This window comes from Parabacteroides sp. PFB2-10 (assembly GCF_029893085.1).
Lineage (GTDB): Bacteria > Bacteroidota > Bacteroidia > Bacteroidales > Tannerellaceae > QVMG01.
In genome coordinates, this window is record NZ_JARXWI010000009.1 from 115,344 (window position 1) to 211,807 (window position 96,464).

The window sequence follows — 96,464 nt, forward strand, 5'->3', positions numbered from 1 at the left end:
TGATAAAGATATTGCGCATAACAGTCATTACCCAACCCTTGAAATTGGTATTGTCAACAAACCTTTCCCGGTTGTCTAACACCTTCAGAGTCGTGTCCTGCACCAAATCTAATGCATCTTCTTTGTTGGCTGTTAATGAAAGAGCAAAGCTGAACAGGTTGTCCTGTAAACTAAGTAGTCTTGTTTGAAATTGTAAAGCAGTCATTGTAATTAGATTTTTAAAAATATCGCTGTTATTGTTCCCTTATTTTATCCCTTGATCGTCGACTGATATGCGAATGTAGGAAGGCTTGGAAAGAGGATAAATTATTTAAAGAAGAAAGTTTTTGGAAAATGAAGAATAGTTGGAATTTTTGAAAAATGATCAACATCTGATCAGAATATACAACTTCTTCAAGTGGTGAAAAATGACATTTTCAACAAAATGATCACAATTTTCAATAAACAATTTTATATTTGTAGAATATAGGATGCGCCTTAACATAGCTCAAGCAAGCTTGGCTCTGTGTTCGGCTTTCACTATATTTGTAAAAAATGAAAAACATATGCCATACTACAGACCCCTCAAGAACATCAAAGAGAAAGAAGAACAGTTGCGTACGATCGACAAACTCTTATTGTTGCGCAAGCAGTTAGACCACGAAATCCCTGCCAAGACAGCGTCGGAAACTCTATTGTTGGCTACGTGGAATATCCGTGAATTCGGCGACAACCGCCGGTTGGAAAGTTTCTTTTACATTGCCGAGATCCTGAGTCGCTTCGACCTGATCGCGATCCAGGAGGTGTCGTCGAACCTGAAAGGACTGGAAAAGGTGATGTCACTGATGGGACACAACTGGGACTATATCGTGACCGACAGCACCGACGGCACCGCGGGAGGGGGCGAGCGAACCGCTTTCCTGTATGATAAAAACAAGATCTTCTTCCGGAAACTGGCGGGAGAGATTGTGCTTCCGAAAACGAAACTGATACAGGGCGAAGAGCAATTTGCCCGTACCCCGTTTTGTGTGGCTTTCCAGGCGGGATGGTTCAAGTTTCATCTTGTCACGGTGCATATCTATTATGGCAAATCGAGTGGCGTCGATCCGCGCCGGGTAGCCGAGATCGCTTCGATTGCCGAATACCTGACCAAGCGCTCGCAGAAAGAAGACACCAGCTATATCCTGTTGGGCGACTTCAATATCCCCCATTGCAAAGACGCTACGATGGAGGCGTTGGAGAAGGGGGGCTTCAAGGTGCCCGAATGCATCAAGGAGCATCCTTCCGACCTGGGCGGTACGAAGCATTACGACCAGATCGCCTTCAACCTCAAATTAGATAAGACGATGACCGTCTTTTCGGAAAAAGAACAGAAGGCAGGCGCTTTCAACTTCACCAAATCGGTTTACACGCCCCAGGATCTGGCAACCTACCGCCCTTATTTCGACAAAAAGAACACCGAAGGAAAGAGTGAGAAACAAATCGAAAGCTACTACCTTTCCAAATGGCGTACCTTCCAGATATCCGACCACCTGCCCCTTTGGGTTGAATTGAAAGTAGACTTCAGCAACCAGTACCTCGAGCGGATGAAGAAAGATATACAAGCGTAAAAAGAAACTATTCAGCCATTCTGCAAGGATGTGAACAAACGTTAATTTGCCCGTTTCCACAAAAACCTCGAATTTACGATTTGTAATTTCGCCCCGACTTTGCGCGCAAAAAAGCGGGACTTCGGAGACAAACTCCCGGGAGAAACATTTTTTAACGTATGGATTTGTAAGCAAAACGGCCGTTTTGCTTACATTTTGTATTTTAACAAATCAATATTTTCTTCCGCAAAAACCGGAACCAGACGAAGGAGGTGATTCCTTTCAGGATGCTGCTGATGCTGACGGCCCACCAGACGCCTTCGATGCCGAATCCCAATGCCGCCAGTCCGATGGCCAGCGGAATGCGAATCGTGTTGAAGGTGATGCTGATGATAGCAGGAGGAACCGTTCGGCCTGTTCCGTAGAAGAGTCCTTGCATGGTGATCTCCAACATCATGAACATCATGGAATAGCCATCGATACGGAGGAAGATGCCGCCGGCTTCGTAGGCCTCGCGCTCAGGCACGATCAATGAAAAGATCTCACTGCCCCAGAAGACAAACAGGAGGGTGCAAAGAAAACCAAAGAAGATGGTCATCTTCAGGGTGGTATGATAGGCGCTGATGACCCGTTCGTTTCGGCGGGCGGCATAATTCTGGGCAACAAAAGCGCTGAGCGCCGTACTGAATCCCTGCGAGGTGTTCCAGGCAATGGCTTCGAGCTGTCCACCGGCTGTCAGGGTCATCAGTCCGATGTGTCCGCCGTAGGTCGATGCTGTTCGCCCCATCAGGAGGTTGATAACGGCAAAGAAGGAATTCAACAGGGCGACAGGCAATCCTAATTGGATAATGCGTTTGGTGTATAGGCCTTTCAGGCGCGTGAAAAAGGCAAAGCCGCCAAACAATCGGTTCTTTACCTTGAGCTGATACACAAAGCAAAGGCAGACTATTGCCTGCGCTGTCCAGGTGGCCCAGGCTGCTCCGGCCGTGCCCCAGTCGAATACGAAAATAAAAAGCGGATCGAGCACCATATTGAGAAGCAAGCCGGCACCGCTTATATAAAAAGGTATCTTACTCATGCCGGCGCCATTATGTATGCCGGTAAAGGCAGCCGACAGGAAGACAAACGGAAAGGCTGTAGCCACGATACGCAGATACTCCACTGCTTTACCGGCTATCGGGGCTTCCAGTTTGTAGAGGGCGATCACAGGATGTGCCAGGCTAAAGAGTAATACAGCCCAAACAACCGATAAGATCAGGGCAATCGTCAGGTTGTGCGATGCATACCGCTGCGCGCTCTCATTGTCCTGCGCACCGACCGATTGTCCTACACTTACCTCGGAACCCACTTTATTCAGTAGGGAAATGGAGTTGGTCATCCAGGTCAGGATGCCGACGGCTCCGATAGCGGCTACCGCTTCGCTACCCAGGCGTCCTACCCAGGCCATATCGGTCAGGCTGTATGCCATCTGGATAAAAGAGGTGCCCATAATGGGCAAGGCCAGATTGAAGAGTTGGCGAGTGATTGGTCCTTGTGTCAGATTCTTTGCGCCTTGCATTCCTTATAGATTTGGTGGGGCAAAAGTAGGAAATTAATTTCTACCTTTGTGGCCGTTAGAAAGAAATAAGATGAGAAGCATAGAATTAAGCTGGATGTACAGGATCTTGATGATCCTTTTGGTAGGTGGATTGATTGCCTGTTCGCCCGAAGAGAATGGGGGAGAGGTGACGCCACCAGATAAAATCGATGAGGGTTATTTTATCGAGGTAACCAAAACTAAAAATCTAAACAAAGCTCTGCTGGTCAGTGATTTTGGGATAGACGGTACAAATCCTCTCTTATTGCTGCTCCCGGAAAAACAGTTAAAAACAGAAGCTATCCGTTATATGAGCAAAGATCCTGCCGGCAAACCGCTGGAGGTCTCCGGCATTATCACCTACCCCGCGGAAGGAGAATGTAAAGGGTTGGTAATAGGGCAGCATTATACGATTGGCGCCGACCGCGAATCGCCTTCGGCTCTTATGGTAACGGCTGAGTCCCTTTTGGCTTTTTTCGGCTATGCCGTGGCCGTTCCCGATTATATCGGATTCGGGGCGACTGTCGATCTGCCGCAGACTTATATCCATGCCGAATCGGCGGGACAGGTGAGTTGTGATATGTTTTTTGCTGCGCGCGAATACCTCTCGCTTATCAAACGTCCCGTAGAGAGGGAGGCGTATGTGGTTGGTTATTCGCAGGGAGGCTATGCCGCCCTGGCTTTTCAGCAGATGGCGGAGCGGCAATACGCGGATAAGATAAAACTCCTTCGCGCTTTTGCCGGAGGAGGTCCCTATCTGCCGGAGTCGATCTTCGACCATTTTATGCAACAGGACGAGGTAGCCAATCCGGCAACTATCCTGCTTACGATTGTCGGAGCGGATTATGCCGATGGATTGAAGCTGGATTATACGAAGATATTCCTGGAGCCTGTGCTTTCAAGCTATCGGGAATGGTGTGTCAGTAAGAAGTATACGTTGGGAGAGATCAACCACCTGTTACCCTCCAACCGGTTAAGCGATTGGCTTCATCCCGACTTCTTTACGGAGAATCACAACGAGGAGATTCGCAAACTCAAAGGATCTCTGGTCAAAAACAACCTGATCGACTGGGTGCCCCGCGCCCCTATCCTTTTGGCACACAGCACGCTCGACGAAACCGTCCCTTTTAGCAATACAGAGGCGGCATACAAAGCTTTTCAAAAAGCGGGGACTTCTGTGGAATTACACACCAGCAAGCTCGATCATTCCAGTGCGGCTATTCCATTTTATCTATTGGTTCTGCAGGCGTTGAAGTAAGCGATCGCCTTACTCCTCTGCTTTTTCCCCTGCCTTTAGGCGCGACCGAAGGTATTCGATACGCTTGGCAGACTTGTTGCACTCGTCGGTCATGCGGATAATATCCTTCAATACAAGCCCGAAACGATAGGAAGCGGCAATGGCTTTTTTGTCGTTATCGAGTAGATACATCACGTATGGGCTGCCACCGGTGTACTCGGCACGGATACGTTCCTTTTCGTGATCGGCGATGAATTGCAACGCATCCAACCCCAATTCGTTGGTGTAGGTAACGACTTCCGTCGTAAAGCCCAGGTTCTCGAAACGATAATTCACGCCCCCGTCGTAAGCAATAGAGGCGGTTTTAATAAAGGTGCCGTCGTTGAGGCTTAGGGTGAGACCCGTATGATTGATCGGCTTGGCTCCATAATAGACGCTGGCGATGTAGATATCGCCCTTCTCGTTCACGCCGCTACGGATGTAACAACGCTCCAGGTTGCGCTCGACCGTTTGCTGGCGGTAGATATAATTCCCCACCTCGTCGTAAGCGGAATCCTTTTCAAATACAAATTCTTTCTCCAGGGTGGCAAGCAACTCCTGCCGCAAAGGAAGCACACTGTCGCAAAAGGCGATGTTTCTTTCCGCCTCTTTGATCTCCACTAAGCGCATCAGGGTGAGTCCCTCTCGCTGCACTTTCAGCTCTTTCGGGTAGAGTACACGCAGGCTGTCGATCTCAATTTTGGCAGCGGCAAATTCATTTTGTTCGTAATAAGTACGCGCCGCTTCAAGCCGTGCCTCGGCCTCTTTTGTTTTCTTGTTGCAACTGCTTAACGCAAGACAGAGGAGTAAGGCATAGAAAGTGAATTGTTTCATCGTTTTTCCTTTTTCAGATTATTCATAGGCAAAAGTAGTTAAACATTGTGAATCACCCCTATTGCACACAACAAAAAGCACTATTATTTGTTTTAGGTATACAAGGCATTTATAGGTTAGGTATTAGTGTTTAGGTATTAATTTTTAGTTAGTTATTAGTTTTTAAGGCAAAAAGATGAAAAGGTTATCTGTTTATATTGTTGTATTGTTTTTCATGACTGTGAACAGGGCATGGGGCGACGGATCGGAAGCTAAAAATGAGTTAGTGAAAGAGATGGCACCGGTCGTGATCGAGTCGGCTTCTGTGGCTGGCGATAGCACCCGTGTTACTCCCGCGGAGGCGTTTCTGAAAGCATATAGCATGAATAGCCTTTTGATGATTGAGACCAATCAGATAGAAACCATTTACATTTATGATTCTACCGGCGCGTTGCATCTGGAGCATACGCCGACCAGTACGTTCAGTGCCATTCCGATTTCCCGGGGTGAATATACCGTCAAAACGGAACATCTCAGCCAGGAGGTGGTCGTGAAATAAACAGATAAGCGTGTGGCTATTGCAGATTGCTTTATTATTTTTGCAGATAAATAGCGCGTCTGATCATGAAAATAGTAGCCGATAATACAATTCCTTTCCTTCAAACGATCATCGACCCGTTGGGCGATGTCACCTTTCTCCCCGCCGGACAGTTTACCCGTGAAGCCATCCGGGAGGCTGATGCGCTGATAGTGCGCAGCATTGACCGTTGCACCCGCGAGATACTCGAAGGCAGCCGGGTGAAGCTGATCACCACGGCGACCATTGGTTTCGATCATATCGATACGGCTTACTGCGAAGAAGCCGGCATTGTGTGGAAGAATGCGCCGGGTAGTAATGCGGAATCGGTAGCCGAATATGTGGTTGCCTCGTTGATGCTTCTCGCTCTTCAAACCGGCAAACAACTAAATAAGCAAACGATAGGTATCGTAGGTGTCGGGCATGTCGGCAGCCGTGTGCAGAAACATTGTGAGGCATTAGGTATGCGGGTAATCCTGTGTGACCCGCCCCGGGCGGAGAAAGAGGGCGATGCCCGATTTGTCTCGTTGGCGGAGATAGCCCGGGAGGCCGATATCATCACCTTTCATACGCCGCTGGAAAAGGGCGGTTCGCACCCTTCTTGGCACTTAGCCGATCGCACTTTCATCGAATCGTTACAACGCAAACCGATATTGATCAATAGCAGTCGCGGAGCCGTATTTGATACTTCTGCGATTCTATGGGGTAAGGAAGAGGGAAAAATAGGCGCTCTTATCCTGGATTGCTGGGAAAACGAACCGCATATTTCGCTTGAACTGTTGCAACAAACAGCCATTGCCACGCCCCATATTGCCGGATTTTCTGCCGACGGAAAGGCGAACGCCACCCGTATGTGTCTGGAAGAGATTGCCCGTTTCTTTCATCTGGAAATGCCTTTTCTCGACAAGGTAAAGCCGGAAGCGCCAGCCCAGCCGGTGATCGATCTGGATAACTTCGTCGAAAACCGGATTGAAAATGCTATTTTCACGGCTTTCAACCCTCAGATGGTGGATGCCCGTCTCCGGGAAATGCCCGAAAAGTTCGAATGGTTCCGGAACAACTATGACCATCCCCGGGAGTTTTGTGCCTATTCCTTTCAACAGGCAAATAAAGAAGAAGCAGCCTTACTGGAATCCTTAGGTTTCCGTAGGTTTGTTGTTTAACCATAAGAAACAGCTCGAATGAAGAATAACGGTTTTACCTTCCGCCGCCGCATCGCCGGTTTTAAGTATGCATTTCAAGGGCTTAAGCGTTTGTTTACCCATGAAGCCAACAGCTGGATACACGCTTTTGCGGCTGTTTGCGTGGTCGTCGCCGGTTTTCTTTTTCGTATAGCTGCCTGGGAGTGGGTGGCCGTTGTGGCCGCCATCGGGTTCGTCTTGGCTGCCGAAGCCTTCAACTCTGCCATCGAGCGCCTGGGAGATGCGATCACTGAGCAGCCAAACAACTATATTAAACATGCTAAAGACCTGGCAGCCGCGGCCGTTCTGATCGCTGCTATCACCGCCGCGGTGATTGGACTCCTTGTTTTTCTTCCGAAACTAATCGACTGCATTTCCTAAGTATTGATCGCCTCCGTCGACCCATTTTCCACATACCCCCAACTTACGATTTGTAATTTCCGCGGGACTTTGCGCGCAAAAAAGCGGGACTTTAGAGACAAACTCCCGGGAGAAACACTTTTTAACGTATGGATTTGTAAGTAAAATGGGCTTTTTGCTTACAATCGACATTTTGACAATCTTAAAAAAACGGCTTTCCCGCATAACAAAAACAAGTATCCTCCGGATAAAGTAAATGCCTTGAGATTCCTATTTGTAAACATCAGCATGTTTAAGCAAGCTTGATTGCGCTCAGCTTTCACTATCTTTGCATAAGATAGGATGCGCTTCGGCAATTCAAGCAAGCTTGATTGCACTCAGCTTTCACTATCTTTGTCATCGAATAGTTTTAGTCCGGAATGGGGAAAATAAGCGTAATAGAATTCGAACGGCAGTTTAAAGCCCTGTATCGTCCGTTATGTCTTTTTGCCATGCGCTATTTGGAGCGTATGGAAGACGCGGAAGATATGGTGCAACAGGCGTTTGCAGATGTCTGGGAGAAGAATGCCGAAGGAGCGGCTATCCTGAACCTGAAGGCTTATCTCTATCAGGCGGTGCGCAACCGCAGCCTGACGCTCCTCCAGCAATCGCCCGAACTCGAATCGGCCGATGCCCTGCCCGATCGGGAAGACCCGACTGCCGACGAAGATATCCTGCGCGCCGAACGCGATGCCCGCCTCTGGCAAGCCATCGATAACCTGCCCACCGAACGCCGCCGCATCTTCCTCCTCTCCAAACGCGACGGCCTGAAATACCAGGAGATAGCCGACGAACTGCACATCTCCATCAAAACCGTTGAAAACCAAATGTCAAAAGCCCTCAAATCCCTCCGCGAATATCACCCATAACAAAACAAGCATTCTCCGGATAGAGCAATCATTTTTTTGCATTCATCTTCTTAAAACCGTACATAGTGTTCGTTTTTGAACATTGACATTTTATCTTTTCGTATTATTAATCAGACGTTTATATTTTTGGCACGTGCTTTGCTAATAAGGGGGCAAATGCGATAACAATTCAAAAACATATATCTGTATGGACAGAGAAATACCAAAAGAAGTTCGCCGCAAAGAGCTGATAAAACAATTGACAAAAGCCGGGATATTCCTGGCGGTCGGTGTGGTAGCTATTTGGGCATTATTCGCTGTGATGCAAACGGGCGTAAAGAAAAAAGACTTGCAGATATCAAAGGTTGATATCGGCCTGATCGAGGTCACATCGAGCGCTTCGGGCAAAGTGGTTCCGGCATTTGAAGAGATCGTCACATCGCCCATCAACTCTCGTATCGTGGAGGTTTATAAACGCGGCGGTGATATTGTCGATGTGGGCGACCCTATCCTGAAACTCGATCTGCAGACAGTGGAAAACGATTACAACAAACTGTTGGATGAACAGGAGATGAAACGCCTGCAATTAGAGCAGCTTCGCCTCAACAACCACAGCAAACTATCGGAAATGGAGATGGCGTTGAAGGTTTCCCGCATGAAACTCGACCGGAAAGAGGTGGAACTACGCAACGAGCGCTACCTGGATGAGTTGGGCGCCGGAACAGCCGATAAAGTGCTTCAGGTGGAGCTCGACTACAACGTCAGCAAATTACAACTGCAGGAAGACGAGCAGAAATATGAAAACGAAAAAGCCTTGGTCGAATCGGACTTCAAGATAAAGCAATTGGAATACAGCATCTTCCAGAAAAACCTGGCAGAGATGAAGCGTACGTTTGAAGATGCCCAGGTGCGCTCTCCCCGGAAGGCGATCCTGACCTATATCAACAACGAGATAGGGGCGCAGGTAGCTCAGGGAAGCCGCCTGGCTATTGTGTCCGACCTCTCGCATTTCAAGATCGAAGGGGAGATTGCCGACTCCTATGGCGACCGCATCTCTACCGGCAGCCGGGTGGTGGTACGCATCGGAAACGATCGTATGAATGGCATCGTGAGTGATGTAACCCCCCTCTCGCGCAATGGGGTGATCTCGTTCTCTGTGCAACTGGAAGAGGGCAATCATCCGCGTCTCCGCTCTGGCCTTCGTACGGACATTTATGTGATGAACGCGATCAAAGAGGATGTGATGCGGATAACGAATTCCAGTTATTATTCGGGCAAAGGCGAGTATGAATTGTTTGTTATCAACGGCGAACAACTTATCAAACGCAAAGTGATACTGGGCGACAGCAACTACGACTATGTCGAAGTGATCAGCGGCCTCGAGCCGGGCGACGAAGTGGTCGTGTCCGATATGTCGAGTTATAAGGATAAGAACAAACTGAAAATCAAATAATGATTCATCATTCATAATTCATAATTATCATGCTAAAGATCTATATCAAACAAGCCTTTCAACTCTGCAAAGAGAATCCTTTGGTCAGCACCATATCCATCATCGGGAGCGCCATTTCCATCGCGATGATCATGGTCGTTGTATTGGTTTTTCAGATCCGCTATGCCAATTTCCCACCGGAAGATAAACGCGACCGGATGATGTATGTAAGCGGAACAGTGGCTGCTTCACAGGATGAAACCAATAGAGGATATATGTCGGTCGAGGTGGTCAAAGAGTGTTTCTACGCCTTGCAGACACCGGAAGCCGTTAGCGCATATAATAAAATGCTCCGCCCGGTCTCTCTTCCGGGCAAACGGCTCTACAAAGAATACAGCATTTCGTTGACCGACCCAGCCTTCTGGAAGATATTCTCTTTTCGCTTCGTCGAAGGAAAACCTTTTACAGAGGCTGATTTCCAGTCGGGCATACGCACCGCCGTCGTCAGCGAAGAGCTGGCACGGGATCTTTTCGGCACAACGGCTGTGGTCGGCGAAACGATCATATCAGACTTCCTGACATTCACCATCTGTGGAGTCGTGCGCGATGTCAGCCTGGCTGCCTCCGACGCTTACGCGCATATGTGGATCCCCTACACCACCGATGAGAGCGGGCTTCAGACATCGAAACACGAAGGCATAAGCGGGGTGTTCCGTGTGAATATACTGGCGCATAAACAAAAAGATTTCAACGCCATCCGGGAAGAGCTTACCAAAAAAACAGCACAATACAACGAAACAAAAAAGAATTACACGGTCAATTTCCTCCAGAATCCGATCACCCGCTTAGACGTAGCCATGGGTTCCCATGGTTTCAAGAAGGCAAACGCCATGGATTTTATGCTTAGTACGGGTGGTATCCTGCTTTTCCTAATCCTGATACCGGCATTTAACCTGACCGGAGTAGCGCAATCGTCGGTGCAGCAACGCCATGCCGAAGTAGGCGTCAGAAAGGCTTTTGGGGCAACAGGCGGCAAAATCATCCACCAGGTCATTTACGAGAACCTGATCACCACCCTGACCGGGGGCGTGATAGGTTTCTTCCTCTCTTTCCTACTGCTCTATCTCTGTCGCAGTTTTCTCTTAGATAGTAGTCCGGCATTAAATACCAGTATGTTGTTCAAGCCATTTACCTTTGTTGTTGCGCTGTTGTTTGTATTATTATTAAACCTGCTAAGCGCCATCATTCCGGCGGTTCGCATTTCGCGCCTGTCGACAGTAGATGCCTTACGAGATGATACGGTATAAGCAAAAAAAGAGTCAAATCACCCTAATCAGAAAGAAACGATGTTCAAACAAATAATAAAAATAATCTGGAAGCAACGCCGTTCAAACGGTTGGATCTTCATGGAACTATTGATGGTGGCCGCCGTGTTGTGGTATATAGCTGATATGTTGTGGATCGATATGCGTGTCTACAACCAACCGACGGGATATGATACAGAGAATTGCTGGCGATTGAAGCTCTATGACCTGAATAGTAGCGTGGCAGGGTTCGTCAGCGAAGAGGAGCGCACCACCACCGAAACAGAAGATCTGATCGCGCTGATGGAGAATATCCGTCGCGAAACGGAAGTGGAAAATGTATGCGCCTCTTTCTATTCCCATCCTTATTCCTGGGGTAATTCCTGGAGCTCGCTCGAACCGGTGGAGGGAGATACCGCCACGGCTCGTACCCGCTCGTATCAGACACGCCGGGTGACACCGGAATTTTTCGATGTCTTCCGCGTGAAAGACAAACATGGCAATGCCATCACGCCTCAACTCCCGCCCGGAGAGCCCTGCTATGTGATCTCGGAAGATATGGAGAAGCATTTCTTTGAAGGCAAAGAGGGCAAAGGACAACGAGTAAGGAATAACCTCCAAGGGAATTCGGTCCTGGTGGCTGCTGTCAGTACACCGATACGTGCCTCCGATTATGACATAAGCGATCCCTGCTTCTTCGATGTGATGGTCGGCTCGCGTCTGGAGTTGATGGTGAAGGGTTTTAACGCGAGCAGCGCGGAGGTTTGCCTCCGTATGAAACGCGCCATGACGCTGGAAGAGATGTATCTCTTCCTCGAATCGATGGGTGAACGGTTGACGGTCAATAATATCTATGTGTATGGAGCCTATTCCATTGCGCAACAACGAGAAGATATCATCCGCTCTTATCGAAATGAAAGCCGTACCAAAATAGCCCTGATGGGCTTTATGCTGGTCAATGTATTCTTTGGCATTATCGGTACCTTCTGGCTGCGCACCCAGCATCGCCGGGGAGAGATCGGATTGCGGATAGCGATGGGGTCTACACCAGGTGGTATTTCCCGCTTTATGAACTTAGAGAGTCTGTCTCTACTGCTCCTCACCCTCCCTTTCATCCTGTTATTTGTCGGGAATATGGCTTTCCTCGATATCATTGAAAGCGGACGCATTCCTATTAGTTGGGAGCGCATTCTGCCGGTAGTCTTCGCGACTTACCTATTATTGGGCATCATTATCTGGCTGGGCATCCGTATTCCTGCCCGAAAAGCAGCCTCTCTGCCTCCGGCAGAGGCGTTACGTCACGAATAATAAATAAACAATTAAAATACAAGATCATGATTAAATTGACAAACCTGGAAAAGATCTACCGTACAAAAGAGATTGAAACAGTTGCGTTGGAGAATGTAAACCTGGAAGTAAAGAAGGGCGAGTTTTTGAGCATTATGGGACCTTCAGGATGTGGCAAATCGACCTTACTGAATATCATCGGCCTGTTGGACACGCCTTCAGGGGGAATCGTAGAGATCAATGATATAAACACGATGCAGATGAACGACAAGCAACAGGCTGCCTTCCGTAACGAGCAGTTAGGCTTTGTGTTTCAGAGCTTCCACCTAATCAACTCCCTCAATGTACTCGACAATGTGGAACTACCCCTCCTCTACCGCAAAGTCTCCGCGTCGGAACGCCGGAAAGCAGCACAGGCGGTATTGGAACGCGTCGGCCTAAGCCATCGTATGCGTCACTTCCCCACACAACTATCCGGAGGACAGTGTCAGCGCGTAGCCATTGCCCGTGCCATTATCGGTAATCCTGAGATCATCCTCGCCGATGAACCGACCGGTAACCTCGACAGTAAGATGGGTATCGAAGTCATGGATATCCTCCACAAACTGAATAAAGAGGATGGCCGCACCATCGTGATGGTAACCCACAACGAGCAACAAGCCAAACAAACCAGCCGCACCATTCGCTTCTTCGACGGACGGCAGGTGCAGTAATTAATGGTTAATTATTAATGGTTAATGGTTAATTAAGATCAGAAACCGTATTGTAATAATTAATAATTAACAATTATGATAATCGTATATTTCAAACAAGCCTGGCAGCTATTGAAACAGAACCGCTTTTATACGGGGATTTATATCCTGGCTACCGGTTTCTCTATTGCCTTGGTGATGGTATTGGCTATTGTTTTTTATATAAAGATAGCCAATATTTATCCGGAGACCGGGCGTAACCGGTTGCTTATCGTGGAAACAGGGAAGGTATTACGGCCAGATAGTACACGGTCGCAATACGGGCTTTCGTTAGAAACGGTACGTCAATGCCTCTATCCTTTGCAGCAGGCGGAAGCCGTATCGGCAGTGTATCGGGGCAGAGGGAAAAACTATATCCAACCGGAGAATAAGGAGCCGCAGATACCCGTGACGGTGAAATATGTCGATACCGGGTTCTGGAAAGTGTTCGCATTCTCTTTTATCCATGGTAAAGCTTTCTCTGAAGCGGATATGGAGTCGGCCATGCAAACAGTGGTGATCACGGAATCACTGGCACGTCGGTTGTTTGGGAATACAGAGGTGACCGGGAAGTATATCCACTTGAACTTCACTCCTTATCGGATCTGCGGCGTGGTAAAAGATGTCTCTTATTTAGCGAATAAGACTTTTGCCCAACTTTGGATGCCCTATACGGCTTGTCCCGGTTTCAGAGCGGCGCTGAGCGGAAATAACGACGGGCAGACACTGGGTACTTTTGCCGGTTATGCGCTGGCTCCTTCGGTGAAAGCGGTCGATAAATTGAAAGAAGAGATACAATCAAATGTCAGCCGGTATGATGCTTCCCTGGGTGAACTAAAGTTCAGTATAGACGGTCCAGACAGACAATGGCGGTCAGTCTTTCGGCTTTCAAGAGGGCAGACAGAAGGGGAGTTTACACAATTATTACTGCAATATGCATTTATTTTTCTGGTTCTTTTATTGATTCCGGCAATTAGTCTTTCGGGCATGGCCGAGTCGCAGATGGAACGCAGGATCTCCGAAATAGGGGTTCGCCGGGCTTTTGGTGCACCTAAAGGATCTTTGTTGTGGCAATTGATCATGGAAAACCTGCTTTTCACAATCCTGGGTGGGTTACTGGGGTTAGGGACTTCCTATCTGTTGGTTTATTTCTTCCGCGACTGGATCCTTCATTGGGGGATCAATCAGATGTTTTATTCTGTGATACCCGAAGGGGTGGATGTTCTACTCTCTCCCGGCATGCTGATGAATTATACGGTGTTTCTTGTTGCGCTCGGTGTTTGCCTGGTTCTCAATCTGATGACCACGGTTATTCCGGCCTGGCATGCTTCCCGTCGTGAAATTGTTTACTCTCTAAATAGCAAGTAATATGTTGAAGAATATTTGGAAACAGCTGATGAACCGGAAACGGAAAAACCTTTGGATCGCATTGGAATTATTACTTGTCTTTTGCCTGCTCTGGTATATTGTGGATTATTTCTTTTTATTGAATTATAACCGCTCTATTCGTTCCTACCGGGATATGAAACATACCTATAAGCTGGAGCTGGCGGAGTATACTGCGAATCAAACGGAGTACAGCGAACAGGAAGATACACCCGATGCGGCGATTGCTAATTTACGGCGGATCGTTCAGCGCCTCAGGGAACATCCCGACGTGGAATCGGTGGCTTTGGCCATCGAAGCGTCTTCTTTTCCCGGAAGGGATATCAATACCGGAGTGAAATACAGAAACCGGGAAGATAATAGTCGGGTAGCCGATATCCAGTTTATCCGTTTTGTACCCGAAGAAGATTACTTTCAGGTGTTCCGTCATATTTCCGGGGATGGGAAAACGGCTGTATCGATGAATAACTATGACTGGAATGATCCGGAAAACATCCTGATCACTCGTATGATGGAAAAGCAATTATTCCCCGGCCAATCGGCTATCGGTAAGATGATCGAAGTGCATGAAAACCGGTTTTATCCGGATCTCCGAAAAGAATATAAGGTGATCGGCATACTGGATGATATAAAACGTTTCGACTATCTACGTCCCTATAGCGTGATGTTTATACCCGAGCGGATCAATGAAATAAACTATCACTCGGTCACGATCGGTTTCCGGACGAACGGAAAGACACCGGCCTCCCGTTTTATTCCTGCATTTAAGAAGGAGATGAATAGCCGGTTGCAACTGGGCAATTATTATCTGGAAGACATCCTGTATTTCCCCAAGATAGAGAAAGATACGGAGTATGAATACGGCATGACCAACGAGATACGCATGCGTACTGCCATGATGATCTTTTTCCTGGTGAACATGACCCTTTGCCTGTTGGGTACTTTTTGGTATCGTGTCAATGCCCGCAAGGAAGAAGTTGGCATACGCCGTGCTTTGGGTGCAGATACTGTCAGTATACGAAGACTCTTTATTCAGGAAGGGCTGCTGTTGCTTCTATTGGTGATGGTGCCGGCAATGATCATTGAAGTTCAATTTGTTTTTATGGGTATGACGAATACGTTGATGGCAGATATTCCGTCGTATGGCAATTACCTGCCGGATCATACGTTTTTGCGTTTCCTGTTGACAAATCTGATAACCTGGTTGATACTTGCCGTGATGGTCATTCTGGCCGTATGGTATCCCGCCCGTTCGGCAAGCAGGATAACACCCGTGGATGCGTTACGGGATGAGTAGCATCAAAAGTTTTAAAACCCTTTCAACTCCTGATACAACCGTTGTATAGGCAGTCCCATCACATTATAGAAGGAGCCCTGGATCGCTTCGACGGCAATATAGCCAATCCATTCTTGTATGCCGTAGGCACCGGCTTTATCGTAAGGGCGGTAGTTGTCGACGTAATAGGTGATCTCTTCTTCGGTCAGGGTACCGAAACGGACGGTGGAAGTGACAGAAAAAGTCAGTTGTTTTTCGCGAGTGTAGACGCAGACGCCTGTTATCACCTCGTGCTGACGACCGGAGAGTTCACCTAACATACGGATCGCATCCTCCCTGTCTGCCGGCTTGCCCAGGATACTGCCTCCGAGGGAAACAATGGTGTCTGCCGTGATCAACAGTTCATCACCCGCCAATGTGGGGAGATAGGCCTCCGCCTTCTTTTGGGCAACATACCCGGCAATGGCTTCGACAGGCATCTCTTCCGGGTACGACTCGTCGATATCGGGAATGATACGAACCTCAAAATCCAGGTTCAGTCCACCCAATAATTCTTTGCGGCGGGGAGAATTGGAGGCTAATATGATTTTGTATTTACGAAGGTTGGGAAGTACTGTCATCATTAATCTTTATTAAAACGTCTACCATCCGAAGGCTTCGTCACACATCCACACACCCTGTGCTTTCATCGTCTGCTCAATAATATCACGGGCGACCCCTTCCCCACCCTTACGCGGGGAGATATACTTTGCGACTGCCTTAATTTCCGGAGCCGCATCCGAAGGACAAACAGGCAAACCCACCCGGCTCATCACCTCGTAGTCCGGAATATCATCGCCCACATACACCAGTTCTTCGGGCGAAACACCGGTCTTTTGGAGCAGATCCTCAAAGTCGACACTTTTGACAGCGCTACGCATATAGATGTATTCAATGCCCAAACGCTCGAAACGAATGCGCACCGAATCGGTATATCCGCCGGTAATGATGCCAACAACATAGCCTTTTTTGACAGCCAGTTGCATGGCATAGCCATCTTTTATATTCACCGTACGCATAGGATCCCCATTGGGATGTAAAGGAACGATATCCGATGACAAGACTCCGTCGACATCGAAGACAAAGCCTTTTATCTTTTTCAAATCAAAGTTGATACTACTCATGTGTCGATTCTTTATGTATGTTCCGGCTGAGCAAGCGGTATATCTCTTTCATAGCATCCTCTTTCAGCTGGTTTATCTGTTTTTCCATGATGTTTTCATCGTAACGCACTGCCGGTCCGGTCTGTGCCAACAGCGGCGGCATATTTTCGATCTTAGCGGCCGTCTCTTCAATCAACGGAAGAAGCAGTTTGTAGGAGATTCCTTCTTCCTCGAGTATTTTGGCAGCAAGTGTGTACATGTGATTGGTGAAATTGCAGGCAAACACGGCAGCCAGATGCACCGTTTTCCGCTTTTCGGAAGAGAGAAATTCGACATGTCCGGAAAGGGCTCCGGCCAGGTTCTGCAGGAAACGTCCGTCTTCCTCCCGGGCGGCTTCCAACAGGATGGGAATCTGATCGAAAGAGACCGCTTTTCCTTTGCTGAATGTCTGCAATGGATAGAACACCCCGTAGCGTTTTGTGTAAGGGGTAAATATATCCATCGGCACACTGCCTGCCGTATGCAGCCAAAGCCCGCCGTTTGGTTTCATGGCTTTCAAGACCTCTTCCAATACAGCGTCGCGAACGGAAAAGAGATATACATCCGCATCCTCCTCCACCTCCGCGAGGGAAGATGTCCAGGCAGCGTTTAACCGCTCGGCCAAGGCGGCGGCATGCTCCGGCGTGGGGCTATACACCTGGCTGATGGTCATGCCTACCCGATGCATTTCCAACGAAAGACGGGTGGCCAGATTGCCTGAACCTATACATACAATCTTCATCTTATTCGGCGGGATAGGTTCCGATATGAATCTTTTCCCATTGCAGTTTTTCTTCGTCGAAAGGTTTCCGCTCCTGGGCTTTATGGCCAAAGGCAATGATCGACAACACATCGAGCTGATAAGGAATATTCAGTAAAGCACGTACATACTCATTGGCATCGGTCTCTTCCGCTGTCACCCGACTGCGGATCTGGCACCAGCAACTGCCCAATCCCAACTCTTCCGCCTGCAATTGCATATAAATGGAGGCAATCGCCGTATCTTCTATCCACACATCGCTTTCCATCACATTGCCCAACACAACAACCGCCAGCGCACACCCCTCCAGAAAAGCCGCGCCATGCTCTTTGCATCCGGCTAAGCGTTGCAACATCGCTTTATCTTCTACCACAATAAACTGCCAGGGATTCTTACGCTTGGAAGCCGGCGCCATCAGGGCGGCTTTCAATATGCTCTCCACCTCTTCGGGTTTCAATAATTCGTCGGTAAACTGTCGAATACTTCTTCTTTGCTTTATCAGGGAGGCGAAACTTTCCATCAGATTTATCTTTATTACGTTTATCAAGCAAAGGTAATGATTTAGCCGAAAAGGACTCTACTAACCCCCCAACAAAAAGAGAGGAAGACAAATTGCTTTGCGCCTTCGGCTAAGTGAACGCTATTTGTCATTTTGATAGCAAAAACGCCATTTTACTTTACAATATGATACGTTAAAAAATGTTTCTCCCGGGAGTTTGCGAAAAAAGTCCCGGGATTTCGGAAATTTTCTCCCGCAATTTTGACAAAATGATATTTGGATTTAAATCGTCAATTAGGGAAAAAAACGATGGTGTCCGTCGGAAAATCCCGCAGGAATTTAACTCCTAATAACCGCCAGCGAAGAGAGCCGAACTGTACTCCTTCTTCAGCTTTACCTTATTCGGCGTCCGTTAGCCGGGTTAGCGTCCGAAATTTGAAGAAATGGATTAAAAACAGTGAAAAAAGAAGTAGATTGTCTGAATATATCCTCAAAAAAGATAAATTTTTCGATTTCTTTGCGGAAGATACCGAAAAAGGTATACCAGAAGGCGATTTATTTAATATATTTGAGCGTTTTTCCAAAAAGACTGATCTGTTTCCATATATTTCATGGGATAATGTCAACAAAAAGGACGGGAAAAGAGAAAAAGACTATACATTTATAAATTAGGTAATATGAGTACAGCAACACAGGATGCGCCTACACAAGACAGAGTAATTCTTCTGATTGCGGAAGATGAAGAAAGCAATTATCTATTGCTGAAAACAATTTTGCAAAAACATTGTGATTTGATCCGTGCAAAAACCGGAAAAGAGGCGTTGGAGAAATTTCAGGAAAACACAGTTGACTTGATCATGCTGGATATCAAAATGCCGGAAATGACCGGAATCGAGGCATTGAAAGAGCTTCGTAAAATAAACCAGGATATTCCTATTATCATGCAGTCGGCCTACGTTTTCGACTCGGATATGGAAGAAGCGCGCCAGGCGGGAGCTACCGATTTCATTACAAAACCGATCAATTTAAAGGTATTGAAAGAAACGCTCACAAAATACTGTCCGGCCTTACAATTCTAAACAATTTCCTTTTATAATACGAGGGCTTAAAACACCATAGCCTCCTCTAACAACAAGATGGAGAGTTTTCTATGTGGTGTTTTAAGCCTTTTTTACTTTCCTTTTGTTGATTTTTTCCCTATATTTGTAAGAATTCGTTTACATAATCGAATCAAGAGGTAAATCACTCCTGGCATTTACAAGAGAGAAACACAATACCTAATGAGAATCGGGGACTGTGTTTGGTAAGGTTGAAAGAAACCATCTATCGCCCTGGCGATAGACACATACTCATTAGAATAAAGACGCAAGTCTTCATTAATCAACAAGAGCGTTTTATGATAAGAAAAAATCATCCGTCCCACTCTATCGAAAAGTTATACAAGCATTACTCGCTGCATCTTCCTGAGTTATGTTCTATCGCGCAAGGTTCGGAAAACGCAGAACAGTTCAAAAAGACATTACGGGAATATGTCACTGTCGGCGGAAGGCGACAAGAGGTTATTGAGCAGATCCTCCTCCTGATTGATTACGACAACCGATCGGTCAATGAACTGTCGACCGGTGAAGAGTTGCCGATAAAGACCATGACTTATCTATGGCAGTTCCTGAACCGGTCATACACTGAGAACGGATCGGCCGACTTGTTCAGTGATTTATACCACCTGTTCACAGCATTAAACCGGGAGAAAGAGCCCGAACCGGATCGCAACCGCGTCAAGCGACAGATGAATCGTTGGCCGACTGGCCTGGAAGAAGAGGTATTGGCCATCCGGCAAGAGAACAAAGAACGTATCATCCGCCTATTGATCCGGAGGATCGAACGCCATTATTCGCCTACGGCACGCTACCAGTTTGCGGAAGGCATCTCTTACGAAGAGAAACAACAGCAGGTGGAAACCTGGTGGGACAGTAGCCGTTTCCATCTGGCGATGGCCATAAAAAGCCCGACCGAACTCAATCTTTTCTTAGGCAATACACTCTCGCCCGAGACCATGCAACGACTGATGCAGGCCAAAAAGAAAGGCATGCCCTTCTTTGTCACCCCTTACTACCTCTCCTTATTAAACACAGGGGAGGCGGGCTACGACGACCAGACAATACGCTCCTACATCCTTTATTCCGAAGAACTGGTAGAGACCTACGGAAATATCCACGCCTGGGAGAAGGAGGATGTCGTGGTGGGCGGCGAACCTAACGCTGCCGGATGGCTTTTGCCCGACGGACATAATATTCATCGCCGCTACCCCGAGGTGGCCATTCTGATTCCCGATTCCATGGGACGCGCCTGCGGAGGGCTTTGCGCCTCCTGCCAGCGTATGTATGACTTCCAGAGCGAACGTTTGAATTTCGACTTCGACGCCCTGAAACCCAAAGAGAGCTGGGATAAGAAATTGCGCCGGTTGATGAACTATTTCGAAGAAGATTCCCAGTTGCGCGATATCCTGATCACCGGTGGAGATGCCCTGATGAGCCAGAACGCGACACTGCGTAAGATACTGGATGCCGTTTGTAAGATGGCTATCCGCAAACGGAAGGCAAACGAATCGCGCCCCGACACCGACAAATATGCGGAGATCCAACGCGTACGTCTCGGCAGCCGCCTCTTGGCCTACCTGCCCATGCGCGTGACCGACGAACTGGTGGAAATACTGCGTGAGTTCAAAGAGAAAGCGGCGCAGGCAGGCATCGTGCAATGTTACATACAGACCCATTTCCAATCGCCTTTAGAGGTCACTCCGGAGGCAAAACGAGCCATCGAAGCCATCCAAAGTGCCGGATGGACCATCACCAATCAATTAGTATTCACGGTAGCCGCCTCACGACGTGGCCACACCGCCAAGCTACGGCAGACGCTCAACGCCCTGGGAGTGGTTTGTTATTATACCTTCTCCGTCAAAGGCTTCCGCGAGAACTACGCCATGTTTGCCCCCAACAGCCGATCACTTCAGGAGGAGCACGAAGAGAAGGTATTCGGCCTTATCCCGAAAGAAAAGCGGCAAGAGCTGGATGAAATCATACGCGCCAAACGCCCGTTGGGCAAACACCTCACCCGTTTCCTCAAAGAAAATCACCTCCTTTTTGCGGGAACAGACAGAAATGTGCTTAATTTGCCGGGAATAGGAAAGAGTATGACATTCGAGACAGTGGGCATCACCGCGGAGGGCAAACGCATCCTTCGCTTTGATCACGACGGAAGCCGCATCCACAGTCCGATTATCCATACGATGGGCCGGGTATATATTGTGGAGAACAAATCGATTGCCGCCTACCTTCGTCAACTGAAAGAGATGGGCGAAGACACGGAAGAGTACCACACAATCTGGAACTACCGCAGGGGAAAGACCGAACCGCAGTTCAGCATCTACGATTATCCCGACTATCCATTCGAGATGACAACAACAATGACCAATTTACAAGTATAGACAAATGATACTAAACGAACGTAACCTACGGAAAGACCTTGTGATGGACGTAGCGCGCCGCATGATGACCGCCGCGCGCACCGCCCCGAAAGGGAAAGGAGTTGATATTATAGAGATGGCTTTGGTGACCGATGGCGACATCGAACGCCTGTCGACCAAGATGCGCCAACTCTCCGAAGAGACCGGCATGAAATTCCTTTTGCGGGATGCCGACAACCTGGAAAGCGCCGATGTAGTCATGATCATCGGAACGATGCAGCAGGTACAGGGATTGAATTGTGCCCATTGCGGATACAACACCTGTGAAGCCAAGCCGGAATATGTGCCTTGCGCCATCAACAGCGTCGACTTGGGCATCGCCATCGGTTCCGCCTGTGCTATGGCAGCCGATTTGCGTATCGACACACGGGTGATGTTCAGCGCGGGCTGGGCCGCTCAGAAATTGGGGATGCTGGGAGCATGTAAATGCGTGATGGCTATCCCAATGAGTGCCGGAAGCAAGAATCCTTTCTTCGACCGCAAACCCAAAGAGCCGGTGAATAATCCGGGATAACCAGTTGAAATACCCACCTAAAGGTCTCTTCGGACACAGACGTAAGCGGGGCGGACTCGTTGATAGAAAAGATCAGTAGATCAGTTGTGTACCAGCGTGCCGATCTTTTCTCCACGTATGACACGTACCAGATTGCCTATCGTGTCCATATCGAACACCACAATCGGCAGGTTGTTTTCTTTGCACATCGTGGTGGCTGTCAGGTCCATCACCTTCAGCCCTCTGTTGTAGATTTCGTCGTAGGTGATCTCATCGAACTTCGTAGCGGTCGGATCTTTCTCGGGGTCGGCGGTATAGATACCATCCACCCGGGTACCCTTCAGCATCACATCGGCTTCGATCTCGATGCCCCGGAGCGACGAACCGGTATCGGTCGTAAAGAAAGGATTGCCCGTTCCGCCCGACATAATCACCACATGCCCCTGCTCCAACAGGTCGATCGCTTTCCATTTATTATAGAACTCACCGATCGGCTCCATGCGGATGGCTGTCAATACGTCGGCCTTCACGCCTATCGCCGTCAGGGCGGAGCTCAAGGCCAGGCTATTGATCACCGTAGCCAACATGCCCATCTGGTCGCCTTTTACCCGGTCGAACCCTTTGGAGGCACCGCTCAATCCGCGAAAAATATTTCCCCCTCCGATCACGATGCCCACCTGAACACCCAGGTCGGTGATCTCTTTGATCTGCGCGGCATATTCGCCCAGCCGTGTTTCGTCTATTCCATATTGCTTTCCGCCCATCAGCGACTCACCGCTCAACTTCAGGAGAACTCGTTTGTATGCAGCCATATACTCTGTTTTATTGTTTTTTACAAAGGTAAAAAGATTTGCGTAACCACTCTCAAAGTCCATCATTTTATTCCCTCCTCCCACACACAATGTAAAGAGGTTGCCCGCAGAGCGACAATTGGCAATTTGATATGTTTAAAATCCAAAATGCCAGGTAGCGATAAAGAAATAGATCATAACACCTGTGAAGAGGCAACAGAGTAGTTAGAGTAGAATTTCTACTTAACTACTAAGAAACGAAGCAACTGCACATTCCCGTTAATTATGTGCAAAAAAACGCTTTGAGTCTTATTAAAATGGGGTATCTTTGCAGCTGATTAATAAAAGGGTTTAACGTTTAAATTGGAAACTATGCTTGAAATTAACAGCTACAAAGAGTTTGAGTCTTATTTAGGACAAGAGATTGGTGTCTCTGATTATCTGACCATTACACAGGAACAAATCAACCTTTTTGCCGATGCGACCCTGGATCATCAGTGGATCCACGTGGATGTGGAGAAGGCAAAAGCGGAGAGTCCTTTCCAGAATACAATCGCTCACGGTTACCTCACGCTATCGGTTTTGCCTTATCTCTGGGCACAGATCGCGAAGGTTAATAATGTGAAATCATTGATTAACTACGGCATTGAGAAATTAAAATTCAATCAACCGGTCATTGTTGGCAGTGAAATACGCCTGCGTGTGAAGTTGCAATCGATCGTCAACCTGCGTGGCGTTGCTAAGGTAGAAATGAAAGCGACTATGGAAATCAAAGACAGTAAGAAGAGTGCCTTTGATGCCATAGTCGTTTTCCTTTATAATTTTGAAGAGGGGTACGCGGAGTAATTACCGCGATGCCCTTTTGCGCTCGGTCTCATCGAGGATGATCTTACGCATACGCATATAGTTAGGCGTAATCTCCACGTATTCATCCACCTTGATATATTCCAGCGCATCCTCCAGACTGAAGACAATCGGTGGAGCCAACGCTACTTTATCGTCCGAGCCGGAAGCACGCATATTGGTCAGTTTCTTCGATTTGGTCACATTCACCACCAGGTCGCCCTCTTTGGTATGTTCACCTACCACCTCGCCGGCATACACATCTTCGCCGGGAGGAATAAAGAATCTTCCGCGCGATTGCAGGTTATTCAACGCGTAAGCAAAAGCCGTTCCCGTTTCCATTGCGATAATGGAGCCGTTCATGCGGCGCTCGATATCTCCTTTCCAGGGTTGATATTCGAGGAAGCGGTGGGCGATAATCGCTTCGCCTGCCGAGGCGGTGAGTAGTGAGTTATTCAAGCCGATGATACCGCGTGAGGGAATCGTAAATTCCAGGTACATCCGTCCGTTTTTGCTTTCCATCATGGTCATCTCCCCTTTGCGTTTGGTCACCAGGTCGATGATACGGCTCGACGACTCTTCGGGCAGGTTGATGGTGAGATGTTCCACCGGTTCGCATTTCACTCCGTCGATCTCTTTGATGATCACCTGAGGTTGTCCGACCTGCAGTTCATATCCTTCGCGACGCATCGTTTCTACCAGTACCGACAGATGCAGTACGCCACGTCCATACACCAACCAGGCGTCGGCCGAATCGGTCGGTTCCACGCGCAGGGCGAGGTTCTTATCCAGTTCCTTCTGCAAGCGTTCGTATATATGGCGGGAAGTAACATATTTCCCATCCTTCCCGAAGAAAGGCGAGTTGTTGATCGTGAAAAGCATCGACATCGTCGGTTCGTCGATGGCAATGGTAGGCAGCGGATCCGGATCGTTCACGTCACAAACGGTTTCACCAATCTCGAACCCTTCGATACCAATCAATGCGCATATATCGCCTGAAGAGACGGAATCCACCTTGGTGCGCCCCAGTCCTTCAAACACATTCACCTCTTTGATTTTCGATTTCACCTGTGTGCCGTCGCGCTTGCAGAGCATGATATCCTGCCCTTCATGGAGTTCCCCGCGGTGTACGCGCCCTACGGCGATACGCCCCACATATTTAGAATAGTCCAACGAGGTGATCAACAGTTGCGAGGTGCCCTCCAAAGTCTCCGGTCCCGGAATATGTTCGATAATGGCATCCAATAGCGGAAGAATATCTTCGCGCGGAGTCGTCCAGTCGTCCGACATCCATCCCTGTTTGGCTGATCCGTAAATGGTCGGGAAATCCAATTGTTCTTCGGTAGCGTCGAGGCTGAACATCAGGTCGAACACCATCTCCTGCACCTCCGAAGGGCGGCAGTTGGGTTTGTCGACCTTATTGATCACCACGATCGGTTTCAAACCGATCTGGAGCGCTTTCTGAAGCACGAAGCGGGTCTGCGGCATCGGCCCTTCGAAGGCATCTACCAATAAGAGGCAACCGTCGGCCATATTCAATACGCGTTCCACCTCACCGCCGAAATCGGCGTGTCCCGGTGTATCGATGATGTTTATCTTACATCCTTTATAATTGATGGAGACATTCTTGGCCAGGATGGTAATCCCACGCTCTCGCTCAAGATCATTACTGTCAAGGAATTGGTCGGGTTCTGCCTGTCCTTCACGGAAAAGCTTGCCTGCTAATAACATTTTGTCTACCAACGTCGTTTTGCCGTGGTCTACGTGTGCGATAATCGCAATGTTTCGAATGTTTTGCATTGAAGACTAAAATTTTGTGGGCGCAAAGGTACGACTAATTTGCGACTTTAGCCTCAATACTTTCCTATTTCCTCGTCCAGATAATCGATATAAGCTTGCCCCCTATTGCAAAACAAAGCGTTTTGCAATTTTCGCCAAATCTGCCGACAATTCTATCGTCCATGCGCCTCGACAGTACTGTCGATGGGCATGGACAGTACTGTCGAAGCGCATGGACAGTACTGTCGAAGCCCATCGACAATAGAATTATGGCAGGCTGTTTCTGTTAATTATTTACTGGATAGCCAATAACGTCTTAGTCTGAATATTTTTTCGTTACTTTGCAGTCGCATAACAATTTTGTATTCTAATTTTAAAAAACCTATGGCACAGGAAGATGTATTTAAGAAGCTGATTTCACACTGTAAAGAATATGGATTCGTTTTTCCCTCCTCGGAGATCTATGATGGACTGGGAGCTGTTTACGACTATGGGCAATACGGTGTAGAGTTGAAAAACAATATAAAGAAATATTGGTGGGACAGCATGACGCTGTTGCATGAAAATGTGGTGGGGATCGATTCGGCTATCTTTATGCATCCGACCATTTGGAAGGCTTCGGGTCACGTAGATGCGTTCAATGATCCGTTGATCGACAACAAAGATTCCAAAAAGCGCTATCGTGCCGATGTATTGATCGAGGAGCAATTAGCCAAGATCGAAGACAAAATGAATAAAGAGGTGGCGAAAGCTGCCAAGCGTTTTGGCGAAGCTTTCGACGAGGCTCAGTTCCGCGCCACAAACGGCCGGGTATTGGAATACCAACAAAAATGGGACGCATTACACGAGCGTTTTGCCAAAGCATTGAACGATTCCAACCTGGAAGAGCTGCGCCAGATCATTATCGATAACGAAATAGCTTGTCCGATCTCGGGCACCCGCAACTGGACGGAGGTGCGTCAGTTCAACCTGATGTTCTCCACCGAGATGGGAGCAACGGCCGACGGAGCCACCAAAATCTACCTGCGTCCGGAAACGGCTCAGGGTATTTTTGTGAATTTTCTGAACGTGCAGAAGACCGGTCGTATGAAGATCCCGTTTGGTATTGCGCAGATCGGTAAGGCGTTCCGCAATGAGATCGTGGCTCGTCAGTTTATTTTCCGTATGCGTGAGTTCGAACAGATGGAGATGCAGTTCTTTGTGCGTCCGGGCGAGGAGATGGATTGGTTTAATAGCTGGAGAGAGTTCCGCATGAAATGGCATAAGGCGATGGGATTCGGCGATGCGAAATACCGCTACCACGATCATGAAAAACTGGCTCACTACGCCAATGCCGCGACGGATATCGAGTTTAATATGCCTTTCGGCTTCAAGGAGGTGGAGGGAATCCACAGCCGTACCGATTTCGACCTGAGCCAGCACGAGAAATATTCCGGTAAGAAGATGCAGTATTTCGATCCGGAACTGAATAAGAGCTATACGCCCTATGTGGTGGAAACCTCGATTGGTGTCGACCGTTGTTTCCTCAGCGTATTGGCGGGATCTTACCAGGAGGAGGAATTGGCCAATGGCGAATCACGTGTGGTACTGAAGTTGCCACCCGCATTAGCGCCGATCAAACTGGCCGTATTGCCGCTGGTAAAGAAAGACGGGCTGCCCGAAAAGGCGGAAGAGATTGTCGATATGTTGCGCTTCGACTTCCGTTGCCAATACGACGAGAAAGACTCGATCGGCAAACGCTATCGCCGCCAGGATGCGATCGGTACGCCGTATTGCATCACAGTCGACCATGAAACGTTGAAAGACAACTGCGTAACGATCCGCTTCCGCGACACGATGGAACAGGAGCGCGTCGCAATCGATCAGCTAAATGCGATTATTGCCGAAAAGGTAAGTATGAAAAATATGTTGAAACAAATAATGGAATGAAGATGAAAAAGAATTGGTTTATTGCATGTATGATGCTTTGCACCTTGATGATCGCTACGTCGTGTAGCGACGATGATGAGGAAACAGTGAGCAAAGAGTGGAAAGAAGCGAATCGCCAGGCATTTTATGATATCTCGGCGGATAAGAATTACACGGAGTTAAAGTCGCTAAACAACAGAGGCTCTATCTATTACAAGGTATTGAAAACGGGAGAGGGCACGGAACCGATCTACTACAACTCCAAAGTGGCGATCTATTATACGGGGTATATGCTCAATCCCAGCGATTATTCGAAGTGGCTGATTTTCGACAAGAATGAATATCCGGAGCAAGATCCCTACACTTCATTGGCCTCCGGCTTTGTTGCTGGCTTTACTACCGCTTTGCAATACATGAAAGAGGGCGACCGTTGGGAGATCTGGATACCTTATCAGTTAGCTTACGACGCCTCTGGCTATAATGCTATTCCCGGGTATTCCACCCTGAAGTTTGAGTTGGAAGTTCAAAGCATTCTGACGCCTTAACAGGCGATACGCTTATAGACATAAAAAAACTCCCGGATTGAGTCACCTCAATCCGGGAGTTTTTTGTGTGAAAGGGTATCCCCTTTTTATTTAGCGAACTCCACTTTGTTCAGTTTATTCCAGCCACCCCGTGTGAAATCAGGGATCTCAACCGGCATAGATCCGTTATCCAAAGAGATTTCGGTCAGCGGTATCAAACAGCAGGATTCAGCCAGGTCATACACATCCATATCCAATGGCAGTCCGTTTTGCAGGCAGTAGATCAAGCGATAGTCCATGATGAAGTCCATACCTCCGTGGCCACCTACCTGGCGTGCCTTCTCTTCGATATCGACAGCAATCGGATGTTTGTATTTCTCCATGAGCACACGGCGAACCGAGTCAGACACAAAGCTGTGTGCATTCAGGTTTTCCAGGTCGGGTGTGCCGCTCTGAGCCGACAGCTCCTTGCCGTCTAAGGCAAATCCCTGCACCGGATATTTGTTGGCAAAGCCTTTGGTTCCCGATAATTGGAACTCGCGACTGTAAGGACGCGGAGAGGTTACGTCGTGTTGGATCAGGATAGATTTGCCTTTCTCCGTACGGATCATGGTCATCGTGTGATCGCCGGCGCGGAAATCGGTCACCTCTTCGCCTGTTGTTTCTTTGATATAGGCCGGGTTTCCCACAGCTTTCGTATCAACGGATGTCAGGAAGTTCATCTTATCGCCGCGGTGGATATTCATCGCCAGCATAACAGGAAGCAATCCGTGGGTCGGATATACATCGCCGCGATGGTGGCGGTTGAAGTCCATACGCCAGTTGTCCCAGTAAGAATCCCAGAACGCCTGTAATCCGTGGATGTAGGCTCCCTCGCCATGAAGCACCTCGCCGAAGATGCCCTGTTGCGCCATATTCAGACAAGTCAGTTCAAAGAAGTCATACACACAGTTCTCCAATTGCATACAATGTTTGCGTGTTTGCTCGGAGGTGTTGATGAGCTCCCAGATTTCTTCCATGCTCATAGCCGCCGGTACTTCGATAGCTACGTGCTTTCCGTCTTTCATCGCCTGAACACCCATGCGGGCATGATTATTCCAGTCGGTGGCGATGTAGATCAGATCGACATCGGGCAAGGCCGTTACCTCACGCCAGATCTCCGGATCTCCATAAAATTCTTTCGCGGCAGGCTTGCCGAAACGTTCCACTAAGGTTTTGTTTGCTTTTTCCACCTGTTCCTGGCGGAGGTCACACAAAGCAACGATCTCTACACCGTCGATCTGTGCCATGCGATTTACAGCGCCCGGTCCGCGCATACCCAGCCCGATAAAGGCTACGCGTACAACAGGGATAGGATCGGCTGTCAGTCTGAGAACATCTTCCTGTCCGGCCGGACGAGAAGGAATTTGAGTTTTAATCATTTGCGCCCCAGGGACTTGTTGGCATGCTACAAAGCCAAGCAAGATAAGAGCTAAGGCAATAAATTTAGTTTTCATACGTAAATAAAATTAGATGATAAAAAATAATATGTGTTTCAGATCTTGTCGTTTTGCCTTTCTGTATAATCAATCGATTTTCCCAATCAATCTACAAATATACCTTTTATCCTTCAATATTTAGGCAAAAAATGTCTCATTTAGAGAGATTATTGTCTCTTTTTCACTCGGACGTCCGAAATATCATTTTGTCAAAATGGCGGGAGTTTTTTTTCGAAAAGGCAGGGGTTTTTGAAAAAAGTCCCGGGAGTTAGTATTTGTTAACATTTGAAGTGTAAGTAAAAGCCCTTGATTTTGGCCAAAAATGGCCTCCTCAGCTTACACTTGCGTTTTTGGTTTTGGCGATAGCATAAGACGCGATAGGGGTTCCTTGTTTTAGCTAAAGAAAATGGTTAACTTTGCAGGTTTTTAAACCGGAAAGGGAGTATGTCTGAAAATCATTCCATCTATATAAAGGGTGCGCGGGTAAACAATCTGAAAAATATCGACGTGGCGATACCACGTGACAAACTGGTGGTTATAACCGGACTATCGGGCAGTGGGAAATCCTCGCTTGCCTTCGATACCCTGTATGCCGAAGGGCAGCGCCGCTATGTGGAAAGCCTCTCTTCGTATGCCCGCCAGTTTCTGGGACGCATGAGCAAACCGGAGGCCGATTACATCAAAGGCATTCCCCCCGCTATTGCCATCGAGCAGAAAACCAATACCCGCAATCCACGTTCTACCGTAGGCACTTCAACGGAAATCTATGAATACCTGCGCCTGTTGTTTGCCCGTATCGGGAAAACTATTTCGCCCATCTCGGGTGAGGTGGTCAAGAAGCATCAGGTGAACGATATCGTGCGCGAGATCCTTTCTTATCCGGAGGGTACGCGTTTTGCCATCTTTACCCCGGTCGTTCCGGTGGAGGGACGTACGATGAAGAAGCAGTTAGAGATCCTTCAAAAGGAGGGCTATTCGCGCCTTTCGATCGATGATAAGGTGTATCGCATTGCCGAGGTATTGGAAGACAAAAAACTACTGAAATCGACCGCCATAGAGATTGTGATCGACCGCCTGGTTGTTTCCGACGATAAAACACTGAAAAGCCGCCTGGCCGATTCGGCGGAAACTGCCTTTTTCGAAGGGCACGGCACCTGTCTGATTCGCGTCTACACGCCCGAAGAGACCATCACCCGCGAATACTCCAAAAAGTTTGAAGCCGACGGTATGGTGTTTGAAGAGCCGACCGAGATGATGTTCAGCTTCAACAACCCGGTGGGCGCCTGCCCCAAATGCGAAGGCTACGGAAAGGTGATCGGCATCGATGAAGACCTGGTGGTGCCCGACAAAAGCCTGTCGGTTTTCCAGGGAGCGGTGGTTTGCTGGAAAGGGGAGGTGATGAGCGAATGGCAAAAAGAATTTATTATCGCCAGCGAGCGTTATAACTTCCCGATACATCGCCCCTATTACGACCTGACGGAGGAGGAAAAAGCATTGCTCTGGCATGGCGCCCGCGGATTGCATGGGATCGATGACTTTTTCAAATTCGTAGAGGAGAATGTCTACAAGATACAATACCGGGTGATGATGGCTCGCTACCGGGGCAAGACGGTTTGTCCGGTATGCAAAGGGAGCCGCCTGAAACCGGAGGCGCTTTATGTACAAGTCGGAGGAAAAAATATGGCTCAACTGGTTTCGCTGCCGGTCGGCGAGGTAAAGGCCTTTTTCGACCAACTGGAACTCGACGAAACAGAGGCAGCCATTGCCAAACGCCTGTTGACAGAGATCACCAGCCGCCTGCAATTCCTGTTGGATGTAGGGCTGAGCTACCTGAGCCTCGACCGCCTCTCCTCTACCCTTTCGGGCGGCGAAAGCCAACGGATCAACTTAGTCACCTCGCTTGGAAGCAGCTTAGTGGGGTCGCTCTATATCCTGGACGAACCGAGCATCGGATTGCATTCACGCGACACGGATTTGTTGATCAATGTATTGCGCCAGTTGCAATCGTTGGGGAACACCGTGGTGGTGGTCGAACATGATGAGGAGATCATCCGCGCCGCCGACTATATTATCGACATTGGCCCGGACGCCGGACGTCTGGGGGGCGAAGTGGTCTATCAGGGAGAGGTCGATAAATTGGAGGCAAGCACGCAAAGCCATACCGTCCGCTACCTGACGGGAGAAGACAAGATCGAGGTGCCCGACCTGCGCCGTCCGTGGAACAACTACATTGAAATAAAAGGAGCGCGAAAGAACAACCTGAAAGGGATTGATGTACGCTTCCCGCTGCACGTGATGACTGTCGTAACCGGGGTGAGTGGCTCGGGGAAGAGTTCGCTTATCCGCGATATATTCTACGAAGCGGTGAAACAGAAATTAGATGGTGCTGCCCGGTTGAATGCTGAATGCAGTAGTGTTGAAGGCGATTTCCATCTGATCAAAGCCATTGAATTTGTCGATCAGCACTCCATCGGCAAGAGCTCCCGTTCTAATCCGGTGACCTATATCGGCGCCTACGACGAGATCCGTAAACTGTTTGCCGATCAGGCATTGGCCAAACAGATGGGCTACAGCGCGGCTCACTTCTCTTTCAACAAAGAGGGCGGGCGATGCGAAGAATGTAAAGGCGAGGGGCGCATCACGGTTGAGATGCAGTTTATGGCGGATATCACCCTGGAATGTGATGTGTGTCATGGGAAACGCTTTAAGTCGGATGTGTTGGAGGTGGAATACCAGGGCGTCAATATCTTCGATGTGTTGGAGATGACGGTTAATCAGGCCATCGAGTTTTTCGAAAAGACCAAAGGATCGCAGGAAAAGAAAATCGTTCGCCGATTGAAACCCTTGCAGGATGTCGGCTTAGGCTATATCAAACTGGGACAGACCTCGTCGACCCTCTCGGGCGGAGAGAACCAACGCGTGAAATTGGCCTATTACCTGGGGCAGGAGAAGCAGGAGTCTACGCTGTTTGTCTTCGACGAGCCGACCACCGGGCTTCACTTCCACGATATCAAAACCCTGCTGAAAGCATTCAATGCCTTGATCGACAAAGGGCATACGGTGATCATCATCGAACACAATATGGATGTGATCAAATGCGCCGACTACGTGATCGATCTGGGTTCCGAAGGAGGGAAAGCCGGAGGCCACTTAGTCTGCACCGGCACACCGGAAGACATTGCCGCCTGTCCGGAATCCTATACCGGACGGTTCCTGAAAGAGAAGTTATAAGAGGTATCCTTTAAAAAACAACGCCGGTACCTTTCCGACTGGAAGGATACCGGCTATCTTTTTACCTTAAATAGACTTCTATAAAACAATTAAAGGCTGTCTCACGACAACCCCTAACCAACTTTGTTAACCTTAAATCTAATACTATTATGAAAAAACCACAGTACAAAGATAGGGGCTTTTCCATTCCTGTCAAGACTTTTATCAATAATAGATGTTAAGGCACACACAGCTTATTGCCAAAAAGTGTTAGACAAACAAAAAAGAGATAGAATTCAGCAAATTTCTGCTAAAATTAACACTTTTCGAAGGTGAAATCTTATAAAGCGAGTCGCTCTTTTAGGAGTTTATAACCGGCGCTGCTTGCCCGCAAACTGGTGCCATCTTTCAGTTTGACCCGATAGTTTTCTTTCCCGAACAATTCGACCCGAAGGATAAATTCGGTGTTCACGATCGACGAACGATGGATACGAACGAAAGAAGTAGGCAGGTGCGTCTCAAAATACTTCATCGTCTGTTCTTTGATATACTGCCCTTGCGGTGTGAAAAGCGTCACATAATCGCCGCTTGCCTGCAGGCAGATCAGTTCTTCGATATGCACGATATGGATGCGTGTGCCATCTTTAACGGAGATCTTTTCAAGGAGCTCGACCGGTTCCGCCTTCGGCAGCGGATCAGGTGTAGGAACAATGGTTTCCATCTTTTCCTCCTCCTCGCGCATGCGGTCGTACCATTGTAACAGGATAACCCAGCCCATCAGCCCAAAAAGCCCCCGCAGAGGCAAGCCTTGCACAAAAGAAACGGAGTTCTCCCATCCGGCAATGGTCAACAAGGCAAAGCTAACCCCCACGCAAACAAACTGAACCACGAGCGCCAAGAGGAACTGCACCTGCCAGACCCGTATGTAAGTCAACGCATACCAGGCGTAATATCCGGCCGCGGTCAGTAGTCCTATCGATAGCAGCGTATCGATAGCCGCGGGCAATGGCTGCGCCTGGGCATAGGTCGTCAATAGCCACCAATGAATCAGTGCGGCGATAACGACGAAGAGTACACCTAACGTCCTGCGATTGGTCGAGGCTATGAAGGGGTGGTCTTGCATGCAGTTAGCTCTTTATTTCCAGTCCGCCAAAGCTAATCTCGCCGCGGATAATAAGTTTGTGGTCGTAGTCTATCGCATGCACAAAATGACGTTTGTCGTTTACCCCGCCGAAACTGTTGTCAACCTGTATCAATACATTCCAGGTCGAAGGGATAAACAATTCAATACCACCGAAGGAACAGTCGATATCGATATAGGTCTCTTCCTGCTCCAACTGCGTTTTGCGCAGGTCTAAGGCTATATTGCCAAAAGAGATATCCAGGTCGGCACCCCGGAAAACAGGATCCAGTGCAATATGCCGGGAGGATCCGAAACTCACATCCGCCTCCACAAACCCATCGTTTGTTTCTGCTGATTTCAGGGAACGGCGGTGATGCCATCGCGGATGACTGTGGGGATGGGTGAATTTCAGGAGTATGCCGATACCGATAATAATGAATATCACCGGCCAATAGTCGCCAATGCCATATTCGGACGGAATAAGGAAGAAGCCACCGACGCTGACCAAGACCAATCCGCCGACAAAGTTGCGCCGGGTCAATTGCACCACCCCTATCACGATCAGCAACATTTGCCAGGAAACAATGTAATGGAAAACATCGGGGTCGACCCAACCCAGATTCCTACCCAGGAACAGGACACCTACAATAATAAATATAGTCGCTGTGATCAGCCGGTTCCATTTGCGGTGTGAATTATAACTCACTTCATTCGATTCGTTCATATTCTTTTCGTTTTAATTGCTGAAACAAAGATAGGTGTCGGGTATGCCTTCCGCAAGGCAAAAACGCTTTCTCGGGTCAAATTCCCGACGAATCGCCGTTATCTTACGGTGAAATCCGTCATACAAAGAAACATAAAAACAGTGTAATCTGTGTAATCCGCGCCCAAAAAGAAAAAGGCCATCCCACATCGTGAGACAGCCTTCCCTGAAAATTGAGGATATATTTATATCAGTCTTTCAACTTCGCCTTGATGAACTCACGGTTCAGACGAGCAATGTTACTGATAGAAACAGCTTTGGGACATTCGGCTTCGCAGGCGCGGGTGTTGGTACAGTTACCAAATCCCAGTTCGTCCATCTTGGAAACCATGGCTTTCGCGCGGCGAGCCGCTTCAATCTTTCCTTGCGGAAGCAGCGCCAACTGGCTTACCTTGGCTGAAACGAATAACATAGCCGAGCCATTCTTACAAGCAGCTACGCAGGCGCCACAACCGATACAAGCCGCCGCATCCATCGCCAGGTCGGCATCCTTCTTAGGGATAGGAATGGCATTGGCATCGGGGATACCACCGGTATTCACCGACACAAAGCCCCCGGCTTGGATGATTTTGTCGAACGCATAGCGGTCGACCATCAGGTCGCGGATCACCGGGAAACCGGCCGAACGCCAAGGCTCGATGGTGATGGTTGCGCCTTCGTCGAACTTACGCATGTGAAGCTGGCAGGTGGTAATCTCTGTATCCGGTCCGTGCGGATGCCCGTCGATATACAACGAACACATTCCGCAGATACCTTCGCGGCAGTCGTGATCGAACACCACCGGCTCTTTCCCTTCGTTCACCAACTGCTCGTTCAATATATCAAGCATTTCAAGGAAAGAACTTCCCTGAGAAATCTCTTTCAACTGGTATGATTCAAAAGCGCCTTTGGCTTGCGGTCCCTTCTGACGCCATACCTTTACTGTGATATTTATATTTTTATCCATTGTTGTTGAATTTAAAGCCCCTCCCGACCTCCCCCAAGGGGAGGAGAAGTCCCCCTTTGGGGGATTTAGGGGGCCGTTATTAATTTTTGTAATTCCTCTGTTGACGCACTACGAATTCGTAATCCAAAGCCTCTTTATACATCACAGGGTCTTTGTCTTCACCCTGGTATTCCCAGCAGGATACATACGAGAACTGATCGTCGCGACGCATCGCTTCGCCCTCTTCTGTCTGATATTCTTCACGGAAGTGACCACCGCAGGATTCCTGACGGTCGTAGGCATCGTGCGCCATCAACTCGCCAATCTCCAGGAAGTCGGCCAAACGCAAAGCTTTTTCCAACTCCACATTCAGATCATTGGCTTCACCCGGGATACGCACATTGCTCCAGAACTCTTTCTTCAGTTCCTTCAGGCTTTCGATAGCGCCCTTCAGGCCTTCGGCATTACGCGCCATACCGACGAAGTCCCACATGATAAGTCCCAGTTTCCGATGGATAGTATCTACGGTAGATGTGCCCTTGATATTCATCAGTTTGTCGATACGTGCCTTCAGAGCAGATTCAGCCTCTTCGAACTCAGGCAGATCGGTGCTGAAACGCGGCACCTGGATCTGGTCGGCCAGGTAGTTCTGGATCGTATACGGCAACACGAAGTAACCGTCGGCCAATCCCTGCATCAACGCGGATGCACCCAAACGGTTTGCGCCGTGGTCGGAGAAGTTGGCTTCGCCAATGGCGAACAGTCCCGGCACATTGGTCATCAATTCGTAATCAACCCACAGACCTCCCATGGAATAGTGGAGAGCCGGATAGATCATCATCGGCGTTTCATATGGATTATCATCAACAATCTTTTCATACATCTGGAAGAGGTTACCATAACGTGCCTCAACTACATTGCGTCCCAGGCGGTTGATCGCCTCAGCAAAGTCAAGGTAAACAGCCTGTCCCGCTCCCACACCGAAACCGGCGTCGCAACGTTCCTTCGCAGCACGTGATGCTACGTCGCGCGGCACTAAGTTACCGAATGCCGGATAGCGGCGTTCCAGGTAGTAGTCGCGGTCTTCCTCAGCAATTTGTGTCGGTTTCAGTTTGCCGGCACGGATTGCTTCGGCATCCGCCTTTTTCTTCGGTACCCAGATGCGTCCGTCGTTACGCAACGACTCCGACATCAGGGTCAGCTTAGACTGGAATTCACCATGCACAGGGATACAGGTCGGGTGGATCTGTACCATACAGGGATTCGCAAAGTAAGCCCCTTTCTTATAACATTGCCATGCGGCAGAACCGTTGGATGCCATCGCGTTGGTAGACAGGAAGAAGGTATTTACATATCCTCCGGTGGCTACCACGACGGCATGAGCCGCGAAACGTTCCAGTTTACCGGTCACTAAGTTACGGGCAATGATACCGCGGGCACGCCCGTCAACCTTTACCACGTCAACCATTTCATGACGTGTATACATTTTTACTTTATTCAGACCGATCATACGGCTCAGTGCTGAGTAGGCGCCCAACAGCAACTGCTGTCCGGTCTGTCCGCGGGCATAGAAGGTACGCGATACCTGCGCGCCCCCGAATGAACGGTTGTCGAGCAGACCGCCGTATTCACGTGCAAAAGGAACACCCTGCGCTACGCACTGGTCGATAATAGCGTTGGAAACCTCTGCCAAACGATATACGTTAGCTTCGCGGGCACGATAGTCCCCCCCTTTGATCGTATCATAAAAGAGACGGTAGACCGAGTCACCGTCGTTCTGATAGTTCTTGGCAGCATTGATACCTCCCTGGGCAGCAATCGAGTGCGCGCGACGGGGAGAATCCTGGATACAGAAGTTAAGTACATTGAATCCCATCTCAGCCAATGAAGCAGCCGCAGAAGCACCGGCCAATCCGGTTCCTACCACGATCACATCCAAACGGCGTTTATTAGCCGGGTTCACCAGCTTCTGATGTGCTTTATAATTACTCCACTTTTCAGCCAACGGGCCTTGTGGAACTTTTGAATTTATCTGTGTCATATTTCTTTGATTTTCAAATGGATTACACCTTTAGTTAACAGCAAGAACCACCACAAAGGCTCTTCAGATAGAAGAAAATAGTTACAAAGGCAAAGGCTGCCATCAACAGCGTAGCATAGATATTGCCGATTACTTTCCAACGTTTGATCCAGATATTGTTACTCAAACCCATCGTTTGAACAGAACTCCAAATCCCGTGCGTCAGGTGGAACCACAAGGCCACATACCAGATCAGGTAACAGATCACTACCCAGAGTTGGCTGAAGTAGTAGTTGATAAAGGCTGCGCCGTTCTGAGTAGATACTAATTTGTCGCCCAAGGCTACCTCATGACTGCCAATCAATTCGGCAAACATCATCTTGTACCAAAACTGGGCAAAGTGTAACAGCATAAAGCCCACAACAATAATACCCAGAACAAACATGTTCTTAGATGCCCATGTCACGTTTTTCTGACGCGTGTTCACGGCGTAGCTGTCGCTTCCGCGTGCTTTCATGTTTTGAAACGTAAGCAATAGCGCATACAGAAAGTGAATAGCGACAATGCCTGCCAGCACCACGGTCGCCGCCACAGCATACCAGTTAGCCCCCAAAAGGGCACAGATCATGTTGTATGCCTTTTCAGAGAATACCGCTGCTACGTTCATGGCCGCATGGAACGTTAGAAACAGAACAAGAACGATACCTGAGATACTCATGATCAGTTTCTTGCCAATAGAAGAATTAAGTAACCACATAAGATAATAGTTTAAGTTATTTAATTGTTTATAAGTTTTTCACGCTGCACAAAATAAAAGCGCAAAGGTAGCCTAATTCCACATAGGAAGCAATAAATTAAAGAAATTTTTCGGCAATAGCATATATCCCTCCGAATAGCCTGTATACAAGCTGTTTCTTACATTATAATATAGGGTGATTTTTTCGCTTCCGACACCCCGAAAAGTCCGATTTCACAACCAAAAAACCAAAATGTTAAAATAGCGATTGTAAGCAAATCGGGCGTTTTACTTACAAATCCATACGTTAAAAAGTGTTTCTCCCGGGAGTTTGTCTCCAAAGTCCCGCTTTTTTGCGCGCAAACTCCCGCGAAAATTACAAATCGTAATTTCGGGGTTTCGCCGGAAATGGACGATTTAACATCTGTTCACATTTTCGCAAGGAATGCCAACTACTCGATCAGCTTTGATCTTCGATTGTGGTAATATTGGAAGGAGATGGGAGATAGGAAATAGGGAATTCAGATAATGTAATATGTGAAGGTTATAGAAATCACTATCCAAGGCTCCCCTTCTTAGAAAAGAAGGGGGTGGACCATCGCTTGCGATGGTGGGGTAGTTTGATGTATTAAAAATCACACATTTGTTCTGTTTTGTGTATTTGTGACTATCAAAGAAATAGGAAAAACATTTATAAAGAATTCAAATTACCCCACCGCTGCAAGCAGCGGTCCCCCCCCTTCTTTTCTAAGAAGGGGAGCTTTTAGATACTGATCTGATATACCTTGTATCTTCAATTTCTTCCCAATTTAAAGAATTCAGTAACCAAGTCTATCTACACCAAAAGAAATGAAATCTATAGCATGCCGCCATATTTGTGTTTTCCCTATATTTGTAGAATATAGGATGCGCCTTAACATAGCTCAAGCAAGCTTGGCTCTGTGTTCGGCTTTCCCTATATTTGTACATCTGTAAATCAAATCAAATTAAATAATCATATGAAACGATTTCACATTTTGTTTGTTTTCGCATGGAGTTTATTTTTGCCCCAATGGCTAACGGCACAGGTACGCACGGAGTTTCTGCTCGAGAAGGGATGGAAATTCACCCGGGAAGATCAGGCTGATTTTATCCGTTCGGACTATGACGACAGCAAGTGGCAGTCGGTCACCGTGCCTCACGATTGGGCGATCTATGGTCCTTTCGATGCGTATAATGATATGCAACAGGTGGCCATTACCCAGGATGGACAGAAAGAGGCGATGCCTCATGCCGGACGTACGGGCGGGCTTCCTTTTGTAGGGGTGGGCTGGTATCGCTACGACCTCTCCATTCCGTCGTATGCGCCGGGCAAACGGGTCACGCTGTTGTTCGACGGGGCGATGAGTCAGGCCAATGTCTATGTGAACGGACAAAAGGTGGGTAACTGGCCTTATGGCTATAACTCTTTCTATTTCGATATTACAGACTTCCTGCATGCCGAAGGCACGAACACACTGGCTGTTCGCTTAGAGAACTTGCCGGAATCGTCGCGCTGGTATCCGGGCGCCGGTATCTACCGCAATGTGCATGTGATCGTGACGGAAGAGGCGCATATTCCGCTTTGGGGAACGCAGATCACGACGCCGCAGGTTAGTAAAGAATTTGCCCGCGTGCACCTGAAAACAGAGATCGCCCGGCCCGAGGGAACGGAGGCTTCCCGTTATAGCCTGGTGACGGAAATATGGAACCAGTATGGCAATCGCCTGATCGAGACCAAATCGGCGTTGACTGCTTACGATAAGGACTGTTTCTCGCAAGAGATCATTTTGCAGAATCCCCGTTTGTGGTCGCCACAGGTGCCCGAACTCTACAAGGCGGTTTCCCGCCTATACGACGGACAGACCTTGAAAGATGAGTACACCACGACGTTTGGTATCCGTTCGATCGAGATTATTCCCGAGGAGGGCTTTTTCCTGAATGGCGAAAAGACCATGTTTAAAGGGGTGTGTAACCACCACGACCTGGGACCGTTGGGTGCTGCCGTCAATGACGCCGCGATCCGCCGTCAGTTGCGCATCTTGAAAGATATGGGATGTAACGCGATCCGCACCTCACACAATATGCCCGCGCCCGAATTGATCCGTGCCTGCGACGAGATGGGCTTTATGGTGATGCCCGAGACGTTCGACGAATGGAAAACGCCGAAGGTGAAAAACGGATACAACCTGTTCTTCGACGAATGGGCGGAGAAAGACCTGGTGAACCTGCTCCGGCAATACCGCAACAGCCCGAGTGTGGTGATGTGGTGTATCGGCAACGAGGTGCCCGACCAGAGCAGACCGGGAGGAAACAAATTAGCGCGCTTCCTGCAGGATATCTGCCACCGCGAAGACCCTACCCGTCCGGTCACCAATGGGTTGGATCATGGAACCACCGTTATCAACAATAATTTCGCCGCCACCATGGATGTGGTAGGCTTCAACTACCGCCTCTTTGTGTACCAGGATGCCTACAAAAAATTACCGCAGGCTATTGTGTTGGGTAGCGAAACGGCGTCGACCGTCAGCACCCGCGGGGTCTATAAATTCCCGGTAGAACGCCGTTCGGATGCCAAATACGACGACCACCAAAGCAGCGGCTACGATCTGGAGCATTGTAATTGGTCGAACCTGCCCGAAGACGATTTTATTCATCAGGAGGATCTGCCCTATACAATCGGGGAATTCGTATGGACCGGTTTTGATTACCTGGGTGAACCGACACCCTATTATACCGACTGGCCCAGCCACAGCTCCCTGTTCGGTATTATCGACCTGGCGGGTATACCCAAAGACCGCTACTGGCTCTATCGCAGCCATTGGAACAAAGGGGAGAACACCTTGCATATCCTGCCTCACTGGACATGGCCGGGACGCGAAGGCGAGGTGACGCCGGTGTTCGTTTATACCAACCATCCTTCGGCAGAGCTGTTTATCAACGGCAAAAGCCAGGGCGTTCGCACGAAAGATCTTTCTGTCGAACTGGATGCCAGCGGCACACCCGAAGCGTTGGCTTCGCTGGAGCGCCAGAAACGCTATCGCCTGATGTGGATGGACACACGTTATGAGCCGGGCACGGTGAAGGTGGTAGCTTACGATAAGGAGGGCAATGCGGTGGAAGAAAAGGAGATCCATACGGCAGGTAAGCCTCATCGCCTGGAATTGAAAGCCGATCGTTCGCGTCTATCGGCCGATGGTAAAGACCTCTCATTTATTAATGTACGGGTGGTCGACCGGAATGGCAACCTTTGTCCCGACGCTACCAATCAGGTGAAGTTCAAGGTGCGTGGTGAAGGATTCTATCGCGCCGGAGCCAGTGGTAACACCACCAGCCTGGAGCTTTTCCATCTGCCGCAGATGAAGCTCTTCAGCGGACAGATGACCGCCATTGTGCAGACAACCGAAAAGGCGGGTCCCATTGTGTTGGAGGCTTCCGCTTCAGGCGTTCGCGGAGCCAGTATCGAATTGATCAGTGAATAAACATATATAATTATAATAGCTATGAAACGATTTGTGTACACAACCCTTACGCTCACCCTTTGCCTCTTGTTCGGATGTACTCCCGAGGAGCAAACGGTGAGGTTTCTTTTGTTTTCCGACCTGCATGCCGATTCGATCGCTGACGGGAGCGAACGGTTGCAAACCATCCTTCGGGCAGGTGCCGATCGTCAGGTCGATTTTTTCGTCGACCTGGGAGATATCGCGCAGCCCTCACCCGCCAACGAACCGCTCAGAGAGATGCTTATTAATGCCTCCGCCCCGGTCTATCACGCGATAGGCAGTCAGGATCTGCAGAAGGCCTCCAAGCAGGAGTTCACGGCTTTCTATGGATTGAAGGCCTCTCACTACTATTTCGACAAAGGACCTTTCCGATTTGTGGTATTGGATTCTAATTTCTTCTTAGACGAAGAGGGAAATGAACAGGCGTATGATCACGGGAATTTTGATGTGCCTGAGTTACGTCACGGACATTTCAGCCAGGAACAACATGAATGGCTGACAGAAGTATTGAAAAACAAAAAACCTATCTATGTGATCCTGTCGCATGCCCCCATCAACGACCGCATATCGACCCCCAACAAAAACCGCGACCTGCACCGGATCATCAAAGAGGCTATGAATTCGGGGACACGCATCGCGGCGGTGATGGCAGGCTATAACCATAGCGACAACTACCAGGTGATCGACCGGATCAACTACTGGCAGGCCAATTCGGCCAGCTATTTCTGGACAGGTAATGATTTTGTTAATCGCCGAAGCGGCCGGGAGCCCCTGCCGGAATGGCCGGAACAGATCAGCTACGACACGACTCTGTATGCCATTATTGAAATAAACAGCCAGGGAACGATTACGATCAAAGGAATGCAAGGTGGATTTGTGGATCCGACTATCGACCGGGAACAACTTCAAAAACGATACCCCTTTCCAATCTCCTCTTCGATAAAAGACAGGGAACTGACCTACTGATTAGCGTTTTTGTTGGAAAAACTGCTTCATTTCGGCAGCACATTCCTCCTCCAGAACGCCTTTTGTGACGGTTGTTTTGGGGTGAAGCGCACGCGGGGCAAATTGCAGAAAGCCTCTTTTCTCGTCGGAAGCGCCAAAGACCACTTGGCTGATTTGTGACCATCCGATGGCTCCGGCACACATCACGCAGGGCTCAACCGTGACATAGAGCGTGCAATCGGTCAGGTATTTGGCACCCAATACGCCGGTGGCTGCCGTGATAGCCAGCATCTCGGCATGAGCTGTGGTGTCGTTGAGGCGCTCGGTCTGGTTGTGCGCCCGGGCAATGATCCGTCCCTGGCATACGATGACCGCGCCAACAGGCACCTCCCCTTCGGCGGCGGCAGCACGTGCTTCCGTCAGGGCTTGCTTCATAAAATAGGTATCGTCGAAAGGATTCATCGCCTCATTTCATTTTCATTGAAGAGGGTAGGGTAGTCTTCCTCCATGATCTTCAGGATATGTGTCATGATGGTCTCGCGGTACCAGCGCGATTTATTCGATATTTTGTAGCGTTCGAGATAGCGCGTGACAGCCTTCTGCTCTTCGTCGTTGAGCATAAAAGTCACTTTATGAGAGCGTGGAGAGGGTGACTTGGTAACATTTTTTGGCCGCACTTTCTTCATATAGCCGCAAAAGTACATTGATCCAGCGAATTAAAAAAGAAAATCTCACTATATTTGTCAAATGGCGAACCACAACGAAATCGGACGTAAAGGCGAGGAGATTGCCCGCGAGTTCCTTCAGAAGAAGGGATATACGATTCTTGACAGCAACTGGCATTGGCACCATTTTGAGTTGGATATCGTGGCAATCGATGGCGAATGGCTGGTGGTGGTGGAAGTAAAGACCCGTGCGATGGATCATCTGCTTTCGCCGGAAGATGCGGTCGACCGGAAGAAGATTCGCCGTACGGTATTGGCGGCGGATGCCTATGCCCGTTATTTCAGTATCGAACTGCCGGTTCGGTTCGATATTATCACGGTGGTTCCCGGTCCGCAAGGGTATGAGATAGAACAGTATGAGGATGCGTTTTTGCCTCCGGTACGATAAAAGATGTGTGTATGAATTGTGAAGAAGTACGCGATTATTGCCTGTCATTGAAGAACACGACAGAGTGTTTTCCCTTCGATGAGGTATCGCTTGTATTCAAAGTGGAGAATAAAATGTTTCTGCTCCTGGCGCTCGACGCGGAGGAACCGGTGATTGCCGTCAAATGTGATCCGGACGAAGCGGAGCAGTTGCGCGAACATTACCAAGCTGTCGCTCCGGCCTATCATTTCAATAAGAAACACTGGAACAATATTTATCTGGAGCGCGATATGCCGGCGAAGGAGATCCGCCACTGGATTCATCATGCCTACCAGGAGGTGATCGCTAAGTTGCCCAAACGAATACGCGAACAATATGCTGACGAATAACACAGAATCGCCGCAAATCATACATCTTCAGGAGGTGATCTCTACCAATACCAGCCTGCGCGAGCGGGTAGGGCGGCGCGAATTGCCCGAGGGCAGCGTTGTCTGGGCCGATGGGCAAACAGCCGGTCGTGGACAGATGGGCAACAGTTGGGAATCGGAATGGGGCAAAAACCTCACTTTCAGCACGGTGTTATATCCCGATGTATTGCCGGCCAACAAACAATTTCTGATCTCGCAGATCACTGCTCTCAGTGTGCAGGAGAGCCTATTGCAATACAGTGATGATATCACCGTGAAGTGGCCCAACGACATCTACTGGCAGGATAAAAAGATATGCGGCATGTTGATCGAAAATGATATTGCCGGAAGAGGCATCTACTGTTCGATCATTGGTGTCGGTATCAACCTGAATCAGGAGCTATTCACCGGAAACGCGCCCAATCCTGTCTCCTTAAAACAGATCACCGGGCAGGAGTACGACCGGGAAGCTATTCTCGATCAGTTCCTATCGCGCTTCTATCACTACTACCTACTCCTTTTACAGGAAGAGGAGGCGGAGATACGCCGCCTCTATGCCCGGGCACTTTACCGCAAAGAGGGCTTCCATCCCTACGAAGATGCCTCCGGCCGTTTTGAGGCAATGATTGCTTCCGTCGAACCAACCGGCCACCTATTGTTGCAATTACGCGACGGTTCCACCCGCAAATATGCTTTCAAAGAGGTCTCTTTTTTATTCTGACCTACCTCTATTCCCGTTTTTTCCAAAAATGTAAGTTTCGCGAAAGCCCGAAAAAGAGTACCTTTGCAAATCTGTTGCCGCTTAATCCATCCGGTGGCTACGTTTAAAGTGTAGATGATATGAAGCGAATTATCAACTATTTCTTCCTGGGGATACTGGCTGTTATAGGATTGCTGTTTCTCTGTCTGGCGGGACTCTATTTCTCGGCGGATATGAAACAGCCGGAGATCACGGCCTCCGATCTGCCGGATTATGAGTTGTATACATCCGACAGCCTGTCGTTGTATGGGCCACACCAACTGCGTTTAGACAAAAGCGGCTTGTGGGAGTTGTATGTGGAAGGCGATGCGCTGGAACGGGGAGCTGCTTCGGGCAAGCTGTTGGAGGATCTGCTCTATTATCAGGAGAAGGTGTTTGTCGACCAGATCCGGGAGATGATTCCTTCGGATAGTTACCTGAAATTCCTGCGTTTCCTTTTGATTGTGTTCAACCGCCACCTGGGCGAATATATCCCTGAAGAGTTTCGCCGGGAGATCTACGGGATCTCTCTTTCCTGTACCCATAAATATGATATGATCGGGACGCCCTACGAGCGGCAGCTCAATTACCACGCGGCGCACGATATCGGCCATGCCATGCAGGACTATATGCTGGTAGGGTGTAGCTCGTTTGGTTTGTGGGGTGCGGCCAGCGCGGACTCGACCCTGTTGATCGGACGGAATTTCGATTTCTATATGGGCGATGACTTTGCCCGCCATAAGATGGTCTCATTCTATCGTCCGACGGAAGGCTATGCCTTTGCGGCTGTCGGCTGGCCGGGCATGACCGGAGTATTGTCGGGCATGAACACGACGGGGCTGACGGTCACCATCAATGCCGCCAAATCGACCATGCCCACCTCCGCGGCGATGCCTATCTCGTTGTTGGCACGCGAGATCCTGCAATATGCCTCGACGATCGAAGAGGCTTACGCCATCGCGGAAAAACGAAAAACCTTTGTGTCCGAATCATTATTGATCGGTTCTGCCCGCGAGGGGAAGGCGGCTGTTATCGAGAAGTCGCCCGATCTTATCGGATTGTTCCATACGGAAGGAGACTATATCATCTGCACCAACCATTATCAGTCGGAGACCTTCCGCGACGACGAGCGCAACCGGGAGAATCTGGCCACCTCGGATAGTCCTTACCGTTACGCCCGTTTGCAGGAATTGTTACAGGAGAAAAGCCCTGTCGACCCAACGGATGCCGCTGATATGTTGCGCGACCGGTGGGGAGCGGGAGGAAAAGAGATTGGCTTAGCCAACGAAAAGGCGATCAATCAGTTTATCGCCCATCACTCGGTGGTGTTCCAGCCTGAGAAGCTATTGATGTGGGTGTCGACCACTCCCTGGCAATCAGGGGAATATGTGGCGTATGACCTGAATGAGATATTCGGCGCATCAGGCAAAGAGGCAGTCGCGCCCATTGACTCCCTGGCGATTGCTGCCGATCCCTTCCTATTCTCCCCGGATTACAATCGCCTGTTGACCTACCGGGAGACGGTGAAAATGATCCGAAAGCAGATAAAAACAGGTCAGGAACTCCATCAAGAGCTTGTTGATCAACTCTTGCAATCGAATCCGGAAATGTATTATGCCTGGGAACTGGCGGGCGATTATTATGCCACCTTCGGGGAAAAGGAAGAGGCCGTTCGCCACTGGCAACAAGCCTTGACGAAAGAGATCGCGAAGCAGGGCGAGCGCACATCCATCGAAAAACGAATTGAAAAAATAAAATAAACCGTATGCAAAAACAAGGTGATATCCAGTTTAAATCTCCGGAAGAAATCAAACGATATCAGGAGATGCGTCTGGCGGAGGAGTTGACGTACCTGAACGGGCATTCCTCTTTCTACCGGCAGATGTTCCGCGAGGAGAAGATCGACCTCGCCCGTATCCGCACGATAGAGGATCTGCAACACCTGCCGGTGACAACCAAAACCGATTTGCAACTGCGCAATGAAGAATTTATATGTGTCGACCAACGGGAGGTGATCGATTATGTCACGACTTCCGGTACCTTGGGCGACCCGGTCACCTTTGTCCTGACCTCGGGTGATCTCGATCGGTTGTCCTATAACGAATATCTCTCCTTCACGACGGCAGGATGCGGCGCGGAGGATATTATGCAACTGATGACCACGCTCGACCGACGTTTCATGGCGGGCCTGGCCTATTATATGGGAGCCCGTGAGATGGGCGCCGGTGTGGTGCGCGTAGGCAATGGTATTCCGGAATTGCAATGGGACACGATCCGCCGGATCCAGCCCACCTTCTGCATGGTGGTTCCCTCGTTTCTGATCAAACTGATCGAATATGCGGAGGAGCATGGGATCGATTACAACGCCTCTTCCATCCGGAAAGCGATCTGCATCGGGGAGGCACTGCGCAATCCCGACTTCACCCTTAATACCCTCGGGCAACGCATCCATGACAAATGGCATGTGCCTACGCTGCAATCGACCTACGCCTCGACAGAGATGCAGTCTTCCTTTACCGAATGTGAAGCCTGCCGGGGAGGTCATCTTCAACCGGAATTGATCATTGTGGAGTTTCTCGACGACGATAACCGTCCGGTAGCAAAGGGAGAACCCGGCGAGGTAACCATCACGACATTGGGCGTGCGGGGTATGCCGTTATTGCGTTTTAAGACGGGCGATATCTGTTACCATTACCATGAGCCCTGCTCCTGTGGGCGCAACACGACGCGCCTGAGCTCTGTATTGGGACGCAAAGGACAAATGATCAAATACAAAGGCACAACGCTCTATCCGCCCGCGCTCTATGATATCCTGGACAATATCTCGGGCGTAAAGAACTATGTGGTGGAGGTCTATACCAACGACCTGGGCACCGACGATATCCTGATCCGCGTCGGGAGCGAGATTCAGACGGAAGGCTTTGCCAAACAGATCAAAGACCTGTTCCGTTCGAAGGTGCGGGTGGCGCCTACCATTCAGTTTGCTTCGCCCGATTATATCGCTAAAATTCAAATGCCCCAGATGAGCCGGAAGGCAATTAAATTTGTAGATTTGCGTTAAGTGAAATACATAAAAAAAGAATTGATTATGAAAAAAGTATGTTTATGGGTTGTTGCCATGTTTGGCATATTAACTATGCAGGCGCAGCAGGTAGAGTTGAAAGAGATAAAGGAGTTGACATTCTTTGGTGTGGATTTTTCGATCGCCCAGGTGTTTGGCGCGACGGAAACAGCCGATCAGTTCGAGCAGGCGTTTGAAGGCATCAACGGATTATTCCTTTCGGAACCCAAGAAGTATTCTCCCTCTCAGGCTTTCCCGAAGGTGAATATCACGGAGAGCTACCGGATGGTGAATAGTTTGAACCTGGAACGGGTGTATGAAACCCTGAAACGCGACGATAATGAGTATGAACTGACGGACGAGATGATTGCCGAGCAGGTAGCCTCCTACGATACGGGTGATTATACCGAAGGATATGGAGCCATTCTGATTGCCGGATTGATGAATAAGCCACAGAATATGGCCACCTATCATAAGGTGATATTCGACCTTTCGACGAAAGAGGTGATCTCGAACAAACGGATTACCACCAAAGCCGGTGGTTTCGGCCTGCGCAACTATTGGGCAGGCTCGGTAGCTAAGGCTTTGAAAAGTAAATAAGAATAAAAGGGAAATAGCCGATATACGCCAAGGCCTGGTTCTTGAATCAGCCCTTGGCTATTTTTTTAGCCAGGTATTCTGTTCCCACTAATTCGCCGCAGGTGAGCATAGAGGTAAGGGTGACGCCCAAAGCGCCGTGTACATTCAGGTTTTGTCCGGTCAGGTAGAGGTTATTGATGCGTGTACGGTTCGGAATAACCGTTGTCATAGGTTGGTTATAGTTTTTCATAATGCCATAAGCCGATCCGTCGGGGATGCCGGTATAATCGCGGTAGCTTAATGGGGTGGTGATATAGATTCGCTCTATGTTGTCGCGTATCTCCGGATAATAGTTCCCTACGAAAGCCAGTACTTCTTCCGCTTTTTGCTCTTTATATCCGAGATATGCATCTCCCCGTTTCTCGGGTGTGGTGTCCAACCAGGGTGTAAGCTCTCCGATATACATGGGGGATAGGATACTGATCACATCGGTATGCTCCGGATCGGAGGCCGAGGGTTGCATCGTGATAAGCACACTATGTATGCGCCGGTCTTCGGGATGTTTGGTAGTGTACCAGACATCTTCTTTTTCGTGGAGGAAAAGGTTGCTGTTCTGATAGGGGGTCGTTCCTTTTTTCTGAATCAGGTAGACCGATAACAGGCCGTATGTATTGGGAAGATGTGACAAGCGCGAGAGGTAGGCTTTGCGGATAAGCGGTGTTTTGTCGACCATCTGCATCGTTACGGAAGGATGAAGAGAAGAGATCACGTAGTCTGCTTCGAGACGTTCACTGTGATTGATCTCTACCGCATTGATCTTGTCACCCTGCAGCAACAAGCGGGTTGCTTTGGCTCCCGTCAATACGGTGCCTCCCTGTCGGCGGATCTGATCGATCAAGGCATCGACCACCTGCATGCTGCCGTCGGTGAACCGGTAGGCTCCCCGCAGATAGGAATCGGTAATCATCGCATGATGGTAGAATGTCGAAGTGGCCTGATCACCACCATACAATAAGGCCGGACTGGAAAGTACCTGACGAAGTGCCGGGTTTTGTGTGACAGAAGCAATGGTTTCCCAAGCAGAAACGGAGAAGTGGTCGAGACTGCCCTGAGTAAAATGGCCTTTCTTCAATTGATCGACAGAGATGGTCTCTCCCACCCTTTTCAATAATTCCGTATAACGTCGGATCGCCTCCTTCTCCCCGGGAAAAAGGTCGGACAATCGTTTGATAAACAGTTCATGCCCCATGGCATACGGGTATTCCTTTCCCTGGTAGTTCACCAGATCGAAGGCCTCTTCATCCAAGCGGCGCACCTGAAGTCTGTCCCAAATACCAAAATAAGAAAAGTATTGACGCAGGATCTCTCCTTCATCTAAGCTGCCTACATAATGGATGCCTGTGTCGAGCAGGCGCCCGTTGCGCCGGAACGACTGGAAGCAACCGCCTGGAATCGTGTTCTTCTCCAACAGGCATACATGGTAGCCCTCTTTACTCAGCGTGGCAGCACAGGTGAGTCCGCCCAGCCCGCTTCCGATGATGACGATATCATACTTACTCATTCCCCGTCCTTTCTGAAAATATAGATGGTGTTGGAGGTGTACCGGTCGTTTGCCTTCTCCTCCACAGACATATTGTTTTGAGCAGCGGTTCGTATGATCCGCTCACGGTCTAAGAAGCATAATTCGTTTTCTGTCTTGTTGAAACCAAACAGGCGGGTCGACAACACTTCGGTGAACCGGGTAACGCCATGCTGTTTTTCTTTGGAGGCATCGCCGTCGCGCACAACGATCATACCGCCGGGAAGGAGTTTCTCTGCACACCGGGCAAGGATATGCTCCTGAGCCGCATAGTCCATATAATGAAGCACGTCGTTCAACACGAACACATCGCTTGGCGGCAGATCGTATTGCTGCGCGTTGGCACAGACAAAACGGATGCGTTCGTTGCGCGAGAACGAATGATTTGCCAGGGCGATCTTGTCTTCGTCGTAGTCGATTCCGGTGATATCCCTCTCTTCGGAAAGCATCATCAACATATAATCCAACGGACCATATCCGCAACCTATATCCGTAATCTTCGCTTTGCGCGGGATCAGTTCGTGGAAGTAAGCATAGTTATGTTCCATCTTCACCTTGATGCGGATATACCATTCCTCCACCGGCCCTTTAAACAGGTAGTTGGTGACCAACTTCTGATAGAAGTAAGGATTGGAAGGAACGGCGTATTCCTCTTCGATCTCCGCGTAGCGCCGACGGAAAAGCGAGCAGAACGCCTTCGCCTGTTCCTGATAGGTTGCTCCCATACCCTGGTCGCCATACGGTATGCGCGGCATTATCTCTGTGTATAATATTCCCCGCTTGACGTAGAAGGGTTGCCCTTTCGAGATCACCATACCGGTGCCGTATAAGAGAACCGGAAGCAGATCCAACTTTAGCTGTTCCGCCAGGTAGAACGCCCCTTTATGGAAACGGCGTATCCGCCCATCTGTCGAGCGGGTGCCTTCGGGGAAAACCACCACCGAATAGCCCTTGTCGACCTTCTTTTGCAGATGAGCCACCAACGCTTCATAGCCCTCCCGGGTAGAGACGAAGTCGGCAAATCGCACAATGCGCCCGAACACCGGCGAGTTCCATACCCAGCTATTTGTCACCATCACCAGCTTGGGTGTGAGCGCAAGCAATAACAGTATATCGATAAACGATTGGTGGTTGGCAATGATAACGGCCGGCTTTTGGAATGTTTCATCGACCTTATTCACCGTTATGCGTTTAGCCACCCAGGCCGTTTTCAAGAGTCCGCGCACCATACAGGTGATGCTTCGATTAAACCAGGCCTTCTTTTTGTCGTTCTTCACCGGCAGGATAATCAGGAGAGAGGCAAAACCAACCACCAACGAGCAACCGATCACAAAGGCATTGAAGAACCAGAAGGTAACCAACAGGCTCGACAGTGTATAGGGATAATGTCCTTTGGCTGCCGGGCGGGCAATGAAAAAGCGGAAAAGGATAGGCAATATGGTATAAGAGACCAATACGACCGACGTCATGCCCAGGATGGAAATCAACGAAATAGACTGCAACGCCGGGTGCTTGGCAAGGACAAGCACGCCCATCCCTACCACGGCGGTAAACGAAGAAAAGAAGATAGCGGTCTTGTGCGAGGTAAGCAACTTCTTGCCCGTGCGGTATTCCTGCTGCAATCCGTCCATAATGAAGATACTGAAGTCGTCGCCCAAGCCGAAGATAAAGGTGGCCAGGATGATATTCACAATATTGAATTGTATGCCTGCTACCGCCATAATGCCCAGAATAATCACCCAACTGATTGCCATCGGGGCAAAGGTCATCAGGGTCAGTTCGATCCGTCCGTAAGCGATCAACAGGGCAAAGAAAACAAGGAACGAACAGATGTACAGGATCAGGTTGAAGTCTAAGTGAATCGCCGAGACCCATTTGTTGGCGAAGTAGCCGCGGTCGAAGATCACCACATCCTCTTTTTCCATCAGACGGGCGTAGACCTCCTCTTTCTCTTCGTCGGTCAGGCGAACCTGCGTGATATACATCGAGAGGGAGTCGGCACGGGTAGACCATTCATCGAAGATATCGGGCGCATGAGGGTCGGTGGTAAAGTCGGAGACCCTGTATTCCTTTTCCAGTAAGGCAAAGAACGCCTCAAAAGCATCGGCTCTGAACCGATATTTCACGGCTGCTTCCCGGATCGATTCCTCCGTCTGCCGGCGCCGTTCCGGTGTCCAGAAGCGGTTCCACTTCTCTATCCGCTCTTGTTGCAAAGAGGGTGGAATCAACATATTCTCTATAGACGCATATTCCTGAATCTTCCCTTCTGTCAGGAAAGAGGCCAGCTCCCGGTTGGTCTCCGCGTATGTTTGTAATCCCTCTTCCGCCGTTTTCCCTACTGAAACAAAAAGAGTTGTTTTGTTATCTGCCTGAAAAAGTTCGTTCAATCGGTTCTCGGCAGCGACCAGTTGCGGCGGTTCGTAGCCCAGGTTGCGCATATTGTCGTCGAAGCCAACCCGCGTCGAAAGGAAAAGGCAAACGACAAAGACCACAACAATACCGATCACCAACGGTTTGTTCTTCTCAAACGGATAGCTATTGAGTTTTTCAATCAACCGCAATACACGCCCCGACTCCTTGCCGGCTTCCTGGATGCGCAATAGATGGGGCAGGAAGACAAGACAAAACAGGGTCGTTCCGATCAGGGAAAGGGCAGAGAAAAGTCCGAAATCGCGCAGTAATTCCGAAGTGGTAAACAGCAATCCCAGAAAAGCTCCCACCGTCGTGAAGCTCCCAACCGTAAGCGGATAGGCCAGTTCGCTGATGAGTTGCCGGATAGATGTGACATGGTTGAAATGAGAGAGCACATGGATCGAATAGCTGAGCGCCACCCCGAAAACCGCCGCCCCGGCTCCGATCGCGATAGCCGATACCGATCCTTTGATCAGCCAGATCAGTGCCAGCGAGAAAGCCGCGCCATAGATCACCGGAAGAATAATCAGGAATACAGCCGATCGGCTCTTGAAAACCAATAGGATAAACCCGATGATAATGATCAATGCGATACTTAGTGTCAGGGTGGTGTCGCGTTTTATTTGCCGGGCATTGTAGACACCGACCGATGGCCCGCCCACATAGTCGATCGAGATCTCCGGATAATCCAGCTTAACCGCGGCAATCTCCTCTTCGATCAATTCCACTAACAGGTCATTTTTTCCGGTATTCCCCGTCGAGTGACGTGGTGTGAGGAAGAAGATATGTGTCGACATATCCGGTGAGAAGATATGATTGTCGTAGATCGCGTAGTTGGCTGTCATCTGCATATCGCGCAACGCTTCAAACGCCGGCGTGCCTAATCCCAACGGATCGCGTGGCAGGATCTCTTTCAATCCACTACCGGCGGGCGACAGGAGGTTGCGCATATTCGCCTGCATACGATGGTCGATCGCCTCTTGTGTGCATAAGGAGTCCATCCGCGCAAAGAGTTCATCGTTCAGGAATAGAGGCAAGCGCTCGTAGATAAAATCGGTCATCTGCCCAATCATATCGCTCCCCACTTCGCCCATGATATACTGAATGTATTCGTCGCCCCCCTTTTGCATAAGCGATCTTCGCAAGGTGTCGCCGGCAGCCACCAATCGCCCGGGTGTTTCTTCGGTTGTCTCCCCTCCGGCGGAGAGCATAAAGACAATCTTATCCTTTATCTTCAGGTTGTTGAAGACCACTTCGCTGTTGTGCGCCTCCTCGGTATCCGGAAAGAAGCGCGTGACATCTTCTTCAAACCGCACCTGCGCGGCAAACCAAACCATCAGGAGAAAGCTGCCCACCATCAGGCTGTAACACAACGCCCGGTGTCTTTGCAGAAAATCATATATGCCAAGAAACAGTTTATTCATCGAACCAACTGTTGAGGTTTACGAAACAGGGAGAGCAGTAACAGGCAGGCCAATCCGGCAATCAGTCCACAGAGAACGGCAAACACCAGGCTGCCCGCCAGGTATTGGATGAAGGAATCTTTGATCGTTTCAAACGTCACTTCGTGCAACGAAAGCGATATCGGACGACCCAACACCAGTCCGCCTGTTGCATAACTGCCGAACAGGATAAACGGAATCATAGGCGGTATGCTGATATTCGATGCCACCAGCGTGATCACCTTGTTGAGCCCCATCAAATGAGCCAATAGGGCTGCCACCACCATCTGATAGCCCCAGATAGGCACGATGCCCATAAAGACGCCAAACATAACCGCCAGGGAGACGCGCAGATTAGACTCGCCCGACTGGGTGATATGTCTTTCTATAAACTTGCGGATATTCTCTTTGGTCAGGGCGCGCACGAAACGCCAGGGCCAGTACCAGAGCAGGGCAATGAGTACCAATACCGTATTCAGGATGCTGATCCGCGTGAAGTCGCGCAAAGGGCGGAAATGGCTCACCCGCTCCTCTTCGGGCGGATAATAGACCCGGATCGGAATATTCATCACCCGGACATTGTGCCATACGGCTTGCACCAACACCTCAACTTCAAACTCATACTTGGAGGTAAAAAGGCGTATGCCTTTCAGCTTTTGCAACGGGTAAAGACGGAAACCCGACTGGGTATCGTCCATCCGGATGCCGGTTTCGATGCGGAACCAGAAATTGGAAAAACGGTTGGCAAAGGTGTTTTTGCCCGGCATATTCTCCGAGGTAAGGTTGCGAGCACCAACAATCAAACTGTCGGGGTGTTCCCGAGCCGCTTCCAGAAACAGGGGAATATCGTCGGCATAATGCTGTCCGTCGGAATCTAAGGTGATGGCATAGCGATAGCCTTTTTCGGTGGCAGCTTTCAGTCCTGTCGATAAGGCATGCCCTTTCCCTTTGTTCCGGGCATAGCTGATCAGTTCTATCTCCGGAAAATCAGCCAACACATCGAGGGTATGATCCGTGGAACCATCATTGACCACCATCACCGGAAGTCCATGGCGCATCACATCCGTCAATACCTGCCCTATTGTTGTCGCGTTATTATATGTTGGAATTAGAACTACGATCTTCTCCATCTTTTATTTCTCTTCAGCTTCCCTGCGAGAGAGCTTAAAACCGTTTGAAGAAACAAAGATAACACCACCCCGTTGAATTTAGCCACAAGAAACGGAAAAAATAGCCCGAGATGCGGGAAAGCAAATCAAAATCGGGGAGTTTTCTATCGTCGATGCGCCTCGACAGTACTGTCCATGCCCTTCGACAGTTCTGTCCATGCGCTTCGACAGTACTGTCCATGCCCATCGACGATAGAATTCTCCATGGTTGAAATTATTTTACTGTGTCAGGGAGAAGCGGATGCTGATGCCGAAATTGGAGTTAGACGTAGGGAAAGAGGCGCTCGATATGAGCGGTTTATTGATCTGAAGATCGTAGAAGGCACGCAGGGAAAGCGCGCGACTGAGACCGTAATCAAGGGAGAACATCAGCGTCTGTGTTACGTTCCCGCTGGTGGCCTGTGTGAGGTTCTCTTCGATCTTCCGGATCAACGACTGTGTCTTCCGGTAGGAATAGTCGAAACGGATATCCAGGTCGTTGCTGAAATTCTGGGATGCTTTACGTTTCAATACTTTGTTAAACTCGGTGATCTTATAGCCAATCCCTACGACCAGTTCATCATTCAATGATTCCACAATCTGATAAGAGGAGACATTCAGGCTGAGGGTGCTGCTGGTGTTATAAGCCAGTCGACCGGTCATATTACTCACCAAGGTCGCATCGGCGCCCAATAACGGGTTGAAACTTTCCGAAATAGCCACCGACGACATCTCATACGGAGAAGAGGGGATTGGGTTGTCGGACTGTGTGCTGCTGATAAAACCAAGGTCGCCACCCGCACTGACCCAATTAAGGGAAGAGGTATAGGAGCCGATCGAATAGGTGCTTCTATAGCGATGGCTCAATACAAAGTTCTTGAAATATTTTTTAAAGAATGGGATCTGCACAAGTCCGTCATAGGTGATCGACCAGTTGGGTAACAGGCTGGAAAGGGAAGGGAAAGGAGAGAGATTCACCTTCTTCGCATCTTTTCCTGTGTAGGCAGCGATAAAGGAAGGGATCAACACATCGGCTGAATTGCGGTAAACGCCTCCTTCGAGATCAGACTGGAAGTCGGTGCCAGCATAGGATGTTCCTTCCAGGAAGCCACTATTCGGGTATTTCTTTCCTGTATACTGTTGTTGCACCCGATCACGTATAATATCCCGGTTGTCGAGGAAGTCTTTAAACGCTTCCGAGGCATAATTATCGGAGGCTGATCCGCCCCTTTTGAACGTAGAGCGCAGGGAGATGGTAGTCATCGTAAAGCTTCCTCCGCGTATCTCGGGCATACCGTCGTACATATATTGCACCTGGGTGTTTTCCGATGCCGTACGGTTGGCATTCAAATCGATTTTCAATCCCGTAATCGGCTCCAGGTTAGCCCGCAGATCAAGTACGGTCGAGAGATTTATAATGGCAGGATTCACATTGTTTTCCGTCACCAGCCATCCCCGGTTGTAGGCATCGTCGATGAAGCTACGGCGCACATCGCCAAAGGCAAAGCCAAGGCCGGGAGCCAGGGTACCTCCACGTTGCTGTCCGAACGTGTTGCCAATCTCCGGCCGGAAACCGGAGATAGTCATCCCATCGACCTGGGTATAGGAGATATTCATACGACGAAGCATCATCAGGAAACGGGCGGAGTATTGCGCCACATCGGTCATCACGCCGGAGAAGTCTTTGGCTGCCGGCTGGATCACGATCTTAAGTGTCACCGTATCCTTGGTATGGATTATCGCTTCGGCGTAGTTCAGCCCCTTGGCTTTTATCGGATAGGACTTGCCTTCCAGCGTACGGGCGGTGATCTTCACCCGGTTCTCCATCATATTATGTTTCACGATCGTTCCGCTATCCGGATTCAGGGTCACTTCCATCTCCAAACGCGGCTTTTTCTTGGGTGCCTGTTGTTGACGTCCACGGGAAGAGGAGGATGCTGTTCGGGGGGTAAACCGCTGATTGACCTTCTTCAGGAAGGCGCTCTTATTATAAAGATTCTGGAAGTTAAGGTTTGCCTGCCCATTGATCTGTCGCTGGTTGCGGATGGTATTCCCGATCTCCACCGAGTCGGTTTCGAGCGTGGCTCCCCGATCCCAGTTATAGGTAGCTGAATAGGAGGCAGTAGCGCCAATCCAATCCAAGGCAGGAATGCTTTGTAGAGGCAGGGTCCAGCTGGCCTGAAAGCTCTGGTCGTATTTCAGGGGTGTTCCCAGGTCACGGATGCTTTGGGAAACCGAGTCTTTCCACATCTGGTAATCGTCGTAATTCAATTTCTTATTTACCTGCACGTATGGCTCTTCAATACGGGCATTCGTACCGGAATTGAAAGAGAAATTCAGGCTGTTCGTCAGGTTCCAGCGGATACTGAAGGCTCTATCCCAAAGGAAATTCTGGCTAAACGACGGATCCATCTTCATGCCGGTATTGCCCACGTCGCGCAATTGAATTTCATAATAATTGCGCATCATGGAGGTCTGAAAGCTGATATTCGACGGCAGATAATTGATTGCCAATTGCTTCAGGTAGCGGGTATATCCGTTGTTCGTCTTGATCATCTTATCGAATGGCTTCAACGGAGGAAGGTAAGGGGTGTAATTATAAGCGAATGTCCCCCGGTAATCTTTTGTAGTCTCGTATTCGGTTTCCGGATTGCGCTTGTTTTGTTCACTGAAAGAATAACCGAAAGAGAAGTTCGCCGGATCGTAAGGCATAGGCGTTTTGCTGCGGATATCCACCTTTACGTTGTTCAGGGCAATGCTGCGCGTGGTTACCTTGTCTTGTGAGAACCGGAGGATAGAATCTTTTTCTGCCTTGGTCTCAACGATGTCCAACGCCTCCTGCAATTTGATATCCTGATCCAGCGGGTTGTATTTCGGATCGACTGTCTCGTTGGAGATCGCGTAATAAAGCGGGAGATTCACCTTGGCCTTCTCCGGGAAGAACTTGCCCAATTGGATATTAGCGGCCACACTGTATTGCATATAATCATCCATACGGCGTTCCATCAGCGATTGATCAAGGGATCCGAAACCGGCGGTCTCGATCCGTCCGCTGGCGCTCACCGTACCCAGGTCGGAAATGGCCACATTCAGGTTGGCATTGGCTGCCCATCCGCCCTCTTCGTTGAACTCGGTCAGGCGCAATTCATTAATCCATACCTCGCCGCTCTTTATCTCATTGGTGTTATTGCGCACCCCGATCATAATGGTTTTCACCTCTGAAAGGGTAGGATTCCCAATGATACTGATGGTGTTGCGCGTGTTGTTCGGATCGTATTCCGAATAGAGCAGGTGGTAATCGACTCCCTCTTTACCTTCCCTACGGGCTTTGTTTCGATTGAGTTTCAGATCGGTAAACACATCTAATGCGATATCGATCATATTCTCCTGAGGCCAGACTGTCAGCTGGTCGCTGTTGTTTTCATAATAACGTCCCGGTGGAGTGACCGTTTGAGGCACTTCGTATTCGTAGTAATTGTTCTTATAGTCGGAACCCAAACGAATAAACACGGTAAAGTCGCCACTCCTAAGTTCGGAAGAAAGCTCCGGTATCTCCTTGAAGTTTTCCGCATGGGCAAACAGTTGAAGCCGCTTGTACTGGCGCAGGTCGAAAATGGTTGTTTTATAGATGGCCCGCGCATCCAACGGCGCCAGGTCGGTCACCTTCAGGGAAAGAGCCTGTTCGTTTTCCTGACGCAGTTGCGGCTGACCGGGGTCGAGCATACGGGTCACACCCGGAGGCAATACATAGTTCACCGGCTGACGGTCGCCATTCTCTTCGATATTGATAGACGATACATCTAAGGAGCCCTGCACGGAAGGCGGCAGGCTTGGATTGGCCAACGTCTGTTCGTAGGTGCGCCAATCACTTCTTTTCAGTTCAAATGTACCGAATCGCAATACAGTAGGCTGCTTAAAGCCGGTCATATACATACGCATAAAGCGGATCGACTTAAAGTCACGGATCGACCCGACGGTTCGGTTGTATTTCTTCACCGGGATCTTAAAGAGGTACCACTTGACCCGGTCTTTGGTGTTGTTGGCCAGATTGACTGTTGTATCGCGCATATCCACGATATAGTTCGTACCGACCACCAGGTCTTCTTTACGCAAAGAGACACGGTATTCGTAATATTTCTCATTCTCGTTCAGGTTATTATCCTGATTGAGGTCTTCCACATCGGGCAATGTCTTGGCAGCTTGGTTGCGGGTGCCGGTCGCCTCTTTGGAGTTGCCCTCCGTTCCGTTAAAACGCTTATAGCGTTCCAGGATCCCCGCCTCTTTGCCTTCGTAATGATCATCGCGGAAATACATATAATTATCACCTGCCGGGTCTCTAAAAGGAGAGAATGGATCGGACTGCATCCGATCGATAGTTTCCGGCGACAAGACCATCGGCAGTTTATCGAGGTACTCTTTATAGGCACCGAATGATTTTTCGTCATCACTGGAAAGACCGTTTAGTCCGACATCCTGCTTTTCGCGTGCACCGGCTGTGTTATCAAAGGCATAACCTGTGCTTTGGTATTTAGGCACACGTCCCCAGACGGTTTCTTCCACTTTCGACATGTCGCCGTCGATCGGCAAGCCGTTTTCAAAGAATTTCTTTTCGTCTTTCAGGATATCTTCCGACACATCGCCCAGGTTGAAATAAAGATCTCCTCCCTCTTTCATCTCATTCTCGCCCAGGAAAGGATCCATCAGCCAGAATTCAATAAACTCAAAATTGGCCGTTTCAAAGTCGCTTTGCTCGATACGACGCATCATCCCTCCCCAACGTTTCTCGGGGTTCATCAATGTTCCGTCGGCATTCAGGTTGTCGATATCCAGGTTGTAAGGGCCGCGCTCGTTCGGATAATAGGCTACGTTAAGCACCGACAGAATAGACGATTCGCTGTAGGTCTGCTCCCGGTTCGGGAATAGTTCGGCCACCGGGATAGCACGTACATCATGTTTCGACAGTTCGTCCTTATCGCGAATGATCGTCGAGTTCGAACGATTCATAATGCCATCGATATAATACCATGAAAGCAGGGCGCGGTTCATACCGTAGGTAATATCATTCACTCGGTCGGCTTCCGGGAAAAGAGGATTTTCACCATCCTGATATGGCGTGCTCGATAGCTGCCAGGAGTAGGGATTGAGCAGGTTGGCTCCCGTCTGTGTCGACTCGAAGTCGTCCAGGTAGGTATATCCTCCCGAATATTTGTTCTTATAATGTCCGGCAATCAGGTGGGCAAATTCCGCGTTGAACGAGATCTGACTGGGCTTACTCAATTCGAGCAACGGCAGCTTATCAAACATATTGGTCAGCCATTGGCTCTCTTTCTTGAAGGAGGTATTCAATCCCCAGAGGGTATTCTTCACCGATTCGTTGCCCATGGTGGTCTTCACGGTCAACGGCATCTCCGACATGTGCATGATGGTTGCTCCGAGCATAAAGTCACGGCTGAACTGATAGTTCAGGTCTAAGCCAAGCATTGTCTTGCGCTGCATACTAAAGGCCGCCTGGTCTTCCAGCCGGACACTGACAGGGGTGTTGCTGGATATAATACTTTCATTCAGGATGGTCACGATTCCGGAGGTATAATCCACCGTATAATCGACATTCTCCGACAGAGTAATCCCACCGGCGGTCACTACGACAGAGCCCCTGGCTACGTTGGTTGCTCCCAACTGGATCTCTGCCCCGGAAGAAGCCCTGTATTCTCCGCGCAAGAGGTATTTATTCTTCTCCGCGATCTGCCGGGCAACTGTCAGGGTGGAGTCATAGAGCTCTTCATACACATATTTGTCGGCAATCGGATCACTCCCGATCTTCTTCCTGAGATAGTTGCCGAAAGGCTCTACCGATGGGAAGAAAATACGTCCTGTTTCCGCATGAACCGTATACCCATTCAAAAAGTCGAAGAAACCGTCCGGGCGCGGATTGTCCTGCGAATCCAAGCGGTCCAGATTCATCACCCGAAGAAGTATCTCGTCGCGTATATTGCCGTCGGAAATATAGTTGAGGTAGGTTCCTGTCGTATCGCTTTGATACAGGATATCCATCTTGAACTTATCCTTCTGAATCGAATAGGCTCCCAGGTAATAGACGTTTTTCATCATCAGCTTCCAGAAAGGCATACCCGGCGAAAGGCTTGTGCCTTTCAATAGCTTCACGAAAAGAGTAGAGGCTGTATTGTTTGCATTATCGCCGCTCCCGCCCACATTATCGGTCGAGAATTCCCCTACCTGGTAGGTCTTCCCTTCGTATATATATTCATAAGCTACTGCCAAGACCTCGTCGGACTGCAACTGTGTGCGCAGGGAGATATAGCCTAACTGCTTATTTAATATGTATTCCGATTCTTCCAACTTACGGGCGCTCTCGATCTTCTCATACTCCACTCCCCCTTCCAGGAGCCCGGTCAATGCCTGATTCACGCTGTTGATATTGCGCAAAGCGTCGATTGTGTTCACCTGGTCGTACAAGGTATTGGTCTTGTTGTAAGGAAGATTGGATGCGCCGGCGGGTTGCACATAGGTATCGTTGTAGATATGATCGGCATTATGTTCCGCCAGGTCGGAGAAAGCCACGATATTACGCGCCTGATTGAAATTGCTTCGTTTATTGGTCACCCATACCTCTACCCGGTTAATACTGATCATGGAAGAGATATGCGGCAACGAAGACATCGCCTGGTCGTATTTATCATAGAAATAATGCGAAAGGAAAAAGTGGCGGTTCTCATCGTATTGATCGATGGTCAGTTCAAAAGGTTTGGTTTGTACCCCACCTTTGCTACTGACTGTTTTGGATTCCGACTCCTGTTGTGCAAACAGGGTGTTTACCCTCAGCTTCCCAAACTGAAGGTCTGCCTTTATACCAAACAGGGAAGCGCCACCCCGTATCAGGGAATTGCTGGTGGTCATGCTCACATTCCCCGCCTCAATATTCTTAATAATCTCATCCTCTTCCCCTTTATAGGCCAGTTTCAGTTTCTTGGAATCAAAATCAAAAGAGGTCTGGGTGTTATAGTTCATATTGAAATTCACCTTGCTCCCCACCGATGCCTGCACATTCAACTGCACATTCTCATCGAAATTAAAAAAGGTACGACTACGGGAACGCTCGGGCAAGGAGGGGTTATTGGTGGTATTATTCTTCAGCCCCATCGTAATATCGGCAGAACCCTGCGTACGAACACGCACGCCTCCCGGTCCGAAGATCCGTTCTGCAGGTCCCAGATCGAACTGCATATCGGTCAGGTTAAACGCCTTCTCTGCCTCTTTCTGGAACTCCTCCTCGTTTTTCTGGCGGTAATAGGAACGTATAGACTCCCGGAGGCTATGATCCTGATACTCTTCCGGCGTCAGGCTGATAGGCGTCGTAATCTCCATATCGCCTATCTTGGAGCGGATCAGGTAATAGCCTGTGCGGATATCATACTCCACGGTTGTTTTCAGGTTCTCGGGATCGCGCAGGTCGATGGGAGATTGCTTCAATACATCTTCATATCCTTCGGGAGCTGTTTTGGCAACCGGATACTTGACCACCGTATCGGGAGGCAATTCGCCGGGCAGATCTGCCGGAGCTATAAACTCTGTATTCCGGGATCCGAAATTCATAGCATATATTCCCATTCCAAACAGAAATAGGCCAATCAAAAGAATATATTTCAGTATCTTTTTCTTCATCCTTTTCAATTGTCAACCCCGTAAGGGAGCAACTATCACAGCATCCGCAAAGCCGATTTCACCACCTGCTCCACCGGCAGCGCAGGGGAACTCTTCACGATAGATAAAACTGTTTTCTGGGATGCCGCCTTCGGGAAACCAAGCATAACAAGCGCGGCAACTGCCTCCTCCACCACATCGGCATTACCCATCAGGGCGCCCGGAGTGGCTGGTACATCTCCCAAAGGTTTCACCTTGTTCTTGAGGTCGACTAAGATACGTTGCGCGGTCTTCAACCCAATGCCTTTAACGGCAGTCAATGCTGCTTCATTCCTGGAGACAATCACCTGCACCAACTCATCGGGCGGCAGGGAGGAGAGAATCATGCGTGCGGTATTGGGGCCAACGCCCGATACGGAGGTCAATTGCGTAAACAACTCCCGTTCCTGTTTGTCGGCAAAGCCAAATAAAATATGGGCATCTTCGCGGATCACCTCCAGTACATAGATCTTTCCGGTCTGCCGGCCATTGAATGCACTGTATGTGGTGAGTGAGATATTGAGTTCATAGCCGATTCCGGCACACTCCATTACCATACGGGCAGGGGTTAATTCTGTGATTTCCCCTTTAATATATTCGATCATTTTCGCGCGCTCTTATGTTAGTCGTACCTATTATAACGCAAATTTTGACAAAAGCGTATATCCGGAAGGAAGAAAATCTTGACGGAGAGCGATTACTGCTTCCAGAAACCCGGCACCAGAATAGTCAAAACAGTAAATATTTCCAGACGCCCGGTCATCATCAAAAAGGAAAGAAACCATTTGGAAACCACAGGTACCTCCGCATAGTTGCCGATAGGACCTAACGAACCCAGCCCTGGTCCCACGTTGCTGATCGCCGAAATAGCAGCACTCACCGACTCTTCAAAGGTCATTCCATCTAATGCCAATACCAGGCAGCTGACCAATACCAATGTGATATAGGCAAAAACAAACGCCAATACCCGCTGCACGATCTCGGTCGATACCACATGGCCGTTCATCCGCACCGGAATGATGGCATGCGGATGGGTTTGTTTCTTAAATTCATTGGAAAGGTTTTTCGTAAGAATCACAAAACGCCCCATTTTCAATCCGCCACTGGTAGAGCCTGCACAACCGCAGATAATCATCAATAACAAGACAATTACCCAATAGAATCCGCCCCAGGTGATATAATCTTCGACCGCAAATCCGCAGGTGCTGATGATCGACACCACCTCGAAAGCCGATTTGCGGAAGGCCACCTCTATATCCGATTCAAACCCGTTATACAACAGCCAGGTCACCGTCAGGGCAATCGCCCCTAAGACAAAAAAGGCAAACCACCTGAACTCTTCATCCTTGAAAAGCTTCGAGGGTTGACGGTTCATACAGAAATAGATCAGGGTGATATTGGTTGCTCCGATAAACATAAAGAGCATAATGACGTAATGGATGTAGGGAGAATCCCAATAGGCAACAGAGCTGTTCTTCGTGGAATAGCCACCGGTCGAGATAGTTGTCAGTCCATGATTCAAGGCATCGTAGAAGTCCATCGGCCCTACCCAGAGCAAGACAACCACCAATACCGTCAGAAACAGGTAGACGCCCGACAGTCGTTTGGCCACCTGGGCGATGCGCGGACGAAACCGCTCGTGTGTGATTCCCGGCGTCTCCGCATCGAAAAGCTGGGAGGCTCCTCCCCCGAATATCGGAAGCAGTGCTACCGTAAACACGATCATGCCGATCCCCCCTTGCCATTGTGTCAGACTTCGCCAAAACAGGATCCCTTTCGGCAACGCCTCTATATCGGTCAGGATGGAGGCTCCTGTTGTCGTAAACCCTGACATGGTTTCGTAGAAGGCATCCGTTACATTATCGATATATCCCCCCAATAGGAAAGGCATCATGCCAAAGAAGGAGAGAAACAGCCAGGTAAACGTCACGGTCAGCATCCCTTCCCGACGTCCGGCATTAAACTCGTCGGCATTCTTTCCGATCAGGAAAAACAATACCCCCGCCCCAAAAAGGATCGCACTGGAATAGAGTAAAGGGAATAGGTCATCCCCCCCATAGAGAAAAGCTACCAAGGTCGCCAGAAGCATAAAGACTGTTTCGAAAAGAAACATCAGCCCGAGCATTTTTATGATGAAACGAACGTTTATCAATTGATAATTGCTAATTTAAAATTGATAGTCAATAATTTATGATCGTTAATGGATAATTATCCATTATCCATTAACAATTATCCATTAATTAAAATAGTCTTCCAGTTTGCGCATTGCCGTATCTAAGCAGAACACCACCACATGGTCGTAGGCCTGTATCTGGGTATTCCCGTTGATCAGCATCGGTTCGCCATTGCGGATAAGCCCACCCAATGTCATATCGGATGGCAACTTCAGGTCGCGCACCATTTTCTTCGTAATCTTCGAATCCGGACGGGCTACCAATTCCGCTACGTCGGCGTTGGCAAAAGTCAGGCATTTCACATTGGTTACATCGGCATCCAACAGGAATTGGTAGATGTAGCTCGCCGCTATCTGCTTCTTATTGATCACCGCACCGATATCCATACTCTCCGCCATCGACACATATTCCATATTCTCCACACCGGCAATTGTTTTAAACACACTATACCGTTTCGCTGCCAGGCACGCCAGAATGTTGGTACTCGCGTTCTCCGTCAGGGCAATAAACGCCTGGGAGTCTTTGATCCCCTCCTGTTTCAACAGGTCCGGATCGCGTCCGTCGCCATTGATCACCAACACATTACCCGGCACCACCTCCGCAATGCGATGGCTCTTCTCTTTATCTAATTCGATCAGCCGGATGCGAATATGATTCGGCAGGTACTGGCAAGCACGAATGGCGATACGGCTTCCGCCCATGATGATAATCTTTTTCACTTCAGGATCCTCTTTCCCGGCCTGTTTGCGTACCTCTTCCACACCGGCTTTGGTGGTCGTGAAGAAGAGCAGGTCGCCCGAACGGATCACATCGCTTCCGCGTGGAATGATCGTTTCATGTTGCCGCTTGATAGCTACGACGTGATAGAGCTTGTTCTCGCTCGGCAGTTCATTTATCTGTTTGTCTACCAACCATGAGTTGTCGCGCACCTTTACCCCGATCAGTATCAGAGCCCCTCCGAAAAGTTCCCAATACTGGCGCGTCCAGGGACGGCGTATGTCGGAGACAATCTCCTTCGCAGCAAGCATTTCCGGATAGATCAACGTATTGACTCCCAGGTTCTCAAAGAATTCTTTATTCTTAGGCAACAGATATTCGTAGTTGTTGATGCGGGCAACCGTCCGTTTGGCACCCAGGTTGTGCGCCAGCATACAGGCCATCACATTGGTCGTCTCTTCGGGCGTGACGCTCACAAAGAGATCCGCCCCGCCTATCCCGGCCTCTTCCAGGTTGCGCAGCGAGGTCGGATTGCCCACTACGGGCAATATATCCATATTGGAATTGGGGAAAACCAGGCGATCTTCGTCTTCGTCCATCAGAATGATATCCATCTTCTCCTGGGATAACATCTTGGCTAAATGGGTTCCTACCGCCCCGGCTCCGGCAATAATTATCTTCATTTTCTAAAAATTATGAATTATGAATTATGAATTATGAGATTTGCGCTCATTCATAATTCATAATTCATCATTCATAATTTGTTTTTTAATGCTTTCCGCATCCATCCCGCACAGCTTATACAATTCCGGGATAGATCCTTGTTCCACAAACGAATCGCCTACGCCTATCCGTTCCACTTTTGCCGGATAGCCATGGCTGTTCATAAACTCCATCACCACAGAGCCAAGGCCTCCCTGTATCACGCCGTTCTCGACCGTGATGATGCGTTTGTATGTCCGTCCCACCTCGTGCAGGATCTCCTCGTCGATTGGCTTCAGGTAGATCATGTCGTAATGGGCTACCGATGCGCCTTCCTTTTCGGCTTCGTCGATCGCTTTTATCACCTCGTTGCCTATCGGTCCGATCGATAAGACTGCCAGATCACGTCCTTCTCTCAACAGCCGTCCTTTGCCGACAGGCAAAATCTCCATGGGGTTGCGCCAGTCTTTCTTTTCGCCTTTGCCCCGCGGGTAGCGGATTACAAACGGCGAGTCCACCGCCGCATACGCTGTGTACATCAGGTTGCGCAGATCGATCTCATGAAGCGGAGAGGCAATGATCAGGTTAGGGATCGGACGCATATAGGCCAGGTCGAACACCCCATGATGCGTCGGCCCGTCTTCGCCGACCAATCCGGCACGATCTAAGCAGAACACCACATGCAGGTTCTGCAAAGCCACGTCGTGGATCACCATATCATACGCCCGCTGCATAAAGGAGGAATAGATATTACAGAAAGGTATCATGCCCTCTTTGGCCAGTCCGGCCGAGAAGGTGACAGCATGCCCCTCGGCAATCCCCACATCAAACGCGCGATCGGGAAAGGCTTTCATCATCATGCACATGGAGCTTCCGGTCGGCATGGCGGGCGTGATCCCGACAATACGCTCGTCTTTTTCCGCCAGTTCCACCAACGTATGCCCGAATACATCCTGATAGAGTTGCGGTTCGTCTAAGTTTTTCGGCAATAGGCGCTTCCCGGTCTCCTTATTGAATTTGCCCGGCGCGTGCCATTCGGTGGCCGACAGTTCGGCCGGTTTGAATCCTTTTCCTTTTGTAGTCTTTATATGCAACAGGGTTGGTCCCTGCAGGTCTTTGATATCGTTCAGTATTTTGATCAGATACTTCACATTATGTCCGTCCACCGGGCCGAAATAGCGGATGCTGAATCCCTCAAACAGGTTATGCTGTTTGGTCAATAAGGCCTTCAGGCTGTTGTTGAAGCGGAGGATGCTGCCTTTGCGGTCGTCGGAGATCAGCTTCAGCCGTTTCATGGTCATAAAGGTGTCGTAGCGCAATTTGTTGTACGCCTTGCTGCTTGTGATATCTACCAAATATTGGCTCATGCCACCCACGCTCTGGTCGATCGCCATATCGTTGTCGTTGAGAATAATCAACAGGTTGTTCGGGTTGCTGGAGGCATTGTTCAACCCCTCGAAAGCCAACCCGCCGGTCATGGAGCCATCGCCAATCACCGCCACCACCTTGCGCGCATCATTCTTCTGCAATTTGGCAGCAACCGACATACCCAGTGCCGCCGAGATAGAGGTAGAGGCATGGCCGGCAACAAACGCATCGTAAGCGCTCTCGTTCGGACTGGGAAATCCACTGATCCCCTTCAGGGTGCGCAACGTACGAAACGCCTCTCTCCTACCCGTCAGTATCTTATGCCCGTAGGCCTGGTGTCCCACGTCCCACACAATGCGGTCTTCGGGAGTATTAAACACATAATGGAGCGCCACCGTCAGTTCCACTGTTCCCAGGCTGGCACCCAGGTGTCCGGGATGCTCCGATAACACATCTATAATATAATTGCGCAACTCGTCGCATACCTGCGGAAGTTCATCCAGCCTCAGGCGCCGAAGATCCTTCGGGTCATCGATCGCCTCCAGTAAACGCTCGTTTTTGCCATCTGTCATATTCACACAAATTTGCTGCAAAAGTACGGAATAAACCCCATATATAAGAATAAAACGAATGGATTTGAAGGATATTGCCTGACACACACCTCCATCCGCCACGGCTTGGTTGGCGCAACCAGAACAGGTGCAGGTATTTTCACATATTGTAAATTTTGAGGATACAGCCCCTCCAAACCTCCCCCAAGGGGAGGCTTAAGGTTAATATGGTAAAATTGGAATATACTGAAGTCCGGAAGGACTTCTTGACCACCACCTTCTCTTGATTTCCATCTTCAATTTCTTCCCTCTTTGAAAAATTCAGTAACTATTCCCCTCTCTTGTGGACAGGGGGAGAGGTCTCTTTTTTAAAACTGTCAAAATCTCGATTGTAAGCAAAAAGCCCGTTTTACTTACAAATCCATACGTTAAAAAGTGTTTCTCCCGGGAGTTTGCCTCCGAAGTCCCGCTTTTTTGCGCGCAAAGTCCCTCGAAAATTACAAATCGTAAGTTGAGGGTATTTGTCAAAAACAAAAGGGCTGCCTTTCCGGCAGCCCCTTATTAAGATTTCGAAATAACTTGTTTCTATTATTTATAATCCCTAATACAATAGTATACTTTATATTATCACCAGGGAGCAACCATCCACTCCATATCCAACCAACTGGCTTCCGCCTGATCTGTTGAAGAGCGCAGAGAAGCTTTTGTCATAGGAGTAATAACCGGAGCTTCATAAAACCGGAAGCTTGTCGAATAGATATTACCACGAACCAACCCATTTGTATAGTTCTTTTGCCCATCGGCATGAGGATTCACTATAAATGCGTAGCGTTTCTGGGTAATAGCCTCTTCCAATACAGAAGAATTCGTATTATGCATACCCAGGAAGTCTTCCGGATCTATGCTCGAAATATCAGGATAAACCATCGTAAAGGTTCCATCTTCTGCCCAACCATTACTCAATACACTAGCCAAATTTTTCTTGATCCATACCCCGGCTGTATTTACTTCATATCGTTCTCTGTAAACAAATTTCTGCTTGTCCCAGTTTACGTCGAATTCAACCCGCAATACCTCCGTCAAATCGTTCACATATTCCGGCTTCTCGTATGTATAGAACGAAAAGACAAAAGTGGAATCATTGAGTTTCTCCGGCTTAAACGAGTACCCATCGATAAGGCTTGTCTCATCCCAGGTCTTTTTTGATTGATCCTTCATAATATCATTCTCCATGATATACGAACGCGTTTCCACATTATACAGTGTTACTTCGGGAATATCTAACGTCCAACGGGTGGTATCCCATGACGATTCTAATACCTCTCCGGAAATAAAAAACGCTTTTGCATTTATATTCTTCTCTAAAGTAACAATCTTGTTGTTTATATCACTATATATGTATTTTACCTTATTCCTATTCTGTAACACATTGCCAATATCACTGTTACTATTGTCATACCACCAGGTAAGGTAGCGTTGATTGTTATTTTCATCCAACAGAGGTTCCCCCGATGCATCCTTTAAATAATAAATACCCGGGTTGTTTTTTGTATAATTGGATTTTTTTACATAATCCATGGTCATGTCTTTCTTAATATCTGTGTATTCCAGTCCCATTAAGCGGTTGGTTCTCGCACTTGTTTCGTAAGGTATACTATAATCGATCACCACATCCACACGGGCAGCAAGCTGAACCATCGGTATAATTACCTCACAATTCGCACAACCATCTAACGACACACTTCATAGCCTTCGCCATATTTCATCAACTCATTCGCTTTGAAATCGGCAGCCAGGGTTCCATTCCGGTGTTCGGTAATCAACTTCTGATAATCCGAATACTTTGTCAAGCCACTCTTGGCAACCACCTTTCCATTTTCATTCACCTCTTTAAACATATTGTCAAAATTGGCAATAGCAATGAAAAGAACTTTCCCAAATTCTATCCGGATGTCCTTAACGGTGATATAACCGTCAACCGGTGCCAGATCGGCGGCATTGGTTATATATCGCTCAGAACCTGCAATAACAGTCCCCTCGATAATATTATCACTCTCGTCGAACTTGATATCTTTAAAAGCAACGATATACAGATTGTTGATCTGCTTTTCCTCTGCCTTATCGAAAAATTGAACCGGTACTGCTTTCGTAGTCAGCCCACCTGTCTCCTGATTATATGCTTTTGTTTGCGAGCCTACCTGCCCAATATCTAAGCGAAGTGAAGAGGTAAGTTCCTTCTGTACGGTAGGAGCTACTAAGAGTTCCTCATGGGCGCAGGAAAAAAATATCCCTGCAAATAACAAAATGCTTAATAAATACTTCAGTCTCATATCACTTATTTATCTTATTTCTTTTTGACTCACAAAATGTGAATTCAACGGTTGAATCTCTTCTCCTGTACATTAAACCAAAAATTGTTCAAAATGTTCGTTCCCCTACAGGGAAAAGATGGTTTTTAACATTTGGGAAGCTGTAAAGTAACTATTCAGCGCATGTTACAGGCTTTCAAAGAAGGGGAAGATTTGAAGTCCGGAAGGACTTCCATATGGATAACCCCGAGCAAACGGAGTGCAGCTCGGGGTACACGGAATACATATAGATGAGCTCCGTAGGAGGTCTACCGTTGACCTCCTACGGAGCTCGTTCACAGTGTATCTACCTACCCCGAGCTGCGCTTCGCTGGCTTGGGGTTATCCACATTTAAGTCCTTACGGACTTTCTCTAATAGAATGTAAAATCTTAAATTATTACACTACTTGAACACAAACAATATTCTTCTTGGCATAAAAGTAGTATCAAAAATTTTGATACTATTTTTCTATTTTGCTTACAAATTCATAGTGTAAGCAAAAAGGCAGATTTTCGAGCATTTGTCAAGCAAACCAACTGTTAACAAATGTTTACTCCCGGGACTTTGACAAAAAAGTCCCGGGTTTTTGCCAAAATTCTCCCGCCAAAATAGCAAAATGTCATTTTTGATTTTTTGAAAAAAGGGCTTTTTAAGGGTTTTGCTTACAGATTGTAAGTGCCCCCTCTCCCCCTACTTGAAGACAAACAATAATCGCTAAACAGTTATGCTTACAAAAAGAATCTGAACTCGGAAATAGTTCAGACATTACTAAAAGAAAAAGGGTGAACCTTTTGGCTCACCCTCTCTATTTAAAGCAAATTTGTTCTATTAATTAGATCGCAGGATCTTATATTTGCGATCCGTTGTCAAATCAGTTAATGTATATTCCTCAGATACATATTCCGTATCGTTTTGTGTACTGTAATAAGAAAGTCTGACTTTATCCGAATCAGCAAGGTCTACCGGCAAAGAGATATAATTAGCATTGTTTGATGTTGAAGGCTCACCGCTGCGGGTCATTCTAATAGTTGCCAGTTGCTCTCCTCCATCTGCCTTCAGATAGGAAACTATTACATCCGTACCTCTTGGGATATTGCTTCCATTCCCTGTTCCATTTGCTGTATGATAAGTAAAATATCTCCGGATTTGATGCACCTTATGCGTCTGAACCAAATCTTTATTAGCATTTGCTCTCAACTGATCCAATGTAAATGTTTGAGCATATACATCTCCGTTATTAGTATTTCTACTATGCACTAAACGAACGCTTTCCACTCCAACAGGAATTTTAATAGTTCCTGTATAGTTAGGATGATTACTACTTGTAATACTAAAAGTAGTATATAAGATTTCACCATCTATAGAATAAACAGAAACTGTTTGATAACGTTCTATTCTTGTTGCTCCATACCGAACGGATGCGCTTCCAAATGTCACGTATTGGTTTACTGTATTTACCAAGTCTTTATTCCCGGTTGCTTTCAAATCAGCAATGGTTGTTACTAATTCAAAGACATCCGCCCCTGATGTATGACGCAATAACACAGAGGTGTTGTCATCTAATGTATTGGGGAATGACAATACGGCATTATTGTGATTATTATTATTCGTAGAGCTAGAGGTGGTAAACTCATCGTACTTCTCATTTCCATCTGCTGAATATATTTCAATTTTTCCAGATTGAATATTTGTAGTTGTTCCCTCTACCTTCCTGTATTGTCCTGCACCTAATGTCACATAAGAAAGATTCGGATTAATCAGGACTTTGTCATTAGTAGAGATAAACTCTGACACGCTAACATCCAATGTGCAACCGTTATAAGACAGGGTTAAGTTGCTAATATCAGAAGGAATAGTAATATCGCGTGTGCCGGTTGTCACAGCTCCATTACTAACACTAATTGAAGTTGTACCGGGACCATCCAATCCATCGTAACTAATAGTAATCGTTCCGGTAATATTTGTATTCGGAAATACCTTGAAGCTTCCTGCTGCTCTGATTGTCTTTTCCGTACTTTTTAGTATAATCGATTCCGTTTCAAAATAATCATTCACTATATGTATCGTTTCATTACTATCAGTCATGCTGGTAGTGAAGGTTACCTCCTGCGCTCCTGCGCTCCAGGCTTCGTACACAAAGTAGTATTTATTATCCACAAAGACAACCAGCATATTTTTATTATCGCCCACCGGAGTTAAGTACTTTGTTTCAATCAGACATTTCACCGGATACAATCCTGCCGGGAATGTTTCCGGGATATTAAAACGAAGCGTTACAGCGTCGTCTTTCCCTGTATACAGGATCGGAGAATTAGTCGATTTAAATGAGTATTTCTCGGATGAATAAATTGTTATTATACGCGACAGATTGCCACAAGAGACTCTTATGAAAGCTGAATCTACGCCTGAAGCCACCGGTTTTACAGTACCGGTTATTCTCCCGTCCACAATGGTAGGAGCTACCGTAAACAAATCATCACCCTCTACAACACGAATCTCAATGTTGGTATTATTTTCGGCACCACCATTCGGGAAATAATGAGTATTTGTGTCTAACTTATAATCCTCTTCATTTGTGGAATAGGCAAAGAGGTGAATCATCTTATCAACAACCAAACGGTTGTTCTCGTTATCTGAGATAGTAGGAGACTCCTTAACAATTTCCGCATAAAGGTTATTGGAAGCAGCAGCACCCATCGCCTCTTCAAAGGTTGAAGAACCATTGCTAAACGGGTCGCCATCAAAACTGTTCAGAATAATCTTATAATGATAATTCCTTTCAATCTCCCATGGAATCATAGAGAATTTATCTTTTATAAGATGAAGCTTATAATATCTATGCATCTCCTGCCCACCTTCACTATATGTGTTCTGTACAATCACATAGAGTTGATTATTCTCCGGATTCTCACATTCAAACATATACTTTTCAAGCATATCACACTCTGCAAAATCCGCAGTTACCCTATTGGCACGAGGTGTTGGCAATGTCAATCGTTCTGTATTTGTCACATCTGCCGCCTGATCAAATGGATTCCCGGCTGTTTCTGCGTAAGTAGTAACCGTTCCTGCACCGGCATAATTGCCAATAGCAAATCCGGAAAGACCAAAAGCACTCAATGTTCCTCCTGTATTCTCTCCTGTTCTATCCTCTACAGTCAGTTTTGCATAATTTCGCAAAAGTTTTATGCTGATTGATTCATTCAGATTGGTCGTAACCTGATAACGTCCCCAGTAAGCTTTCCGGGAAGTTACCATAGCGCGCATCACATCATTTTCATGTTGCCCTGTTGGTTCAGTCCATCCTGTCCAGTCATAGTTGCCTACGAAATGCATAATTCTTGTATCCATCGGCACGCGAGCTGTACCTGTTCCTTTTCCACCTGTCGCAGTTTCGGGCGTTAAGGTAGCCAAAGCACGACCCAGATAGTCACCATTTATGTCAAAAGCCATGATCCATAACCCGTCGTTACTTAATTGGGGATCACCTGCTTTGGTTACCAATATATAATCGGGGATTTCCAATGTATAATTAATAGAGGCATACTTGCCATCTTCTATCACTTCCGGCTGATAGGACGCCTCTTCACTACAAGAGGTCAACGCTAATATCAAAACTGAGAATATATATATAATCTTTTTCATCTTATTCCACTTTTTAGTATTCTTATACTTTTGCCCTTTGCTCACAATTAGATTTCAGCAGTTACTTCATCATCCTTCACATCACGCACACAACGGACAGAGCCGGTCGTAGAAGAGCCAGAATTATCAACATACCAGTCCATAAACAGTATTGTTTCACTACTTCTTGCACTCCAATAATAACTACCTTCCAAGATTTTTTTCACCTCACAGGCTTTTATATTTTGCAATACATCTATCAAATAGACCTCTGCCAAAGTTGGCATTCTCCAATCAGAATAAGTTTTTCCGGTATTAGAATCTGTCTCTGAGTATGTATCACAGAATGATTGCCGAGTAGTATATGAAGCACGGTCATTTACTCCGCACTGAGAAGCCAGCATAAAACGCGGAGATATGCGATAGTTGTTTTCCCCGGTATCTATTGTTTTACCATTATCTGTAAGCGGATAACCCATGATAGCATTATCTCGAAGATAATTCGTGAAGGTAACACCATTGGACCAACTGTTTTTAGTATAGTTTCTATCATCCGGATAAGGCAATTTAGAATAATCAGCAACCAAGGAATTTATCATATACATCGCCTTATTGTCCTGACCATTGCCTCCACTTGGTGTTCCTGTTGTTGTATGAGAAGTTACATATAAAGGAGGATACTGTATCACTGTCACATCTCTTGTCAAGCCATTCAGGTTGCGCACAGTAAAGGTTATCTTCCGTGGCACAAAGTTATCTGGCAGCGGAGTGAAAATATTAATATTACCATCTTTCTCCCCGGTAAAAGTAACATCTACCCGGTCCTTATCTATTTCAGTATATCCGGATACTGTCCATTTATATACCGTCACATCAGTAATAGATACATTCGAAGAAGACTGATAGATAGTCATTGTATTGGAATCATTCGGCAGACTGATATATACATCCCGTACCTGCAAATAATGTATGGGAATGATATCCACCTCTGTTAAACGAATATCAATCCAATCTAAAATTTCATAATCGAAATTGATGGTTTTATTCTTTACATCAATCTTACCGGTCGACTTATAATAATAACCATGGATAAGACCATCGGTTGTTTTTGTTGTTGACCCTGATACCTTCTGGGGGTTCAGAGCCATTTTATAGGTCTTTGATTCCGTAAAATCTGCGTTTGATTCCGTCAAATTCCCTGTAACCTTAATTTCAACAAAGTCAGTTTCTGATGTTTCTCTTTCATAGGTATAAAAAGAGAATATCTTCTTTGCGGCTACTTCTTCTGTCGAGATTATTGTAACCGGGCTGAAGTCGGAAGCAGAGGCAACTGTTCCTACATTATTTACTTTAGTATTATATGTATAATTATCTCCATATTCCTTTAAAAAGGCTTGCGATTCCACGTTGATTCCCCCAACACTGTATCCTGTCACTTCGTATGTCCATGGATCTGAAGCTTTCGCATTTTCAAAATCGATATAAACATCTACCCTGGCAGCCAGTTGAGTCATTTCTACATGTAAGGTTCTATCAGCCCCAATGGTTTTCTTTACATCAGCAAACTTGACTAAGTTATCTGATTCAAATACATATAAATCATTTTCCTCTTTAACCTTTTCGAGAATAGCAGCTTTAGCAGTAGCATAACTACAACCAGCTTTGAAATGTTCCTTCAGATCAGTTTCTGACCAGGTCGTATTTGCTAAAGCGACAACCTGTACATCCCCGAAGATGCCTTTTAGTCCTGTTAAGCTATACATTTTTCTTCCCGTGTGAAGCGGATCATCCTCACCGGCATCATCTCCGAAAGTCTGATAAGCAAAGTCCAAGAAATCTCCAACTGTATTTCCGGAAACTTCAAAAAGAGCAACGGCTAATGAATTGATCTTTGTTTCCGGTGCAGTTGCATATTCATAATCCGCCTTTGTTACAACTTCTTCGGAAGAGAAAGTGATATCCAATGTAGTGGATTGACCTCTCTCTGTTGGCTGCAGGAGCGTTTCTTCCACACAAGCGGAGAAAGAAACCATTATGGCCAACAATGCTAATAATAATATGTTCTTAAGTTTCATGTTATGATTATTTTATCTTTTTGTTTATCACCTTATCGCTGAAAAATCAACCCCTGAGAGGGGCAATCTCTTTGCTAAAACCAATAAAAAGATAAAATGTTCGTTTGCATACCGTCAAAGATTGATTTTTAACATTTACAACACAAAACAATAGCTATTCCGGCAGGTTTGAAAGGTCTCATGCAAATTCAATTGCCGTCTGCTTTAGCTGACGGTAGTAAGAAATACAAGGAAATGGCTTTAGCCAAATAAATAACATATTCGGCTAAAGCCATTTTAATGAGGCTCCTGATCCGTCAGCTAAAGCAGACGGCAATTGAAGAAAAATTATCAATTATCAACTATCAATTTGCATCCCCCCTCTTTCTACGAATCGAAAATCGGCCTTAGCCAAACCCTCAAAGTAGCAAAATAATATTTTGGCGGGAGAATCTCATCAAAAAAACCGGGAAGCCGCTCATGGGCTTCCCGGTTTTTGAGGGGTTATTGTTACTCCGTTCCCTCTGTATTAGCAGAGAAACTGAAGAATAAGGCTTATTACCGAGTAAATGTGGTCGTCGCCTGAACGAAATAGGGGTTCGTGATATAAACCGTTGTCTCTGCTCCTGTAGTACCGGTTCTTGTGATACGGAAGCCACAAGGAACAGCTTTTTGGTCTCCTACATTATTCAATGCCAGGTAGGCATCATATTCCAATCGCTTGATAAAGTAGAAAGCATTTATATTATTACCCGGAATATTCGATGGGCCATAACCTACCACCATAGCATCCACATTGGCCGGGTCATTCTGGATATCGCGCCGGTCTGATTCCATCAGGAATTCCAGAGGGAAGATGGCCGGATTCAAGTCGTTCGGAATATTAAACGTGATTGTTACCAACTCGCCTATTGCTGTGCCTACACCACTCGCGGATCTTGTCGGAACATTTATATTCCAAGGTTTGCGCAATATCAGATTAATCGTACGGCTTAAGCCATTTGCAACATACACTTTAATGGTTTGTTCTTTTACTCCGTTCGCCGGAAGAGCTTGGGGAGTAAGCATAATTGACTTCCAGCCCGTATTGTTGCTGCCTGTTACGGCACCCCAACTGTTAATAACATCTCCTTGAACTGTTACCAAATCAGTCTGCACCAAAGAATTATCAATAGCCGTACCGGCTACATTCCGTGAATACATATATTTCAGTTCAAAGGGCTCTTCAGTTACAATCACCTTATTGGTGAAATTAACATACAACCGGTTCACGCCATCAGAAATATTCAATAGATTCTGTGTCTCCGTAGAGGCAGAGATATTATTGAATGCTACATTATTAGCCGCTTTCGATGCTGTGTCGTAACCGGTGCCTACTACTCCTGTTATATTTATTTTATACTGGAAGTTACGCAACAGCGGATAATATTCAAATATCCCTTGAGCATCGGCCTGCCCGATATCTATCCTATAATAGGAACTGGTGCCTCCATCATATTTCCCTTTTATCAACACAAAGGTTGGGTTGGAAGAAGCAACGGCACGTTCATACAGGTAGAAAGCATTCGTGCCACGATCGAAAGCCGTCCCTACTGAATTTACTGTATTCTCCAATGTCATACCGGAAGGAATCCAACCGCTATAATCCTGTGCAATAATATCGTTAAAATCCATACAAGCACCACCGGTCGTCACATATTTCGCAAACTTCCCTCCACTGATATAGGGAGCCATCGAGCCGATATTGGGTGTATTGATAACGGTGAAGCCTTCCAATACGAAGTTAGGAAGATTTTCTTCTACGGTAATCTTGGCAAAGTTACGCACTAAAGGGACTTTGGTCATCAAGCCTTTCGTTTCGGCATTATCTTGAATCCCATATTCAAATTCCACCCGTTGCCAATAGGCATCCTTTTGAGAGGTAGTCATCAGATCGCCAATCAGATTAGCTTCCTGTCCGTAATTCAGCGTACCAATACTTTGCTCTGTTGAGATAAAATGAATGGCGCGAAACTCCGTTGTTTGATTCAACTCTATTTTGAATTTATATTCACGTTCTACGCCGCTACCCGTAGCTCCTACGTAGGTCGCCTGCTTATATTGGGTCAAGTAGCCCGATTTATTAAAAACAATCAACCAAAGAGGTATCAGACTTCTCTCCTCGTTCACTTCTCCGAGAGCCTTTGTCTCAAATGTAGCAATATCAGGGATACGCGTACTGAATATCAGCTCTACCGGTTCGCCCTCATTTGCGTTGCCATTCGCCGGCGTATCAATCAACTCCTGCGTACAGCCTGTAAAGCAGAAAGCCAGCAGACATAGACTCAAACTATATATATATTTCCAAGTATTCATTGTTGTATCGTTTTATATTATTGTTTAACCTCGGTAGCATGATAAGTATTTGCCGCTTTCGCTTCGTCACCCCAATACCAGATATCGTAAACGCAACGGCAGACAACATCGTTGCTATTATCAGATGAAATATTAGCGCCATTAACATAACGCCCACTACTTGCCCAATAACGAGCGGTAGGAACAAATAGATTGGGGATTTTTCCATTCGCTTGGAGATTATTACGAACAAACATAATCTCAGCTTCTGTCGGCAATCGCCAACGTCCTGCCGGATAACCTGCCTCTTGATATGTCGCACAACGTTTCTTTGCACTGTCATAAGATAGATTAAGTAAGAGAGCATAAGCAGAAGAGATCTTATATGCAGGGGCAATTATATTTCTTTCAGTTGTAGCAACTTGTATTTGTGATGCATCGCTCCAATAGTCACGGGTTCTACTATTAGAAGTTTGACCAGTCAGACGTTGAGCCAAACTGCTATTATCATCGGTATTATTATTCCAACCACTGGCAACTCTTGGATCACCAATTCTATAAGTATAAGTCGTCGCATTATTACCTGTGCCATCTTTATACGTTGAATTGCTCTCATTAAATGCAGTCACATACACATTTGTAGTTCCCGTAATCGCCAACTCTTCATTCGCTATAAAAGAGTAAACATTACCATAGCTCGCCTTTACATGAGGTTGATAATTTCCAGTTGGGGAACCATTGTTCCCGTCCGCATTATGGTCAAAACTATAATAACGACCGGCACGTCCATTTGAAGCATTAGCGGCATAAGCTTTTGCTCCCGGCATCGTAGCATCCTTAACCCTCGCAAAATATCCATTTACAAAAATATCATCTCCTGCTCCCATTGACATATACAACGACGGATATTGCACCATAGTAACCTTTTCCTCCATTCCATCTTCATTTTTTACGGTCAGATAGATAGTATATGGAACATAGTTTGCAATAACATCTGTTAAAAGATGGTGGAGGGTGAAGGTATTATTTGTAATCTCGTTTTGAGGAATAGTATAACCATTTAGCTTACTACTTGTTTCTTTGTTCCCTACATATTTCCCTGTTGTATACGACGGATAGGTAACGCTATCCACCGTCACCGTTATAGCCGACGAACTGGAATAACCTATCGTACAGGTAGTCTTATTAAAGAACTCTTTAAACTTTTCATCCACCACAAGGTATTTAAAGTCTTCCAGAGAGGTGTTAATATCTTTTGTTCCCCAATCAACAATCACATAGGAAGGATCCAAGACAATTGGAATATCCGGCACGAAGCTACCCAGGATGCGTACAGCCAGCTTCACCCGATAGTAGGTATTGCGTACAAACTCCATTCCTTCCAGATTCAGAGGAACCATATAATAACAGGTCTTAAACTCTGCTCCCGGATCAGGAACACCGTCTTTATCGGAATCTATTTGCCAGGGTACCTCTAAAGTCATATAGGCAGTCGTGGATGTATTATCTTCCCAATCCGAAGAATAGGAATAGAACGGCAGTTCCTGTGCATAATGCCCTGTGGGATTCCCGCCTTGCTGAACCGCATCGAAAGACATTCGCGTAGCATCGAAATAGTCGCTTGATGCCAATGTATTTATCTTACCATCAACCAATCCTCTCTTCACACCTTTATAAAAAGAGACTGTCATACCTGCCGGGTTGGATATCCACTGTATCTCATTCTCGCCGGTTGCTGTTCCTACTACCTCCGTAATATATAGTTCTATTTTAGAAGCCGCACGTTTCAACTCAACAGTTCCAGTCACTGCCATATTAGCACGCACCAAGGTAACGGCGTCCTGTCCATCCATCACAAAAGAGTCCTGCTTCTTAGAGACAAACTGATCATTTTTCTCTTCTACAAAATCAGCTGTTAGTTCCATCGCTTTTAAGTTATCGATAGAAGTCACATCCGGAAGCGTTACGCCCGTCGGCAGGTTAGCGATTGCATAGATTACAGCATCTTCACTCGCGGTGCCACCCGGGAAAATCTCATTGACCAAAGCCGTTGTGATAGGAATATGAACGGTTGCCTGAGTATTCGTGTTAGCTTCGAGTGTTACACGTTTATGCAGTTTCGCTTTTTCATTTGTCTTGCCTGTTGGGTAGAAAAAGCAATCCAACGTGAGCAACAGATTTTCATTGTAACTATCTACTCCTGCTTCTGTAGCCCGTGTATCAATTGCGCTACTATTAAGTTGCAAGGTTATATACCCTGAATTACCATCCACCGGTTTGCGGATTTCCTCCTCCCAAGAGCAGGAAATCATTCCTACGTTTAATAACAGGAGGGCGCTTATCGCGTACAATATACTATTTAGCTTGTTCATAACTCTTAGTTTCTTGATTGGATGATTGTCATATTAGTTAAATTCTCTCCATACATCGCCGGATTCAACGCTTTCACGATAATGGTTCTTCCGTCGACTGTCTTTACAACAATTTCAAGCTTCGCTTTGTTCGTTTGACCGTCACGCGGATATTTCGGCATAATTCTTATTTTGGCACCTTCTCCTACCTTACCGGAATAAGAAGCATGCTGTGCATTCTCATCATCCACAAATACGAAAGCATCAGAACGACCCTCTTCAGGAATGAAAGAGGCATACCAGGTAGCACCGACAGGATGATCAAGATAAAAAGTACCTTCAACAGGAACTGTCGTGGAGTTCAGGTATAGTTCTGCTTTCTGATTTATTACATAATCCAAGGAGGCGTTTGCTGCTTGCAGATTCGTCCAAGTCAAGAAATTATTTTGGAAGATGGTTGCAACCTGATCATACTTCCAGGTTACTTCATTCAAATCCCAATCTTGTACTTCAAAGGTAAGCGTACAGATCACATCCTCTTTCGTTACCAATACATTGACCGTTAACTCATAAATATATCCGGCTTGGATAAATAGATTTTGGGGATTGGTCTTGTTATTAAAGACACCCTCTTTCGTCGGAGGATTGATTACATATTTCCTATTAATCGTTTCCCATCTGCCGTCGATATCCAATGTAAAGGCTAAAGAGGTAGTATCAGCATCAGCACTGGTAGGCGCATTCGGGAAAGTGTAAAACTCAGCTAAAGGAGCAGGAAGCCCTGTATTAGCTACGATACCTGTTCCTTCTCCATTTACAGTATACAAAGACATCTTGTCCGTAGCTCCCCAAGCCACTGTGTTTGTGAATAAACCATTTGTTCCTTCTTTCGAAGCATCCAACGTAGTTTGGATTTTCTGATTCATCAACTGCACATTGGTCAAAGACACATCACCCAAGACTGCATCCTCTGCAAATTTCACATTAATAGCTCTCAGACGCACCTTAGCAGCTAATTGAGACAGAGTAACATCAAGCGTTTTCACATTGCTACGCGCAGCCTCTATCGTTGGGTATCCGTCCGTTTTTTGGTAAAAAATGTTTTTCTGTCCAAACTTAACCAACTCATTCAGCTCGTCAATACCCATGATAGTGGCATCGATCTCCGCTTTCGTTTTATTAGCGAGTGCTTCAAAACTGATTTTCGTATTGCCTATTACATATAATGTATAAGCAGTACCTGTTTTCAGGAGAACTTGCATGTTTAAGTTCTTTGTTCCTTCTACATACTTTACACCATCTTTTACACTGTACACAGCTGTACCTTTAAAAACAATTACAGAGGCAGACGTAATGTCATCGTCTTCTGTACCCCCGTTAGTAGATTCCCCTGCTCTTGTGCTCAAATCACTGTCGTGTAGGTTAAAAGAAACGTACAATTCGGTTTGTTCAGCATCGGTCGCCGGGTTAGTCTTCGTCAATTCGTTTAAAACGTCATCTTCCATGGAGCATGCTACGGCTGCAAAAAGGAAGGAAGCAATTAAAAATATATTACTCAGTTTCATGATGAAATATTTATTGCGATTATTTATTCTATTTATCTGTTAGCAAAAATAAGGAGTAATTCCTTTGGTGGCGATAGGTAGTTATTTCAATTATAAGGGGTGAACCTACCGATTTTCAATAAATGAGAATTTTACATAGGAAGAAAGAGAGGAATACCTATAAAACGAAAAGAGCCGCTTCATGATGAAGCGGCTCTTTTCGTTTTATAATTTATGCCATTATTATATATCTCCAACGCAACGGACTGTTTCATTATAACCGACCGTAGGTATGAAATAACTATGTCCCAGGTTATTTATTGACGGGCATCACGTACACAACGCAGGCGATATTTACCCGGTGATAGGGTCATGTAGGATCCGCTGAAGCCAAATCCCTGACGGGGATCTCCATTCGGATTATTGACACGAGCCGTATTTGTTTCATAATTCCAGAAAGAATAATAGGTTTGCGCCTGAATAGGTGTTTTATAGCCCTCGTTATTATCTGCTCCTTCACCTAAGACGGATGTAATAAGAATCACTTCATTCTGCGTGGGCGGACGCCAACCTTCGGTACCGTAAAACTCTTCACACGGATTTCTTCCCTTTCCTTCATGGGAAGTCGGCCTGAATATCTTTGCCATATCACCCCAATACAATCCACCACCAGCACCATCATAATCCCTCCAGAAATGGCTTCCAGGCAAAGAACCAGTCTGTACATCCACTCGTGGAGTAATCACTAAAGTCGCCACGTCAAGTGCCTTATAAATCTTATTTTCATCACTATATTCATTATGCATAGCATGCATTCCGATACGGAGATAGTCGCTTCGCAAAGATTCATTTGTTAATCGATCTCCTACAGTTACCGTAACATATCCGCCCAACTCATAATAGCCAGATGATGTGTATCTACGCCCTAAAGAAGTAACCGTCAGATTTTTATCCGCAATAGGATCGTAAGTATCCGTTGCTTCCTTTGCCAGGTTTCGCGCACAACGCACATGGAAGGTTCCATAACCCAGTTTCGGATTTGAATATTCACCCAAATCAAAGCTAACAGCATTCCCTTCTTCTGCCCAATAGACATGACCACCGGAAGCGGCATAATGGAAGAATTCCCAATTCTTTTGTTGGAATTCAGCCGGATACAGCTTAGCCGCATTCGGAAGCGCATTGGTTCCTATCCATAAATGCTGGTACTGGTTGATAGCCGGCAAATACCATTTGATTTCATTTTGATCTATCTTGCCATTGCCATTTTCATCCCGATTACGACTCATACAAGCGGCATAGGCTTTTGCTTTATAGAGATCCCAATCTTCATAGGTAGTTGTTCCGCTGCCACTTTCTGTCTTAGTCGTTCGTTCACCAATAATGTCTGCACTGAACCAACCTGTACTCGCAGTAAGAAGATCTTTATTAGCCAATTCCTCTTTCATCAGGGTAAGGCCATTCTCATATCCAGATGAGCGCTCACCAGCAGACAAGCCATAGTTTAATCCAGCCTTTGACTTATCGCGGGGAGAGAGAGTTTCGTAGTCCGATGGTAAATTTTCATTAAACCACTCCAATCCCCACGGGTGAGATACTTCATCTAAGTTATAGAATGTAACAATAGGCTTTTGCCGGATCACATAGCGGGCAGTAGATACAACGGATGCATTTCCGCTCGGTGTAGCCTGCTTAATCGCGATAGACATGGTTCTTGCTTTATCCATAGCGCGTGAAGGGCTATAACTAACGAAATCAACTAATGGTCTATCGCTATAATAGTTCTCACTTACGTAAGCATAGACCCGAGCCGGTTTTTTATAATATTTACCGTCTGGTTTAAAGGCCGCCGCCAGGTCATTGATTGTCATAAGCATCGAATTACTGGCAGGATCACTGAAATCAGGGTTCTTTTGTTGTCCTTCCAAAGTAAGGACATCCTGCTCGTCGACAAAATAAACCCAGTTGATATCCGCGCCTGACTCATCCACCTCTGTCTCTGCCCAAGGGGTAGGGTTGGCTACTGTTTTTACTTTCGAGACAAATGTATAATCACCTAACGATTCTCCGCTCTGGAATGTAAGGAATACGCGTCCGTAATGGGCATCCAGTTCCAGATAGTCACCCTCAGCAAAGACAACTTCACCATCCGAACGAGGATTATCTTCTTCTTCTGTCGTAGCTTCTACAATGATATCATTGACACCGTTAATTGTTACATTATAGGTATACTGATGATTCCGTTTGATACTGAAATCACCCGCACCATCGATATAGCCTAAATGGATATAATAAGTAACGGTAGCACTGGCCGGCAGTTCTTTATCTTTATTATCTCCTTCAAAAGGATATTTCGCATTTCCCGAATAGGAACCTTTTAAAACAATATAGGTTGATGTTTCCGGAGCAGCATTTCCTTCCCGCCATTTGGCCTGTTCGCGTGCAAAATCATCACCTGTAGTTGGGAAACCGGTAACCTTATCATTCAAATTTTCTAACATATAGAAGCTGAAAGACTGCTGGTTAAAGGTTGTACTGGCATTCGTATAATTGAACACTTCCCCTTCCGGCACACCCGTGATCGCTTTATCATTAAAGAGATGTACACCCTTCGGCAAGTTCATAACCTGCCAAGACTCAGGCACAAAGCCTGCACCGGAAATATTAAATTTGACCGTAGCAACAGCTCTATCCAATCGAACAACGCCAGCCGAGATGCTTCCGTCTTCACTGATCAGACACTGACCCGCACTCAAAGCGGCATTTGCCTCGGTATCATCGGGTATAAACTTACCACTCATCAGGAAAATATCACCCGCCCATGTCGTATACTCATCAGACATCATAGCCGTAAACTCCAGCCACTTCTCCAATGTCTTTTCTGATTTGTTTGTATTGCCCACGAAAAGATCAATCCGCGAACGCAAATCATCAGCCGGATTATCAGAAGAGAAATTATTTGAAGTCACATTGGCTACCCCATAGATTGTCTTTAATCCGGAGGTCGTTTTCATTTTAACCCGTCCATCGTTATCTGCGAGCGAAGGGAGTAATTCTTCCTTCGTAAAGTATTGACTACCGGAATAAGAGCCGTCTTTATTAAACAATACCACATAGAAGTCTTCAACGGCACTTCCCAATTCGTTGTTTGCACGTGTTACCACCGTCCGTTTGTCGGTCTGGAAATAAATTGAAGCCTCAACAGGTATACCTTCTACTACATTAATCTTCTTTCCCGGGTATTCCGCTTCATCCGTACAGGCACTTACAAGGAGAGTACCGACTAACAGGAATAATATCTTTTTGCTAAACTGTTTCATGATTCTTATTATTTTAGATATAGTTATTTATAAAATAAATATATTTCCTTTATTCGAAAGAAGGTATATCAAACGGTGGTAGTATTGTCCAGGTATTGACCGCGTATTCCAAATCTATATCTACAGAGACATTCGGTAATGTGGTAATGGTTCCCGCCAAGGTATAGATATTTCCATGAATCACGCCATCCGTAAATTTGCGCGGTTTGGGGTCTCCATTCGCATCGTTTCCTACGCCTGAGGCAGGATCTCTCACCGGGTTAATGCGGATGCGATATTTCGTATTATATTTGGTGGTTTTGCTTTCCAATACTTCTTCTTCTCCAATCAATATCATGTCCTCTATATCCTTATCCGTAACGTCCTCACTGGCACCCTTCTTAAAAATGGGAACCACCTCTTCAGAAGCGCCACTTTGCGGATATCCTTTATTATCCAGACTAACAAGCGAGAGTTCTTCGTTTGCTTTTAACGGTAACTGAGCTAACTGCTTAGTTTTCCTGTCTCCGTTTTCCCAAATAGCATCAAACGTAATATGCAACATCTCATCTAAATTATTTGTTTCTACGATTTCACGCTCATAGGTATAGAACGAGAAGGAATAGGTAAGTCCATCAACGGATTTTTTCACCAGCCTTACCGGGACATTCTTAATCAATTTCTCAATCTTATTTTGTCTATCGGGATAATCCAATAACACTTTCGATTTTGCCTCTATATTATGAATTCGGATATTCTCTACATCTACCGTCCATCCAATGGTTTGGGAAACCACCCAATAATAGGCGCTTGTCATGATTATTCGATGCGCATTAGCCAATTTATTCTTCCCATCTGTACGCTTTCCGTTATTATCATAAAAATAATATTCTGAAGCTTCCAAAGACAATTCAGGTTTATTACTATACAACACATTAACAATAATATCTTTACCGGTAGCATCCACAAGAGTAATATCCCGGTAGCCATTTGACGGTCCTTTCCCAATATTTACTCTCTGATAAATATCATTCACCGTTTCCATAGAGACAACCAATTCCGGCTTAGCCATATCAATACCTTCCGGTTCAAATGTAAAGCTGATATCTACGCGCGCGGCCAATTGGGTCAACGGAATCATAATCTCTTTTGCTTCCGCTGGCGTTAAAGGCTTATCAGCCGTATATACCTTCTCGCCCACCTTTACCAATTTGGTAGCCGTAAAGTCGGCATAATAGGAGTTGCCGGTCGCTTCATCTGTCATCGCTTCCGTATAGTCCAGCATATTCTCCTCATACTCGGTCATAAACTGAGCATAAGTGCTACCTACGGCGGCATAAGTAAACTCTTTTGTCGGATTGGCAACTACCAGAAAACGAGCAGCGCCTAATTTGGCTTTGACGCCTTCCAAGGTATAGATGAAATTATCAGGATGCTCCGTAAAGGTATAATCATCCTTCGACCAATAGACTTTAGAGTCATCGGTTGATCCATCAAAAACAACTACCAGGCAAGAGTTGATTTGTTTCTCCTCTCTCTCTGCCTCATAATAGTAGCGATCTTCCTCTATATTAGGGTACAAATTCGCTTTACTTACTAAAATATCCTCAGAAGAAAGGGTTAGGCTAACCTGAAGTTCTTCGCCATGGGGCGAGGGCACCGGAGCTTCAATCAAGCTTTCGGAAGTGCAGGAAAAAAATAACCCTACAGCCGATGCCAGCAATAGTATATTTTTAAGTTTCATAATCATGTTATTTATCAGTTAATTCTTTTCTTTTTGTCAAATAGGAACGGTTTGAAAGCTTGCCTATTCTAATGCTTCCGAGGTCACCTCTTCCACCTCTACTTCAAATTCATTGTATAACCAGTCCAAGGTATAGCATTTCACCGTGCATTCAATATTATCGCCTGTCACTTTCACGTTTGCTGTCAACTGATAGATATAACCAGCCTGGATATAGGGATGACCTGTATTATTTGTGAAGTCACCTGCTGCTGTCTCGCGATTGATCACATAGGTTCTTTTTTCTGTGTTACTACCCACCTCGAATGTCAATTCAAGGGCAGTCAGGTTTGCTAATTTACCATCTACTACAACACCTGAGTTAGGATAGGTAACAAAAGAGGCTAAAGTAGCAGGGAGACCTTCAGTTACCTTACCATCTTCTACGTCATATAATTTAAATCCATTCGACATATTCCAAGCAACATTAGCATAGACCGGATTAGCTACTTGCCCGTCTTTCAATTGACGCATCGTGTTCTGGTTCAGAAGACGAACACTTTTCAAGGTAACGTCGGTCGGCAATGTATTGTTTGCAAAAGTTGAACTAACATTCACCTCTTTCAATTCTACCTTGGCAGTCAGTTGTTGCAAATGAACGGGTAATGCTTTTATATTTGCAGGTTTTCTAGCATCCTCAATGGTTGGGTAGCCTTCTTCTTTCGGAATCATGAACTTATCCGTCTTACCAAATTTAACCAATTTATTCAGGTCGGTCTTGTTGGCATCATCTTTACCTAAATAAGCAGCTTCAACAGCCGATCTTGTTGTCAAGCCGGCAAATGATTCTTTGCTATCACCTATTACATATACATCATAAGTAGTACCGGTCTTCAGTAATACCTGCATATTTAACACATTGGTGTCTATTCCGTTTTCATCCTTCACAAAAGACACACCGTCTTTTGCAGAGTAAACATTGTCACCTTTGAATACAATTACAGAAGCTGTCTCGATCATATTAGAAGGAGTAGTCGTGCCATTAGTAGAAGTACCGGCCTTTGTTCCCAGGCCAGTTCCATTCAGATCAAAAGAAACATACAATTCGGTTGCGTCTGCATCGGTTGTTGGGTTTGCTTTTGTAATTTCGTTTAAAACGTCGTCTTCCATAGAACATGCAACGGTTGCAAAAAGGAAGGAAGCAATTAAAAGTATATTATTCAGTCTCATATCGAAATAGTTTTGCTGTTATTACCGGTTTATATGATAGCAAAAATAGACTCAAATTCGATAAGTGGCGATAGGTGGCAATTTCAATTTTAAGGGGTAAAACTACCAATTTCACAAGGGTTGAAAGGAATACCTTCAAAAGGATAGAAATACCACGCTTTGCGTAAAGAACCCCGATAAATAAAAGGGTTTTGGGTTACTGCCGAAAAGGGAGAATAGCGCTCCCCCTACCCCTTTGCTTTACGCCTTCGGCTAAGCGAACGTTGTTTGCTCTGCGCTATCGCTAAGCGAGCTCCGGTTCCCCACAAGAGAGGGGGGGATTAGTGGTTTCTTCAAAGAGGGAAGGAATTGGAAGGTGGGTCATTCTTATTTGGGTACTTATTTCGGTATTCCCTGGATCTTCCAATATTACCAAATCCGAAGATACCACCTGTCTGAATCAGGATTAACAAAAAATCCCCTGCTTCCTTTCGGAGGCAGGGGATTTTCTATTTGTATATTATGGGACGATTACTATTAAAAGCCCGGATCTGTTTCTTCTTGTATCACAATCTTCCACTTTTCTACCGTGATCGTAGGTTGAATCATTACGTAGTTGTCTTTCAGGTCGGGGCCATCAGAACCTAACCCTTTAATGGTTACGTTTACTTTATATACCCAGTTGCGATCGATGGTTACCGTCTTACTGTCGCGTATTCCTTTGATAGGCACCTGATAATAGGTCTGTCCCAACTTTGTTCCATTCTTCAAAATAACTTCCCCGGCGATAATCATACGGGTGTCGCCTGTTGCCGGATCACCACCATATATGGTATGATTCTCAAAAGCATAACAGAAGAAAGACTCCGGAAGAACCGGTTTCTTACCTTCTTCTTCTGTAGTAATGAAAGACTTGGTATTGCCATCCGCCAAGAGAATCGGACCACCATTCTCCGTTTTTGTATAATCTTTTAGGAAAAGATCATTTCTTAGCGTTGATGGACTAATTATATAGGTCATTTGCGGATCAAAATCGCCTGGCCCTCCACGGTAGTAAGTAGCAATCTTCTCATAAGTGGGAATCTTCTCTGTAAGAACAAGGAACGTACCGCCTCTCATATTTACCATAAATACCGAATCCAAACGGAACGTAGCACCATCCCACTGATCTTCAAAATTCACAGCAATGCTTTCCAACTGGATACGTGCTGTCTGACGGGTCATAACCACCTTCTTCGCATTTGTATCATCATAGTCATAGCCTTGCGTTTCTAATACCTTTACGCCATCGTAGATTTTAAGATCATTATTATCTGCCGAATGGTCATCCAATAGATAATTATAGCTCAAACGTGCTTTCGCGTCATAAGGAACCAATTTTACTCCCCGGAATATTTTGCTGACCATAAGCAGATCTCCCCGTATTTCTGAAATAATACTTTCCGAATTATTATTCAAACAATCAAAACCTTGTGTTTCCGCCAATGCCAGAATATCATTCAAATGATTAGCCACCAATACAATATCATACGTACCAGCAGGTACAACCACATCACCGATCTCTGTCGCAGACACTCCATTTTGAGCTGTTACTGTCTTCCCCTTCACCAATTCTTGAGTAGTAGGATTAAACAGAAGCACCGTCAGCTTATTAATAAAGTCTTCATCCGGCAAATAATTCAGATCCTGCGTCGCTTTTGTTGCCATCGGATTGCTTATCCCGATCTGTAGCGAAACCTCCTGATCCTCGACCTGAATCGGCTGAGGGGTCTCATCGTTACAGCCCACCATCAGGATGGCGGCCATTGTCATAAGTATCAAATATATTCGTTTCATAACGTTCTCCTTTTTACGTGTTATCAATTTTCTTTTTCTTTATGTCCACTGATTAGTCGTCTATCCAAGGATATTCCACATCTCCCCAGTCTACTACGGTTACCTGCACACCTAAAGCGGTTACATCTTCTTCCTCTTCGAAGCTATTCTCACCAAACGTCAGGGTTATATTATACACATAATTGCGATACACATATTTATGTCCATCATGTTTTCCGGTCACATGCACGCCATTCTGATTGATTACACCGATAAAGGTTTTTGTGATCGTAGTATCAAACTCTTCATTGGGAAGCAGGGTAGCTGTAATCTTTACTTGTGTCGGATTTTCAATCTCTTCTGTATTGTGCATACCGGCATTTTCCATCACATAACGATGATAGATAAAGTCATTGTAGGTAGGACGTACCCCATCGGTAATCACTAAATCGGGAGTATGTACCGGGGTAGCCGTCAGGTTGTCACCCTTATTTTCTACCACACCCCAATCGTCTACACTAAAATAGTGTGCATCGGTACGTACATTATCGAACCAGATCCTTTCAACCTTCACCTGGCGACCGGCCAAGCCTTCTTTCCCTTTGAAATTAACATAGATACCTGCTACCTGCAGACGAGCAGGCACACGGGTCAACAGGACTTCTCCCAACGGATTGTCGCCTGTTACCAGGTTTTTCGTTATCACCTCCGAGCTCATCACCAGATTAGTCTGCGATTGTGCCGAGAGCTGCGTTAACGCTGCATCCAGTTGGTCGTATGATTGAATGGTACTCTCAAAGTTAGCCGGTGCGTTGGCAATAGCTACGATTCGGGAGTTACCCGAAGCAGCTTGGATTCCTTCGATAGGATATTCGTATTCTGCCTCAACATTCGGATAGTTGCCCACTCCGGTCTTGCTGCCGTCTTCGGCAAAGACAAAGATAGCCAGCGTATTGATTTTTGCCTCGCCCGGCAATTCATTCGGATCCTCAGCCTTCGTTCTTTTCTGTACCTTCAAGTTGACAGAAATCCGTGCGTCCTTCCCGTTGAGATCGGGCAGATCTTCATTTCGGCAAGCCGAGAAAGCGATCGCTACGCACATAAACAATATGATATTTCTTAGTTTCATAATCGATATACTTTTTTGTTATTTCTTACGGTTTAAATGTAAAGGTTAGAATTCAATGGGGTCTTCCACATATCCCCAAGGACGTATAATCACTCTTGTTCCAACATATACACCATCATCACCCCATTCGAAGAGAACAAAGGTATCTTTTTCCGGAACAATCTCAATTTCTGCTTCATCCACATAGTCAAACATATCTTCATCCAACACATTTCCATCGGCTGTCCGGATAAGCGCTTTCAGGTCTTTAGAGGCAATACCATAATCTTCCACTTCCGGAGAAACCCACTCGTCAGCCGTGAAGTTCAATGCGCTATAAGCATCCGACTTAGGAATACCCCAACCGCCATCTTGTGCCAGGGTTGCTTCGGCGCTCAGCGGGGTTGCTTCACTATCCAAGCCACCTTTCGTATCATTCAGGCGAAGATAGAATTCCTTATCAGAGATACCGACTCTATCCAGATAGCGCTGCAGGTTATAGGTTGCCATCGTAATGGTTCCTGCTTTGGGACCGATTTCGATCCACTCGTCCTGGCGCAGATTGCCTTCCGCCGTTACGATCGCTTCCGTTCCGCCAAACAATTCCACCTTAGTGGCTCCTACTCCATCTTCTTTCGTTGCCAGCATCAACTTAAAGTCTTGCATGGTTTGGCTTTCATATATATTTACTGTATTCGCTGCGCCCAAGGCATTACCCCAAGCTAAGAAAGACAGTTTCATACCTTCTTTATAAGGTGTTTTCAGTTTGATCTCTTCCATCGCAATGATCTGACTGTAGGTCATCGTTACTGATTCGAGGTATTTCCCATCTCCGTCGAACACATAGATGGTAGCATCTTGGGCACGGCTATTCTGGGTAATATCTATACCAGCGACATTGAGCACTCTCAGTCTCAGTTTATAGCATTGATCCAGATCTTCATTGATACATCCCGTGGCTAAGAAAGCAAAGGCGCAGACTGCCAGGACAAGACGTTTTGTAAAATGTATATGTTTCATAACTGCTGATTTTTTTCTTATTGCTATATTATTCTTTTTCTTATTGTTTACAACTTATTCCAGATCACCCGGTACATTTACATCGCCATACCAGTCGGCAACCACTACCTTCGCATTGAAATTAATGAAATTAGAAGGCAGCCAAGGTTCATCGGAGCCGGGACCAAATACAGTCACCCGAATATCGTAACTATTATTACGCATGATGCCTTGGTGATTTGGTCTTAATACGCCAGTTTGTGTCGATTTCCCTATATTAATAGGAATCGGATAATAACGGTTCTCTATTGTTTGTTCATCTCCATTCTTGTCTTTATATACGTATGTACCCCGAAGCACTAAGTAGGTTGTATAGCCGGGCGTGTTTCCTACACCATCCAACGCATTTTCATAGATATAGAACTGTTTATCGTCGATTGCTTTACCCTCTACGCCTGTCTTTTCATCGTTTGTAGGGGTCAAGACAATAGGAGAATCAAATTGATGAGATAATAGGCCTTTTTCCAATTTCGTTTGACCGCCTTCCTGATCACCTACCGGCGTCTTGTATGGGCGATCGCCCCAGAACGCATGCGAACCATACCACCAGCCATTGGCGGGCAATGCGGTGTTTGCTACTTCCACCTGTAAATACTCTTTATTCGAAGCGATATACGAACGGCTCTTTACATTACCCAGGAACATCGAGTCGATTGTCAGACTGATAGTCGTGCCAAATTGGTTATCTGTGTCATCGATCGCTACCGACATCAATTGTACGCGTGCTACGGTACGATACAGTTTAATCAACGTACCATCCGGCTCCCGATAGATTGAAAGGCCATTTTCTTTCGCCTGCACGTCGTCAACGCTATAGCCCATCATATTGTAAGCACGCTCCCGGATCTCCACCGATTTGATTTCACTGCTCATAGTGAAACGTCCCATGGTTTCGGAGTCTAATGCAGTCGTCACGGCTAAAGCGCCAGTAAAATCGGTCTTCTTAAGTTCTTCAAGCACAGCATGGCCTACATTGGCAAATACCAACACCTTGGCTAATCCCGGAGTCACAGAAATGCTGTCGACCTCTGTAGTTGCGCCGGCTGCTATCTGTTTTGTCTTATTGGCCAAAAGAGCGCCAGAATTGGCGTCATACACAAACACCGACAGGGAGTCGATGGTTGCATCATCCGCTTTTGTCATTCCTTTGGTTTTCACTTCGCGTGTGTCGATCGCCATAGAAAGCAGGGCGGTTCCCGGTTGAATCGGATTGTCTAAAATCGGTTCATTGTCTGAGCAGCCTACGAGTACGCTGATAGCTGCCATGCATAAAATATAATTCTTCAGTTTCATAATGATATATATTTCATTCTTAATCTTATTGTAAACTCTACTTTTAATGAGACAAAAATAACAGATTAAAACGATATAAAAGATAGGCACTTCTCTCTATCTTAAGGGTTGTATGTATCAATTTTTCGCCTGTGATAGTTTTACCTCTGCAACCAATATTTTCAACCGTTGCTCTTCGTATTTCACCCTTCGTATCACCGTTTGCGCAATGCTTTCGCGCCTGTCTATCCTATAAACAAAAAAAGCCTCCGAATGTTCGGAGGCTTTGAATATTTTTGATTTAAAAAATCAAGGACAGAATCTTATTCAATAGTGAAATCGAAATCTACTTCACCCCATGCTACAACTCTTACCTGAACACCCAGCATAGTTTTGTCACCACCACCATAAGGAGTAGAATAACCTGTTGAGTTGATAGTAGCTTTCACATTATATTGCAGGTTACGTTTGATACCGATATATTTGTTATCAGCACGAGCTTCAAGTTCACGGTCGCCACCAGCAAGGAATTCATTCGCATAATTGAAATCAGCGTTTGCCTTAATGCTATAAGGAATAGCTCCTACAGGAACAGGCCAGTAACGGTTTGAGATTTTGGTTCTTTGCACTTTAGGTTCTCCTGATCCGTCGTCAACAAGCATATCGTATTCGAGGTCACCGGCAATTACCAACAATGTGTGAGGAATTGTATTGGTTGAAAGTGTATCCGCATCGTTTTCATACACATAGAATGTAGCATTAGCACCTTCTACTTTAGACACATCCACTGTTACCTGTGCACCGTTTACAGATACCATTTGAGTTGAAAGAGTACCATCCAAAATAGGAAGGTTAGTAGAAGCTGCCGGTTTGATATACTTGTCAGTAGCATAAGCGGCATAAGCGTCATCATCCAATCCATGATAGAAAGTCTTAAGTGCAGGAAGAACAGGAAGAGCAGAAGTCCATTCGCCAGTTCCACCGGCAAGCATAGTCGTTCCTTGTGCACCTAAAACAAATACATCTTTAATAGTCAATGTAGGATTTGAATAGTAAGGAGTATTACCAGTTTCTTCAGTATCAGCCAGCTTAGCACCTAAGTCAATTTCACCTAATACGATCTTAGCCACGTTGCGGAACATCTTGATTTCACCAGTGAAATCACCTGTTGTAGGAGTAATGTCAATACCATCAGCAGGCGCAGGTGATGCTGCATCGTAACCTAAATAGTTGATTACATTTTTAGTGATTTGGATAGTATACACACGGCTATTCATAGACAAACCGCTTACACCTTCTGTATGAAGCTGTTTAGTAGCTCCCATAAAAGTACTTAATGGAGTTACACCTTCTGCTATTGCAAAAGCAGGTGCGCCGTTCGCAAGAACAATAACCTTCTTCTGACCTTCAGTCACAGCGAAAGGAGGAATCACTGTAGAGTTCTGAACAGAACCTATAGCTTCCAGGATATCACCAGTACCAAATACATAAGCAGTAAGCGTGTTTACATCACCGTCTGCACGTGTATTTAACTTTTCTGTTTTCAAACTCAACATAGTACCTTCTTCAATCGCCGGGATGTCTTCTCCCTTGTCTGAACAAGCTGTGAATGCCACAGCTACCATCATACCAAATAATACATTTCTTAGTTTCATATCAAAATAAATTAAAGTTGAAAAATTTAATTGTTTCTCTCGTTTTTATAAAATTGTTATTATTACTATTTTCTTTTCTTACGGTTAATCTCCTCTTGTCTTGTAGAAGTATCCGACTTTCTCACAATAAACAAAGAAAAGGGATTAATGTTCGTTTGGGTTCGCACTTTTTTTTTCAAACGCTTAACATGCTTGGGAACCACAACGCAAATGTATATCAGCTTTCGTAAACCGAATGTAGGCGAACCACTCATTTTTCGAGGGTAAAAACATCAAATGCCCCAAAAGGTGCATTTTGATAGAATTTTACCCTATTTTGATAAAAACAACACGGTTGCCAAGATGGCCCGGAAAGAGATCAACCTAAAAAACGCACTTCTTTCCCTCTGATTTTCAATCAATTCAGATTTACTATCCGACATTTTCCTGTGAGCCAAAAAAGTATCAAACAGAGGGGGTATTTGTTTCAGCCCAGCTAAAAACAACCTCCTCGGCGGGGATGAGTGGGAAATATGTCAGGGAAATAAGAGGATTACAATGGCTATCTCCCTCCCGGGCGGGGAGGGGATCTTATTATATATATGTAGAGAAGGGAAGGAGATGGGAGATGGGATCAGATAATGTAAGAATTGAAGGTAAGCAGGTAACGCCCATAGGCGTTTAACTCCTAATAACCCCCAGTGAAGAGAGCGAAGCGAACGACTGGGGGTGCTGCATAAAGG

At 46.9% G+C, this 96,464-nt stretch carries 68 protein-coding genes (1 of these 68 only partly in view); 28 read left to right on the top strand and 40 right to left on the bottom strand.

The genetic code is table 11. The annotated features are described in order from the left end of the window. Positions 1-205, bottom strand: partial view of an RNA polymerase sigma factor gene (locus M2137_RS09990; RefSeq protein ID WP_280766292.1) — the start only. It extends 305 nt beyond the left edge of the window; the window shows 205 of its 510 coding nt (coding positions 1-205); the start codon lies at positions 203-205; the stop codon falls past the left edge of the window. Positions 206-545: 340 nt separating this feature from the next. Here M2137_RS09990 and M2137_RS09995 point away from each other — a divergent pair, with 340 nt between their 5' ends. Continuing rightward, entirely contained in the window at positions 546-1,589 is a 1,044-nt protein-coding gene (locus tag M2137_RS09995) for an endonuclease/exonuclease/phosphatase family protein (protein WP_280766293.1), read from the top strand. Between the two features lie 202 nt (positions 1,590-1,791). Here M2137_RS09995 and M2137_RS10000 read toward each other — a convergent pair whose 3' ends face one another. Next, the gene (locus M2137_RS10000; RefSeq protein ID WP_280766294.1) at positions 1,792-3,126 is read right to left on the bottom strand and encodes an MATE family efflux transporter; all 1,335 of its coding nucleotides are present in this window, start codon (positions 3,124-3,126) and stop codon (positions 1,792-1,794) included. A gap of 70 nt (positions 3,127-3,196) precedes the next feature. Here M2137_RS10000 and M2137_RS10005 point away from each other — a divergent pair, with 70 nt between their 5' ends. Then, entirely contained in the window at positions 3,197-4,402 is a 1,206-nt protein-coding gene (locus M2137_RS10005) for a lipase family protein (RefSeq protein ID WP_280766295.1), read from the top strand. Positions 4,403-4,411: 9 nt separating this feature from the next. Here M2137_RS10005 and M2137_RS10010 read toward each other — a convergent pair whose 3' ends face one another. Beyond that, positions 4,412-5,254: a hypothetical protein gene (locus tag M2137_RS10010; protein ID WP_280766296.1), complete on the bottom strand. Its 843-nt coding sequence runs from the start codon at positions 5,252-5,254 to the stop codon at positions 4,412-4,414. Between the two features lie 175 nt (positions 5,255-5,429). Between M2137_RS10010 and M2137_RS10015 the strand changes: the two genes are divergently transcribed. From M2137_RS10015 to M2137_RS10060, 10 genes are all read left to right on the top strand, one after another. Further along, positions 5,430-5,792: a hypothetical protein gene (locus M2137_RS10015; protein ID WP_280766297.1), complete on the top strand. Its 363-nt coding sequence runs from the start codon at positions 5,430-5,432 to the stop codon at positions 5,790-5,792. 65 nt (positions 5,793-5,857) lie between these two features. Further along, positions 5,858-6,973 (top strand): 4-phosphoerythronate dehydrogenase PdxB, encoded by a 1,116-nt coding sequence (gene pdxB / locus M2137_RS10020; RefSeq protein ID WP_280766298.1) that lies wholly within the window; start codon positions 5,858-5,860, stop codon positions 6,971-6,973. 18 nt (positions 6,974-6,991) lie between these two features. Beyond that, on the top strand, positions 6,992-7,372 hold the full coding sequence (locus tag M2137_RS10025) for a diacylglycerol kinase family protein (RefSeq protein WP_280766299.1): 381 nt from the start codon (positions 6,992-6,994) through the stop codon (positions 7,370-7,372). A gap of 398 nt (positions 7,373-7,770) precedes the next feature. Beyond that, a complete protein-coding gene (locus tag M2137_RS10030) occupies positions 7,771-8,259 on the top strand; it encodes an RNA polymerase sigma-70 factor (protein WP_280766300.1) in 489 nt (162 codons plus the stop codon). 187 nt (positions 8,260-8,446) lie between these two features. Continuing rightward, positions 8,447-9,691, top strand: a complete 1,245-nt coding sequence (locus M2137_RS10035) for an efflux RND transporter periplasmic adaptor subunit (RefSeq protein ID WP_280766301.1) — start codon at positions 8,447-8,449, stop codon at positions 9,689-9,691. A 29-nt stretch (positions 9,692-9,720) separates the two neighbouring features. Continuing rightward, entirely contained in the window at positions 9,721-10,977 is a 1,257-nt protein-coding gene (locus M2137_RS10040; RefSeq protein ID WP_280766302.1) for an ABC transporter permease, read from the top strand. A gap of 39 nt (positions 10,978-11,016) precedes the next feature. Next, positions 11,017-12,282, top strand: a complete 1,266-nt coding sequence (locus tag M2137_RS10045) for a multidrug ABC transporter substrate-binding protein (protein WP_280766303.1) — start codon at positions 11,017-11,019, stop codon at positions 12,280-12,282. Positions 12,283-12,308: 26 nt separating this feature from the next. Beyond that, positions 12,309-12,974, top strand: a complete 666-nt coding sequence (locus M2137_RS10050) for an ABC transporter ATP-binding protein (RefSeq protein WP_280766304.1) — start codon at positions 12,309-12,311, stop codon at positions 12,972-12,974. 75 nt (positions 12,975-13,049) lie between these two features. Continuing rightward, positions 13,050-14,360, top strand: a complete 1,311-nt coding sequence (locus tag M2137_RS10055; protein WP_280766305.1) for an ABC transporter permease — start codon at positions 13,050-13,052, stop codon at positions 14,358-14,360. 1 nt (position 14,361) lies between these two features. Further along, entirely contained in the window at positions 14,362-15,675 is a 1,314-nt protein-coding gene (locus M2137_RS10060) for an FtsX-like permease family protein (RefSeq protein WP_280766306.1), read from the top strand. An 11-nt stretch (positions 15,676-15,686) separates the two neighbouring features. Here M2137_RS10060 and M2137_RS10065 read toward each other — a convergent pair whose 3' ends face one another. From M2137_RS10065 to M2137_RS10080, 4 genes are read right to left on the bottom strand one after another with little or no spacing between them, the layout of a single operon-like run. After that, positions 15,687-16,277, bottom strand: a complete 591-nt coding sequence (locus M2137_RS10065; RefSeq protein ID WP_280766307.1) for a Maf-like protein — start codon at positions 16,275-16,277, stop codon at positions 15,687-15,689. Positions 16,278-16,295: 18 nt separating this feature from the next. Further along, positions 16,296-16,817, bottom strand: coding sequence for an HAD-IIIA family hydrolase (locus M2137_RS10070; protein WP_280766308.1), 522 nt, complete (start codon positions 16,815-16,817; stop codon positions 16,296-16,298). After that, entirely contained in the window at positions 16,810-17,577 is a 768-nt protein-coding gene (locus M2137_RS10075) for a Rossmann-like and DUF2520 domain-containing protein (RefSeq protein WP_280766309.1), read from the bottom strand. Before M2137_RS10075 ends, M2137_RS10070 begins: the two co-directional genes overlap by 8 nt. A 1-nt stretch (position 17,578) precedes the next feature. Beyond that, positions 17,579-18,115 (bottom strand): nitroreductase family protein, encoded by a 537-nt coding sequence (locus tag M2137_RS10080; RefSeq protein WP_280766310.1) that lies wholly within the window; start codon positions 18,113-18,115, stop codon positions 17,579-17,581. A gap of 288 nt (positions 18,116-18,403) precedes the next feature. On the opposite strand from M2137_RS10080, the gene M2137_RS10085 reads away from it, so the two are divergent. The 4 genes from M2137_RS10085 to M2137_RS10100 all read left to right on the top strand — a co-directional run bounded on the left by M2137_RS10085 (position 18,404) and on the right by M2137_RS10100 (position 22,131). Further along, positions 18,404-18,766, top strand: coding sequence for a hypothetical protein (locus M2137_RS10085; RefSeq protein ID WP_280766311.1), 363 nt, complete (start codon positions 18,404-18,406; stop codon positions 18,764-18,766). 5 nt (positions 18,767-18,771) lie between these two features. Next, complete coding sequence (locus M2137_RS10090) at positions 18,772-19,173, top strand: response regulator (RefSeq protein WP_280766312.1); 402 nt, start codon at positions 18,772-18,774, stop codon at positions 19,171-19,173. 317 nt (positions 19,174-19,490) lie between these two features. Further along, positions 19,491-21,578 carry a KamA family protein gene (locus M2137_RS10095; protein ID WP_280766313.1) on the top strand — a complete coding sequence of 696 codons (2,088 nt, stop codon included), beginning with the start codon at positions 19,491-19,493 and terminating at the stop codon, positions 21,576-21,578. A gap of 4 nt (positions 21,579-21,582) precedes the next feature. After that, positions 21,583-22,131, top strand: a complete 549-nt coding sequence (locus tag M2137_RS10100; protein ID WP_280766314.1) for a DUF2148 domain-containing protein — start codon at positions 21,583-21,585, stop codon at positions 22,129-22,131. Between the two features lie 80 nt (positions 22,132-22,211). Here the strand turns inward: M2137_RS10100 and pyrH are convergent, their stop codons facing one another. Next, positions 22,212-22,922 carry a UMP kinase gene (gene pyrH / locus M2137_RS10105; protein WP_280749642.1) on the bottom strand — a complete coding sequence of 237 codons (711 nt, stop codon included), beginning with the start codon at positions 22,920-22,922 and terminating at the stop codon, positions 22,212-22,214. Positions 22,923-23,273: 351 nt separating this feature from the next. On the opposite strand from pyrH, the gene M2137_RS10110 reads away from it, so the two are divergent. After that, positions 23,274-23,747 carry a MaoC family dehydratase gene (locus tag M2137_RS10110; RefSeq protein WP_280766315.1) on the top strand — a complete coding sequence of 158 codons (474 nt, stop codon included), beginning with the start codon at positions 23,274-23,276 and terminating at the stop codon, positions 23,745-23,747. On the opposite strand, the gene typA is transcribed toward M2137_RS10110, so the two are convergent. Next, positions 23,748-25,544 (bottom strand): translational GTPase TypA, encoded by a 1,797-nt coding sequence (gene typA, locus M2137_RS10115; RefSeq protein WP_280766316.1) that lies wholly within the window; start codon positions 25,542-25,544, stop codon positions 23,748-23,750. 363 nt (positions 25,545-25,907) lie between these two features. Between typA and M2137_RS10120 the strand changes: the two genes are divergently transcribed. Together M2137_RS10120 and M2137_RS10125 are read left to right on the top strand one after the other, a co-directional pair. Continuing rightward, complete coding sequence (locus M2137_RS10120) at positions 25,908-27,452, top strand: glycine--tRNA ligase (protein ID WP_280766317.1); 1,545 nt, start codon at positions 25,908-25,910, stop codon at positions 27,450-27,452. Between the two features lie 2 nt (positions 27,453-27,454). Next, positions 27,455-27,976: an FKBP-type peptidyl-prolyl cis-trans isomerase gene (locus M2137_RS10125; protein WP_280766318.1), complete on the top strand. Its 522-nt coding sequence runs from the start codon at positions 27,455-27,457 to the stop codon at positions 27,974-27,976. Positions 27,977-28,062: 86 nt separating this feature from the next. On the opposite strand, the gene M2137_RS10130 is transcribed toward M2137_RS10125, so the two are convergent. After that, positions 28,063-29,376: a Gfo/Idh/MocA family oxidoreductase gene (locus tag M2137_RS10130; RefSeq protein ID WP_280766319.1), complete on the bottom strand. Its 1,314-nt coding sequence runs from the start codon at positions 29,374-29,376 to the stop codon at positions 28,063-28,065. Between the two features lie 501 nt (positions 29,377-29,877). Between M2137_RS10130 and uvrA the strand changes: the two genes are divergently transcribed. Then, positions 29,878-32,664: an excinuclease ABC subunit UvrA gene (gene uvrA, locus M2137_RS10135; protein ID WP_280766320.1), complete on the top strand. Its 2,787-nt coding sequence runs from the start codon at positions 29,878-29,880 to the stop codon at positions 32,662-32,664. 319 nt (positions 32,665-32,983) lie between these two features. Here uvrA and M2137_RS10140 read toward each other — a convergent pair whose 3' ends face one another. From M2137_RS10140 to M2137_RS10160, 5 genes are all read right to left on the bottom strand, one after another. Then, positions 32,984-33,766: a LytTR family DNA-binding domain-containing protein gene (locus tag M2137_RS10140; protein ID WP_280766321.1), complete on the bottom strand. Its 783-nt coding sequence runs from the start codon at positions 33,764-33,766 to the stop codon at positions 32,984-32,986. 4 nt (positions 33,767-33,770) lie between these two features. Further along, complete coding sequence (locus M2137_RS10145) at positions 33,771-34,490, bottom strand: DUF5668 domain-containing protein (protein ID WP_280766322.1); 720 nt, start codon at positions 34,488-34,490, stop codon at positions 33,771-33,773. Between the two features lie 229 nt (positions 34,491-34,719). After that, positions 34,720-35,475 (bottom strand): succinate dehydrogenase/fumarate reductase iron-sulfur subunit, encoded by a 756-nt coding sequence (locus tag M2137_RS10150; RefSeq protein ID WP_280766323.1) that lies wholly within the window; start codon positions 35,473-35,475, stop codon positions 34,720-34,722. Between the two features lie 79 nt (positions 35,476-35,554). Beyond that, positions 35,555-37,495 carry a fumarate reductase/succinate dehydrogenase flavoprotein subunit gene (locus M2137_RS10155; protein WP_280766324.1) on the bottom strand — a complete coding sequence of 647 codons (1,941 nt, stop codon included), beginning with the start codon at positions 37,493-37,495 and terminating at the stop codon, positions 35,555-35,557. 34 nt (positions 37,496-37,529) lie between these two features. Further along, the gene (locus tag M2137_RS10160; protein WP_280766325.1) at positions 37,530-38,231 is read right to left on the bottom strand and encodes a succinate dehydrogenase cytochrome b subunit; all 702 of its coding nucleotides are present in this window, start codon (positions 38,229-38,231) and stop codon (positions 37,530-37,532) included. 977 nt (positions 38,232-39,208) lie between these two features. On the opposite strand from M2137_RS10160, the gene galB reads away from it, so the two are divergent. Together galB and M2137_RS10170 are read left to right on the top strand one after the other, a co-directional pair. Continuing rightward, complete coding sequence (gene galB, locus M2137_RS10165) at positions 39,209-41,710, top strand: beta-galactosidase GalB (protein ID WP_280766326.1); 2,502 nt, start codon at positions 39,209-39,211, stop codon at positions 41,708-41,710. A 21-nt stretch (positions 41,711-41,731) separates the two neighbouring features. Next, positions 41,732-42,697: a metallophosphoesterase gene (locus M2137_RS10170; protein WP_280766327.1), complete on the top strand. Its 966-nt coding sequence runs from the start codon at positions 41,732-41,734 to the stop codon at positions 42,695-42,697. Here the strand turns inward: M2137_RS10170 and M2137_RS10175 are convergent, their stop codons facing one another. Continuing rightward, entirely contained in the window at positions 42,698-43,138 is a 441-nt protein-coding gene (locus M2137_RS10175; RefSeq protein WP_280749650.1) for a nucleoside deaminase, read from the bottom strand. It lies immediately after the preceding gene. Continuing rightward, a complete protein-coding gene (locus M2137_RS10180; RefSeq protein WP_280766328.1) occupies positions 43,135-43,362 on the bottom strand; it encodes a hypothetical protein in 228 nt (75 codons plus the stop codon). Before M2137_RS10180 ends, M2137_RS10175 begins: the two co-directional genes overlap by 4 nt. 61 nt (positions 43,363-43,423) lie before the next feature. Between M2137_RS10180 and M2137_RS10185 the strand changes: the two genes are divergently transcribed. From M2137_RS10185 to M2137_RS10210, 6 genes are all read left to right on the top strand, one after another. Then, a complete protein-coding gene (locus M2137_RS10185) occupies positions 43,424-43,789 on the top strand; it encodes a YraN family protein (RefSeq protein ID WP_280766329.1) in 366 nt (121 codons plus the stop codon). A gap of 11 nt (positions 43,790-43,800) precedes the next feature. Continuing rightward, a complete protein-coding gene (locus M2137_RS10190; RefSeq protein ID WP_280766330.1) occupies positions 43,801-44,157 on the top strand; it encodes an MmcQ/YjbR family DNA-binding protein in 357 nt (118 codons plus the stop codon). Then, complete coding sequence (locus M2137_RS10195; RefSeq protein WP_280766331.1) at positions 44,144-44,896, top strand: biotin--[acetyl-CoA-carboxylase] ligase; 753 nt, start codon at positions 44,144-44,146, stop codon at positions 44,894-44,896. Before M2137_RS10190 ends, M2137_RS10195 begins: the two co-directional genes overlap by 14 nt. Before the next feature lie 119 nt (positions 44,897-45,015). After that, on the top strand, positions 45,016-46,674 hold the full coding sequence (locus M2137_RS10200; RefSeq protein WP_280766332.1) for a C45 family autoproteolytic acyltransferase/hydolase: 1,659 nt from the start codon (positions 45,016-45,018) through the stop codon (positions 46,672-46,674). Between the two features lie 5 nt (positions 46,675-46,679). Continuing rightward, positions 46,680-47,975 carry an AMP-binding protein gene (locus M2137_RS10205; protein WP_280766333.1) on the top strand — a complete coding sequence of 432 codons (1,296 nt, stop codon included), beginning with the start codon at positions 46,680-46,682 and terminating at the stop codon, positions 47,973-47,975. A 27-nt stretch (positions 47,976-48,002) separates the two neighbouring features. Next, positions 48,003-48,575, top strand: a complete 573-nt coding sequence (locus M2137_RS10210) for a hypothetical protein (RefSeq protein ID WP_280766334.1) — start codon at positions 48,003-48,005, stop codon at positions 48,573-48,575. A gap of 46 nt (positions 48,576-48,621) precedes the next feature. Here the strand turns inward: M2137_RS10210 and M2137_RS10215 are convergent, their stop codons facing one another. From M2137_RS10215 to M2137_RS10325, 23 genes are all read right to left on the bottom strand, one after another. Then, positions 48,622-50,115 (bottom strand): NAD(P)/FAD-dependent oxidoreductase, encoded by a 1,494-nt coding sequence (locus M2137_RS10215; RefSeq protein ID WP_280766335.1) that lies wholly within the window; start codon positions 50,113-50,115, stop codon positions 48,622-48,624. Next, the gene (locus M2137_RS10220; protein WP_280766336.1) at positions 50,112-53,969 is read right to left on the bottom strand and encodes a trifunctional MMPL family transporter/lysophospholipid acyltransferase/class I SAM-dependent methyltransferase; all 3,858 of its coding nucleotides are present in this window, start codon (positions 53,967-53,969) and stop codon (positions 50,112-50,114) included. Before M2137_RS10220 ends, M2137_RS10215 begins: the two co-directional genes overlap by 4 nt. Continuing rightward, a complete protein-coding gene (locus tag M2137_RS10225) occupies positions 53,966-55,117 on the bottom strand; it encodes a DUF2062 domain-containing protein (protein ID WP_280766337.1) in 1,152 nt (383 codons plus the stop codon). Before M2137_RS10225 ends, M2137_RS10220 begins: the two co-directional genes overlap by 4 nt. A 258-nt stretch (positions 55,118-55,375) precedes the next feature. Continuing rightward, complete coding sequence (sprA, locus tag M2137_RS10230; RefSeq protein ID WP_280766338.1) at positions 55,376-62,815, bottom strand: cell surface protein SprA; 7,440 nt, start codon at positions 62,813-62,815, stop codon at positions 55,376-55,378. A gap of 35 nt (positions 62,816-62,850) precedes the next feature. Next, positions 62,851-63,438 carry a Holliday junction branch migration protein RuvA gene (ruvA, locus tag M2137_RS10235; protein WP_280766339.1) on the bottom strand — a complete coding sequence of 196 codons (588 nt, stop codon included), beginning with the start codon at positions 63,436-63,438 and terminating at the stop codon, positions 62,851-62,853. 92 nt (positions 63,439-63,530) lie between these two features. Continuing rightward, positions 63,531-64,985, bottom strand: coding sequence for a TrkH family potassium uptake protein (locus M2137_RS10240; protein WP_280766340.1), 1,455 nt, complete (start codon positions 64,983-64,985; stop codon positions 63,531-63,533). An 84-nt stretch (positions 64,986-65,069) separates the two neighbouring features. Next, positions 65,070-66,407, bottom strand: a complete 1,338-nt coding sequence (gene trkA, locus M2137_RS10245; RefSeq protein WP_280766341.1) for a Trk system potassium transporter TrkA — start codon at positions 66,405-66,407, stop codon at positions 65,070-65,072. A gap of 57 nt (positions 66,408-66,464) precedes the next feature. Beyond that, positions 66,465-68,366, bottom strand: a complete 1,902-nt coding sequence (dxs, locus tag M2137_RS10250; RefSeq protein WP_280766342.1) for a 1-deoxy-D-xylulose-5-phosphate synthase — start codon at positions 68,364-68,366, stop codon at positions 66,465-66,467. Between the two features lie 606 nt (positions 68,367-68,972). Beyond that, a complete protein-coding gene (locus M2137_RS10255; RefSeq protein WP_280766343.1) occupies positions 68,973-70,043 on the bottom strand; it encodes a hypothetical protein in 1,071 nt (356 codons plus the stop codon). 32 nt (positions 70,044-70,075) lie between these two features. Next, positions 70,076-70,675 (bottom strand): hypothetical protein, encoded by a 600-nt coding sequence (locus M2137_RS10260; protein WP_280766344.1) that lies wholly within the window; start codon positions 70,673-70,675, stop codon positions 70,076-70,078. Positions 70,676-71,523: 848 nt separating this feature from the next. Continuing rightward, a complete protein-coding gene (locus tag M2137_RS10265; protein ID WP_280766345.1) occupies positions 71,524-74,340 on the bottom strand; it encodes a hypothetical protein in 2,817 nt (938 codons plus the stop codon). Positions 74,341-74,387: 47 nt separating this feature from the next. Beyond that, the gene (locus tag M2137_RS10270) at positions 74,388-76,394 is read right to left on the bottom strand and encodes a fimbrial protein (RefSeq protein ID WP_280766346.1); all 2,007 of its coding nucleotides are present in this window, start codon (positions 76,392-76,394) and stop codon (positions 74,388-74,390) included. A 537-nt stretch (positions 76,395-76,931) separates the two neighbouring features. Continuing rightward, positions 76,932-78,728, bottom strand: a complete 1,797-nt coding sequence (locus M2137_RS10275) for a hypothetical protein (protein ID WP_280766347.1) — start codon at positions 78,726-78,728, stop codon at positions 76,932-76,934. A gap of 17 nt (positions 78,729-78,745) precedes the next feature. Then, on the bottom strand, positions 78,746-81,079 hold the full coding sequence (locus M2137_RS10280; protein ID WP_280766348.1) for a hypothetical protein: 2,334 nt from the start codon (positions 81,077-81,079) through the stop codon (positions 78,746-78,748). A gap of 5 nt (positions 81,080-81,084) precedes the next feature. Next, positions 81,085-82,623 (bottom strand): fimbrial protein, encoded by a 1,539-nt coding sequence (locus M2137_RS10285; protein WP_348538033.1) that lies wholly within the window; start codon positions 82,621-82,623, stop codon positions 81,085-81,087. 296 nt (positions 82,624-82,919) lie between these two features. After that, complete coding sequence (locus M2137_RS10290; RefSeq protein ID WP_280766350.1) at positions 82,920-85,922, bottom strand: DUF4906 domain-containing protein; 3,003 nt, start codon at positions 85,920-85,922, stop codon at positions 82,920-82,922. A gap of 49 nt (positions 85,923-85,971) precedes the next feature. Beyond that, positions 85,972-87,645, bottom strand: a complete 1,674-nt coding sequence (locus M2137_RS10295) for a fimbrial protein (protein ID WP_280766351.1) — start codon at positions 87,643-87,645, stop codon at positions 85,972-85,974. Positions 87,646-87,708: 63 nt separating this feature from the next. After that, positions 87,709-88,794: a hypothetical protein gene (locus M2137_RS10300; protein ID WP_280766352.1), complete on the bottom strand. Its 1,086-nt coding sequence runs from the start codon at positions 88,792-88,794 to the stop codon at positions 87,709-87,711. Positions 88,795-89,370: 576 nt separating this feature from the next. Beyond that, positions 89,371-90,669: a fimbrial protein gene (locus M2137_RS10305; protein ID WP_280766353.1), complete on the bottom strand. Its 1,299-nt coding sequence runs from the start codon at positions 90,667-90,669 to the stop codon at positions 89,371-89,373. 52 nt (positions 90,670-90,721) lie between these two features. Beyond that, positions 90,722-91,777 carry a fimbrial protein gene (locus M2137_RS10310; RefSeq protein ID WP_280766354.1) on the bottom strand — a complete coding sequence of 352 codons (1,056 nt, stop codon included), beginning with the start codon at positions 91,775-91,777 and terminating at the stop codon, positions 90,722-90,724. Positions 91,778-91,822: 45 nt separating this feature from the next. After that, entirely contained in the window at positions 91,823-92,776 is a 954-nt protein-coding gene (locus M2137_RS10315; RefSeq protein WP_280766355.1) for a FimB/Mfa2 family fimbrial subunit, read from the bottom strand. Positions 92,777-92,830: 54 nt separating this feature from the next. Next, positions 92,831-94,108, bottom strand: a complete 1,278-nt coding sequence (locus M2137_RS10320) for a fimbrial protein (RefSeq protein WP_280766356.1) — start codon at positions 94,106-94,108, stop codon at positions 92,831-92,833. 302 nt (positions 94,109-94,410) lie between these two features. After that, positions 94,411-95,742, bottom strand: coding sequence for a fimbrial protein (locus tag M2137_RS10325; protein ID WP_280766357.1), 1,332 nt, complete (start codon positions 95,740-95,742; stop codon positions 94,411-94,413). Between the last annotated feature and the right edge of the window lie 722 nt (positions 95,743-96,464).

Coding starts and splice junctions, on each gene's coding strand:
- M2137_RS09995 (WP_280766293.1), top strand. CDS start 546: ATGCCATACTACAGACCCCTCAAGAACATCAAAGAGAAAGAAGAACAG.
- M2137_RS10000 (WP_280766294.1), bottom strand. CDS start 3,126: ATGCAAGGCGCAAAGAATCTGACACAAGGACCAATCACTCGCCAACTC.
- M2137_RS10005 (WP_280766295.1), top strand. CDS start 3,197: ATGAGAAGCATAGAATTAAGCTGGATGTACAGGATCTTGATGATCCTT.
- M2137_RS10010 (WP_280766296.1), bottom strand. CDS start 5,254: ATGAAACAATTCACTTTCTATGCCTTACTCCTCTGTCTTGCGTTAAGC.
- M2137_RS10015 (WP_280766297.1), top strand. CDS start 5,430: ATGAAAAGGTTATCTGTTTATATTGTTGTATTGTTTTTCATGACTGTG.
- pdxB (WP_280766298.1), top strand. CDS start 5,858: ATGAAAATAGTAGCCGATAATACAATTCCTTTCCTTCAAACGATCATC.
- M2137_RS10025 (WP_280766299.1), top strand. CDS start 6,992: ATGAAGAATAACGGTTTTACCTTCCGCCGCCGCATCGCCGGTTTTAAG.
- M2137_RS10030 (WP_280766300.1), top strand. CDS start 7,771: ATGGGGAAAATAAGCGTAATAGAATTCGAACGGCAGTTTAAAGCCCTG.
- M2137_RS10035 (WP_280766301.1), top strand. CDS start 8,447: ATGGACAGAGAAATACCAAAAGAAGTTCGCCGCAAAGAGCTGATAAAA.
- M2137_RS10040 (WP_280766302.1), top strand. CDS start 9,721: ATGCTAAAGATCTATATCAAACAAGCCTTTCAACTCTGCAAAGAGAAT.
- M2137_RS10045 (WP_280766303.1), top strand. CDS start 11,017: ATGTTCAAACAAATAATAAAAATAATCTGGAAGCAACGCCGTTCAAAC.
- M2137_RS10050 (WP_280766304.1), top strand. CDS start 12,309: ATGATTAAATTGACAAACCTGGAAAAGATCTACCGTACAAAAGAGATT.
- M2137_RS10055 (WP_280766305.1), top strand. CDS start 13,050: ATGATAATCGTATATTTCAAACAAGCCTGGCAGCTATTGAAACAGAAC.
- M2137_RS10060 (WP_280766306.1), top strand. CDS start 14,362: ATGTTGAAGAATATTTGGAAACAGCTGATGAACCGGAAACGGAAAAAC.
- M2137_RS10065 (WP_280766307.1), bottom strand. CDS start 16,277: ATGATGACAGTACTTCCCAACCTTCGTAAATACAAAATCATATTAGCC.
- M2137_RS10070 (WP_280766308.1), bottom strand. CDS start 16,817: ATGAGTAGTATCAACTTTGATTTGAAAAAGATAAAAGGCTTTGTCTTC.
- M2137_RS10075 (WP_280766309.1), bottom strand. CDS start 17,577: ATGAAGATTGTATGTATAGGTTCAGGCAATCTGGCCACCCGTCTTTCG.
- M2137_RS10080 (WP_280766310.1), bottom strand. CDS start 18,115: ATGGAAAGTTTCGCCTCCCTGATAAAGCAAAGAAGAAGTATTCGACAG.
- M2137_RS10085 (WP_280766311.1), top strand. CDS start 18,404: ATGGTGTCCGTCGGAAAATCCCGCAGGAATTTAACTCCTAATAACCGC.
- M2137_RS10090 (WP_280766312.1), top strand. CDS start 18,772: ATGAGTACAGCAACACAGGATGCGCCTACACAAGACAGAGTAATTCTT.
- M2137_RS10095 (WP_280766313.1), top strand. CDS start 19,491: ATGATAAGAAAAAATCATCCGTCCCACTCTATCGAAAAGTTATACAAG.
- M2137_RS10100 (WP_280766314.1), top strand. CDS start 21,583: ATGATACTAAACGAACGTAACCTACGGAAAGACCTTGTGATGGACGTA.
- pyrH (WP_280749642.1), bottom strand. CDS start 22,922: ATGGCTGCATACAAACGAGTTCTCCTGAAGTTGAGCGGTGAGTCGCTG.
- M2137_RS10110 (WP_280766315.1), top strand. CDS start 23,274: ATGCTTGAAATTAACAGCTACAAAGAGTTTGAGTCTTATTTAGGACAA.
- typA (WP_280766316.1), bottom strand. CDS start 25,544: ATGCAAAACATTCGAAACATTGCGATTATCGCACACGTAGACCACGGC.
- M2137_RS10120 (WP_280766317.1), top strand. CDS start 25,908: ATGGCACAGGAAGATGTATTTAAGAAGCTGATTTCACACTGTAAAGAA.
- M2137_RS10125 (WP_280766318.1), top strand. CDS start 27,455: ATGAAAAAGAATTGGTTTATTGCATGTATGATGCTTTGCACCTTGATG.
- M2137_RS10130 (WP_280766319.1), bottom strand. CDS start 29,376: ATGATTAAAACTCAAATTCCTTCTCGTCCGGCCGGACAGGAAGATGTT.
- uvrA (WP_280766320.1), top strand. CDS start 29,878: ATGTCTGAAAATCATTCCATCTATATAAAGGGTGCGCGGGTAAACAAT.
- M2137_RS10140 (WP_280766321.1), bottom strand. CDS start 33,766: ATGCAAGACCACCCCTTCATAGCCTCGACCAATCGCAGGACGTTAGGT.
- M2137_RS10145 (WP_280766322.1), bottom strand. CDS start 34,490: ATGAACGAATCGAATGAAGTGAGTTATAATTCACACCGCAAATGGAAC.
- M2137_RS10150 (WP_280766323.1), bottom strand. CDS start 35,475: ATGGATAAAAATATAAATATCACAGTAAAGGTATGGCGTCAGAAGGGA.
- M2137_RS10155 (WP_280766324.1), bottom strand. CDS start 37,495: ATGACACAGATAAATTCAAAAGTTCCACAAGGCCCGTTGGCTGAAAAG.
- M2137_RS10160 (WP_280766325.1), bottom strand. CDS start 38,231: ATGTGGTTACTTAATTCTTCTATTGGCAAGAAACTGATCATGAGTATC.
- galB (WP_280766326.1), top strand. CDS start 39,209: ATGAAACGATTTCACATTTTGTTTGTTTTCGCATGGAGTTTATTTTTG.
- M2137_RS10170 (WP_280766327.1), top strand. CDS start 41,732: ATGAAACGATTTGTGTACACAACCCTTACGCTCACCCTTTGCCTCTTG.
- M2137_RS10175 (WP_280749650.1), bottom strand. CDS start 43,138: ATGAATCCTTTCGACGATACCTATTTTATGAAGCAAGCCCTGACGGAA.
- M2137_RS10180 (WP_280766328.1), bottom strand. CDS start 43,362: ATGAAGAAAGTGCGGCCAAAAAATGTTACCAAGTCACCCTCTCCACGC.
- M2137_RS10185 (WP_280766329.1), top strand. CDS start 43,424: ATGGCGAACCACAACGAAATCGGACGTAAAGGCGAGGAGATTGCCCGC.
- M2137_RS10190 (WP_280766330.1), top strand. CDS start 43,801: ATGAATTGTGAAGAAGTACGCGATTATTGCCTGTCATTGAAGAACACG.
- M2137_RS10195 (WP_280766331.1), top strand. CDS start 44,144: ATGCTGACGAATAACACAGAATCGCCGCAAATCATACATCTTCAGGAG.
- M2137_RS10200 (WP_280766332.1), top strand. CDS start 45,016: ATGAAGCGAATTATCAACTATTTCTTCCTGGGGATACTGGCTGTTATA.
- M2137_RS10205 (WP_280766333.1), top strand. CDS start 46,680: ATGCAAAAACAAGGTGATATCCAGTTTAAATCTCCGGAAGAAATCAAA.
- M2137_RS10210 (WP_280766334.1), top strand. CDS start 48,003: ATGAAAAAAGTATGTTTATGGGTTGTTGCCATGTTTGGCATATTAACT.
- M2137_RS10215 (WP_280766335.1), bottom strand. CDS start 50,115: ATGAGTAAGTATGATATCGTCATCATCGGAAGCGGGCTGGGCGGACTC.
- M2137_RS10220 (WP_280766336.1), bottom strand. CDS start 53,969: ATGAATAAACTGTTTCTTGGCATATATGATTTTCTGCAAAGACACCGG.
- M2137_RS10225 (WP_280766337.1), bottom strand. CDS start 55,117: ATGGAGAAGATCGTAGTTCTAATTCCAACATATAATAACGCGACAACA.
- sprA (WP_280766338.1), bottom strand. CDS start 62,815: ATGAAGAAAAAGATACTGAAATATATTCTTTTGATTGGCCTATTTCTG.
- ruvA (WP_280766339.1), bottom strand. CDS start 63,438: ATGATCGAATATATTAAAGGGGAAATCACAGAATTAACCCCTGCCCGT.
- trkA (WP_280766341.1), bottom strand. CDS start 66,407: ATGAAGATAATTATTGCCGGAGCCGGGGCGGTAGGAACCCATTTAGCC.
- dxs (WP_280766342.1), bottom strand. CDS start 68,366: ATGACAGATGGCAAAAACGAGCGTTTACTGGAGGCGATCGATGACCCG.
- M2137_RS10255 (WP_280766343.1), bottom strand. CDS start 70,043: ATGGTTCAGCTTGCTGCCCGTGTGGATGTGGTGATCGATTATAGTATA.
- M2137_RS10260 (WP_280766344.1), bottom strand. CDS start 70,675: ATGAGACTGAAGTATTTATTAAGCATTTTGTTATTTGCAGGGATATTT.
- M2137_RS10265 (WP_280766345.1), bottom strand. CDS start 74,340: ATGAAAAAGATTATATATATATTCTCAGTTTTGATATTAGCGTTGACC.
- M2137_RS10270 (WP_280766346.1), bottom strand. CDS start 76,394: ATGAAACTTAAGAACATATTATTATTAGCATTGTTGGCCATAATGGTT.
- M2137_RS10275 (WP_280766347.1), bottom strand. CDS start 78,728: ATGAATACTTGGAAATATATATATAGTTTGAGTCTATGTCTGCTGGCT.
- M2137_RS10280 (WP_280766348.1), bottom strand. CDS start 81,079: ATGAACAAGCTAAATAGTATATTGTACGCGATAAGCGCCCTCCTGTTA.
- M2137_RS10285 (WP_348538033.1), bottom strand. CDS start 82,623: ATGAAACTGAGTAATATATTTTTAATTGCTTCCTTCCTTTTTGCAGCC.
- M2137_RS10290 (WP_280766350.1), bottom strand. CDS start 85,922: ATGAAACAGTTTAGCAAAAAGATATTATTCCTGTTAGTCGGTACTCTC.
- M2137_RS10295 (WP_280766351.1), bottom strand. CDS start 87,645: ATGAAACTTAAAAATATACTATTGCTGGCATCGGCTGTAGGGTTATTT.
- M2137_RS10300 (WP_280766352.1), bottom strand. CDS start 88,794: ATGGAAGACGACGTTTTAAACGAAATTACAAAAGCAAACCCAACAACC.
- M2137_RS10305 (WP_280766353.1), bottom strand. CDS start 90,669: ATGAAACGAATATATTTGATACTTATGACAATGGCCGCCATCCTGATG.
- M2137_RS10310 (WP_280766354.1), bottom strand. CDS start 91,777: ATGAAACTAAGAAATATCATATTGTTTATGTGCGTAGCGATCGCTTTC.
- M2137_RS10315 (WP_280766355.1), bottom strand. CDS start 92,776: ATGAAACATATACATTTTACAAAACGTCTTGTCCTGGCAGTCTGCGCC.
- M2137_RS10320 (WP_280766356.1), bottom strand. CDS start 94,108: ATGAAACTGAAGAATTATATTTTATGCATGGCAGCTATCAGCGTACTC.
- M2137_RS10325 (WP_280766357.1), bottom strand. CDS start 95,742: ATGAAACTAAGAAATGTATTATTTGGTATGATGGTAGCTGTGGCATTC.